We start from the raw sequence: 115,343 nt of genomic DNA, 5'->3' as shown, positions 1-115,343 counted from the left end.
CTTCTTGCCTTCGCTCTTGGCACGCTTCAACCCCGACTGGGTGCGTTCGATCAGTAGGTCACGCTCAAACTCTGCAACGGCACCCAGTACTTGCATGGTCATCTTGCCTGCCGCACTGGTGAGATCCACACCGCCAAGAGCGAGGCAGTGAACGCGTATGCCAGCAGTGGCCAAGTGTTCGACCGTCTGACGGACATCCATCGCGTTACGCCCGAGGCGATCCAGCTTCGTCACAATCAGCACGTCTCCCGCCTCCATCTTGCCCAGCAGGGCCTGGAAGCCCTTACGCTCGCTGGCGAGGATGCTTCCCGAGATGGTTTCTTCAACGACGCGATTGCCCTGCACATCGAAACCAGCGGCTTTCACCTCTTGCACCTGGTTCTCCGTGAACTGGGTCGAGGTGCTTACGCGGCAGTAAAGGAAGGTACGGGACATGGCAGCCGATTCCACTAGGATCATTTAAGGTGGTATCAGTATAAAAGCATCATAAAGACTAGTAAACCCTATTTAGATGATACCGTAGACCACCCGTCGCGAAGGTATCGTTTAACGGAGGTTTGATGATGCCGTGGAAATAGCTCGTCCAGATGAGCTAGGGATAGCTCACCAGACACCTGTTAACAGCCAACCCTGAACGGCATTCATGGGACGTGGGGGGCACGTCCGCACTCTGTGAGAGTACGTTTTCAGGCAATGTACCCTCGGACGGGGTACGTCTCTGCTGGTCCAGATAACGGCGCGTACTCCGAGGGAAAGTACGTTCCGTAACGCCTGTATTCGATTCCGTACTGCCGAACAGAGTACAAAAGGAATTCCGGCTTAACTCCAGCAACGGAAGAGCCCCGAAAACAGGGAACTTGTCAGCCGTGATGATGGTGTAGGGCTGTAAGGGACGCGTGGCGTAATTGGTTACGCGATTAGCTCTGCGTTGGATATCAACCGGAACGCAGTAGTACCTCACATGCCAGCAAACAGGTCAGAGATGCTTACACCCAACGCATCGGCCAATACCTTGATGGCGTTGATCGACGGATTTGCTCCACCCGTTTCGATTCTGGACATGTAGGTTCTCGCGAATCCGCACTTGTCCGCAAATGCTTCCTGACTTACACCCATAGCAAGCCGCATCTCACGGACGCGGAGACCGAATTGACATTGGAGTGCTGGAGATGGTGGCGGTGCTGGCATCCCCCCATGGTCCGGGGATATCCTTCACGGATACACACACTAATCGTGACATGCTCGGGAGCCGATCAATGACTGACAAAGACGAAAATCTGCATCACGCCCGCGAAGAGGCAGAGGAAGTCGATCAACTTGACCCAGAATCCTTGCTGAAGTTGGCGGTGTTAACTCGTGAGAATCCCACCGCTGCATCAGTGTTCCTCACCCTCTTGGCAAAAGTAGGTGATGAGTATGCACTGGTTGTCAGCCTCGCAACGCTGGCCAAGCTATGTAGCTTGACGATCCCCGATGTAGAGCACGCGATTGAAGTTTTAGAAGATCAGGATTGGATAGGAAGAATTATTATTGGCGCCAGTCCAGAGTCATCTGTGGCTTACGTTATTACGTCGAGGGTTAACTTCGACGGGAAGTGCGATTCTGGCTTCACGCACTTCCACGCACGCATACTCATCTCGGTAGAAGATAACGAGAACCTGAGGAGAACCGCTTAGCGCCTTGAGTCGAAGAGAAAGTCCCCGTCACCCTTGCGATACTGCGGGGTTCTAATCAGCTATGACTTCAGCTGACTGCGGTGATGGTCGAATCGAATGCCGTCGGCTCGACCGCCACTGGGGGGTACTCCAAATGCACTGGGTAACGCTTGGCCCACTTGTTGTACGCCAAGCTGCTGAAGTCACTGCGGGCTTGCTCCACTGAAGCCACCAGTCTGTGAATGACGGCATCTTGTGCATCAAGCATCTCTGCCTCGCTGCAAAAACCAACGTCCGTCAACGCCTTCCATGTCGGCTGGAGCGAGGTGTACAGGTTGTTGATGTAGTCGAGCCAGTTCGACCCGTTGGCCTCCCAGCTCCACTCATCGGGGGCGGAGACTTTCGGCACCAGTGATTGCAGATGCAGGCGCCTCAGAACTCGGGCCTTCAACATGTCCGCCGGTACATCCAACCCCTGCAACGCATCCTGTGCCGCCTCGGTGATTGATGTAATCAGCATCTTGCGATCCGCATCTAACATCCGGGCCGATGTCTTCCAGGGATTCGAAGGGCAGAAGTATTGCAGCGGTGCCCAAGTTGCGTTCGGAAAGTCGAAGCGACCTCTGGCCTTGCCTTGTGCATCCTTGATCTGGGCAAGGTAACTTCCAAGTACCCGCACCATCGACAACATGAACCGGCAGTTGTCCTTATGCTGCCCGTCCGGCAGCACGTCAGAGAATCGCAACAGTTCATCATGGAGCACGCCCAGCTTAGAGTCGGGTGGACAGTTGCTGACGGTGAACGACACGATGCTCGACCGACCATTCTGGATGGCGTCCAAAGCCTGTAGCTCGCCGAACTCCAACGCTTCAAGGTCCGACAAGGTGTAGCGGCTGCCCAGTGGTAAGTAGAGCTCGTTAGTCTGTCGCCTGTAGATCGACCTGGCCAGCCGCAGTCGTGCAGTCCGCTGGGGCATCTTGTCCAGCTCATCAAGAAACTTGTCCAGCTCGGGGCCGAGATAAGCGGAGATCCGCTCCAGCACTTGGTCCCGCGTCATATCGTCCGTGACACACCACTTCCGCTTACGGGCAGTTGCAGGAAGCGTGGCACCGGCCCAGGAATTCACAGGCTTGTTACCGTGCCGCTGGTTCAGCTCCGCAATGCCGGTGAACAGGTTTTCTGGGGTAGTCAGGCCAGTGGAGCCATCACGCCCCTTCAGCGGTTGGACGTGGCATTGTTGGAATACATCTTTGCCATGACCGCTATCGACCCACCCGTAACGCTTCTTGCGGTAGTTATGCATTTCGTAGAGCAGGTGAAGACCAGTAGCATCAATACCGTGGTAGGTCTGAACCGTACCTGCCCGTCTGGCCTGCTCGATGAACCAGTAACCGAAGGCGCACTCCAGAAGTCGCTCCTTTCGGCGAGCAATCTTCTTGTCCTTGGCGGTAAGTTGGGATGCTGCTGCCGCCACCCGCTGCCGCTTCTTCTTGCACGATGCCTTACAAGTGGCACGACCTCCGGGCCGACGCTTGAACATCGTTCCGCAGCTGGTGCAGGCAACTTCAATCTGACTGTTTGCTTTCTCGGCTACTGCCATTGGTGTCCGCGCCTGTTGGGATCAAGTTTGTTAAGGTGGCTTCCGTGATCAACACGTTCAGGCCATGGGTTACGTTGTGAATGCCACGCACGTGCATGAACGTCAGCAGGCGTTGTTTCGTGTCATCGTTGAGGGAAATCCTCATGTCGGTTACTCCAGAGATGTGCGTTCTTACGCACGTTGAAATCGCTGACCCCGCGTGGCGTAAGGGCTGTAGGCCGAAACGGGGACAAATATGTACCTACCTGCAACTTGCATGCGCCATTCGCAAGACGACCCAAAACCCAGTAGTCAGTCGGCGCTATCCGCTTGGCTACTCGGAAGTTGTATTAAGAAAGGCGTGAGCGAGGTGCAGTCTTTACTTAGCTGCGGAAGACTTCTTCGGCGAATACGCAGCGAGAAGATCGGCTAGTGCAAACTCTTCTTCCGATTGCTGATGGGCTGCTGCAACTTTGGCGGCCTCTGCTGCCGCTTCCCGTGCCCGTTTTGCAATTGTGATTTCCATCTGGCGACGCGTCTCTGTAAAGTTGCGAGCGTACCGGCTGGCTGCGTATTCGACCTTGGCCTGCTCTGCAATTGTAAGAAGGTCGTCATCGACCAGTTTCTGCGGCTTCCGTAGATTGACGCTGAGGTGCAAAGGCTGGCTTACGGAAGTTGCAACGGTGTAGCCGTCGATCAGCCACGCTGCCAGTTCGTTCAGAGCCTGGGTTAACGGCTTCTCACTTAGCCAGGCAACATTCACGCCTAGTTGTGGATAGGCCGGTGAAGTACAGTGCCGGAAGTAGGCAGTCTCTTTGTCTTTGGTAAGCATCTGAAGCTCTTCGTCAGAGTGCTTGAAGAACTCGACAAGGTCGTGGCCGTATTTGTGTTGCACGTTGGTTTCGTTCATTGTTTGGTCTGCATTAAGTTGATCGTTACTTACGTTTGTTCGCCCAGTGCTGCCTCATCTGCTTGAGCACAGCGGCTTTGACTTCGGAGGTGGCAGCGTTGGGGGCGGGTTTGTTGATGGGTCCCGAGTGTTTCGTGGAGACGTTGCTCCTTGCTGCTTTCGCTGTCCTTACTCGCTCTCGGTGTGCCTCCAAGTCCTCTAGTGTTGCAACAGTTCCTGGGGCGAACACCGCTTCCTCGAGGGCATTCAGAAAGATAAGCTCGTCCTGGGTGGCTTCGATGTAGTCGAACTTACTGGAAAAGCTTGTAGGCGGTTGAAGATAGTAGGACATAATCGCCCGGTTAACCTTGTCAACTTCGAGCCAGATTTTTTCGGTCATTGCGTTGTTTCCTGTATATTAAGTTGTTCTGCATGCTGATCCATGAACTCTTGCTCCTTCTCAGCGTTAGTTTGTTTTAGGAGTGAACGGTAGTTGCGGGTCTGGCAATTTCCGCCACACCAGCGACTTCGGTGCGAGCGACTGTAATACATCGCCCCGCAGTGGTCGCAATACTTCCGTTTTAACGGGTATCGTTTCTGCATTGATGTATCTCTTGGGTAGATTGTAGCTTTGGACAGACGAACGAAACCCGCGACTCTCGCAAAAGCTTCGGCTGATTCGGTCATCCAGTAGTGCACTGATTAGTGCAAAGAATACTTGCTGCATCGCAACAAGTTAAACAGTTGACCGCCTTCTGTTGCATCCGGCGGTCGGGACGTGCATGAACGTCAGCAGGGAATGCCTGTACCCTACTGCCGCTATGGCAACTTCACTCAAAGGAAAGATGTCGATCTTCTGCACTTGGATCGACAACAAGTTGTACAACATAGTCCGGAAAGGATCAGACCTGACCATATTGTCGAGCAGACGGGAGACTTGGGGGGGGAATAACTGAAGTTCTATCTAATCAAGCACACAGTCTACCACACTTCCCGACCCTGTCAAGGCAAGGATCACAAATAAACCGATTACACAAGATTTATTTTACACAATCAGACGAGCGGCGAACCCGTCAAGATTATGAGCCGGCATGACGCTGCGGCCCTTTAGACGGGCAAAGCCCGCTGAGCGTGGCAGATTTGGCGTAGGAACGCCTATGGCGAGGCCGGGAAAGATGAAAACTAATACACGGAGCGAGTGAGGACTGGGTGCCGGACGGCCAGAGGGTCACGAGTAGTACAATTGAGTAGTACAATCGGAAATTAAAAAGCCCCGCAAACCATTGATTTGCGGGGCTTTTCAGAATGTGGCGGTGAAGGAGAGATTCGAACTCTCGATACAATTTCTTGTATACACACTTTCCAGGCGTGCTCCTTAAGCCACTCGGACACTTCACCGTATCTCTTCAAACATGTTCTGTCTGTCGAGGCGCGCTAATGTAGTCGAAAGCATTTCCGATGGCAAATTATTTTTGCAGAATTTTCATGTGGTTAGCGATTTAGACCTTCCGCTCGCCTGCGGGCAGGGCAAACCTGCCAATCTTCGGCTCGGCGGCGCCCTTCTGCCGATGGAGCAAGGCGCGGTGGCCGTGAGGCAGAGGGCCCGGCAGGCGGTAAAACGGTGACCGGTGAGTCAGTCACAGCGCTTTACCTCGCCTACGGCGGTGGGTAACGTCTGCCTCAACTTTCATACAAGGAATAGCGTCATGAGTGAGTTGATTTCCTACCACCTCGAAGACGGTATCGCGACCCTGACCTTGAGCAACGGCAAGGTCAATGCCATTTCGCCAGACGTGATCGCCGCGTTCAATACGGCGCTGGATCAGGCAGTGGCCGATCGCGCAGTGGTGATCATTACCGGTACGCCGGGAATTCTGTCGGGCGGGTATGACTTGAAGGTGATGACCGCCGGGCCGAAAGAAGCCGTGGCGCTGGTGACATCCGGTTCGACCCTGGCCCGTCGCCTGCTGTCGCATCCGTTCCCGGTGATCGTCGCCTGCCCTGGGCATGCGGTGGCCAAGGGGGCATTCCTGCTGTTGTCGGCCGACTACCGCATTGGTGTCGATGGCCCGTTCAGCATCGGCCTGAACGAAGTGCAGATCGGCATGACCATGCACCACGCCGGTATCGAACTGGCCCGTGATCGCCTGAGCAAAGCGGCCTTCCACCGCTCGGTGATCAATGGCGAGATGTTCAACCCGCAAAGCGCCGTGGATGCCGGGTTCCTCGATGTCGTTGTCGCGCCCGAAGCGTTGCAGGAAACCGCATTGGCGGCGGCGCGCCAGTTGAAGAAGATCAATATGAGCGCACACAAGAACACCAAGCTGAAGGTGCGCAAGGCGCTGCTGGAGACGCTGGATAACGCGATCATCGCCGATCAGGAGCATCTGGTCTAAGGCAACCATTAAAGGATGTTCATCCTGAGAGCCTGTGTCAGCGTAGAGATCTATCGCGAGCAGGCTCGCTCCCACAGTTTTCCGATCCGCAAACTGAAAAACCCTACAACCGCTCTAGAACACATCTGACCAACGAGTCGGAAACTTTTACTTAAACATCGCCTATCTCCTACCTCTACCGGGGTAATTGCCGAAAACAGTGCACATCCGTACACTGCGCCACCTTTTGTCCCGGTGGGGCCTGCAAAATGCTGTTTGTGTTTCGTATGTTGTTGATGGGGCTGCACTTTATTCTCGCCGGCGTCCTGGGGGTGATCCTCGGGTTGTGTCGGCCATTCAATCCGGATAACAGCCGTCTGTGCGCGCGTTTATACGCCTGGCCGGCGATGTGTATCCTGCGTCTGCGGGTCAAGGCGGATGTCGGTCCGCTGATGAATAAACCGCAAAGCTGCGTGATCGTCGCCAACCACCAGTCCAACTACGACCTGTTCGTGTTCGGCAACGTGGTGCCTCCGCGTACCGTGTGCATCGGCAAGAAGAGCCTGAAGTGGGTGCCGCTGTTCGGCCAGTTGTTCTGGCTGGCGGGCAATGTGCTGATCGACCGTGGCAATGCGCACAAGGCACGCCGCTCGATGCTGACCACGACCCACACCTTGCAGCACAAGGACACCTCGATCTGGGTCTTCCCTGAAGGCACGCGCAACCTCGGCGAAGAACTGCTGCCCTTCAAGAAGGGGGCGTTCCAGATGGCCATCGCGGCCGGCGTGCCAATTGTCCCGGTGTGCGTCAGCAGTTACGTCAAGCACATGCGATTGAATCGCTGGCGCAGTGGGAAAATTCTCATCCGTTCGCTGCCGGCGATTCCGACTGCTGGCTTGAGCCTGGACGACATGCCGCAACTGATCGACCAATGTCGCGAGCAGATGCGCGAATGCATCGCCTCGATGGATCGGCAACTGCAAGCCGCGTAAAACGAAACCCGCCCAGTGCGGGTTTTCTTTTGCCAGCCATTCATGAACTGCGCAGATTTCACTGACTCTCAAGCAACAGACAAGGCTAAGCTGAAGACTGCCTGCCACCTACAAAAAAGAAGTGAAATCCAATCATGGGTCGAGTTGTTGCTGCCGCGGTTTACAGCGCCGGTAAGAGAGTCACCAATATCACCCTGGACGAAGGCGCCGCCTGGGCTGCCAAGCCTGGCCACTTTGTCTGGATCGGCCTCGAAGAGCCGGATGCGCAGGAGCTGGCCAACCTGCAACGCCAGTTCAACCTGCACGAACTGGCCATCGAGGACGCCCTGGAAAAACACAGCCGGCCGAAGCTGGAAACCTTCGGCGATGCGCTGTTCATCGTCACCTACTCACCGATTCGCCATGACGGCGTTTTGCAGTTCATCGAAACGCATATCTTCGCCGGCAACGGCTACATCATCACGGCACGCAATGGGCACTCGGCGTCCTACGCCCATGTCCGACAGCGTTGTGAGGCGCGTCCGCTTTTGCTTGAGCACGGCGAAGACTTCGTTCTCTACGCCCTCCTCGATTTCGTCATTGAAAACTACCAGCCGGTGGGCGAAGCCATTCACGCCGAGATCGACGAACTGGAGCGCAACGTGTTGTGCAGCGCGCTGAACGAGCACGACATCCAGAAACTGCATGGCCTGCGCCGCGACGTGGTGCGCCTGCGCCGTTACGCGGCACCGATGGTGGAAATCAGCGAGGAGTTGCAGAAGCTCAGCTTCCCGTTCATCGACAAGAACATGCGCCCGTACTTTCGTGACGTGCAGATCCACGTGACCCGGCAAATGGAAGACCTGACGACCCTGGCGGAGATCGCCAGCCAGACCATCGAGATCGGGGTGTTGCTGGAAGCGTCACGCCAGAGCGTGGTGCAGCGCAAGTTTGCCGCGTGGGCGGCGATCCTGGCGTTCCCGACGGCGATTGCCGGTATCTACGGGATGAACTTCCAGAACATGCCGGAGTTGACCTGGCACTACGGCTATTTCGCGGTACTGGGGTTCATTGCGGTGGGGTGTGCGGGGTTGTGGGGGAGTTTCAAAAGGTCGGGGTGGTTATAAAAAGCTCGCGAGCAGGCTCGCTCCCACAGGGGGCCTGAATTCCTTCAAGCCAATGTGGGAGCGAGCCTGCTCGCGATGCTTTTTAGACAGCTTGCGGCTTGTGCGCCACGAACCGCATCATCCACTCGGCCACGGTAGTGCCGTGATGTTCCTGCTCAAGGCTGCTGATGCCCTTGGTGTAAATCTGCTCGCCCAACGCTTCCTGGCGGATGTCCAGCAAGGCGCGCGAATAATCGTGGATGAATTCCGGATGCCCCTGGAAGCACAGCACCTGGTCGTTGATGTGGTAGGCGGCATACGGGCAGAAATCGCTGGAAGCGATGACGGTGGCGTTTTCCGGTAGCGTGGTCACCTGGTCCTGGTGGCTGATCAGCAGGGTCAGCTCTTCGCGCACCGGGCTCATCCACGGCGCCTTGGCAGCCAGTTTGTAGTTGTGCGTGCCGACGCCCCAGCCCTGGGTCGCGCGCTCGCTCTTGCCGCCCAGCAGCAGCGCCAGCAGTTGGTGGCCGAAGCACACGCCCAGCAGTTTGTCGCCGCGCTGATAGCGGGTCAGCAGGTACGCCTTGAGGGTTTCGATCCAGGGGTCGGTACCGAAGGAGTCGGCCTTGCTGCCGGTGACGAGGTAGGCATCGAAGCTCTGGTCATCACTCGGGTACTCGCCCTGCATCACGTTGTACACGGTGAACTCGGCGGCGATGGGCTGCTGCGAAAACAGGCGCTGGAACATCTGCCCGTAACCCTGATATTGATCGACCAGTTCCGGACGCAGGATGTCGGTTTCCAGAATGCAGATGCGTAACGACATAAAAAATACCTGACACGTGATGGGAATAATGCACACCCCAGAGCCTGCCTCGAAACACCGTGGCAGGCAAGCCCTGAAGTGCGTCATTCTCCCCCTGAAAAGCGCCCTTAGAAAGCCTCCCCCCTGGCCGCCTTCTCCAGCAACAGGGCCGGTGGCAGGAACCGTTCGCCATACTGCTCGGCCAGGTACTGGGCGCGGGCGACGAAGTCCTTCACGCCATACTGATTGATGAATTGCAGCGCGCCGCCGGTCCAGGCCGCAAAGCCGATGCCGAAGATCGAGCCGACGTTGGCGTCTGCGGTCGAGGTCAGCACGCCCTCCTCCACACAACGCACGGTCTCGATGGCTTGCACGAACAACAGGCGATCACGCACGTCTTTCGGCGAGATCTGCCCGTCGGCTTGCTCGAAGCGGGTTTTCAGCTGCGGCCACAAGTGCTTCTGGCCACCGGCCGGGTACTCGTAGAAACCACCACCGGCGGCTTTGCCCGCCCGCTTGTATTCGTTGAGCAGCAGGTCGATCACCGCGAACGCCGGATGCTCGACCAGCGGTTTGCCCTCCGCTTGCAGGTCTTTCGCCGTTTGCTGACGGATATGGCTCATCAGGCTGAGGGAAACTTCGTCAGAGATCGCCAGCGGTCCGATGGGCATGCCGGCCTTGCGCGCCTCGGTCTCGATCATCGCCGCACTCACGCCCTCGCCGAGCATGGCGATGCCTTCATTGGTGAAGGTGCCGAACACCCGTGAGGTGAAGAAGCCGCGGCTGTCGTTGACCACGATCGGCGTCTTCCTGATTTGCAGGACGAAATCGAAACCGCGAGCCAGGGTTTCGTCGCTGGTGCGCGCGCCCTTGATGATTTCCACCAGCGGCATTTTGTCCACAGGGCTGAAGAAGTGCAGGCCGATGAACTTGCCCGGATCCGGCACCGCCGTGGCCAGGCCGGTGATCGGCAAGGTCGAGGTATTGGAGGCGATTACCGCGTCCGCCCCGACGATCTGTTGTGCGGCGGCGGAGACCCGGGCCTTGAGCTCACGGTCTTCGAACACGGCTTCGATGATCAGGTCGCAACCGGCGAGGTCGGCATCGCTGGCGGTGGGCTGGATGCGCGCCAGAATCGCCTCGCGCTGTTCGGCGGTCATGTGGCCGCGGGCGACCTTCTTGTCCAGCAGCGCCGCCGAGTGCGCCTTACCCTTCTCGGCCGCGGCGGTGTCGATGTCCTTGAGCACCACCTCGATACCGGCCACGGCGCTGACGTAGGCAATGCCCGCGCCCATCATCCCGGCGCCGAGTACGCCGACCCGCCGCGTCACGTAAGGGGCAAACCCTTGGGGGCGCGAGCCGCCGGCGTTGATTTCATTGAGCTGGAACCAGAAGGTGCCGATCAGGTTTTTCGAGATCTGCCCGGTGGTCAGCTCGGTGAAATAACGGGTTTCGATCAGATGCGCCGTGTCGAAATCCACCTGCGCCCCTTCCACCGCCGCGCACAGGATCTTCTCCGGTGCGGGCAGGCAGCCCTGGGTCTTGGTGCGCAGGATCGACGGCGCAATCGCCAGCATCTGCGCGACCTTGGGATGCGATGGCGTGCCACCCGGAATCTGGTAGCCCTTCACATCCCAGCGCTGCACCGCCGCCGGATTGGCCAGGATCCAGGCCCGCGCCTTGGCCAGCAGTTCGTCGCCGTCCGCCGCCAGTTCGTCGATCAGACCGGCCTGCAACGCTTGCTGCGGGCGGACTTTCTTGCCTTCGAGCAGGTACGGCAAGGCCTTTTCCAGGCCGAGCATGCGCACCATGCGCACCACCCCGCCACCGCCGGGTAGCAAGCCCAGGGTCACTTCCGGCAGGCCGAGTTGCACCGCCGGGTTGTCCAGCGCGACCCGGTGATGGCAGGCCAGGCAGATTTCCCAACCGCCCCCCAACGCCGCGCCATTGATCGCGGCGACCACCGGTTTACCCAGGGTTTCCAGGCTGCGCAACTGGCTCTTGAGCGTCAGCACCATGTCGTAAAACGCTTTGGCTTCAGGCCTGCCGACCTTGATCAGTTCATTGAGGTCGCCTCCGGCGAAGAAGGTTTTCTTCGCCGAGGTGATGATCACGCCAGCGAGGTTGTCCTTCTCTGCCAACAGGCGTGCGACACAGGCGGCCATGGCCTCGCGATAGATCGCGTTCATGGTGTTGGCGCTCTGGCCCGGCATGTCGATGGTCAGGACGACGATACGGTCCTGGCCCTGTTCGTAACGAATGGCTTGATTCATGAAGAGGCTTCCTTGAAAGGCTCAAAGGCGTTCGATGATGGTGGCAATGCCCATGCCGCCGCCGACACACAGGGTCGCCAGGCCAAAACGCAGGCTTCGGGCTTCCAGTTCATCGAGCAAGGTGCCGAGGATCGCGCAACCGGTGGCTCCCAGCGGATGACCCATGGCGATGGAGCCGCCGTTGACGTTGACCTTGTCCGGGTCGATGGCCATGTCCTTGATGAACTTGAGCACCACCGAGGCGAAGGCTTCGTTGACCTCGAACAGGTCGATGTCCTCGACCCGCAACCCGGCCTTGGCCAGCGCCTTGCGCGTGGCGGGTGCGGGGCCGGTGAGCATGATGGTCGGGTCGGTACTGGTCACCGCCGTGGCGACGATTCGCGCCCGTGGCTGCAGGCCCAGTTCACGTCCCTTGGCTTCGGAGCCGATCAACATCAGCGCTGCGCCATCGACGATCCCGGAGCTGTTGCCCGGCGTGTGCACGTGGTTGATTCGCTCGACATGGCTGTAGACCCGCAACGCGGTGGCGTCGAACCCCATCTGCCCCATCATCTCGAAACTCGGCTTGAGCTTGCCCAGGCCTTCGAGGGTGGAATCGGCGCGGATGAACTCATCGTGATCGAGCAGGAGGATGCCGTTCTGGTCGCGCACCGGCACCAGCGACTTGCTGAACGCACCTTCGGCCCGGGCACGGGCGGCCTTGTGCTGGGAGTGCAGTGCAAAAGCATCGACGTCCTCGCGGCTGAACCCTTCCAGGGTGGCGATCAGGTCGGCACCGACGCCCTGCGGCGTGAAGTGGCTGTGCAGGTTGGTTTCCGGGTCCAGCGCCCACGCGCCGCCATCACTGCCCATCGGCACCCGCGACATCGACTCGACGCCACCGACCACCACCAGTTCTTCGAAGCCGGAACGCACTTTCATCGCCCCGAGGTTGACCGCCTCCAGTCCCGACGCGCAGAAGCGGTTGATCTGCACACCGGCCACGCTGATGTCCCAATCGGCCACCTGCACCGCCGTCTTGGCGATGTCGGCACCCTGGTCGCCCACCGGCGTCACGCAACCGAGCACGACGTCATCGACCTGACGGGTGTCCAGCGAGGTGCGTTCGGCCAGCGCGGTGAGCAAGCCAGCCACCAGGTTCACCGGTTTGACGCTGTGCAGCGCACCATCAGCCTTGCCTTTGCCACGGGGCGTACGTAACGCATCGAAAATCAGAGCTTGGGTCATGACGTCCTCGAATCTGACGATGAAAATATCGAGCCTCCACCTTATGCCGAGCCACCGCCGATTCAATGACCGCAATGCTCACCGACGTTGACGGACACGCTCAGACGGACGGTAGTGGCCTACCGAATCAATCGCTTCACGACAGCAAGCTGTCTAGCAAAAGGCCGGCAAAGAAGCTGGCAATAGGCCTCATGCCTTTTTTAACACCTTTCTCAAGGTCTCCATATGAAATGGATCTAAGCCGCGGCTGACGCGGGCCGCAACGGGCCCTAAGGTGAAGATGTACGAAGTTGTCGTCGGGTTTTGCCGAGCGCTCGTCATACAGGAAGTGCACCGCTCTGCCGTCATGGAGAAATGCAGGCAGGCATCAGGAAATAACAATAAAGGCGGTCAAGCCATGTTCAAACATTCGAAAGTACGTCAAGCCGGGCTCATTCTTTTTGCCACCACGCTGTTGTTGATTGTGCCGAACCTGACCAAGGTCATTGGCTGAATCTGTATTGGAAGTACAGCGTCACCGTTTTTCATCGCCCCCGTTAAAAATATGACTGGCCCGCTACCCGGGCCAGCATGGGTGTGCCAACCTTTGCGGCACTTCCACGACATGGACGGCGATCCTTTGAAAATGCTTTTCCTGCTCGGGGCCCTGCTGTTCGGCTCGCCCCTGTATGCCGCACAGCTGAACCTGGAGCTGGGCGCGAACCAGCGCACCTGGCAGACCGAGGATTTGCTCAAGCACCCTCAGGCTCAGACCATCACCATCAGTGACGACGTCTCCTATAAAAAGACCATGAGTTATCGCGCCGTGCCCCTGGCGGCGCTGCTCACCGGCATCAAGCCCGGCGATCACCTGCAAGCGGTGGCACTGGATGGTTTTGCCGCCGAACTGGCCGCCGGGCCCTTGCTCGGTACCCAGGGATCGCGAGCGTGGCTGGCCATCGAGGATCCGGCCAAACCCTGGCCGGCACTGTCCGCCGGCAAGCCGAGCGCCGGGCCGTTTTATCTGGTCTGGACCGATCCACAGGCAGGACACATCAGCCCGGAGCAATGGCCGTTTCAGGTGGCTGCGATCAAGCGCCTGGCACCGGTGGCCGAACGGTTCCCGGCCCTGCTGCCCGATCCGAAGCTGAAGGCGGACGACCCGGTGAACCAGGGTTTTGCGCTGTTTCAGAAGAACTGCCTGGCGTGTCATCGCCTCAATGGCGCGGGTGACGCGCAGGTCGGACCGGACCTGAATATTCCGTTCAACCCGACCGAGTATTTCGGCGCGGATTTCCTCAGGCGCTACATCCGCGACCCGCAGAGCCTGCGCCAATGGCCGCAGGCGAAGATGCCGGGGTTCGCCGCATCGGTGTTGCCGGATACGGAGCTGGAGATGCTGGTGGGGTATTTGCAGCATATGGCTGGGCGTAAGGTGAAGCCCTGATCACCACTATTCCCTGTAGGAGCGAGCTTGCTCGCGATGGTCGTCAACGATAACGCGGGCATCCTGATGCTTCGCGGTGTCCCGGCTACCATCGCGAGCAAGCTCGCTCCTACAGGGGGGGTGAGGTTATTGCTGCACCACTGAAATCACCGGCGTAGGTGAAACCAGCACTTTCGCATGCATCTGCTCGCAGCCACCGCCACGACGCATGCCGCGCACCGGGCAGGCATCCAGATAGTCCAGGCCCACCGCCAGCTTGAGGTGGCGCTCGGGACGAGCCAGTTGGTTGGTCACGTCAAAGCTGTACCAGGCGTCGTCCAGCCAGGCTTCCGCCCAGGCGTGACTGGCCAGGTGTTCGCTGTTCTCGCTGTACAGATAACCCGACACATACCGCGAAGGGATACCCAGGCTGCGGGCGCAGGCCAGGAACGCATGGGTGTGGTCCTGGCACACCCCGGAGCGCCCGGCGAAGGCCTGCGCCGCGCTGGTATCCACTTCGGTGGAGCCCGGCGTGTAGGTCATGCAGGCATTCAGTTCGTGCATCAGGTCGATCAGCGCGGTGCGATCCCGGCGGCTCTTGCAAGTCTTTTCGGCAAACCCGCGCAGGGCTTCGTCGGCTTCGGTCAGACGCGTGAAACGCAGGAACGGCAGCGCCGACTGGCTCTCGTGCTCGGCTTCACGCAGCTCGTCGATTTCGACCTGGCCACGGGCCCCGATGATGATCGCCTCATGGGGCTCGTCCAGGGTCAGCACGTGCAGGATGTTGCCGAACGGATCGAGCTGCGCACGCACCGGCCGCGGCAAATCGAGTTGCCAACTGAGCACGTGCTGCCGCTCGCTGTCGTGGGGCGTCAGGCGCAGATACTGGATGCTGGCGCGCACCTGATCTTCGTAGTGATAGCTGGTTTCGTGGCTAATGGAGAGTCTCATGCAGCCTCCAGGTAGGAACTGTGAATGGCGTTACCCAACTGGCGCACCAGCGGGATGAATTCGGTCAGCCAGGCGTGCAGGCCTTCGTCGAGGATTTCGCCGATGCCGGTGTAGCGCAGGCGCGCGTCCATTTCTGCCGCAAGGCGTTGCGCCGGGAGGCCGTTGGCGCCGGGTAGTTGCGCGAGGATCTGGTCGATTTCTTCGGTGCAGGCGCGCAGCGAGCGTGGCACGTCGGCGCGCAGCAACAGCAGCTCCGCGACATGCCGGGCGCCGGGGGCATCGCGGTAGATTTCGGTGTACGCCTCGAACGATGACAACGCCCGCAACAATGCACTCCACTGGTAGTAGGCGTGGGCCGTGCCGTCGCTGACCGCCTCGGCCTGATCGCCGGCCATCTCGTAGCGGGCATCGAGCAGGCGCAGGGTGTTGTCGGCGCGTTCGATGAAGGTGCCCAGACGAATGAAGCGGAACGCGTCATTGCGCATGATCGTGCCGTAGGAAGCACCACGAAACAGGTGCGAGCGCTCCTTGATCCACTCGCAGAAACGGCTCATGCCATAGCGACTCAGGCCCTGATCGGCGATGCCGCGAATTTCCAGCCAGGTGGCGTTGATGTTTTCCCACATGTCGGCGGTAATTCGCCCACGCACCGCATGGGCACTGGCCCGCGCGGCGCCGAGGCAGCTGTAGATGCTCGCCGGGTTGGCGGCGTCCAGCGCGAAAAAATGCAGCAGGCGCTCGGCATGCAGCTCGCCGTGACGCTCCAGGTAATCGTCCAGCGTGCCGGTGATCAGCAGCGGCATCGCCAGTTCATGCAGGCCATCACCGCGACCGTCCTGCGGCATCAGTGACAGCGAATAACTGATGTCGAGCATCCGCGCGAGGTTTTCCGCGCGCTCCAGGTAACGCGACATCCAATACAAATCCGAGGCAGTTCTACTTAACATGGCAGGCTTCCTTCAATCCTCGACCACCCAGGTGTCCTTGGTTCCGCCGCCCTGGGAGGAATTCACCACCAGGGAGCCTTCGCGCAGGGCGACACGGGTCAAACCGCCCGGCACGACCCGGGTTTCGCGCCCGGACAGGACAAATGGGCGCAGGTCGATATGGCGCGGGGCGATGCCGCTTTCGACAAAGGTCGGGCAGGTCGACAGCGATAACGTCGGCTGCGCGATATACGCATGGGGCTTGGCCTTGATGCGCGCGCGGAACGACTCGATTTCCGCCGCCGACGCCGCCGGCCCCACCAGCATGCCGTAACCGCCGGAGCCCTGGGTTTCCTTGACCACCAGATCCGCCAGGTTGGCGAGCACGTGGGACAACTCCGAAGGATTGCGGCACTGGTAGGTCGGTACGTTCTTCAGGATCGGCTCTTCGTCCAGGTAGAAGCGGATCATGTCGGTGACGAAGGGGTACACCGACTTGTCGTCGGCCACGCCGGTGCCGATGGCATTGGCCAGCACCACGTTGCCCGAGCGGTAGGACGACAAGAGGCCTGGCACCCCCAGCATCGAGTCCGGATTGAATGCCAGCGGATCGAGGAAGGTGTCGTCGAGCCGGCGGTAGATCACATCGACAGGTTTGGGCCCGCCCGTGGTGCGCATGAACACTTTGTCATCGCGCACGAACAGGTCCGCGCCCTCCACCAGTTCGACGCCCATTTCCCGGGCGAGGAACGCGTGCTCGAAAAAAGCACTGTTGAAGCGCCCCGGCGTCAGCACCACCACGCTCGGATTGTCGAGGGGGCTTGAGCTTTTCAGGGTGTCGAGCAGCAGGTTCGGATAGTGGTCGATGGGCGCGATGCGCTGGGTCGAAAACAACTCGGGGAACAGGCGCATCATCATCTTGCGGTCTTCGAGCATGTAGCTGACACCGCTGGGCGTGCGCAGGTTGTCTTCGAGCACGTAGTAGGTGCCGTCGCCATCGCGCACCAGGTCGACCCCGGAGATGTGCGAGTAGATATCCCGGTGCAGATCCAGCCCCTGCATCGCCAACTGATATTGCTCGTTGGCCAGCACCTGCTCGGCCGGAATGACGCCGGCCTTGATGATGCGCTGCTCATGGTAAAGGTCGGCGAGGAACATGTTCAGCGCCTTGACCCGCTGGATGCAGCCGCGCTCGACGATCCGCCATTCGCTGGCCGGGATGCTGCGCGGGATGGTGTCGAAGGGAATCAGGCGCTCGGTGCCCTGCTCGTCCCCGTAGAGCGTGAAAGTAATTCCGGCGCGATGGAACAGCAGATCGGCCTCACGTCGCCGTTGAGCCAGCAGCTCGTCAGGTGTTTCAGCCAGCCAACGGGCAAATTCCCGGTAATGCGGGCGGACCTGGCCGCCGGCATCGTACATCTCATCGTAATAGGTGCGGATCATGCCGTACTCCTTGTCACCCGGACCAACAGGCCTTCGCAAGGCCCGTGCCATCGGCATAAACGCTTTCATATCAATCGGTTGGATATTGGAGCTGCAGGCACCGCACCATTCCTGTGCGATAAATGCGCCAACCTGATCACCCCCGCTTCATTGCAAAGCAATGCTGTCGTCTATCAGCAGCATAGCCAGAGTTGATTTCACTGCCTGGCAGCTCGCAGGGATAATCCACCCATTCGCTGGAAATGCTCACCGAACTTCCCTTTTAGCCGCCTGCTCAGGCGGCTTTTTTTTATTCCGCATTCTTGTTTCTGAATTTTGCCGAGAGGGCTTTCCGGTACGCGCAAACGAAAACGGCCGACCCGAAGGTCAGCCGTCATGCTGTGATGCCGTTCATGGTGTCAGGCGAGTCGCCCGCGGACCTCCTGCTTGACGCCCCATCCTTCGATAATGCCGCCCAATGGTTCGACCACCGCCTCGAAATCCTGCTCGAAGTCGCCGATACCGTCGTAGGTCGCGTACATCACCTTGCTCAGCTCCAGGGACCAGGCGCCGTCATCACGGGCACTGACCTGTGCGTTCAAGGATTCACCCGAATAATGTCCTGCCGCCCTGCGTGCCCGCTCCTCGTCCGGGAAAATGGCGTAGAACTCGATGGGATGGAAACGTGAAAAATCGAAACCGCCTTCTTTCATGCGGCGCAGCACCGAGCTGCTGATGTCTTCTTGATAGGCTTCTGTGCTCATGAAACGTCCTCCTGAAACCGATGGATAGACTTTCCGTACTCCCGACGCCCGCACAGACACTGCGGGCACTGCGATGGGAAACAAGCATGTAGCTGACAAGACCAGACCTTAGCGATCCATTCGCTGATCTCGCTTGCAGATTAGCCCCTTGCAAGCGGCGCTGCCAAGGCCTGGTTGTGTTGCGGGTGCGCTTTGAGGTGAATCAGACGGGAGTGATGCCGAGGATTTGTATGCTGTTCTGGGTCTTGAGGTTTTTTACGCTCGCGTCGCTGGTTCGCCCTTCCAGATCGTTCAGATCCAGTTCGGCGGCGACGGGCAGGAGCCGGGCCTTGATGAGCTTGGCGGCGTGCTCGTTATCCGGGCACTCGTCGCACTCAAAGACTTCATCGACTGTTTCGCCGTGATCATCCACGAAAGTGATCTTCCACTTTTGCATCAAAGCCTCCTCGTACAAACCCGCAAATGGGTTCACATCCATCTGGACTTTGGGCTTGAGGGATCGTTCACATGGATTGCAATGTGGGGATACAAATAACTTGTAGGAGCGGGCTTGCCCGCGATGGCGGTGTGTCAGACATAAAATTGTCGACTGAAACACCGTCATCGCGAGCAAGCTCGCTCCTACAGAAAATGTGATTAAGCCTTTAGTCGTTGCTTGGCTTGTTCACGGCTTGCAGGACGTATTGCGGCAAGGCAAACGCGCCCAGGTGAATTTCCGGGTTGTAGTAGCGGGTGACGATGCCGCTGCCGGCGAAGCGCTGCTGCAGGGTTTCGCGGGACAGTTTGCGGTAGGCCGTGTTGGTCGCGCCCCAGGCGAAGGTCATGGAGCCGCCGATGTAGGTCGGCACCGCGGCCTGGTAGAAATGCCAGTCGGCAAACAGGCTGCGCAGGCGTCCGGCGGTGGTCTTCACCTCTTCGATCTGCATGAACGGCGTGCCGTTCTGGGTCACCAGGATGCCGCCCTCGTTCAGGCAGCGGTGGCAAGCCTGGTAGAAGTTCTCCGAGAACAGCACTTCGCCCGGGCCGATCGGGTCAGTGGAGTCGGAGATGATCACGTCGAATTTTTCCGTGGTGGTGGCGACGAAACGCATGCCGTCGTCGATCACCAGGTTCAGGCGTGGGTCTTCGTACGCGCCCTTGGAGTGGTTCGGCAGGAACTCCTTGCACATGTCGACCACGGTGCCGTCGATCTCGACCATGGTGATGTGCTCGACGCTGCGATGCTTGGTCACTTCACGCAGCATGCCGCCGTCGCCGCCGCCGATGATCAGCACGCGCTTGGCGTTGCCGTGCGCCAGGATCGGCACATGGGTGAGCATTTCGTGGTAGATGAATTCGTCGGCTTCGGTGGTCTGGATCACGCCGTCCAGCGCCATCACCCGGCCCATGCGCGGGTTTTCGAAGATCACCAGGTGTTGGTGTTCGGTGCGCACTTCGTGCAGCAGTTTTTCCATGCGAAAACGCTGGCCGTAGCCCTCGTAAAGGGTTTCCAGGTAGTCGCCGGCAGGGGTGATGCTCATGGGAAGTGCTCCGATGAATGCGGATAACAACGGAGGGTTACCCGTCCGTAATGGAAAGGCGCGCATTCTACGTTGCGCAAGATGACAGGTCGAACCTTCATCTTCGAACGGTAGGCAAACCAACTGCCTACTGTAGGAGCGAGCTTGCTCGCGATGGCGGTGTATCTGTCACTGAGCATTCGACGGGCATACCGCCATCGCGAGTAAGCCCGCTTGTGTCTTGATCAGGGAATAAAATCAGAGGTGAGAGGGGTGGATGGCAAGCTGTGAGTCCGCGGTGCTTGAAGCACGTGTGGGAGCCGAGCTGCCATCCACCTTTCCACTCTGGCCCATAAGCCCGAACAGTTAGACGAGCGCCACTCGAATCACAAGCGTGGGCAAAGCCAGAGCACTCTCACTTCTGAGTGTAAGAGGGTTTTGTCATGATTTCCTGGGTTGGCATCAATATCTCCAAATCAAAGCTCGTTGTCTGGGTTCAACCACAGAACGACGGCTTTGATGTTCCAAACAGTTCTGAAGGCTTCGTTGAGCTGATCCAGCGCTTGAACCGTTACGAAGTTGGCCGGGTTCTGCTGGAAGCTACGGGCGGTTATGAGCGCCAGAGCATGGTCGCCTTGCAAAACGCGCACTTCAACGTGCTGAGGATCAATCCCCGGCGAGCCAGAGCCTTTGCTGTGGCAATGGGCAAAAATGCCAAGACCGATCCGATCGACGCCGCTGTCCTGGCCGCGTTCGCCGAAGCTCTGCATGCTCCCTGCGACCCAGTAATCTCGCCCCAGCGAGAGGCTCTACGCGAGCTGATTCAGCTACGCGAACACTTGGTTCAGCAGCGAGACGACAACAAGCGTCGGCTGCAACAAGCCCAGCTGCCAGCGGTTGTCGGCATGATCGAGGAACACATTCGCTATTTGCAGATACAGATCAGGCAACTCGGCAAGGCCATCAACCAAAGCATGCGCGACCTGGATGCAGAGAAAACCGAGCGGCTGATTGCTGTTAAAGGCATAGGCACAGTGGCTGCCGCCAGTTTGCTGGTTTACTTGCCCGAACTTGGTGAGCTGAATCGTCGGGAGATCGCGGCGTTGGCCGGCATCGCGCCATACAACGATGACAGCGGTAATCACAGCGGGAAGCGCCAGATTTACGGGGGACGAGCCCGAGTCCGCCGTGCACTCTACATGTCTTGCTGGGTCGTAATCCGCCACCAGGCAGACTTCAAGGCACGCTACGAGGCTTTACGCGAGCGAGGCAAGAGCGCGAAAGTCGCGCTCTTGCCTGCATGCGAATACTGCTGATTAGACTCAACGCCATGCTGCGAGACGGAACAGAGTGGCGGTGATGAGCGGTATGGGTAAGACAGTTGCTCCCACAGGTTAGGTGGTGTTGTCAGAAACGGGTCAGATCCGCACGTTGCCCCGTGGTCCGGCGATGGCCCAGATGATCAGGCCCAGCACCGGCAGGAGCAGGATCAGCAGCACCCAGACGATTTTCATCCCGGTGCTCGCGCCACTTTTGAGCACGTTGATGATTGCCCAGATGTCCAGCGCAAGAATGATCAGGCCGATCAGGCCATTGAACGTGGAACCCATGGTGTCGCTCCTAAAAGTGGTGTGCCCTCTTAGAATAGTCGCCCATTGCCAGGGTTCCGTTTTATTCGCTTAAACGTGAATGGCCACTTTCAGGGCTTCCAGGGCCGGCGCGGCGGCGATGCCGACCTCGGCGCACAATTCCAGCACCCGCGGCACGTCGTTGCCGAACACCAGCACCACTTGCAGCTCATCATCAAGCAACTGGCTGAAGTTCATCAGCGTGTAGCCACCGTTTTCCTTGTTCATGCTGTCCATCTGCACCTGGATGCGGTTGAGCGCGGTCAATGCCTCGGTCTTGGCCAGTTGCTTGGGCTTCATGTTGAACGCCACGTCCGGGCCGAATGAGGCGACGATCTGCGCGAACAGGTCCATGTAGGTGTCAGCCTGGAACAGCACGGTGTCCGACAGGCTGCCGACCACCACCCACTCGCCCAATGGGATCGGGAAGCTGTCGTCGTAGTTGATGTCCGGATTGGCCGTCAGAAAAGCTTGAGGGTCGGCGTAAGCCTGTGCCGCCTCTTCAGCGACCTTGTGGATTTCGTCTTCGCCCATGCACCCGGAGCTGATTTTGCTGATGAGTTCGACGAGTGCGGCTTTCATGGGGCGGAGTCCTGTAGCGAGGGAGTTTTGAAGGCGCGCAGGATAACGCATTACGCCATTCGTCGCTGCGCCCCTGCGACGACGGGAAGGTTGACGCATATCAACATCCGCGGCACCGTATGCGGCACAATGCTGGCACCTTGCCAATGCTGTTTCCGCTATCAGAGAAAACCTCCATGGGTGCCTGGATTAGCAATATCTCGCTGAAATATAAATTTTGGGCGGTCAACGCGGTCGCCTTCGTTACAACCTTGCTGCTGGTGCTGTACGCCGTACACCTGGAGCAGCAGTCTCGCAGCCACGCCTCCCAGGCGTCCGCCCAGGCGCAAGCGCGCTTGATTGGCGCCTGGCCTACCGGCCAAGCGCTGCCCAAGGACGACAACCTGCTGTCCTTCAGTCGTGGCCAGGCGCCGGTGCTGAACGGGCAACCCGTCCAGGAGCTGACGGGCGCCGACGGATGGGTCGAATTCCAGTCGATGCCGCTGTTTGGCGAAAACCCGTTGCTGGGTGCGCAAGTACTGACTCGCACCGACGGACAGCGCGTCGCCGTGATCGCCCATGGGCCAAGCCTGGCTCAGGTGTTCAGCGAACGCTTCGTCAATTACGCGGTGGCGGTGTTCATCCTGATGCTGGCGATGCTCGGCGCCTCGCAGTTGCTGATCCGCTTCCTGCTCAGCCAGCTCAATACGTTGAAAGACGTGATGCTGCACGTGGAAAAAACCGGCGACCTGGCGGCCCGTGTGCCGCTGTCCTGCGCCGATGAAGTCGGGCAGATGGCCGGTGCGTTCAACGCCATGCAGGCCGGTTATCAGCGGGTGGTCAACACCGTGGCCAACACGGCCCGGCAACTGGATGTGGGCGCGGCGCGCCTGGCGTCGAGCATGAACGAGGTGCAACACGGCATGCTCGGCCAGCAGAGTGAAACCGATCAGGCGGCCACGGCGATCAATGAAATGACCGCCACCGTGCATCACATCGCCCAGCACGCCGGCGCGACCCGCGACCTCTCGCAATCGGCCGATACCCTGGCCGGCAGTGGCCAGGAAGTGGTGATACGCGTGCAGAAGTCGATCGCCGGCCTGTCCACCGGGGTGCAGCAGACCGCCGAGATGATCCAGCGCCTGGCCGAAGACAGCCAGAAGATCAACGGCGTGGTCAACGTGATCCACAGCATCGCCGAGCAAACCAACCTGCTGGCGTTGAACGCAGCCATCGAAGCGGCGCGCGCCGGGGAGATGGGACGTGGCTTTGCCGTGGTGGCCGATGAAGTGCGCAACCTGGCCAAGCGCGTACAGATTTCCACCGACGAGATCACCCTGATGGTCTCGGCGTTGCAAGCCGGAACCCGCGACGCCGTGGATTTCATGCAGGAAAGTTCGTACAAGGCCGACGACTGCGTGCAACAGGCACAGGAAGCCGGCGCCGCCCTGGCGGAGATCACCGGCGCCGTGGCGCAGATGCGCGAAAGCAATACCCAGATTGCGGTGGCCGCAGAGCAACAAAGCCAGGTCGCCGAAGAGATGAACCGCGCGGTGGTGGGGATTCGCGACGTGACCGAGAACACCGTGCAGCAGACGGTGGATTCAGCGACCACCAGTAATGAGCTGGCGGCGTTGGCGGGGGAATTGAGCAAGGCGATTGGGCAACTGAAACTTTGAGATCGCATCGCGAGCAAGCTCGCTCCTACAGTGATTGGTGGCGTTCACAAATTTTGTGTTTCACATCCCCCCTGTAGGAGCGAGCTTGCTCGCGATGGCGTCAACCCGGTCAACACTCATCCGAAACACAACCACCTATCACCCCTATAGCCATCCTTGATTCGCCCCCCGCCTCCCCCACGCCTATTCTTCAACCATGTTCAACATGGATAGAGGATTTGGCATCATGGGCAAACGTCACCCCAACCTTCCCGCCTGGCAATGGCGCGCCTACCCGGGCAACCACCAGCACCCGACCAACCTGGTCCTGCACCTGATTGCCGTGCCGCTGTTCATCGTGGCGTTTCTGCTGATGGTGTCCGGGGTGTTCAGCCTCAGCTTCGCCAATTTCGCCATTGGCGTCGTCGGCCTGCTGGCGGCACTGGGCCTGCAACGTCATGGGCACAGCCTGGAGGCGCAAGCCTCCGAGCCGTTCAGTGATCGTAAGGACGCGGTGTCGCGTCTGCTGGTCGAACAGTTTTTGACCTTTCCACGGTTTTTCCTCAGCGGCGGCTGGTGGCGCGCCTGGCGTGAACGCCACCGTCGGCACTGATCAGGCGAAGATCGTCACAGTCTGCCGGCTCATGGCAATCAACTGACCGTCGGCGCTCCACAGCTTCGCCGCTGCGTGGCCGTAGCCATCCGCGCCATGCTCGATTTCCACCAGGTATTTGCACCAGTCCAGCGTGCTCAGTGCCAGCACGGGCTGGACGAACTCGATGGTCCAGGTCAGCGTGCTGCCCATCGCCGGTCGGTTCAGGTGTGGCAACAGCGACGGCGGCCAGGCATCCACCAGCGCCAGGATATGCGACTCGGTCACTGGCTCTTCCTTCACGTCCCCACGCAAGCGCACCCAGCCGCCCATCTCGCGGGATTTGTTGCCGGAGAACGGCAGCCCGCCGACGCTCCAGCGCATCGCCAGATGGCGCATGAACTCCGGCGTCGCGCCTTTCACGTAAGGCAGTTCCTGGCAGTCGTCCCAATGCTTCATGGCGGGAGCGGGCAAGGCCGCCACCGCCACTTCGGACGGCCGCGAGGCGCCGAAGCTGCCCTGGATCAAGGTCACCACCTGGCCGTTCTGCACGGCACGCCCCAGCACCTGACTGACCGCCTTGCCCTCGCGCAGCACCTCGACTTCAAAATTGACCGGGACTTCAGGCTCGGCCGGGCCGACAAAGGTGATCGCCAGCGAACGCACCAGGCGATCGGCCGGCACCTGGGCGCGCATGGCTTCGTACTGCAACGCCGCGACCAACCCGCCAAAACTGGCGCGGCCCTGCGCCCATTCGGCCGGAATGGACAACTCCCGAGGCTGGCGGCGGACGGCGTCGAGCAGATCGGAAAAGCGCATGAAAACCTCGGGGCGGGAAAAGGATGTGGGGATATTAGCGAGCGCCGGGGGCTGGCACAGGGTTTATTCCGGACAAAATCACTGACAGATGGGCCGTGATTTCGATGCAGGTGATCCCCCTGTAGGAGCGAGCTTGCTCGCGATGACGGTGCATCAGTCGACATTGATGTTGAATGTCAGTCCGCATTCGCGAGCAAGTCGAATCGTCGCACCGCCGCTCCCACAGTTGGGGGCGGTGTTGGGCTCAGGACTTGAAGCAGGCCTTGCTGAGCTTGTCGAGCACCTTGTCGGCGCGGCCTTCCGCCTCGGCCAGGGTGGTTTTCCACACGGCCACGCAGGGTTGCAGATCCGCTTCTTCCTCGGCGCGAGCCAGCCATTGCCAGGCATCGTGCCAGTCTCCCAGGGCCGACTGTGCCGACTTGAGTCTCGGCAAGGCCGGCTTCGGCAGGCGATCGAGTTCCGGATAGGCTTCGATGCCGTAGCGCACTCGTTTGATCAGCAGGCGCAGGCGGTGACGGTCATGGGCGGGATCGTGCAATGCCTCATCGAGTTTCTTCCATTGCTTGGCCAGACGCTTCTCGATGTGCTTGCGCAATCCCTTGAGCAAGCCCTGATGTTGGGCCGCCCGCAAAAACCGCGGAAAGGCGTCGAGGATGATCAGCAACTGTGACAGCTCGGTACTCGCAGCCACCGCCGGATAAGCCTCTTTCATCATTGCCATGCGCCGTTGCGCCGCTTCGGGCTGGTTGTGCTTGAGCAGATACGCCGCCAGCACTTCACGGTCACGCAGCGGCGTGGTCAGTTCGCCAACCTTCGACGCCGCCTCCTCCAGTTGCTCGACGCCGGGCAAACCGCGCAAGGGTCGCAACAGGCTGCGCAAGCGGCGCACCGTGGTGCGCAGGTCGTGCAAGGCCTCCGGGTCCGTATTGGCCTGCAACCGTGCCTGGCAGGCCAACACGCGCACTTCGATACCCAGGACGTGGGCAACCAACCGATCAACCAAAGCGGACATCTTCTACTCCCCGATTTGAATGGCTACTGCCTGCATCATGCCTCAACGGCCAGCCCGGGACTCACGAATATAGAAACGTGCCTTTTCCGCCTTGCTGGTGCAGCCCTCGTAGGCTTCGAACTGCTGCTGGGTCTTGGCGCCGGTCAGCAGCGACAAGGCCTTGGAATAGCTGACGGTACCGGCAAAACCCTCGGCCTTGGCCAGGTCCAGCTCATGCCACGCGGCATCAATCTGGCTGCCGCAGCTTTCACGATAGGCGGTTTTGCCGGCACAACCGGCCAGTGCCAGGGCAATCATCGGCACACAGATCCAGGCTTTCATCATTTACACCTCAATGTTGGAAAACAGTCGTGCTGTTAAGACGGTGTGGCACGTGAAAAGTGCCTTGGCCCACAGCCGAAACTATAGTGCTGGGAAGAATACCCATCTGCCCTCCTGGAGTGTCGAAAAAACGACGCCTTCAGCCTGGGCAGCGACTCCGGCGATTGAACCCCGCCCCTCGTTGGGTGCATTGTTGAACCTGGTCAGACGAGGGCGATTCATGAAAAAGCGCGTCGCGCTGGTACTGGGCTCGGGTGGAGCGCGGGGTTACGCGCATATCGGGGTGATCGAGGAGATCGAGCGTCGTGGCTATGACATCGCCTGCATCGCCGGCTGCTCGATGGGCGCGGTGATCGGCGGGATCTATTCCGCCGGCAAACTGGACGAGTACCGCAACTGGATCGAGAGCCTGGACTACCTCGATGTATTGCGCCTGGTGGACGTCAGTTTTCGCCTTGGCGCGATACGCGGGGAAAAGGTGTTCGGGCAGATCCGCAAGATCGTCGGCGAGATCAATATCGAAGACCTGCGCATCCCCTACACGGCGGTGGCTGCCGACCTGACCAACCAGCAGGAAATCTGGTTCCAGGAAGGTTGCCTGCACCAGGCGATGCGCGCTTCGGCGGCCATCCCCAGCCTGTTCACCCCGGTCATGCAGGGCAACCGCATGCTGGTGGACGGCGGCATTCTCAACCCGCTGCCCATCGTGCCGGTGGTGTCGAGCCACTGCGACCTGATCATCGCGGTCAACCTCAACTCGACCAACCAGCGCCACTATCAACTGCCAGTGATCCAGCGCCCGGCAGCGTTCAGGACCCGCTTCGACAGCCTGATCAGTTCGGTCGGTTCCAAGCTGCCGTTCCGCCGCAAACAGGCGGAAAAACTGCTGCAACTGGAGAAGGAAGCGCTGATCGCGGAAGCCGCCGAGATCAACCCATGGATCGACTCCGCCGAGCCGGACGCCCAGCAACCGGCCGCCGCTCCGGAGCGCGCCGGCGCGCCGAAATCGGCGACGGGGTCGTTCATCGTCGACAACGTCGGGCCGGCGTCCCTGCTGGACCTGATCAACCAGAGTTTCGAGGTGATGCAGACGTCGCTGGCGCAGTACAAGATCGCCGGGTATCCGCCGGACATCCTGATCAACGTGCCGAAGCGGGTGTGCCGGTTTTTCGAGTTCTACAAGGCACCGGAGTTGATCGCGCTGGGGCGCGAGATTGCGCGCGATACGTTGGATCGGTATGAGAGTGAGCGGGAGGCCTGAGGAGCTGGGGTGATATTTCCGGCCCAATCGCGAGCAGGCTCGCTCCCACATTGGGCCTGTGTACACCGGACCACTGTGGGAGCGAGCCTGCTCGCGATTGGCCGGATCAGACAACACACCTGTTGAAAACTACCCCTGCCCCAACAACCGATACCCCACCCCCGCCTCGGTCACGATGAACCTCGGCCGGGTCGGATCGTCCGCCAGCTTCTGGCGCAGATGCCCGACCACGATTCGCAGGTAATGGCTGTCCTCGGTGTGGGTCGGCCCCCAGATGTCCTTGAGCAACTGCTGCTGGGTGATCACCCGACCGGGGTGCCGCGCCAGTTGCGCCAGCACCGCGTATTCCTTGCGGGTCAACGCCACTTCGGCGCCATCGAGCAACACCCGGCGATAGGCCAGGTCCACGGTCAGCGGGCCGAACTCCAGCGCCGCCTGCTGGACCTCGCCCACCGGTGACTGGCGCAGTAACGCGCGCACCCGGGCGAGAAATTCCTGGATGCCGAACGGCTTGGTCACGTAGTCGTTGGCACCGCCGTCCAGCGCTTCGACCTTCTGCCCTTCGCTGGCACGCACCGACAGTACCAGCACCGGCACGGTCGACCATTCGCGAAACTCGCGCAGCACCTGCTGGCCGTCCATGTCGGGCAGGCCGAGGTCGAGCACCAGCAGGTCGGGCTTGCTCAGTGCGGCTTGCGCCAGGCCTTCAGTGCCGGTGCCGGCTTCCAGCACCTTGTAGCCCTGGGAAGCGAGGCTGATGCGCAGGAACTTGCGGATCTGCGGTTCATCGTCGATGACCAGGATGGTCGAGGTCTGGCTCATGGCTGGCGGTCGTGGCATGGGAAGATCCAAAGGGTATCAGGCTTCACGGCTTATCCTTCGATTTCATCGTCGGGCTGCTCCTGCAACGGCAGGTGCAGGGTGATGCAGGTGCCGCGCCCTTCGATGCCGTCGGCGACGCTGATCCGCCCGCCATGGGCGCCGACCATGCCCTGACAGATCGCCAGCCCGAGCCCGGTGCCCTGCCCGCCGCGGTCCCCGCGCGCAGCGGTGTAGAACATGTCGAAGATCTTCGCCCGCTCCGCCTCGGGAATCCCCGGCCCTTCATCGCTGACCGAGAAAAACAGCTCGTCGCCCGCAGCCCCGGCGTGCAATTGCAGACGCCCGTGCAGGGGCGAAAAACGCGCGGCGTTTTCCAGCACGTTGACCAGCGCCTGCTCGATCAGCGCCGCGTGAACGTACAGCAGCGGCAACTGCGTCGGCACATCGACGCTGACTTCGAGCGGCGCCAGCACCGCCCGCAGGCGATTGAGCGAACTGCCGACGATGTCGGCCGGTGCCACCCAGTCCCGCGCCAGCTTCAGCGCGCCGTGGCCCAGGCGGGTCATGTCCAGCAGGTTCTGGATGTAGCGATCCAGGCGCTCGGCTTCATCGCGGGTGCCTTCGAGCAGCTCGCGGCGATCCTCGAGCGGGATCGCCTCGCCCAGCGCCAGCAGGCTGTCGATGCTGCCCCGCATGGCAGTCAGCGGCGTGCGCAGGTCGTGGGACACCGAAGCGAGTAAGGCGCTGCGCAGTTGTTCGGTTTCACCGTGCAGCCGCGCCGCCTCCAGGTCTTGCGCCAGTTGTGCACGTGCCAGGGCCTGGGCCAGCGGCTGGCTCAATGCGGTCAGCAAACGTCGGCGCTGCCCGCTCAGGGTCTGGCCCTCCCTGGCGCACACCCCCAGCAATGCCAATGGCCCATCGTCCACGGACAACGGCCACCACCACCAGCGACCGAACGGCAAGGTGCCAGTGCCGGCGCCGGCGGGCTGGTCGTGTTGCCAGGCCCAGTCGGCGGCGGCGCGTTCGGCTTCGGTGAATTGCAGCGGGCCACCTGTTTCGACTTTCCAGCCGGCCGCGCCATCACGATTGAGCAGGCACACCTGCAATTCGCTCCAGCCGTCGAGGTGTTGCGCGGCGGCGCTGACCACGGCCTGACGGTCGGTGGCAGCGGTGAGTTTGCGCGACAGGTCGAGCAGTTCGCTGGTTTCTTCCTGGGTGTCGCGCAGCGCCTGCAACTGTTGACGCTGACGCGCCGCCAGGTTGCCGGTGAGCGCCGCCATCAGCAGGAAAAACAGCAGGGTCAGCACGTCTTCTTCGCGCTGGATGCTCAAGGAGAAATTCGGCGGAATGAACAGGAAGTCATAGGTCAGGAACGACAGCGCGGCGCAGACCAGCGCCGGGCCGAGGCTGCTGCGCACCGCCACCAGCAGCACGGCAGCGAGGAACACCAGCGAGATGTTCGGCAGCGGCAAAACACTCGCCACCGCCCAGGCCAACGCACTGGCGAGCAACGTCGCAATCACCGCCAGCGCATAGTCGAACCATACCAGCGCCCGCGGCAAACGCTGGCGCGGTTGATCCTGTGAGTGATCGCTGTCGAGGACGTTGATTTCCAGCCCACGTGCATCGCGCAACAAGCGGGACGCCAGGCCGCCGCCGAACACCCGGCGACGCCAGCGCTGCCGGGACTGGCCGACCAGCACCAGGCTGGCACGCCGCTCGGCCGCATGCTGGATCAGGGTCTTGGCCACTTCCCCGGCGCGCAGCAACACCACTTCGCCGCCCAGGCGTTCCGCCAGTTGCTGGGCACTTTGCAGGCGCAGCCGCGATTGCTCGTCGGCCATGCGGCCGTTGTCCACGTGCACCAGGCTCCACGGCAGGTGTCGGCGCTGGGCCACCCGGCTGGCATGGCGCACCAGGCGCTCGGCCTGGTCATCGCCATCGACGCCCACCAGCAGGCGACCGCGCACGGTGGGCGCGGCCTGGCCGAGCTGGCGATAGCCCTGGGTCAGGTCGTTGTCGACCTGGGCGGCGGCGGTTTGCATCGCCAGTTCCCGCAGGGCGGTGAGGTTGGTCTGGGTGAAGAACGCATCGATCGCCGCCCTCGCCTGCTCCGGCACATAGACCTTGCCGTCGCGCAGGCGCTCGAGCAGTTCACGCGGTGGCAGGTCGATCAGCAGCAGCTCGTAGGCCTCCTGCAACACCCAGTCGGGCAGGGTTTCGCGAACCTGCACGCCGGTGATGCCGCGCACCTGATCGTTGAGACTTTCCAGGTGCTGGACGTTGACGGTGGTGAACACGTCGATGCCGGCGGCGAGCAGTTCCTGGATGTCTTGCCAACGCTTGGCGTGACGACTGCCGGGGGCGTTGCTGTGGGCCAGTTCGTCGACCAGTACCAGTTTCGGCCTGGCCGCGAGCAGGCCGTCGAGGTCCATTTCCTCGAGCATCACGCCACGGTACTCCGAGCGCACCAGCGGCTGCTGCGGCAGGCCGCCGAGCAATGCCTCGGTCTCGGCGCGACCGTGGGTTTCGACGACACCGGCGATAACCTTGACCCCCTGGCGCAGTTGGCTGTGCGCGGCTTGCAGCATGGCGTAGGTCTTGCCAACGCCGGGCGCGGCGCCGAGAAACACCTTGAGCCGGCCACGGCCGTCGCGGGGCAGGTCTGCTAGGAGGGCGTCGGCGCGGCCGGAGTTGCTCATGCTGGGGGTCTCGTTTTTCTGATGTTGATGAGGTGTTTGTCGGGCCGCCATCGCGAGCAGGCTCGCTCCCACATTGGTCCTGTGTACGCCGAACCACTGTGGGAGCGAGCCTGCTCGCGATTGGCCGTTACGCCGATCTACAGCTTTTCCAACGCCATGTTCAGCGCCAGCACATTCACCACCGGCGGTCCCACCAGCGGCTGTTCGATGTGCGCCTCGAGCAACTGCTGCAAGGTCGACACCGGCAGGTTGCGCGCCTGGGCGACACGCGCCAGTTGATAGGCAATCGCCGCCGGTGGCAAGTGCGGATCGAGGCCGCTGCCCGACGTGGTCAACAGCGCCAACGGTACCGGGCCCTGCCCTGGCACCAACTGCTTGTTGGCATCGTCGATCACCCGAGTGGCCAGCGCCGGGTTGCTCGGCGACAGGTTGCTCGCGCTGCTCGACACCGTGGCGAATGCACCGGCGGATGGCCGTGGGTGGAACCAGGCGTCACCGACGAAATCCTGGGCGATCAGCGCCGAACCGCGCACCTTGCCCTCGGCGTCGCGCACCAGGCTGCCGTTGGCCTGGTCGGGGAAGGCAACCTGGGCGACACCGGTGACGACCAGGGGGTAGGCGACGCCGGTGATTAGGGTCATCAGCACCAGCAGGCTCAGGGCTGGACGTATCATTGTGGACATTTCTAATTCCTCTAAATCAGAGAACAAACCTGTGGGGATTCAACCTGCTCGCGATGGGCTCGGGGTCACCGCTGGGTGTCAGGCATCCAGCGTTATCGTTGACGACCATCGCGAGCAAGCTCGCTCCTACAGGGTGGGTGTGTTGGTCAGACCAGGTGCAACGCCGTGAGCAGCATGTCGATCGCCTTGATGCCCACGAACGGCACCAGGATCCCGCCCAGGCCATAGATCAGCAGGTTGCGTCGCAGCAGCGCCGCCGCGTTCGCCGCCTGCACGCGTACGCCGCGCAGGGCCAGCGGGATCAACACCACGATGATCAGGGCGTTGAACACGATGGCCGACAAGATCGCGCTCTGCGGGCTGCTCAGGTGCATGATGTTGAGCACCCCCAGTTGCGGGTAGATCGAGGCGAACAGCGCCGGCAGGATCGCGAAGTACTTGGCCACGTCGTTGGCGATGGAAAAGGTGGTCAACGCCCCGCGGGTGACCAGCAGTTCCTTGCCGATCTGCACCACGTCCAGCAACTTGGTCGGGTCGCTGTCGAGGTCGACCATGTTCGCCGCTTCGCGCGCCGCCTGGGTGCCGTCGTTCATCGCCATGCCGACGTCCGCCTGGGCCAGGGCCGGGGCATCGTTGGCGCCGTCGCCGCACATGGCGACCAGTCGACCGTCGTTCTGTTCATGGCGAATGCGCGCCAGTTTTTTCTCCGGGGTGGCTTCGGCCAGCACGTCGTCGACGCCCGCTTCGGCGGCAATTGCCGCAGCGGTCAGCGGGTTGTCGCCGGTGACCATGACCGTGCGAATGCCCAGTTTGCGCAGCTCGGCGAAACGCTCGCGAATGCCGGGCTTGACCACGTCCTTGAGGTGGATCGCACCGAGCAGCTTGCCATCGACGCAGACCAGCAACGGCGTGCCGCCACTCTGGGCGATCTTGTCGATCTCGCGGGACAAGGCCGGGGCCAGCTCGGCACGTTTCAGGCCGACGAATGCCAGCAGCGAATCCACGGCGCCCTTGCGGTAGACACGGCCCTGGTAATCGACGCCGGACAAGCGGGTCTCTGCGCTGAACGGCACGGCGGTCAGCACTTCGCTGGCCGGCTCGGGTTGCGGGTGCAGGCCACGCAGGTATTCGACGATGGATTTGCCTTCCGCCGTTTCATCCGCCAGGGAGGCGAACAGCGCACCTTCGGCCAGCTCCTTGGCCGTCACGCCGGGCGCTGCATAGATTGCCGCGCAACGACGGTTACCGAAGGTGATGGTGCCGGTCTTGTCCAGCAGCAGGACATGCACGTCCCCCGCCGCTTCCACGGCGCGACCGGACTTGGCGATCACGTTCAGGCGCACCAGGCGATCCATGCCGGCGATGCCGATGGCCGACAGCAGACCGCCGATGGTGGTCGGGATCAGCGTGACCAATAACGCGACCAAAAACACCAGCGGCAAGCTGCCATTGGCGAAGTGGGCGAACGGTTGCAGGGTCACCACCACCAGCAGGAAGATCAGGGTCAGGCCGATCAGCAGGATGTCGAGCGCCACTTCGTTTGGGGTCTTCTGGCGCTTGGCGCCTTCGACCAGGGCGATCATGCGGTCCAGGGTCGACTCGCCGGGGTTGGCGGTGATGCGCACCAGCAGCCAGTCGGACACAAGCCGCGTGTTGCCGGTGACGGCCGAGCGGTCGCCGCCGGACTCGCGGATCACCGGCGCGGATTCACCGGTGATCGCCGCTTCGTTGACCGCTGCGATCCCTTCGATGACCTCGCCGTCACCGGGGATCATCTCCCCGGCCTCGACCCGCACCACGTCGCCCTTGCGCAAACGGGCGGCGGGGATCACTTCGAAGCTGCCATTGGCATTCTTGCGGCGGGCACTCAGGCCTTCGCTGCCGGCCTTGAGGCTGTCAGCGCGGGCCTTGCCGCGCCCTTCAGCCAGGGCTTCGGCGAAGTTGGCGAAGAGCACGGTGAACCACAGCCACAGGGCGATCTGCGCGGCGACGAAGGTCGGCACGACGCTGTCGGGAATGAAGCACAGCACGGTGGTCAGCACGGCGGTCAACTCGACCACCAGCATCACCGGTGCGCGCTGCAACTGGCGCGGGTCGAGCTTGACGAAGGCTTGCACCAGTGCCGGGCGCCACAGGGCAGAGATGGCGGTTTTTGCTTGTTCCGGCGCCTTGGCAGCGACGGGTTTTACGGCAGGCATATTCATGATCCAGCTCCTAAATAGAGAGGCTTAGAAGCCCATACTCAAGTGTTCAGCGATCGGACCCAGCGCCAGGGTTGGCAGGAAGGTCAGGCCGCCCACCAGCAAAATGGTCACGGTCAGCAGGGTCACGAACAGCGCGCCATGGGTCGGGAAGCTGTTCTGGCCGATCGGTGCGGTCTTCTTCATCGCCAGGCTGCCGGCCAGGGCCAGTACCGGGAGGATGTAGCCAAAGCGGCCGATCAGCATGCCCAGGCCGAGCATCAGGTTGTGGAACGCGGTGTTGGCACCAAAGCCGCCGAACGCCGAGCCGTTGTTGGCACTGGCCGAGGTGTAGGCGTACAGCAACTGGCTGAAACCGTGCGCGCCGGGGTTGCTCACCGAGGCAATCGGCCCGGGCAGGCTTGCGGCAATCGCGCCGAGCACCAGCACGCCCACCGGCATCACCAGCAGGGTCACCACCAGCAGTTGCACTTCCCTGGCTTGCAGCTTCTTGCCGAGGTACTCCGGGGTGCGGCCGATCATCAGGCCAGCGAGGAACACTGCGATCAGCACGTTGAGCAACATGCCGTAGAGCCCGGCGCCGACGCCGCCGAAGATCACTTCGCCGACCATCATGTTGACCAGCGCGACCATGCCGCTGAGCGGGTTGAGGCTGTCATGCATGGCGTTGACCGAGCCGTTGGAGGCCGCAGTCGTGGTCACCGACCACAGCACCGTGGCCGTGGTGCCGAAGCGCGCTTCCTTGCCTTCCAGCGGCGCGGTCTGTTCGACGGCGACGTTGTTCAGGCTCGGGTTGGGCTGATACTCGGCCCACAGCGACGTCGCCCCGCCGATCAGGAACAGCGCGAGCATGCAGGCAATGATTGCGCGGCTCTGGCGCAGGTCCTTGACGTAGTGGCCGAACGTGAACACCAGGGCCACCGGGATCAGGATGATCGAGGCGACCTCGAACAGGTTGCTCCACGCCGTCGGGTTTTCGAACGGGTGCGCCGAGTTGACGCCGAAGAAGCCACCACCGTTGGTGCCCAGTTGCTTGATCGCAATCTGGCTGGCCGCGGGGCCGAGCGGGATGACCTGATCGACACCCTGCATCGTCACTGCATTGACGTACTGCGCGAAGGTTTGCGGCACGCCCTGCCACACCAGGTACAGCGCCAGCAGCAGGCACAGCGGCAGCAGGCCGTAGAGGGTGGCGCGGGTCATGTCGACCCAGAAGTTGCCCAGGGTTTGCGCCGATTTGCGCCCGATACCGCGGCACAGCGCAACCAGCACAGCCAGGCCGGTGGCGGCGCTGACGAAGTTCTGCACGGTGAGGCCGGCCATCTGGCTGAGGTAGCTCAGCGACGCCTCGCCGCTGTAGGCCTGCCAGTTGGTGTTGGTCATGAAACTGATGGCGGTGTTGAAGGCCAGCGTCCACTCCTGCCCCGCCAGATTCTGCGGGTTGAGTGGCAGGTGGTCCTGGAACAACAGGATGAAGAACAACAGCAAAAAACCCGCAAGGTTGAAGGCGAGCAAGGCCAGCGTGTATTTCTGCCAGCTCTGTTCGGCCTGCGGATCGACCCCGGCGACGCGATAGCAGCCACGCTCCACCGGACCGAGGATTGGGCTCAGCCAGGTGCGCTGCCCTTCCATGACCTTGTAATAGAAACGCCCCAGGAACGGTGCCGGTATCAGCACCACGGCGAAGAAGGCCAGGATCAGCCAATAGTCATAACTGTGCATAGCCGCTCCTAGTTCCGGTCCGCGCGCAACAGCGCAACCAACAGATAAATGAACAGCCCCACTGCCAGCAGCAGTGACACCCCGTCCAGAACGCTCATGGAAGTTCTCCGTGTAACGGCGTATTGCCGCGTGTGCAGTCATTGTCGGGAGGGAGGCTGTAAAGGAACGAGATCGAGGGGGTGGGCGGGGCATAAAGAAAGTGTAAAGAGTGCGTTTATACCGGGGGTTACAGCGGTGTCTGGGGGGTCGCCATCGCGAGCAGGCTCGCTCCCACAATGGATTGATGTTCGCAGTCCCTGTGGGAGCGAGCCTGCTCGCGATAGCGGCATCCCAGACCAGCACGCCCCCAACTGATGCACAAAAACCAGCCATCGAGCGGCGAACATCCCCGATACGACAGCTTTCCACGCTTTACGACGCGCTTTTGCAAAATGGCACGCCCACTGCACACGCCCTCCCTCGAGCTTTCCAACCGTTCAGGGAGAAATGCATGAACACACAACTCAAACCTACGCTGGGCACCCTGCACCTGTGGGGCATTGCGGTCGGGCTGGTGATTTCCGGGGAGTACTTCGGCTGGAGTTACGGCTGGGGCGTGGCGGGTACGCTCGGCTTTCTGCTGACCTCGTTGCTGGTCGCCACCATGTACACCTGCTTCATTTTCAGTTTCACCGAACTGACCACCGCGATTCCCCATGCCGGCGGCCCGTTTGCCTACAGCCGCCGGGCCTTCGGCGAGAAAGGCGGCTTGATCGCCGGGCTGGCGACACTGATCGAATTCGTCTTCGCCCCGCCGGCCATCGCGTTGGCCATCGGCGCCTACCTGAACGTACAGTTTCCGGCCCTTGACCCGAAACACGCGGCGGTCGGCGCCTACCTCGTGTTCATGACCTTGAACATTCTCGGAGTCAAGCTGGCCGCCACCTTCGAACTGGTGGTGTGCGTCCTCGCCGTGGCGGAATTGCTGGTGTTCATGGGCGTGGTCGCGCCGGCCTTCAGCTTCAGCAATTTCGCCCTCAACGGCTGGGCCGGGTCCGATGTGTTCGGCGCACCAGCGATTGCCGGCATGTTTGCGGCGATCCCGTTCGCGATCTGGTTCTTCCTCGCCATCGAAGGCGCCGCCATGGCCGCCGAGGAAGCCAAGGACCCGAAGCGCACGATTCCCAAGGCGTACATCAGCGGCATCCTGACCTTGGTGCTGCTGGCCATGGGCGTGATGTTCTTCGCCGGCGGCGTCGGTGACTGGCGCACCCTGTCGAACATCAACGACCCGCTGCCACAGGCGATGAAAACCGTGGTCGGCGACAACTCCGGCTGGTTGCACATGCTGGTGTGGATCGGCCTGTTCGGCCTGGTGGCGAGCTTCCACGGGATCATCCTCGGCTACTCGCGCCAGTTCTTCGCCCTCGCCCGCGCCGGTTACCTGCCGGCGTCCCTGGCCAAGCTGTCACGCTTCCAGACGCCGCACCGGGCAATCATCGCCGGTGGCGTGGTCGGCATCGCCGCCATCTACAGCGACGGCCTGATCAACCTCGGCGGCATGACGCTGACCGCCGCGATGATCACCATGGCGGTATTCGGCGCCATCGTGATGTACATCATGAGCATGCTCAGCCTGTTCAAACTGCGCAAAACCGAACCCAACCTGGAACGCACCTTCCGCGCGCCGTGCTACCCGCTGCTGCCGAGCATTGCCCTGGTACTGGCGGTGGTGTGCCTGGTGGCGATGGCCTGGTTCAACGCGCTGATCGGGTTGATCTTCCTGGGCTTCATGGCCGTGGGCTTCGTGTATTTCATGCTGACGGCGCAACTGCGTGCGAATGCGCCGGCGGACGGGATGTTGACTGGTTTGTAAAAGGCAGAAGCGGATAAAGCGGGCCCGAAAACAGGTCGCTTTTATCCACGATGCCCAACACTGATCACCCAATTGCTCCCCACGTCATCTTGACGTTGGGGAGCAATCTTACTGAAACGCTACGGCTGCCATTGCTTCAGTTTTGCGGTTCCATCCGCGAATTGTTTGACGCTGAGAACGCCGGAGTTGCCAGGCAAGGCTCCGTCCTCGAAGACGGAAGGATAAGCACGCTGCAATGATTGAAGCCCGTTACCAACGAATACGTAATGGTAATTACCCAACGCTCGAACGAACTCTTCCTCAGACCAGTTACACGTTGTCGTGTCACCCGCGTACTGAGGGGGGCCAAAGGAGAAACAGCCACCAGCCTGAGTGGTTCGCGGAGTCAACTCATAGCGCAAGATCCAGTATTCCAGTCCGACGTAAGAAGGCTTGTCGGCCTGCCAGACCACGAGTACGCTGACTCGCGGATAGGTTTTATCGACAAAAGGATGGACCAGCGGCGTTACCAGTTCATCCCTTGTGGGGAAATACTCAGGACCACCCGACCACAGGTAAGGCTGAATACTGGTGCGTCCCAGCACCAGACTGGGAACGATCAATGCTGCGAACAGGGCAATACCAGACATCTTCCGAACTCTGGAATCAAACGGAAGCGTCGCGGCCCCCGCCAGCAGCAGGAACGCCATACCCAAGGCATAGGAGCCAAAGTAGCGCTCCAGCGATGTCAGTACTCGCCCCTCGTAATCACTGAACCCATACAGGTAATACAACAGCATCAGGCAGCAATATAAAATTCCGCCGGCGGCTACCCCGATTACCAATAACCCGTAACTGTTTCGGTCCACCTTGTTTGGCTGCATCACGCATATGACGAGCCCCACCAGCAAGAGTGCGAGAACCAGCTTTCCAGGAGCATCCCAGCGTGTTTTCAAGATTTTATCGAGTGAATTAGTGCCGGCTGCACTTCCATGCAGACTGCCGTGCTCCATGCCAAGCATGCGCTCCGCGAAACCGGAAAGAATTGCCTGCTCTCTTTCCGTTGCGCAACAGTGGGTGGCCTGTTTGAGCATGCTGGTAATTGACATACCGGCGAGCGATCGGTCCAGCGCTTGAGATTTGACATGCCCCGCCCACGACTGACTGATGACAATGGGCACGACAATACAAACCAGAAGTGTTTTCCAGAGACCACGCACAGGGGCGACTTCGCGAGCAGCCGTACGCATCCTGTACCAATGCGACACCACGATGAGCGCTATCGCAGCGACCGTGAAGCTGGCTCCGGAATCCTTGGCCAGGACCAGAAAACCAAAAACCGGTGGCAACGCCCACCAGGCTTTTGGGTTGTTGCGGGTCACCCAGTAGATGGAAAGCGCCGAACCAAACAGCACGCCCACTATCTGGTCGATCAAGATACTCGACCACCCCTGCCCCATCAGGAGGATGACTATAAAAGTCATGATCACCAGTAGCAGCCCATGCAGCCGGAATGACATGTTCGATGCCGCAATGGCCGGCATGGCAGCAAACATCAACAAAATGGCGTGCGAAAAAATCGCTACGTTTTCATGGAAACCGGTAAACCGTACAAAGAAGTAGCCCAGGTAAGCCGTACCAGGTGGGTAGTCCTGAAAGTAAAGCCTATAGCCCTGATTTTTCAGATCCAGTGCCGTATTGGTGAATTCGGTCAACTTTATGATCGTTCCCCAATGGGAGAACATATCCCAGCTGACGAACTGAGCATTGCTGTTGTAGTCGACGAGAAGCGCAGTCGCCAGGCCAACAGCTGCGCACCCCCAAACGAAACCGGACGGCGCACGATACCCGTTGAGTTTTACGTAACGGCTGCCTTCCGCAAAGAGCAGTCCAACGCCCGCCAACGTCAGGCAAAGGCTCACCGGACGCAGCAGCGAGAGAAAATCCGACAGAAAAAGTATCAGGACTATCGAGCTGATAACCGATATCGGAGCAATGCTCCACCCGATGAGGTTGCGCCGGACCAGCGCTGCCGAATAACCCAGAATGGAAGCGAGGGGCAGTAGAACCAACCACGACATCACGTCAAATCCTTTTGTTTACCGACGATGTGCGATGCAACCCTGGAACGATGCACGAGAGCGGGATGAACCGCCTGTTTGGGAACTGCCAGCATGTCATAGTTAAAGAACGCCAACAGAAACTGCAGGCCTGCGAGCAGTGGCAATGCCGCCAGCATGACCCCACCTGCGGAAACCGGAATACCTCCCTGCGCCGATTCATACCAGCGCGTAGCCCCGTAAATGCCGCCAAACAGGATCAGCATCATGCCCACCAGGAATTCGAGGGTGGCCAGGGAAAAGTCTCGCAGGATATAGCGATAGAAGAACCGTTTGCCGGCATTGCGACAATGCTTTAACAGAAATTCAGGAATGACCGACTTGATGTTCAGGTTACTTTCTTCGTCCGCATAATGGGCGGTCATCGGCAGGTCATAGACCACCGCGCCCTGAAGCCCCAACCGGAACAGGACATCGGTTTCAAAAAAATAGCGCTGGCTGATTTTGTGGAAATGCAGGTGTTTGGCAACTTCGGAATGAATGGCGGTGTAGCCGTTGGTTGGATCGAACAGATGCCAGTAGCCGGTAGACAACTTGGTAAAAAATGACAATACCGCATTGCCAAACAAACGGATAAAAGGCATGCCGACCAACGACTCGGGGTCAAAAAACCGGTTGCCTTTCACGTAGTCCGCGTCTCCGGCGATGATGGGAGAGACGAAACTTGGAATCAACGCCGGGTCCATTTGCCCATCGCCGTCGATTTTTACAAATATGTCGCACTCATCGCTGATCGCGGCACTGTAACCCGCCATGACGGCACCACCGACGCCACGGTTGACGCTGTTGTAAACGACCTTGACGCGCGGATCATCACACTCGGCTTCCACGTAGTGCCCAGTGCCCTCGGGACAGCAATCATCCACCACGTAGATTGCACAGACCTCTGCACCTATTCGGCTGAGCAGATCCAGAATGTGTTTTTTGGTTTTATAGCAGGGGATTACGACCGCGATTCTAGCCGCCATCTTTTCACTATTAAGCATGAGCAGACCTAAACATCAAAATTCGGTGATTGGGTTGTAGCAATGTGGACATCATCCCTTTTGCGGCCAGACATACTTGAAGATCTCGTAATTTGGAGTCGCGGCTGGAAGCTCCAGATTCTTGAAGTATGCATTGCCCAACGTCACATGGGCGCCGGTCCGCTTCGCATGCAGCGCAAACTCACTGAACAATGGTATGGATGTATCGGCAATCTCGAGCAGGGTGGCTGAATCCGCACCGCCCCAGTATGCGAACTGGTAAAACAATCGAGTCGGTTGCCGCTCATCTATTTCAATGGCGAAAGCTGGCGAACCGGCAACACGGGCCTGGCGTAGGCATTCAGCGGCACGCAAGCACGCCTCCGGGGTCGCAAAAAATGCGTGGCCATCGTTGGTCATGCATTGTTCGACGCGCGTCGGCTGCAAACCAATACGCTGTAAAAACCCGAGAGGATTGATCTGCCGGTAGCAATAAAAAGCGTCCTGGCTGACATTTTTCTGTGTAAAGGCGTTGAGTACGAGTACCCGCTGGTTTTCATTCTCCGCCAGCAGCATGCCCAGAATTCGATTCAGAAACGAAAAAACAGCGCGAGAGCCGTCATCAATTTCATTCACATTTTTCCAGTCATGATGCTGGAAGTGAGCAATGAGATTGAGGAAGATGAAACAGACGTCGGGGTTGTGCTTTTTCCTCAACTTCAGAAAGAGTCGAGTCGATAACAGCTCGAATGCGCCGAACAAAAAGCAGGTATTGAGCCGAGACCCGCGAACCTGACCGAGCAAGAACATCAGGTCTTTCCAGAGTGTCCCCAGTGGCAGTTGCCTGAACGTAGTGGCCAGCGTGCGCAGTGCCGCTTTCGCTGCCTGCACGTACGATAAGTCCATGTAGTTTTTTGAGTAGTACACGGGCAGGGCGAAGAAGCCAGCAATGGATTCGGGATAAGGGCTTTCCGTAAAATTCCATGGGTCTGTCGTGAAGAAACGATTGAGTGGGGCGCCATTGCGTCTCGCGTTCATCACGCCCCATACGCCGGTGCTGATCCCCTCTTCCCCCAGCCGCTCCCAGATCTGCGAATGTTGCAGCTTGTCGACGTCCCCCAGGCGGATGACCTTGTGAGTCGCCGAGGGTTTTTCGGTGTGTATCGAGACCCACTGACACCAGGGATCGAGCCCCTCGTGTTCTTTGTCATGGTCGGCTTGCGTCTCACAATGGGACCAATTCAGGACCGTCTTTACATGCTCCAGCCCAAAACGCTCGCTGGCCTGTTGTAAAAGCCCGACATTAAACTCGTTAAGCTCAATCACCAATGTAGGTTTCATCGTAATAACCCTTGATCCTTAAGAGACACCGTGCCGCGCTATCGAAGCCAGGGATATGCCTGCCATTATCAATATCGAGGAGGCGACATTAATCCAATCGAATTTTTCCGAAAAAAATATTGCACTGGCGATCGGAACCAACAGAAAAGTGATCGACATAAAAGGATAAGCTTGGGAAAGAGGGACATTGCGCAATACGTAGATCCACACCAGCGACGATAGTCCATAGACCGAAAACGCAAAGAACAACCAGGATAACGTCTTGACAGTTAACAGCCCGGAGTCATTCCAGGAGCTACTCGCCACTTTCATCAGTACCTGCCCGGAAGCGACTGCAAAAGCGCAACCCAGACAAATCAATATATTGGCTTTATTTATATCCGGCATTAAGTACCCAATCCCTTAAACACTACGAAACCCTGGGGGTTTCTCTCCAGCAACAAGCAAAAAACCAATAATAGAATCTTGCCCCTCGGTAAAATGCACGCTCGCTGCTACAGCAACCTTTTTATCAACATGTATTAGAATTAAGATTTTAAGCTGTCATCACGGCATCAAAACAATCGCAAATGGCCATGCTAATCTTTTTTTCAAATTGAAACCATCCCTGCTGGCCTTATCCGGCCTTTGTTAGCGACTCAATTTACACAAGGTCGGATCGCCTCCGAGCACACAGGCTTCGGCCAGCGACAGGCTTGTCGCACAACGGAACCACCGCGAAAATGCATCACTCAAAGTCGTATGTACCATCGGCTGGCGACATTCGCCATCCGCTGCCTTCAAGGAGAGTCTTATGCCCTGGTATGCCTGGTTGATTCTGGTCGTTGCAATCGGCTCGATCGTTGGCGGGTTGATGATGCTGCGCGACACCGCCAACAAGGTCGAACTGACCGATGAACAGCGCAAACGCGTAGCTGAGCGCAATGCTGAAGCGGACGCAAAGGATGCGCACGATCGTTGATACTTTGTATCTCCTGTAGGAGCGAGCTTGCTCGCGATGGTCGCCAACGACGACGCGGGCTGCCTGAACGCCTTCGGTGTCTGGGCCACCATCGCGAGCAAGCTCGCTCCTACAGGGAGAAGGGGCGGGTTATTTCTCCCAATCCGGTTTGGCGATCTGCAAGCCATGGAGTCCGTTGTACGCCGCACGCTCCGGCTGACTCCATCCCTCGAGCAACGACTCCTCCAAGCGATAAATCTCCACACCAAGGGGGCGACAGACACTGAGCGGATCCTGCGCATCCGGCCCCCACATGGCGACTGAAAGGTCACCGCCCGGGCAGGTCGACAGCGCGCACAACAGATCTATCTCGGCAAAAAATTCCAGGTAGTCGCCCTTCTGCGCCGGACAAGCCTTCATGAAGTACATATCGTCATGATTCAGCCCGGTGCACTGAAAAATGTTCAACACATCATGGACATCGAACTCGGTCAGGCCATGGGGCAGCACCGCGCGCGTCAGGTTGGAATGGCAGTGATGATGGAAATCCTCGCCGGTGAGCATTTTGTTCACATAGGGATCGCAACGGGTACCCAGCAGGTCGTGCAAACGACCGCCGTGCTCGTCGATACCGTATGCGGCCAGGCTGTCATCAGTAATTGTCACCAACGGCCGTAGAAAAGGCAGGTTGGACCAGAGTCGGTCATGGGTGCTGACGTGCGCCCCCTGCAACTGCCGGGTTCTCGCAGCCCACAGGCGCTCGCGCGGATCATTGGCGTTCCAGACGTTGAAATCCCCGACCTGCGGCCCCACTGGCGTGGTGATCCGGAACACGTGACCGGCAGGGACCTTCCAGGCACGACCGGTGCGGATCGGTACTTCGAACTGCCCGATCAGCGTGCGCCCCTCCTTCGCCTGACGAATTCGCTCGTAAAAGTCTTTATCCACCTGCAAGGCGGAACCTTTGCTGACTTGATAGGCCGCTGGATAATCTTTGTACATCGCACGCATCCTCGATCAGTGATGGGATAACAGCCGAAACTGGAGAGTAATCACTATCCGTGCCAGTTCAATCAGTGCACTGCAACGGAGTTGGACGCATCTGCATGCTTTTTAGAAGTAGAAGTACAGTCACCATCTTATTTTCATTGGTTAATATGGTTCATTGTTGCGGAGATCACAGATGCGTTACTCGCAGGACCATAAAGCCCAGACTCACCAACGCATTATCAAGGAAGCCTCAGCACGATTTCGTCGTGACGGAATTGGTGCAACCGGCCTGCAACCCCTGATGAAGGCGCTGGGTCTGACTCACGGGGGTTTTTACTCGCACTTCAAGTCCAAGGATGAACTGGTGGAAGAGGCGCTGCAGGCGGCGTGCGAGCAGGTGGAAGGTCTTTGTGCCGAACTGTTCGCCCAGGAGCGCCCGCTCGACGCATTTATCGACACCTACCTGTCCGAATGGCATCAGACATCACCCCATGAGGGCTGTCCTTTGCCGACCATGTCCTCGGAGCTTGGACTGCGTGGCCGCCCGAGCCCGAGTTCCGATCTCGTGCTCAGGGGACGGCTCGAGCAGATCGAAAACACGCTTGAAGGAGACGACGCCGCCGACCAGAGCATCTTTATCATGTCTACCCTGGTCGGGGCATTATTGCTGTCGCGTAGTGTCGAGTGCCCTGAACTGGCTCAGCGTATCCTCGATGTCACCCGTGACCTGCTCAAGCAATACAAGGGCTAACCCTGCCAGCGCTTGAACAGTACGCTGGCATTCACGCCGCCGAAGCCAAAGCCGTTGGACAGCGCGTACTCGATCGTCATCGGTCGCGCTTGCCCGTGAACGATGTCCACGCCCTGCGCTGCCGGGTCCGGGTTATCAAAGTTGAGGGTGGCCGGCACGATCTGGTCGCGAATGGCCAGCAACGTGAAAATCGCCTCGATTCCCCCTGCCGCTCCCAGTAAATGCCCGGTCGCTGACTTGGTCGAAGTGACTGCGATGTTGCCCTGTGTACCAAACAACGACTTGATCGCCGCCAACTCCCCGAGATCCCCGACCGGCGTAGACGTGGCATGAGCGTTCAGGTGCTGCACCTGCCTAGCTTCTATTCCGGCCTGAGCCAAAGCCAGCGACATGGCTCGCCGCGCCCCGCTGCCATCTTCGGGACCGGCGGTCAGGTGATAGGCATCTGCGCTGGTGCCGTAGCCCACCAATTCTGCCAGCGGTTGCGCGCCCCGGGCCAAGGCATGCTCCAGTGACTCGATGACCAGGAGGCCTGCGCCCTCGCCCATGACAAAGCCGTCGCGATCGCGGTCGAATGGGCGCGAGGCCCGCTCCGGCGTGTCATTGAAGCCACTGGACAAAGCCCGGGCAGCCGCGAACCCGGCCAGGCTGACACGATCAATCGCCGCTTCTGCGCCGCCGCACAAGGCAATATCCGCCTCACCCGCACGGATCAAGCGTGCCGCATCGCCGATCGCCTGCACCCCGGCAGCACACGCCGTTACCGGAGCACCCAGCGGTCCCTTGAAACCGTGCTGGATCGACACATGGCCGGCGGCAAGATTGACCAGAAAAGACGGGATAGTGAATGGCGACAAACGCCGCGGCCCTCGACTGTCCGTGGTGCGTACCGCATCGGCAATCGCACCAAAACCGCCAACCCCTGACCCAATGATCGTCGCCGTGCGTTCCTGGTCATGAGCGGCTTGCGGTTGCCAAGCGGCCTGTTGAATAGCCTGACGTGCAGCCTCCATGGCGAACATGATGAAACGGTCCATCTTCTTCTGTTCTTTAGGTGGCGTCGCGAGGTCTGGATCGAAACCCGCTTCGGCGTCATCGGTCTGAGTCGGCACCGAACCGCCAACTTTAGCCGGCAGATCGACCACCACCTCATCGGGTAAATGCCTGATTCCGGAACGCCCGGCCAACAATCTCGACCAGACCGCCTCGACACCGCTACCCAGCGGCGAAACCAATCCCATGCCTGTCACTACCACTCGACGGTCATTCATACCGCAACGTCCTCCACTTTAGGGTGCATTACTTATAACGCGTCGCCGCTTGGCTCTTGGACAAATTGGGCGCCATCACATGACGGGCAGCAACAAAGGCGCTCCACTCGCTCGCGTCCGGCAGCGAAGGAATGGTGACCAGTTCCCCCTGATCCAGCCCCGACAACGCGGCATCGACCATTACGCCTGCCTCCATGACCATCTCTGCCGGAATCTGGCTGGCGTCAATACCGGAACGCTCCCAGATTTCCGTTCGAGTGACGCCAGGCAGTACCGCCTGCACCTTGACCCCGGTGCCGTCCAGCTCGGCGTTCAACGACTGGGTCAGGCTCAACACATAGGCCTTGCTCGCGCTGTAGGTGGCATTGAAACGCTCGGGGAACAACGCCACGACCGAAGCAATGTTGATGATGATGCCGCGGCCAGCCTTGGCAAAGCCGGCGGCGGCCGCCGAGGCCAGGCGTGTAACCGTGATTACATTCAGTTGAATCAGGCGCTCCAACTGGTCCAGATCGGCATTAGCCAGCAACCCATCGGCCGCCACACCGGCATTGTTCAACAGCAGGCTGATACTGGAATCGCTGCGAAGGCGCTGCTCGAGCTTCAGGACATCGTCTTTTTCAGTCAGGTCTGCCTTCAGTACCTCAACTTGAACGCCGTGCTGGGCACGCAACTGGCTGGCCGCGATCTCCAGCCGATCCTGATCGCGAGCGACCAATAACAAATCAAAACCGCGCGCGGCCAGGCGGTCTGCGTAGATGGCGCCAATTCCGGAAGAAGCACCGGTGACTAGGGCGGTGCCTTGGGTCTGGACAGAATTCATTTCAGTGCTCCGTGGATGAATGAAGACGAACCCCCAGTGCTCAGGTGAGCCCTGGGGCGCAAAAATTATATACATAATCTATAAAAATATTACACACATAATTTTTCATGGCGACAGATGGCGCTTTCACCTTGGCCCCATCAAGGGACAACGTCGAGGGTTGTGCCACTGGCTTTTGCAGGAAGAACCTATTCGAATAACAAAAATTAACAATAGCCGTTTATTGGATGCCCGCGCTCGATAGAAGTGGATTGATCTCTCGCCTGTGAGGTCGGCAACAATTCTCCCCCAACCGCAAATGTATGACGGGCGGCCTTAAACAGGCACCAAGGCGTCTATCTCGGTGGGTTCGAACACTTTTACACTTGCGGTTTAATACTCGATCGGCAAAAATGAAATGTGTAACAAAACTGAAACTGCTACCTCAGGAATTTTTAACCCGGTCTGGCAATAAATCCGGACACTTCTGGACCGTTGCCGACAATATTTGAGTGAGAAATGAACACTCCAGCCAAAATAGTGTATGACAATAACCTCGACAAAATTGAAATAAGGGAGATAGTACAAAGCATCTGGAAGCAGCGAGCAATTGTTTTACTATTTACTGGAATTGGTTTTGCCGCCGCCCTTACCTACGCATCACTGGTAACGCCAGTCTATGAAACCAGCACATCTCTCAGACCCGTGGGCGTTACGGCCCTTGACGAACTGAATGGCACAGGCCTCTATAAAATAAGCCCTCTGGAGTCGTTACACCGGATTGGCGCAGCCATGGAGTCGTACGACGTTCGCTTGAAATTTTTCACCGCCTACCCGCAATACCTGATACCTGCGGGCAGCACTTCCGGCAAAACAATCGAGCAAGCATTCGAAGCGTTTAACGGCAGCGCCTTTTCATTGAAGCAAGTTGACTCGACGAAAAGTGCAAGCCTCTCGGATTCCATCGAGCTCACGTTGAGATACCCCAACGGGATCGATGGCGTCGGAATCGTCCGCGACTTCACGGCGTTTGTAGTCAAGAGTGAAAAAAACAAGATTGAATCCAACCTGAAGACGCTGACCGCCAACAGAATCGAGAAAATTGAAAACGACCTGTATTCCCACAGAGTTTCTTATGAGGTGAATACCAGTTCAGATATTGCAAAACTTCTTGAGCAGGATGAAATCAAGAAGCAGAATCTTCTGGACGAGCTGAACGCACTTCGCCAACAACTCCATACTCGGCGGCAGAATCGCATCAAGGAGTTGGATGAGGCCATAGGCATCGCCAAGCAGTTGGGCATATCCAAGCCCTCTACCCCCTCCTCCCTGGCTGAAGTGGATAATCAACGGGAAGGCAACACTATTCGTACCGAAGTAAACAACCAGCAAATCCCGCTGTATTTCATGGGCCAACTGGCGCTTGAAGCAGAACGTGCGACTCTAGCTTCTCGCCGCTCGGATGATTTTACCGAGCCTCGGATCGACCAGATTCAAAAAGAACTGAGCCTCCTGGCGAGCAACCGTGAAGTAGCAGCGCTGAAAGATCGAGCCAACCCGGAACTGTTCATCAAGGGTTATGGCGATAGCCGAGCTGACTTGGCAAGGTTGAAAAACCTGGCAATCAATTTTGATCAATTGCGATTGGTTCAAATAGATAAGCCAGCGTCGGAGCCTCACTCCCCTATCAGACCGCTGAAGACCTTGATTGCCGGTTTCGGTCTGTTGTTCGGCTTCGCCTTGGGTGTAGCGCTTGTATTGAGTCGGCGTATTTTTCGATTGGCATGAAACTCGCCTTGATAGAGGGCTGGATAACTCCAGCTCTCTATCGTTCTTGCTGACTTAATGAACTTCGATTTTCTCGCGATTCTTATCCAGTATCGCCTTGCCGATACCTTTTACTTCCAGCAACTCATCTACCGACGCAAACGGCCCATTACTTTCTCGGTAAGCCACGATGGCCTTGGCTTTCGCCTCCCCCACTCCCGACAACTCGCGCTGCAGCGTCGATGCATCAGCCATGTTCAAGTCGATTTTTTCGGACTGAGCCTGGGGCGCGAGCTCCAGGACAAGCGGCGCGCTGGCAGCCTCTGATTTGACCGTGGGCGCAGCGTTCAAGGCGAGGGAGGTCGTGGTAAGAAGGGTAAAAACCAGGGAGTAGAAGTAACCAGTACGCATGATGTTGCTCCATGATATCGAGTGGGAAGCAGCTTTTCCGAAGCTGCCTCCCAAACTTAGGCGATGTATGGAGCCTGTCAAAAATGTGTCAGTTACAGGATGTGAAGCAATCAGGGTTCAAGGCGACGCTGCTGGTAGATCCAGTCGACTATCTCGCCGTCAGGGGTGTAACCACTGACCGTCTCGCGCAGAACCTGGCGCACGCGGGCGTAATCGTCATGCTCAACGGCTTTCACCAAATCATTCAAGCGAACTTTCAGCACTTCCCAAGGCAAGTGATCTTCGTTGGCACTCATGATCATCGGGTGTTGGGTCGCCTCGACATTCTCGCCAATCAACAATTCTTCATACAACTTTTCACCGGGACGCAAACCGGTAAATTCGATCGATATATCGCCCTGTGGATTTTTCTCCGAGCGGATACTCAACCCCGACAGGTGAATCATTTTCTCCGCCAGCTCGACGATCCGTACCGGTTCGCCCATGTCGAGGACAAACACGTCGCCGCCACGCCCCATGGAACCAGCCTGTATGACCAGTTGTGCCGCTTCAGGGATGGTCATGAAATAGCGGGTGATTTTCGGGTGAGTGACGGTCAGGGGTCCGCCCGACTTGATCTGTTTATGAAAGAGGGGAATGACTGAACCTGACGACCCCAGGACATTGCCGAAACGCACCATGGTGAAACGGGTTTTGTTCAATCGGGAAATGTTGGCAGTGTCGCCAAAAAACACCGGGGCGACTTCGCGACTCAATGCCTGCAACGTCAACTCGGCAAGACGCTTGGTACTGCCCATGACATTAGTCGGTCGAACGGCCTTATCCGTGGAAATCAACACAAAATTCGCCACGCCAACCTGCAACGCCGCCTGTGCGGTACTCAACGTACCGATCACATTGTTCAACACGCCCTCGGCAATATTATGCTCGACCATGGGAACATGCTTGTAAGCCGCCGCGTGGTAAACCGTATCGACGCTCCAGGTCTTCATGGTATCCAGCAGCTTTGGCTGATTTCGCACGGAACCCAGAATTGGCAAAAGACGCGTAGAGAGGGACTCTCTCTGAACGCGCTGTTCAAGCTCCGAGAGGATCGAGTACAAATTGAACTCGCTGTGCTCGAACAGGAGCAAGGATGTGGGTTTCAACGAAAGGATCTGACGGCACAGTTCCGAACCGATTGATCCGCCCGCCCCCGTGACCAATACATTTTTCCCGGTAATACAATGCTCCAGCAGATCCGCCTGCGCCGGCACTGCGTCCCGACCCAGGAGATCCGCGATATCGACCTCCTGAATATCATCGACTTTCACCCGCCCGCTCGCCAGGTCCATGAACCCCGGGACACTGCGTACGTGTAATGGGAACTGCTCCAGGAAACCCAGAATCTCACGTCGGCGCCCCCGATTGGAGGAAGGAATCGCCAACAGGACTTCTTCGGCGCCGGTAGCGTCAATCATTTCCTGAATGTGCTTGGGTTTGTAGACCTGCAACCCGGCGATGACACGATCGGCAATGTTGCTGTCATCGTCGATGAACGCAACCGGGCGCATGACTCGCCCCATTCGCAAGGCCGCGACCAGCTGGTTACCCGCTGCACCGGCACCATAAATGGCGACGCGGGGAAGACCGTTGTCACGGTTATAGAAGGGTACGTGCAAGGACGCGGCGAACCAGTCACCCAGAAAATACTGGCGCATGATCAGCCGCAGGCCACCAATCATGATCAGGCTCAACCACCAATAGTTGAAGACTATCGAACGGGGAACCACGACCGTATGGTTGCTATACCAGAAAACGACCAGGGCAAGCAGCAATGATGAAAGGCTGACCGCTTTGGAAATTGCAATCAGCGCATCATTGCCAAAGTAGCGCATGACCGCACGGTACATGCCAAAACGAATAAAAATCGGGATGGCGACTATGGGCGCAGCGATAAACAGCCAAAAATGCGTTTCGACCGGCCCGGCAGCATCCTCGATGCCCAAACGAACCAGAAAGGCCAACCATAGGGCGAGCCAGACCAAGACCACATCGGTGACGACCTGAATGGCGCGCTTGTAGCGCCTCGGCAGTCCCAACATGTTTGCTCTCAGCTTATCCATAAACCCTGTTTGCACTGCGGCAACTCCTAAACATATTCCATTGCAAGAGTGTACAGCAGCGTCACTCTACGCTCGAGAAAACAACGGCCAAATGAGGTCGTTCCAACCTTGGATCAAGTTTTCTCTAGCTCTCCGGCGTGAAATCTGACCGCCAGCACGATCAGGGGAATGTAAGCCACTATCAATCCCAGCAAGCCATTCAATTGCCACCAGACAACACACGCAGCGACCGGAAGCAACCAGAGCAAATTGATGGCCACTACGGACAGGGTTACCGGCAAATGACGCCCATATAACCGCGAGGCGTATTGATACGCATGGCTTCGATGCGCCTCATAGACCTTATCCCCGCGCAATAAACGCCGCCCTAGCGTGAAAGTGGCATCCACGATGAAAACGCCTAGCAGAATCAACCAGACCCAAAGCAGACCTGGGTCGACCCACGCGGCCTGCAACGACAGAACGGCAAGAATCAATCCCAGAAAACCACTGCCCGCGTCGCCCATGAAGATCCGTGCAGGCGGGAAATTCCAGTAGAGAAAGCCCACAACCGCGACAACCAGCAAAAGCGGCGCGACCATCAGCCCGGAGTGCCCCGTCAACCCGTACACAAGACAAGCGCCGAGACATGCGCATACCGCTTCAACGCTTGCGATACCGTCAATGCCATCCATGAAGTTGTAGAGGTTGAGCATCCAGACCAGGTAGAAGGCAGCCAGGATATGCCCAAGCCAGCTCAGGTCGAACGCGGTCCCGGCCAATTGGACCGGCGGCATGCCCCCAATCCAGGCCAATGCCCAACCTGCTGCGGTAAAATGCGCCAATAATCGCCAACGAGCCGCGATGTGCCCGTGATCATCGAGGAAGCCTACGCCCGCCACCAACGCTCCCGCCCCCAGAAGCGCCCATGTATCCGACCATTCGACCGCCCCCCAGAACGCCAGAACCGGCAGCGTCAGCAGGAAACTCAAAACGATCGCCACCCCGCCACCGCGCGGCGTCGGAACAGAATGGGAACTGCGCATGTTGGGCATGTCCATCAGACTGCTGGCAATCGCATAACGACGCAGCAACCACGTCATCAGGAAAGAAGCTCCGGCTACCACGACAAAAAGCCACAAGATTGTTATCAACGATTTTATTCCTGAAGCAAAAAGGGCATTACCAACCAGTCAGTCACCCCTGCCTCACGGGACTACCCTGCCAATTGGTCCACTACGAAAAACTCGTTGCTCGCGAAACTAGCCAGCACTCTTCAAAAAGTGCCGGGCGGCGAGTGCCAGGGATTGTTCGACGCTATTAGGAGGAACCCAGCCAAGGAGTTCGCGATTCTTGGTGATATCGACCTGAAGCGACCCACACAGTCTTTGCGATAGATCTTTTTTCCCAAGCATTGATGCCCCCATTTCCAGCATCCAGCTCGGAACCGGAATCAATCGGGAGGGCACCCCCAACGCTGCCCCCATCCTGCGCAAGAGTTCGGACGTCGAGAGATCCTCGCCATCACTGACCAGGAAGGTCTGCCCTGCGGCACCCGGGTGACGGATACAAAGCACAATCAAGTCGACCAGATTGTCCAGTGCGACCAGGCTACGTCGGTTATTGATCGACCCAAAGGGCAAGGGAATACCCTTTTTCAGCCACTTCATCATGTTAAGAAAGTTAGCTTTAACGCCAGGCCCGTAGACCAATGGAGGGCGTACGATCACGACCTCGATCCCGGTTTGATCGGCGAGCTTCAGCAACGCCTGCTCTGCTTCCATTTTCGAGATCCCGTAGGGATCGACAGGCGCCGGTACGGCATCAGCGAAGAATGGTGAGCCGGGCATGGTCCCTTCGCCATTGACCTTGATCGAACTGATAAAAATGAAACGCCGCACTCCAGCGTCGACAGCCTGTCGCGCAAGATTGAGCGTCCCGGCGACGTTGACCTTGCGAAACTCCTCCAGGGGATTCTCCGAGTTGTCGCTCATCACGTGCACACGGGCCGCACTGTGAATCACAGTATCGACGCCATTCAACGCTTCGGCCCAGTCAGTCTGCGCATCTATGGCAGCGATGAGTACCTGCCTTGTCGAGTCGGGTAACGCAGGCATCGACTGTCGCAGAGCGACCGTAAGGGCACCGACTCCTTCCATGACGAGGCGCTCGTGGATAGCCCCACCGACGAAACCGGACACTCCAGTCAATAGTATCCCGTTCATCGTTTCTCCTTCCTTCTCAAAGTAGCGGTACGAAACAGTGTCTCCAGGCGATCAAACAATCTGTCCTTGGAAAAGTTCGATGTATAGAACGCTTTGCCTGCTGCCCCCATTTCCTCTCGCCGGGCAGGGTCAAGCTTCGCCATGGTCCTGACGATATCGGCCAATGCCACCGAGTCTCCCGAACTGCACGCCATCCCGGCTCCGGACTCGCTGACCACCCTGGCCGCTTCACCGTCGATCATCGCAATGACGGGCCTGCCTGAGGCGAGGTAGGCCTGCACCTTGCCAGGGATGGTTTTCTCGAAGACTTCGTTGGTCTTCAGCGAAACCAGCAAAGCGTCAGCCTTGGCGAACAATGGCGGCATCTTCTCCAGGGAGTGACGCCCGAGAAGAAGGATATTGGTCAACCCGCGCGCAGCGACTTCATCGCGCAGCCATTCACTCATCCGCCCGTCGCCCACAATGACCCAACGCACCGGAACATCGTTGCCGACAATTTCTGCGGCTTTGAGGATGGCGGGAAAGTCCTGCGCCTCACCGATGTTTCCGGCAAAGACCACGGTAAACACCGAGTCGTCGGCCTCGATCAGATCAGATGCCTCATTTGCACCGGCCGAAAAGTCATCCTCGGCCCAGCTTGGAAAATAGACCAGCCGCTCATCCGAGACAGGTTTCGTGCAGTACTTTCTGACGTTGTCATCAAAAGACCTGGATTGCATCAACAAATAGTCGGTACGGTTGTAAATGAATGACACCATTGTGCCGACCAGTGATAACAATCTCGGATTTCTGATGATTCCCACCGCGCTCAGGGTCTCCGGCCAGAGATCAAGCACCCAGACAAAAACAGGGGACTTCTTCAACCAGCCAAGCACCAATGCCGGAATCGCCGCCATGATCGGCGAAACCGCATACACGAAAATCGAGTCGAATTTCTTTCCTCGTAATAGCCAGGGGCCGATGACTGAGGCGCTGACGAAAAACGAAAGATAGTTAAGCGCCAACGAGAGGCTGTTCTTTCCGCGTGCAAGCATCGGCACACGAATGATTTCAGCCCCACAATACTCGGAGAATTTTTCCGGATCGTTTTTATAATCCGCGAATTTTTTGCCTTCGGGATAATTCGGGAAACCTGTGAGCACCGTCACGTCGTGGCCTTTTGCAACAAAGCCTTCGACCAGGTTATTGATTCGCATGTTTTCCGGCCAAAAATACTGACTGACCACCAAAACTCTCAATGGCTTACTCATCGAATCCTACGCCCACTCAGTAGTGCCGCCATACAGTACGCATCACATAATCGCGATAACTATGGATGATCCGCACAACTTTCTCGGCAACATTGGGCATGCTGTAGTCAGCAACAAGTCTTAACGTACGATCAGCACCACGGCACTGGGTCTCGAGGATCTGCAAGCCTTGGAGAACCCGTTCGACCTCCAGCCCGACCATCATCACTGCCGCCTCTTCCATACCTTCCGGACGCTCATGCGCCTCACGAATGTTGAGGGCCGGGAAATTGAGGATCAATGACTCCTCATTGATCGTTCCGCTGTCGGACAGGACCGCTTTGGACGCGAGTTGCAGCTTGTTGTAATCCTTGAATCCCAGCGGCTTCAGGAGCTGTACATTCTTGTGAAAAGTGACGCCCATGGCGTCCACGCGTTTTTGCGTGCGTGGATGAGTGGACACGATGATCGGCAAGTCGTAGGTAGCCGCCACGGTATTGAGCACGTCGACCAGTTTCAGGAAGTTTTTGTCAGAGTCGATATTCTCTTCCCGATGTGCACTGACCACAAAAAACTGACCAGCCTCGAGGCCCAGACGACTTAGAACATCCGATTGCTCGATACCTTCCAGATAATGATGGAGCACCTCAAACATCGGGCTTCCGGTTTTGATCACCATGTCGGGGGACAGGCCTTCCCTCAGCAGATAGTCACGGGCGATGCTGCTGTAGGTCAGGTTGATGTCAGCGGTGTGGTCAACGATTCTACGGTTGATCTCCTCCGGCACGCGCATGTCAAAACAGCGGTTGCCAGCCTCCATATGAAATGTCGGGATTTTTCGACGCTTGGCCGGAATCACGGCCATGCAGCTATTGGTGTCACCGAGCACCAGCAACGCTTCGGGCTTCTCTTCTCCCAGGACACGATCCACGGCAATGATCACATTACCGATGGTCTCGGCGCCTGTCTGGCCGGCAGCATTAAGAAAGTGATCCGGTTTGCGAATGCCGAGATCCTGGAAAAAAATCTCGTTCAACTCGTAATCGTAGTTCTGCCCGGTATGAACCAGAACATGATCACATACCTGATCAAGCTTGGAGATGACACGAGACAAACGAATAATCTCAGGGCGCGTACCCACTACCGTCAATACTTTTAATTTTTTCATGATTACGCTCTATTCAACTTCGGCCCAACCGAGGAAGGCCAGATAAAATGATGACCGATAATAAATCAGGTAGAGAAAAATCCCGAAAAACAATCAGGCTTCAACGCCAACGGCTTTGGCATAAGTGTCAGGATGGGCCCTGTCAAATATCTCATTTGCCCACAACATGACAATCAGTTCATCATCTCCGATATTGGTAATATCGTGAGTCCAGCCCGGAACCGTTTCAACGATCACCGGCTTTTCGCCCAGAGTGACCAGCTCGTAGAACTCATGAGATACGATATGACGAAAGCGGAAGCACGCCTTGCCTTTTATGACCAGAAACTTCTCGGTTTTTGAATGATGGTAGTGACCACCACGGGTCACGCCAGGATGGGCAGTAAAATAGGAGAACTGTCCACTGTCCTGTGTTTTAAGCATTTCGACAAAGACCCCTCGCGGGTCTTCATGCTTGGGGACTTCATAGGTGAACTGCTCGGTAGATAGATAACTCACATACGTTGAATACAAGGCTCGAACCAGCCCTTCGCCAACCGGTTGCGTCACAAGATCAACTCGACTTTCAGCGAAGGCATTCAGTTGATCAGCCAGTGCACCTACGCTGATCGTATAACTGGGTTCGACTTCAACAAACGAATCATCGGCGCTTGCGTGATCCATCACCTTGATGAACTTAGCAACCACATCATCAATGTAAACAAGATTGATCAGCGCATCCGGATCATTAATTTTGATCGGCAGATCGTTGATGATGTTATGGCAGAAAGTCGCTACTGCAGAGTTGTAATTAGGCCGCGCCCACTTCCCGAAGACATTGGGCAGGCGAAAGAGATAAACTTTCGATCCTGGCTCTTTCTTCAACTCAAGCAACGCCTGTTCCGCACCTCGCTTGCTCACACCGTACGGATTGTCCAGCTCAGCCTGAATGGATGAGGTATACACGACAGGAATCGCTTTACCAGAGACCCTGATCGCATCACAGAGCGCTTGGGTCAGGTCCGTATTTCCACTTTTGAATTCGCTCTCCACTTGAGGCCGGTTAACACCGGCCAAATGGAAAACGAAATCCACTGCAGAAACCCGTTGCGGTAACTGGCCAATATCATCGCCTCTATTGAACGTGGCGACCTCGATATCCTTGCGCTCGCTCAAATGAGCAACGAGGTTTTTCCCGAGGAAGCCGTTAGCCCCGGTGATCAAGACTTTCATCTCAACTCACTCCTCTGGTACGGCGTGCTCGCCACGCTTGATAGCCTGCATGAACTCAAGCTTCAGCAACAAAGCCTGCATCCCCTGAATATCCAATCGCTGAGTGTTATGAGAATTATAATCCTCAGTGCGGGAGATTTTTTCCTCGCCCTCCTCGACGAACTTCGAATAGTTCAGATCACGCAAGTCCGGTGGAACGCGATAGTAATCACCTTTGTCCTCGGCGCAGGCCATTTCCTCTCGACTCAAAAGTGCTTCATACAGTTTTTCACCGTGACGGGTACCGATCACCTGGATAGGGTGCTCTGGCTTTCCAAGCATCTGCGTCAACGCTTTTGCCAGTGTATCGACCGTCGCTGCAGGCGCTTTCTGCACAAACAGATCGCCGTTCTTGCCATGCTCGAAGGCGTACAACACGAGGTCGACCGCGTCCGCGAGGGTCATCATGAACCGGGTCATGTTCGGATCGGTCAGCGTCAATGCCTTGTCCGCGCGAATTTGTTCGATGAACAGCGGAATTACCGACCCGCGGGATGCCATGACGTTGCCGTAGCGGGTGCCGCAAATGATCGTCTTTTGCTCATCAACGTTGCGAGACTTCGCAATCATTACCTTCTCCATCATTGCCTTGGAAATCCCCATGGCATTGATCGGATAGACCGCCTTGTCAGTACTCAGGCAAACCACACGTTTGACCTGGTTCTGAATGGCTGCCTCGAGCACGTTCTCGGTACCGATGACATTCGTTTTCACGGCCTCCATCGGATGGAACTCACAGGAAGGCACCTGCTTCAATGCGGCTGCGTGGAAAATGTAGTCAACCCCGCGAGTCGCATTCAAAATGCTCTGGTAATCACGTACATCACCAATGTAGAACTTCAGTTTGGAATTGGCGTACTGCTTGCGCATGTCGTCCTGCTTCTTCTCGTCACGACTGAAGATGCGGATTTCAGCGATGTCACTGTCCAGGAAGCGTTTAAGAACTGCATTCCCGAAAGAGCCAGTACCACCCGTGATGAGGAGCGTTTTTCCGCCAAACATATAAGTCCCTAGAGTAATGCACGTAACACGATGATTATTTTACAGATTTCAACGCCGAGTGAATCAGCTCGTCCTTTTGTGAGGTATCAGGGTAGCTGATCAAAACCGCCCTGTAAGTCCCCTTGAACACAAAAAGGCTACCGGCGGCTACACCGACGACACCGCAGGCCTCGATGACCTTGCCAATGTCAGCCAGCGAACCGGCACCACCCAGTATGGTGATCGGAATCCGAACGCTTTGACGGAGTTTGACTGCCAGCGCGATATCGTAGCCTTTCATCCGGCCATCGTTATCAATGGAATTGATGACAATTTCACCAGCCCCAAGTTTTTCAACTTCAGCGGCGACTTCGAAGACGTCACGCTTGGAATTACGCGTTCCGTTGCGGGTCCAGACATCATAGCTGCGGGTCAGAAGCCGCTGTTTGACGTCAAGCACAACGACAATGCTCTGCCTGCCGATCTCTTGCGCGATCTCGGAAATGAGATTGGGGTTATCAATCGCCGCAGAGCTGATCGCTACCTTTTCCACGCCCAGGGAAATGATCTTCTGAGCCTGCTCGGCAGATCGTATCCCACCGCCATAGCACAACGGCATGCGGCACTCGGAAGCCAGATGAGCGATGCGTCGATAATCCGGTTCGCGACCTTGAACGGTCGCATCAATGTCGAGGACGACAAGTTCATCAGCTTCCTTTTCGTTGAAAATCTTCACCGCATTGATCGGATCACCAACATACTTCGGATCTTTAAAACGAACGGTTTTTACCAATCCGCCGTCCTGAATCAAAAGACAGGGAATGATTCTTGGCCTCAACATTTCACAACTCCGCAAAATTCTTCAGAAGTGCCACGCCATAATGGTGACTTTTCTCCGGGTGGAACTGCACGCCGAAGACGTTACCTATTGACACCGCGCAGCTGAAATCCAGGCCATAGGAGGCCGTGGCAGCGACGTTTTCCTGTTGATAACATTCGAAATAATAGGAATGAAGAAAATAGAATCGGGGGCTGTCTTCAAAGTCAGCGAACAGAGGGCAACCCGGTACCGGGGAAACGTCATTCCACCCCATGTGCGGAAGCGGTAGATCAACAAGATTCTCGGTCGCGCTGAAGCCGCGCACCCGCCCCGGAATCCAACCAAGCCCAGGCAACTGGCCTTCATCACTGGACTCGGCCAGCATCTGCATGCCGACACAAATACCGATGACAGGAACGCCTTTTTTCAGAACCAGATCATCCAGTGCCTGGCGCATCCCCGAATCATTCAGGCGTTGCATGGCATGATCGAAGGCGCCCACCCCGGGCAGAATCAGCTTGGTTGCACCCGTCAACTCTTCAGCGTTTTTGGCAACTGTTACTGGAATGTGCAAACGTTTATAGACGTTGACGAAAGCCTGAATGTTGCCCAATCCGTAATCAATGATCGTAATCATCTGAACAGCCTTCTTTCCAGCCCAAGCGCACTCATCACCCGGGATCCAATCCCGATCATGAAGCGCTTATTCTTGTAATCCAGGCACTTTTTATTCGCTCCTTCAAAAATCTCCTGCAACTCTTGAACGGTCAGGTCGAGCTTGTTGGCCACGTATTCGAATTCAGACTTGAGAAACTGCTCATCCAACTCAGGTTTCGCGATGCGCTCAAGTGCCGCTTCGCGCGTCATCTGTCCAGTCATGATCAAACTGGAGAAGTGGGCGCGACGCTTCTCGTAACCAAACTTTCGTGGCATCCAGTAATCTTCGTAGAAACGAGTAAACCTGGACTCATGATGTTTGTGCTGGAACTTTTTCCAACCGAAAAGCCTGCCCAGCGTTTCCTCGGCGTCAGCTTTCACATAAGGAACCAGATTCAAAGGTTTTACCACCTGCATGCCCAGCACATAGCGGTAATACAACTTGTACGAAAGTATGTCTACGATCGGAAAGCTTTTAAGTTTTCTTTTACCAAAACTGGAATGGATATCCTTGATCAACATCTTGTCAATCCCCGGATAGCCGCCCCACTCTTCCGGCTCTCGGCAGCATTCAGTCGAGTAGTTGCCGCCGGTCAACACATACTTGATCTTGTGTGCCTTGGCAAACTTATAGAGTGCGGAAAAAAATGCAGTGTCCTGAGGTAGATCCTGATCCGACACCTGAGACTTCAGAAAGGCCACCTGAAGGTCTTTCATTTCCTCCCAATTGATGACTTCGGTGTACAGATCCAGGCCCAGACCATCGACCAGCTTCTCGATGTTTCCAACCGCCTGGTCCGTGTTCCATCCAGCGTCTACGTGAAACAGCAGAGGCCGCAGGCCCATTTTTTCTTTCGCGATGTAACTCACGTAAGAGCTGTCAAGACCACCACTGAGGCCAATGATGCAATCGAATTCTCGCCCTTTGCCATCCGCTTTGATTTTCTCGGCGAGCTTCATCAACTCGCTCTCACCACGCTGATCGACGTGCCAATTTGGAGCGATAACGGATTCAAAGTTCTGGCAATAATCGCAGTGCCCGCGATCATCGAAGCTCACATTAGGATCAGACGTATCCATAATGCAGCAGCTGCATATTTTGTATTCTTTAGTCATGAGCAAATCCATCCAATGAAACAAATCCCATAGCGCCGCGGACCATCAATGATCCCTTTTCGCGGCCAGGAGACCTGAATAAACCTTTAAAACCCGGGTGGCATTTTTTTCCGGATCGAAATTGTCTTCGGCAAGATTCTTCGCATTGTCGCCCATTCGCTTTATTTCTGAGCGATTCTGAGAGAAATAAGTAATTGCATCAGCCAACTTCACTGGATTTTTAGGCGGCACCGCTATGCCTGTCTCGTAATCCACCAATGTATCAGGGCGAGGCTTGCTGACTGCGGCGATACACGGCACACCCGAAAATGCCGCCTCGAAAACCGGCCTGCCAGGTGCGTCGAAGTGGGACGGGAAGCAAAGGACATCAATCCGTTCGTAAACGCTATGGATATCAATTGTCGGGCCATACATATGGAAGACCGACTGCAGCGAATATTGGGAAATCAACGAATGAAGCTCCGCCTCCACGTCCTGGGCAAATCCTGCTTTTTTGATCATCCAGGATTTCAGACCGCCCTCCGTACGCGTGGAGCCGCCAATGATCACGAACTGGACCTTTTCGCCTCTCTCGATGACCAGACGGGCGGCTTCGATCAAATCGAACAGCCCTTTGGAATGATGCAGATTGCCGACAAAGCCAATTTTTATGGCGTCACTCTGGAGTTGATCCAGTTTGGAAATCACACTTTCATCACGCACGCTCGCGCTCGAAGGAGTGAACGAGTTCTGGATAACTGTCACATCGAAATCGGAAGGCAGGGTGGAACGCACATTTTCGTCAATGGCGATGATTGCGTTCACACGAATCCTGAGCTTTTCAAAGAGCCACTGACAACGTCGTGACTTTTGGTCCGCCCAGGTGAGCGATCGCACATGAACGACGACGGGGACCCTGAACAGGATCCGGGCCAGTAACAAAGGAAATATTTCCGTCAACTCATTCACGTGAATGAGTTCGATGTCCTTCCAACGCCGCCTCGCCTGCAGCAGCGAAAAAAAAGTGAACGGCAGGTACGATAGCTCCCGCAACAGAATCAGCCAGCGACTTCCTCGGTAATGCCCATACAAAGTGTTATCGAAGCGGGTCAAGCCAACCGTTGCTATATGGTCTTTTGCTACTTTCTGATAAAAATTCAGAGCGGTGCCGCGCACACATACAAAGTATGGTTCGACTCCCCGAGAAGACAACGTCCTTACAAGCTCAAAAAGGCTTCTGGAAGCCCCACCAAATGGCCCTACTCCATCAATGTAAAGAACCTTCATCCTGAAAAACTCTGTGACAACTTTAGAAGAAAACCTGATAACAACATATCGTCCTCGGCTCAACCAGTTTGACAAACATATCTGATCTGCGTTGTTGGCGGCCGGCAGGAACCATTTTCATGCCTGTAAACTTACGTTGTAAAAAATGTCAGGCGATGTACATCGAGCGACAGGATACCTGAAACAGCAGAGCTTTCGTAGACGCTGAAGGCATCCTTCCAGCTCCTGCCACCACCCGCTGACTTGACCTGCGCCCCACGGCCCTGGCGCCGCCTGGGCCAAATTGCCTGTCCATGCCGCACTGCATTCAAGTCAGATTTCCGGGAGCGGTCGCTCCTGGCTCGTCGTCACTCGCGTCAATGGCTGATGGCACTGCTGCGGGCCTCGACAGCACCAGACACAACAGGAAAAAAACCGGGTAGAAATAGCGCGGTGCATAAATGGGGCTCAAGACGAAGACCGCACAATACATGACCGATATGAACACTAGGTCATCACTTAAACGCAGTTTCCCCCTTAGTATTACCAGGCAAAAAACCAGGAAAGCTGCAACACAGTGAAGCGTCACAACAAAATCATTGTAAAAGTCCACCGGCGACAACAGGTGATCGGCCTTGAAAATCAGACCATACATCGCATGTAATGCTTTGGGCACGAAAATCAGGAAGTACAACCCCTCATTCTGCAGCCTGATGAACTGGGTATACAAACCAGTCCCCTCGTTTTGCATGCCGCCCATTTCAGCAATATCCGTGATCCCGGAAAAATACCCCAGCATCAGTTTGTATACCACCGACAGAGAGACTAAAAGTATCGCCAGGTACCAGCCTCGACGATAGCGAAGAAAGTTCAGAGGGGAAAAGGATATAAACACCAACAACACGAAAACAGTAAATTGCCAGCGAACAAAAAAAGAACACAGCAAGCAGAGCACGACGTACCCAAGCCCTCTTCTTCTCACCCACGCGACCATGAAGGCCATGGCCAGCATTGAAATGATTTCCTTATTGATTGAAATCAAACTGAAAAAAGTTATTGGACTAAGAAACAACAGAAAAACCATTGTCCCGAGACGGGCATCGTCCCCCTTACCAATCAGTCGTATCGACCAGAACAAAATAAGAATATTGACAAACAGAACCAGGATCCGACTCCCTCCTACTGCCTCCAGCAGCAGCAACGGCCCTAGATAGTTATTACCCACGGAAACCATGTCGGAGACGGAGGAAAAACTGCTTTCAAGATAGGCTTTTTCATACGTCAGGGAGTCTGCGTAAAACTGAAAGTCAATAACTCCATCCAGTGCATCTCGACCAGCAACGAAGTAGAACATCACAGCCAGGGCAGCATATAAAAAAACGTAGATAGTTGATTTTCTTATATAAATTTTCACATCAACGTCCCTTTTCACCTTGAATAGTGGATACCCATAATGCTCGAACAGCGTATTGACCTATCTGTTCGAGCTATTAAGAACATTTTCTACCCATGACTCTGCAGTATGATCACCAGCGTCTACTGCGGGGACTGCCTTTCCTGCCTTCAGCTTTTCTTCAATCCATGACTGTATGGATTCTACTTCTTGCGGGACGATCGTAGCGATGCCTGTTTCCCGCTCATACTCATACAAACTGTCGATACACCCGCCCTTGTTCAAAAAAGGATTTAGCAACGCTGACGAGATACCAAACCAGGATGCCTCGATCACCACTGTACTCATATCAGTAATGTGCAGGTCAACCTGTGACAGCAGAAGCGGCAATGGCATCATGCTCGCCTTGCGCCACTCCACCGCCATCCCGGAAAACTGTGCAGACAGATACTGCTCACACTCAGCCCCTTCCTCTCCCCTCAATTGAACGGGGTGAAGGCGCAACAGCCAGTTGTATTTGTCGCTGCTTGATTTGATCACCGATTCCAAGGCGTTACACATCACCTTGTTGAAGCTCTCTTCGGGGTAGTAGTGAATATGCAACCCCCACTGGAGCGCCACCAGGATTACAGGCTTGTCATCATGAAAAATATGCCCATGCTCGTTTCTCGCCGCCTGGACCAACGAGTCCCCTGCCCTTGCATTGCTGAAACGCTGAAACCAGGGGTGACCGACAACGGATACGGTACAGCCTCTACCTGGAGCCCAGGCCCGCAATACATTCGCACTGGCCTGATCCCAACATAAAAAGCCATCAGGCAAGTCCGACAAGGCGACGGACTTGGCCAGTAACTCTCCATACCACGGGTCTTCCTTGTCCAAAACACCGTGCTGGTAGTCATAAACAGGCACAGCCATCATCTTGCATGCTCGACACAGAGCAGGCTCGGGTTGAATACCGACTACCAGTCCTGGCTTGACTGTCCGAAGAACTTTCAACCATACAGCCGTTCTTTTTTTGGCGATCCAATCGGCGCTTTTTTTACTGCCCGCCAGCTTTGCAAGAACTCGCCCAAGAAGCGCGATCCAGATAAATGAACGATTAAAAGCAACAGGAGAGTTGTACGCCTGCTCACCCACCAACTTACTATAGGGCGTAGCAATTGATTGCGCGCTTAAACCTCGAGAAACACAAATATCCACCAGCGTATCAATTATTGGAGAATAGGCTTTCCCACTGTAACTGTATCCGCAATTGGCGTCATGCCGAACAACGAGAACTTCGGAAGCCTTCAAATCGCCCCATCCACTTTTGGAGAACAGGGCAGATAACAATGTACGTACGTTCGAAAGCAATCTCATTTAACCCGCTCAGCCATAAGCGCTTCACATATTTTGAAGTCGATGCGGTTATCAATATCTATAGACTGTTCCGCTGCCATGACATAGGCAACGCTATTGGCCATGAAAAATCCTTTTTCGCGCACGAAATCTTCCGTTTTTGCCAGGTAAATCGAGCCATTCAGTCGATAATAATCAGGCAAGTCCTGGCTCCGCCGATTGAGCAACTCCGGGCGTAAAAAGTCGGCCATGCTGCCGCCGGCGCCCAACACATTACTCCACAACGGAGAGTGCTCACACAGACAGACGCTGATCACACTGGAGGCTTGTGAGTCCTCCATCAACTGAACCGCTTCGCGAATGCCTACTGCTTCACGCAAAGGTGAAGTGGGTTGAAGAAGCATCAGTTTTTTCGGCCTGACACCTTCTTCTGCAAGCGTATCCAGCACATGGATCAGCACATCGAAAGTCGATGCCGTATCTGTCGCCAGAAGTGCAGGACGCTTCAGGGTTCTGACGCCTGAACGCGCTCCTTCCGCGAGGATCGCATCATCGTCGCTGGTCACGACGATCAACTCGCTGACCTGACTGTCGAGCGCCGCCTCAAGCGTCCAGCGAATCAGCGGCTTACCCTGCATCTGCATGAGATTTTTCCCGGGCAGACGCTTGCTTCCGCCACGGGCTGGTACGACGATCAGCAGGTCCGGGTTGTTATCCATTGAAGAGCCCGGAGATGTCGGATTGCGCACGCTGAAAATCTTCCATTCGGCCAATGTCCAACCAGTACTCGTGGACAGGGAACATGTTCACATCACTCCCCTTGTCGATCTGCTGGCCCAACAGCGTTGGCATGTCTATACGCGTTCCAGGCTTGACGCTTTTCACCAGTTCCGGCGAAAGCAGGTAGATACCGGCATTGATAAAATATCGGTGCACGGGCTTCTCGACCATCGACACGATTCGATGGCCCTCGCTCTGAATGACACCGTACGGAATGCACTGTTCGTACTCGCGAACACACATGGTGGCCACGCCGGTGTTTTCCTGGTGAAACTCAAGCAGGTTCTGAAAATTGAGAGTCGTCAGCAGGTCGCCATTCATCATGAATGTCGGCAGGTTGATTTCGTCATGGGGCAACAGTCCGAGTGCGCCGCCCGTACCCAGAGGCTCCTCTTCGTGCACATAGCGAATACTGACCCCCCAACGGCTGCCGTCCCCGAAATATTCGCGAATCATTTCCGGCATGTAATGCGTAGAGACGAAAAACCGGTGGAAACCTGCGCTGATAAAGCTTTCCAGGATGAGCTCGAGAATCGGTTTGTCGCCCACCTTGAGCAAGGGCTTGGGGCAATTTTGAGTCAATGGTCGCAGCCGTGAACCGAAGCCACCCGCCATCAGGAAGACCGGGTTGTCATATTGTTCCTTGTGCAGAATGCCATGGAGGGTTTCCAGGCCGACCACACGACGCGAAGCATCCACAACAGGCAACTGCAGCAGTTGATGCTTTTCCATTACGGCCAGGATGCGCTCCTTGCTCCACCCCCGCTCGACAGTCTGCGGCGAAGCACACATGACATCACGCACCTTGATGTCCAGCGGTAGATGCTTGAGCAAGCTGCGTCGCACATCGCCATCCGTAAGGGTACCCAGCAGGCGGCGGTCATCATCTACAACCAGAACAATACGCAAGCCTTCACGATCAAGCGTCGCGACCGCATCCTCAAGGGATGTTTCCGGGCTTACGAGGACTGATTCCCATTGCAGCATAAAATACTCCTAGTCTTCCTTCGGGGCGTCTTTCTTGCGCCCCGCAGGACCTAACAAAACGTGTCGAGCTTCGAGATTTCTGGTCAGGGTAGCACCAGCTCCGACAACTGCTTCCATTCCAACATTCAGCCCCTGGATAACAGTGGCGCCGCTTCCAATGAATGCCCTGTCTGCGACCCGCACACTACCGCATAGCGTGGCGCCTGGCGCAACGTGGACATCGACACCCAACCTGCAATCATGATCGACTCCGGCACGGGTGTTGATGATTGAATTGGCGCCGATAACCACATCCGCTTGAATGACTGCGCCCGCCATCACCTGGACGCCTTCCTGGAGAGTGGCGCTCGAGTCTACCCAGGCGGTTGGATGCACGAGAACCGGAAAACGAAACCCCTGCAACTTCAAACGTTGAAAGAGGTTCGCTCTGCCAGCACTGCCAACCAGTTGCCCAAGTCCATTGACCAGCTCCACCGAGTCAGGGTCCAGAGCCTCGAGCGCTGCATCACCGCCCAGGACCGCAATACCGCGCCACAGCCCGGCCCCCTGTTCAGCCAACACCGGATCACACACACCCAGCACATCCAGACCGAGCGATTGCACAAGCGCCAGAAGCACTTTGGCGTGCCCCCCCGCTCCCAGGATCACCAAGGGTTTATGAGCGTTCAAGGTTCCAGGTTCTCACCGGGGGCATAAGCCCTTGACGCACGCGAGCCTACCAACCCCCACAACGCTGTCGGTGCCAGGCCCTGCCCACTCCTCGCGGTCGTCAAATGATCACGGGTCAGGATCTGGCCCTGTTCGATCGCACAAGCCGCCACAACTTGCTGACGAGCGGCCCTGCGGGTGTCCCACTCGCTTTCCTGCGGTGCCTTCGCACCGTCACCGAGAGCCTGTTGCAGAGCACGGATGTCCGACACCATGGCCTTGAGCTCTTCGGGCTCCAGGGATGCCTGGTGATCCGGACCGGGCATGGACCTGTCCAGGGTAAAGTGTTTTTCGATGACACGCGCACCGCGCGCTACAGCAGCAATGGATATCAGCCCACCCTCGGTGTGATCCGAATACCCGACCTCCAGGCCAAATGCCGAGGCCAGCGTATCCATGGCCCTGAGGTTCACTTCCGCCCAGGGCGTCGGGTACTGGGAGGTGCAGTGAAGCAATGTCACATGTCCTGCCAGCTTCTTGCGCGCATCACGGTTGCCCCAGCAGCGCCAGACTTCGTCGATGTTCCTGGGCTCCTCATTGAATGTCAGCGCGTGAGTCACGATTGCCAGCGCCTGCTCCACTTCGGCAAGGGTCGCCATACCGGTAGAAAGGATCAGCTTCTTCCCCGTGCGCGCAAACTTCCACAACAAGGGAGCATTTGTCAGCTCACCTGATGGAACCTTGAAAAGCGGCATTCCTAGCGTGTCAAGAAAGTCGAGGCTGTCGGTGTCGAATGCCGTGGATAGAAAGTCGATCCCCTTCTGATGGGCATGACGTTGCAAGTCCGCATGCCATTCCCGAGGCAATTCGAGTTTCTTCAGCATCGAGAGCTGGCTTTCCGCTTCGTCTGTGCTTTTTTTCTGATAAGCCGCTTTGGCGACGTTGCCGGAAGCCAGCTTCGAGGCATCGAATGTCTGGAACTTGACTGCATCTGCGCCGGCTTCGGCAGCTGCATCTACCAGTGCAAATGCCAAAGCCCGGTCACCATTATGATTAACGCCGGCTTCAGCGATGATGTAAACCGTATCTGTGTCAGTCTGCTTCATGGATCAGCTCAAATCATGGAATGATTTATGGGACGCCCCATCGTAATTGCTCAATACCGCCATGATTGCCTCACAGGCGTTCCCCTTTCCGTAAGGGTTGGCCGTTGTTCTGCAGGCAACGGCAAATTCGGGCGTGAGCGCGGTACGCAGGGCATGCTCGATGGAATCGCGATTCGGTTCGCAATGTAATACGGAGTCGGCAGCCAATCTGCCTTTCTGACGCACTCCAATATCCACCGTCGGAATACCAAAAGCCGGGACCTCGATAATCCCGCTCGAAGAATTACCCACCACTGCAGACGCCGTGGAGATCGCCGACAGATAACGCCTGAAACCCAACGAAGGTATCGCCAATACCCGCTCGGGCTGCCGCTGGGCATAGGCTTCAAGCAAGGGAATGATGGCGCGCCCGCCGTTATCGGCGTTGGGATAGGTGAAAATGACCTGGTGATCCGCGAAACTGTCCAACGCCTCCGTAAGCGCTGTAAAGGTTTGCTCGGGACTTTCGTCCATCCCGGTTACCGGATGATAAGTGACCACCAGATAAGGCGAGCGCAAGGCAAATCCGAGGCTCTCGCGAAGTGCCTCCATGCTCATTTTCGGCGAGCGCAACAAATGATCAATGCCAACGGCACCGACATTGAAGACGCGCTCAGGAGACTCTCCCATCTGGATGACACGCTCGCGATAGGGTTCGGTCGCTACGAAGTGCAGGTAAGACATCTTGGTAATCGCATGTCGAATTGCATCGTCATAAGCTCCCTCGGTGATCTCGCCACCATGAAGATGGGCAATGGGAATACGCATCACCAATGCTGCCTGGGCGATTGCCAGGGCCTCGAAACGATCCCCGAGAATGACCAGCAGATCCGGACGCAGACGATCCAGGGCATCGGCAAACCCCAAGGTACCCAGGCCCATCGACTTGGCGACGCCCACAGCGGAGTCCGATGAAAGCAACATCTCGACCTTGGCATCAATGGTGAAACCGTCTTCTTCGACCTGGCGCCAGGTTTCTCCGAACTCGGGAGAAAGATGCATTCCACTGACGATAACCTGCAACTGAAACTCGTCGCTGGCCTGAAGATCCTTCATCAGCCAATACAGCAATCCGTACTCTGCCCTCGAGCCGGTGAAAACAGCGACGGTACGTTTCACGCGTGTGTCTCCGGCACGACGCTGCTTGGCAGATTGACGATGCGTGCAGAAAGCCATTCGGAATGGGTCAGGTCACCCTGCAGGCACCGTGCATAAAGCGGCAAATGATTCATCAGCTTCCAGATGGGTCGCGTCATCACACCGTTGTCGTTCGTTGCCTTGAGCAACTCGTCTCTTTGCGCAGTGCTGTCACAGATAACCGCATTGAGCCAATAGTTCGACCGGCAGCCCTCAGGTTCCTTGACGAACTGCAAGTCGCTACCTTCCAGCAACTGCGCATAGTTCGACGCCAGTTCCCGTTTCGAGGCGATGAAACGCTCCAGTTGTTCGAGCTGCGCGCACCCCAGGGCCGCATTGAGATTCGGCAGACGATAGTTGTAACCGAGCTCGTCATGCACATACTCATAGGGGTGGGGCTTCTTGGCTGTTGTCGTCAGGTGTTTGGCCTGGGTACCCAACTCTTCGTTGGCCAGAATCATCCCGCCGCCGCCGGTGGTAATGATCTTGTTTCCATTGAAGCTCAGTGTACCCAGACGCCCGAAGCAACCGGTGTGGCGCCCTTTGTACAAACTACCGAGGGACTCGGCGGCATCCTCGACCAACACCAGGCCCCAGCGATTGCAGACATCCACCAGGCCATCCAGCTCAGCCGGATGCCCGAAAGTGTGCATAGGCAAGCAGGCACGCACAATCTGCCCGGTCGCCTTATGCCGGCACAGACCATCGGTCCCCTTTTGCACATTGTCTTCCAGCCAGGTTTCCAGGGCGCCAGGCGACATGCCGAGAGTGTGGCGATCGACATCGACAAACACCGGTTCCGCACCGCAATAGGCAATTGCGTTGCAAGTGGCCACGAACGTCAATGCCTGAGTCACAACCAGATCGCCAGTCTTGACCCCGGCCAACATCAGAGCCACGTGAAGCGCCGCCGTGCCGTTCACCGTCGCCACTGCGCGAGGGCTACCGGTGTAGGCAGCCATGTCCCGCTCGAAGCGATCAACGAAGGCACCCACACTTGAGACAAACGTCGACTCGATGGTTTCCACCACATAATCACGCTCCTGCCCCAGAAAGACCGGCGCGTGAAGTGGAATGAAATCATTCGTACGATACTGCGCGCGCACGAACTGGATTAGAGAGTCGAACATAGGAGCGCCTCAAACGTTGTAAATATCGGCTTTGTACTTGGCCAGGTTCTCGGGGAGCAGCAACCAGTCAATCGTCTTTTGAAGACCTTGTCGAATGTCATGCTGCGGTTCGAAACCTGTCAGTGCGCGGATTTTCGTGTTGTCACACCACAAGCGGAACACTTCCGATTTTTCCGGGCGGATTCGCTGCTGATCGGTCAGGAACTCCACATCACTTCCCATCAACTCGCGAATGAGGTTCAGTGTGTCGCCCACCGAGATTTCATAGTTGGAGCCGATATTCACTGTCTCCCCTACGGCCGCCTCGCAACGCGCCAGTTCGAGAAAACCACGGCATGTGTCGGCGACGTAGTTGAAGTCACGTGTCGGGGTGGTATCGCCCAACTGAATCTGCTTCTTACCACTGGCAATCTGAGTAATGATCGTCGGAATGACAGCCCTGGCGGATTGCCGTGGGCCGTACGTGTTGAATGGACGAGCAATAGTCAGAGGCAGGTCGAAGGCGTTGTAGAAACTCATCGCCATCGCATCCGCGCCAATTTTCGATGCGCTATAGGGCGACTGCGCCTGCAGCGGGTGCTTTTCATCAATGGGAACGTACTGAGCGGTGCCATATACCTCACTGGTAGAGGTATGAATTACCCGCTGAACGCCATTTTCGAGGGCGGCCTGACAAATATTCAAAGTCCCTTTGATATTCGTATCGACGTAGCTATCAGGCGCCACATACGAATAAGGAATGGCAATCAGTGCTGCAAGATTGAAAACTACATCAACGCCTTTCGTGATGTGCTTGCAATAATGCGGATCGCGCACATCACCGCTCAAGACTTCAATATTCGACAAGCAGTCAACACTTTCCAGCCAACCCCAGTAATTGAAAGAATTATACTGGGACAACGCTTTTACCTCGTACCCTTCGCGTACGAGCAACTCGGTCAGGTGAGAACCGATAAAACCATCAGCACCTGTAATTAATGCCTTCACTTCATACTCCTTCAGCCAAAGCTGCTCATGCTTTCCAGATAGGTTTTTTCAGTTCCCATCCAGTGGCCGTCTTATCCCAGAGATGAGGCGTTCTGAACTCTTCGATGACTTCTGCAAAGCGCTCTGCAGAGATACCCATGTATTCAAGGCACTGCTTTTGATAGATTTCCGGGAACTCGCCGTCAAAACGCTTGATCAACGAAATACCCTCATCACGAGTGATATCGCCGTTACGAATTTCCTGCGCAGCATCGTAAGTTGCACGACCAATACCAAACTTGGTGTATGTCGTATAGTAATGCAACCAGTCGATCATGTCGTCCAGGGAGCTATACTTGCTGAAGCTGCCTTCGGTCCGGTGATCATTCGGCATGAAATCGGAGTTTTCGACAGAGAAATAGTACGTCTCTTGAGGGTGCCATTTCATGTAGTAGCCAAGATAATGAACCTCAGTACCTACACTCTGAATCTTGTAAGGATCCACTGGCAAGTAAGCCTCGAGATCCGCCATCGAGTACTTATACTCCTCCATCAACTGGCTGGCACTGACACCCCCCAGGTACAGATCGCTCAACTGGTTCTCTGCTGTGTAGTACTTCGGATCACGGGTCGGTTTGTCATTATCGAGAATGGCGTTACCGTACTCAGCTTCGTTTTCACCAAAGACAACCAGTGGAATGTCCAGCATCACCGACATTTTCGGTGCCAGGTTCTTTTGCCCAAGAATAAAAGGCTGGAAGGGATGGCAGAGTTTTTCAAAGGCCAGCCGCGTCAGGGTGCGGTGGACTTTTTTATTCTGGTTGTAGGTGTAGTTGGCAAAACCGGAGTTCAGCCAGGCATCGAAGTTACGCCGACCAATGTCGGTGTAAATCGCAGGCGGCCACGTCACCAGAATAGGGTTCATGTTGTATTTGAACTTGAGGACGTGCGCAGCCATCACGCTATCCTTGCCGCCACTGCCCGGAACGACGACATCATAACGGCCGTCACTGCGGCGATGACGATCGCACAGCTCTCTCAGCTCGCGCTCACGCTCCTGCCAGTTGATCAGCTTTTTCTTTTCAGCGAAATTACAGGCGTCACACACACCATGCTCATCGAAGAAAATCGCTTTCTTGATCTCGCCTGGCTTGTTCTTGAACTCGACAGTCGACGAAGGCCGCTGGTTGTTCATGGCGCATTTTTTGCAAAACTGGATATTTAACGGAAGACCGTAGCGTCCAAACGACTCTTGATTATTCATTTCGGACTCACAAAGCTAAGAAGTTTTCAAAAACACGAATACCGGCTTGGCGACTTTTCTCGGGATGGAACTGCAAGCCAAAAATATTCCCACGTTGTACGCCAGAAACAAACTGATGCCCCGCGTATGTCGTCAGGGAGATCACATCAGTATATTTCTGCACTTCGTAAGAGTGCATGAAATAGAACAGATCCGACGCAGTGACACCCTTCAGCAGGGGACTGTCAGCCACAATGGAGAGGCTGTTGAAGCCCATGTGCGGCACAACACCCTTGCACTGCATTTGTCGGACTTCGCCAAGCATCAGATCAAGCCCGCGAGTTTCGCCGTACTCAAAACCAACCGAACTGAGCACTTGCATGCCCAGGCAAATGCCGAGCAATGGACGATCAGTTGCCGCATAGGCGACGATCGCCTCAGACATGCCAGATTCATTCAATTCGCGCATGCCGTCCACGAAGCTGCCAACGCCGGGCATGACCAGCTTATCGACACCGACCAGATCCTGGCTGTGCTTGACCACCTTGACCTTGGCGCCCGCACATTCAAGTGCCCTGGCAATACTGAACACGTTGCCCGCGGCACCGTAGTCAACTACACCGATCTGCTGACTCATACTGCCACCTCCACACCATGCTCGATCAGGAAACGTTTGACGTCACCGATCGTGGTTTTATCGTAATGAAGCACTGACGCGAGTGCTATGCCGCTCGGCGCGGCCTGTTGCGCAACATTCAGGATATCCTGAAGTGTTCCGGCGCCACTGGATGCAACGACAGGGATGTTCACAGCACCCACCACCGCCTTGACCAGCTCGATATCGAACCCGCGTTGGCGACCGTCGCAATCCACCGACTGCAATAGAATTTCGCCGGCACCGCGCGCCTCCACCTCCTTGGCCCAAAGCACAACATCGCGACCGGATGGAATACGACCGCAATCGGTATAGCACTCCCAGCCGTTTTCACGGACCTGTTTCGCTTCGATATTTACAACGACCGACTGCCCGCCGAAGATTTTCGCCGCCGCATCAATGCGCGACGGATCTTCATGCGCCCCGGTGTTCATGACAACCTTGTCCGCACCGTGGTGAAACAGTCTGGAAAAGTCATCGGTGGTGTGGACCCCACCACCCACGGCGAAAGGAACGAGAATCCTCTTGGCGGTGTCCGAAATCAGATCAAAGAGAATTTCGCGTCGATATAAGCTAGACACGATATCGATATAGAATATCTCATCAGCTCCCTGCTCATAGTATTTATAAGCGAGGTCGCCTGGAGCACCGATTTTCCTCAGCCCCTCAAAGTGAACTGGTTTCACTACTTGTGGAGGCTTAACATCCAGCTTGGCAATTATTCGCATATCTCACTCTCAAATATAGTCGGCTTTTAAGAACCGAAATTCATTATAAGACCGCATCATTCGCGATGTTTTTTCGTCTGATAAGTTTCGCCGGAACGCCACCCCAGATTTCGTCCGACGGAATATCCTTGGTAACAACGGAATTCGCCCCTATGACGGCGTTTCTTCCGACAGTTACGCCTGGATTGATGAACACGTTCGCACCAATCCAGCAGTAATCCCCAATAACAATGTCACCCTGCTTCTCAGGAGGGTTGGCGCAGGAAAAATCGGCGTCGGCATCGGCAGACTGTGTGTACATTCTCACGTTGTGTGAGATGCGACAGCCAGCACCGATGGTCACGCTACACCCTGATACTGCCTGGACGGTGGACAGGCCTCCGATGTAGCTTCCCTCTCCGGCGCGGATTTCACCTTCCCCGTAGAACTGAATGTAGGCACCATTAAAAGCGAAATTGCGGTGCAGGTCATATTCATGCCGATAATTTGAATATGTAATTTTCCATCCCGCACTTCGAATGAACTCCAGGAGCTTCGAAGCAACACGTAAAATTGAACGGCTCATTTCGAAAAGCCTCGGTTCGCAATAAGGGATATAGACGAAACCACGTCGGACCAAGGCATTTTGTGTATGCGCTGCGACAGCAGCCACGCAAACAGAAAAAGCACCCCCTCGGAAAGGGCGTAAGCCATGGCTGCTCCCTGCAATCCCAGAAGCTTCACAAAAATGATAGTGACTGCAACGGAAAACAGACCGGTGCAGACAGTCACTACCGACACGCTGCTCGTTCGCGACGAGAAAAAGAAAAAGCCAGCCACCGAGAGGTACATGCCTTTAAAGGTTTGCCCCAGAAAAAACCAGAAGATGATGTCCTTGGCGGCGGCAAAGTCCTTGCCCACGACGGCGGAGAAAAACAGTTCGCAAAATCCGACCGCCACAAGAGCCAAAGCGAGGAAGACCAACCATACCAGATAGGTGACTCCCACCACCTCCCGGCGTGCTTCATCGGTGTTTTCCTTCAATTTTGCATACAGCCAGGGGCCGTAAACCTTGATGAACGCATCCGCGATCAACCCCATGATCATGCCGATCTGAAGCGCCAGGGTATAAATCCCCACCGCTTGAACATCGAGCATATTGGCGATGATAAACCGATCTGCCACGACCATTACCAAACCGCCGATCACATGAGGAATGAGCGGCACACCGAACTTCAGAGCGTCCGATACGTGACCCTCAGCGGCTTTGGGGCGGCTCAACTCACTGCCCAGGAACAGCCCGACCAACGCCAGAACGCCAAAAACACTCGTTGCGATGACCTGTCCCAGTACCCGGCCTTCCCATGCCATCAGGAAACCGAAAATGAAAATCAGCGAGACAGCGGCGTTGAGTAACCCCTGGGATACCTGAAAGATCCCATACCGCTTTGCGATGCCCCCCACCTGCCAAAGCGTGAGTTTGATATTTATCAGAAACTGCAAACCGGAAATGAGAACGGCAACCAGCAACCACTCATAGGGCAGGCTCGTTGGCTCCTCCAGCCATTTTCCGAATAAAGCCACGAGCGCAAATATTATGGCAGTGCTGACAATCAGAATGCTGACGCAAGCACCGACGTATCTCGCCAGAACACTTTTTTCCAGTTCAAAGTAACGAACACCAATGGCTCCATGCACGCTCAGACCTGTCAGCGTGCCAAAAATATTGACCATGATGCCAAACATGGCCACTACCCCGTAATCGGCGGGCGTAAGCGCACGCGTCAAGAACGGCAGGAGCAGAAAAGGAATTCCAGCGTTGATTATGTTCGCGCCCAGGAATATCCCGGCATTCCCGAAGAATCGCTTATTCATTCACGGCTCATGCTCAGGGCTGTGCGCAGGCCCGACATAACCGGCTCAAAGACAGACCCTACGTCCGCACTCATCGGCAGGCTCATGACCTGTCGAGCAACAGAATGAGAGATCGGAGTGTCCGAAGACGAACCGTAGCAACGGTAAACAGGTTGCTCGTTCAAAGGGACCGGATAGTGGACCGCCGTCGGTATGCCCTGCTGCTTGAGGGACGCCTGAACCTGCTCACGATCCTCCACCAGAATCGTATATTGAGCAAACATGCTGGTGCGGTCAGCCTTTTGTTGCACGCGCTTTACACCCAGCTCATCCATCGCACGATTGTAACGGGCCCCCGCTTCTATTCGTTGCTCAACCTCCCACTCGAAGCGCTCAAGCTTGGCCAGCACGATGGCACACTGAAGCGTGTCCATCCGACCGCCGAGCCCGACACGGGTATGCCAGTACCGCTGACTTTGACCGTGAACACGAATTTCTCTACATGCTTGCGCAAAGGCGTCGTCGGACGTGAATATCGCACCACCATCGCCATAACAGCCCAAGGGCTTGCTGGGGAAAAAGCTCGTGCAACCGACAGTAGACAGGTTGCAGCTCTTACGCCCCTTGTAGTCAGCACCAAAACTCTGGGCCGCATCTTCGATTACTGGAATGTTGCCATGGCGAGCAGCGATTGCATTGATTTCATCCATGTCCGAAGGCTGACCGTATAGGCTCACGGGCATGATGGCCTTCGTCCTGGACGTTATCGCGCCCTCCACTTTCGCTGCATCAATATTGCAGGTGAGTGGGTCGATATCGACAAAGACTGGTTTCGCGCCCAGGAGGACGATGACTTCCGCCGTCGCTGCAAAGGTGAATGGCGTGGTGATGACTTCGTCATCTCGCCCCACACCCAGCGCCATCAGGCTGATCAGCAGTGCGTCAGTACCACTGGAAACGGTAATGCAGTGCCTGGCACCGGTGTAGGTGCAAAGACGATCCTCAAGCTCGGCAACTTCAGGCCCCATAATGTATTGGCCATGCTCGAGTACATTATTGATACGGAGCTGAATTTCCGATTTCAAAGCTTCGTACTGAGTTCTCAAATCGACGAAAGGAATATTCATTCGCCAAGGCACTCCAGTTTATCGCCCACTAACTTGTATCGTTGCGCTGTGTGAGGGCAGGTGAACTCACCCTCGCCCTTCAGCGAAAGGGGAATACGCTCGCCCTGCTGGCTCATCCAGCCTATCTGTTTAGCTGGAACGCCCGCCATCAGTGCGTACGGTTTGACATCACGATTAACTACAGCACCCGCACCAATGAAAGCGTACTCACCAATGGTCACGCCGCACACCACAGTGCAGTTCGCTCCCAAAGTGGCGCCTTTTCTGACAGTAGTGTCGCGATACTCGTCTTTGCGCGACACTGCGCTACGAGGGTTATAGACGTTGGTAAACACCATGCTGGGGCCGCAAAAAACATCATCTTCAAGAGTAACGTTATCATACACAGAGACGTTGTTCTGTATCTTCACGTTGTTTCCGATAACGACGCGGTTACCCACAAATACATTCTGACCCAACGAACAGCGTTCGCCGATAACAGCGTCAGCGCAGACATGTACAAAATGCCATACGCGAGATCCGCTTCCAATCTGCGCACCGTCGTCTACGATTGCGGAGGGATGTACCTGATAGTTCATAAGTGTTTCATCGACTCAGGGTTTGAAGAAAAGGATGGCCTTCATCATCACGTGCGCTGCTGATCGCAGTTGAGCGAATGACTTCGACAGTCTCAACACAGTGACGTGCATCCTCCAGCCCGTATCCACGACCAGCCAGTATCTCCTGGTAGCTGATCGTATGAAGATCGGTGAAGCCCTCTGAAAACTCCATCTCCTCGCCATCAACGGTAATCGAGCGATAAGTCGGTTTTTTGCCCTTCACCGCTTCTGGCAAATCATTGGCATCAATAGACAGGAACCAGCGCACCCGGGCCTTTTCATACTCCAGGTAGCCAGCGGCCTTGTATTCATTTGCGAAATGGACGACGTTGCGCTGAAGTTTACCGAAGATAAAATGCAGCATGTCGTAAAAGTGCACGCCAATATTGGTGGCCACACCGAATGACTTGCGCGGATCGCCTTTCCAGCTCTCCATATACCACTTCCCGCGAGAGGTGATATAGGTGAGCTCGACATCATATTTCTGATCACGAGATTCGCGCGCAACTTTTTCCTTCAGACCGAGAATGGCCTGATGATGACGAAGTTGCAGAATGTTATACACCCGTTTGCCGGTTTCCTGCTCGACCAGGGCGAGATCCTCCAGGATCGCAACCGTCGGGACCAGCGGTTTCTCGCAAATAACATCGCAGCCCAAGCGTAAGCCAGCGGCGATATGCGAGGCGTGCAGATAATTTGGAGAGCACACCGAAACATAATTCAACGCACTGGCAGGGTCGCGCTTCAACCGCCAGGCGTGCTCCTGGAATCGCTCGAACTCAGTAAAGAACTCACTCTGCGGAGAGATACTGTCGATAATACCAACCGAGTCATTAATATCATAAGCCGACACCAACTCGTTTCCGGTGTCTTTTATAGCGCGCATATGGCGAGGTGCAATATAACCAGCCGCACCGATCAGGGCAAAACGTTTCAAGAGAATAACTCCATCAATCAGGCTTTAATGATATGGGCTTCTGGCGCGCGATACTTTCCGCGCGTATCGACCAACAACTTGGAGTGCCGACCAATCAGTTCATAATCAAATTTGTCATGATCCGTTGCCAGAACCACTGCATCGAAAGAAGAAATATTAGCTGCGGACAATTCTTCACTGACAAGATCAAAGTGGTGTTCGCGCATTTTCGGAAAAACCGGGACATGTGGGTCGCTGTAAGCAACCACTGCACCTTTAGACTCAATCAATTCCATGATCTCGACGGAAGGTGACTCACGCATATCGTCAACGTTTTTCTTGTAGGCGATTCCAAGCACCAGCACTTTACTACCTTTCAGTGCTTTCCCGCTCTGGTTAAGACCATCCATCAGCTTGCCCAGAACGTACTCTGGCATGGCTTTGTTTACCTCACCGGACAACTCGATGAAGCGCGTGTGCAAGCCATACTCCCGAGCCTTCCAGGTCAGGTAGAAAGGGTCGATCGGGATGCAGTGACCACCCAGCCCAGGCCCCGGATAATAAGCGGTGAAACCAAAAGGCTTTGTCGCGGCAGCGTCGACGACTTCAAAGATGTCGATCCCCATTCGATCGGCAACGACTTTCATTTCGTTCACCAGGCCGATATTCACCGCCCGGTGAATATTCTCCAGGAGCTTGGTCATTTCGGCAGCCTTGGTCGAACTGACGGTGACGACCTTGTCTATCGCATGCTCATAAAGAGCGACCCCCACCTCAAGACAGGCGGCCGTATGACCACCGATCACCTTGGGAATGGTGCGGGTTTCAAAATTGGGGTTGCCCGGATCTTCCCGCTCCGGGGAATAAACGAGAAAAATATCCTCACCGGCTCGCAGTCCGCCTTCCTGGATTCGAGGAAGCAGTTCCTCTTCCGTCGTCCCTGGATAGGTCGTACTTTCCAGGGAAACGACCTGGCCAGCGCGCAAATATGGCTTGATGGCATCAGTGGTATTAACCACAAAACTCATATCGGGTTCTCGATACTTGTTCAGTGGCGTGGGAACACACAGTATCAGCGCATCGCACTCGGCAACGCGCTCGAAATCAGTCGTTGCCTCAAAACCGCTGTCGCGGGCACGTGCTATTTTCTCGCCAGAAATATGCTCGATGTAGCTCTTGCCCGAATTCAACGCGTCGACTTTAAAGATGTCGATATCAATACCCAGAACCTTGAAGCCGATCGCATTGTAACGCAGCATCAAAGGCAGACCCACGTAGCCGAGGCCAACAATACCGATGACGGCCTCTTTTTTCTTGAACTTAGCGACGCTCGCCTGCTTTAAGCCTGACATCAAACACAACTCCTTTAAATTCATCTTATTCAGCAATTATGTACACACATGGGACGGAATCACCGCCCTGGAATTGCTTCCAACCTGACCGTTTGAGACCTACGAACGGGCGAAATCACCAGCACTTCACCATCCAATTATCCATTTCGGCACACTCGTCACTAGCGTCGCGTACAGGCTCCCCCTCCAGGAACAAGGGACCCTCGAAACCTTCAACTCGCGCATGTAATTGCCAAACCAGATCTTCGCCGACAGCCGCCGACCTTTCGCCAAAGCTGACTATCCGACTGACACCAAGCATTGAGCGCAACGGCACCCGACTACAATCGGGGCCGGGCTGGATGAACACACAACCGGGGGAAAAAGAGTTGGTACTCTCGTGCAAATGCCCGTTCACTAGCGACTGTTGAATGCACATTGGGCGTACACCGATGTACCCGTGACGAGTCAGATGCTCTTCGGCCCTCTCGTCTTGCCTTGGCTTACACTGGGCCAGGTACCAGTCTCGGGCCCCTGGTAGTTGCGCCCCGACAGCAGAGACTGATCGTTCAAACCCTTGCTCTCCATTCATTCAGCGACCCACCCTGATGTGTCCGCAATGAATTCGGCCCAGGCAACGATGGCACTTAATGCCTTCCCTGTGCGACGGCAGGCCGAGGCCCTCGTTTGCTCCATGCACCCTCCTGATGCGCCATTGATACGGACGAGGCCAATGCGATTACGCCCCGCGATCCTGCAGAGCCACATTATGCCTGCTCTCGACGGGGATGGCTTTCAGATATTTACACTCGTGCATCAAACCACTTTTTCGACACACCCAGAAACACCTGCTTCGAGTATCCGACAAACCGCCACCCAGATGCTCAGAAGGTCCTTCTTCGTGGCAACACTCAACCGAAAGACACTTCACGCGAACACCTAGAGAACACCCAATGAAAAAGCCCCGCCGACACATCAACGATGCATACCGGCAGGGCCCGATATCAAGTAAAATACAATAACTAAGGCAGAGACTTCCTCTAGCCTTCATCCAGAACAGGATTTCTCGACTCTGGAGGCCGCAGTAAGAAAATACGTACCAATGCCAAAAAAACACCCAGTAACAAACCGGCGATCAGACCTGCCAACATTATAAGGTTCTTCTTGGTCTTGAGTGGGGTGCTCGGTACCTCGACCTCACCATCCTGACGACTGACGGAGACCTTTGCGGGGTCCACGCTCAATCGACTCAACTCCTCATACTTGCCTTGCAGTTTTCGCAGCTCCGGCACAAATGCATCGTCCGAGGATCGAGACTGCAAAACTTCAATTTCTGCCGCCAGCGCCTTGCTGCCACGCCGATAGGCCAACGACTCGTTCACGCCCCCCTTCACGGTGACCGATGCACTGGATGGCAACTGCGGCTCCACCAGACCAATAGCCTTGGCAATGCTCAATGCCTCACGCAATTGCGAGATACGGTCCTCACGCTTGAGAAGAGCCGACTCACGCAAACTTGCAATTCTTGACTGGAGATCATCCGCCCTGACCAGGGCCTCCTGCTTTATATTCAGAATGATTTCCGCCTTCGCCGCCTCAGCCGCACGATCAAGATAGGCCTCCCCCCAGCTGGCAGCCTGTTTTGAGTCCTGACTCTGGACGGTGACGGAATAACGGTCCGGAACGCCCTTATCTGCACTGACGACCAGTTGCTCAGAGAAAGTTTTATATAACTGGTCTACCGAGTTCTCACGCGAAGCTTGCGGGAGAGAGGGTAAATAGACTTCTTTGAAAAAATCCTGGCGAAGCGTCTCCCCGACAAGATTCTGGGTAAAGACGGCATAGACTTCTTTTACTGTAAAAGGCTTCAAACCTTCGTCATTGGCACTGCGCCCGACATTAAAAGCAGCGACCCCACTTTGTGCAGGAGGCAAGACGTAAATTTTTGCTTCATATACCGGAGGGGATTTGGATAGAGAGACGTAGGCATACGCCAAAGCGACCCCCAGCACCGTAAAACCAAAAATCAAAAGCTTTTGAGTCCATAACTCCTTGACCAGAGCAACCAGGTCGACTTCATCCTCATTTTTTATCCCAGATCGAGCTTTCAACATAACTACACTCTTTCTTCAATAAAGCGGACCATACAACATAACAGATCTACCCTATAGGGGCATTGTTACAAAGTTAAGACTACCCGCATAAAACACGCAAGTTTTTCGATAATAAAAATCATCTCGGAAAGTTCTGACAGAGCTTTCACTCTTTACCCTGGATTCATCCGGCCAATCATTTACTTAGAGCGACCAGCTGTTCGCCCCAACCTGACCTTGAACCAGACTAACAACGGACTAACTGCCATCCCCGACAGCAGCGCAATGATCAACAGGGCGGATATCGGTAACTCGGGTGCAGCCCACCCAAGAAACAGCACAGAAGTTGTCTGCCGGTTTTCGAGCAAAAACAACACGACCGTAAGCCCCAAAACCAACAAGAACGCCGCATAGAGTATTCGCCTGAAACCCCTCACGGCGATACTCCCCTACCCCTACAGCTCATCATGCACTTCTTCCTCCTCATTGACTCGATCTCGCAACTCTTTCCCCGGCTTGAAATGAGGAACGAATTTTCCGTCCAGACTGACCGATTGGCCGGTTTTCGGATTACGCCCGACTCGCGGCGCGCGATAATGCAAGGAAAAGCTACCAAACCCCCTGATCTCGATTCGATCGCCGGTGGCCAGGCATTGGGACATCTGCTCAAGCATGGTCTTGATTGCCAACTCCACATCCTTGGATGAGAGCAGGCCTTGATGGGTGACAATTCGTTCGATCAACTCCGACTTCGTCATATTTTTCCCTTCTTTTTCAAGCAGCTAGGAAAAGCGCTTCGAAGGTTTTAGCATGTCGAAAGCAATTTGAACAGCCCAAATCACCACTTATCTTCTCCATATAATCCGCCCGATTTTAGTGCGCCACGGTCACACGACAGCATTTCATCTGCAGATAACCAACATGGTACGAGTCAGATAGCCGGCCGGATTGAAGCCGAAGGGATACTCACCATCATCTTTCACCTCATCGGAGCGCGCGACGACCTTGTAGCTACCACCCTTGCACTCCTTGGCAGCTCTCTTTCGGCACTTCTCCCAACCCGAGCCCAAACCCGAACAATCAACCTCGATGCCACTCACCCCGTGCACTGCATGGGTCTTTGCACCCGTGGAGCACCCCACCAGCGCCAACAACAGCACCATCGCAACAACCATGAGCCTGTTCATTCAATTCCTTATGCCTGAGGCCTCATCCGACTGCAGTCAACTTGAGATCAAGACTAGCTGCAGTTAAACGATTGATCCCATTAAAAACAGACAACTCCACAAGCTTGTTGGTTTCATTACAGATTTCACCGCAGGCAGTTTCTCGACAGAGCAAATCCCAGGCACAAAAAAGGGCGACCGAAGTCGCCCTTTTTCTACAGAAAGTCAGAACTTAGTTCTGCTTTTCCGCTTGTGCAGCACGCAGCAGGTCACCCAGGGTGGTGGCTACTGGAGCATCCGAAGCTACTGGCTTGTCGCGCAGGCTCTGGATGGCTTCTTTCTCGTCTTCAACGTCTTTCGACTTGATCGAGAGCTGGATTACGCGGCTCTTGCGGTCAACGCTGATGATCTTGGCTTCTACTTCTTCGCCTTCTTTCAGAACGTTGCGCGCGTCTTCAACGCGGTCACGGCTGATTTCGGAGGCTTTCAGAGTCGCTTCGATATCGTCGGCCAGAACGATGATGGCGCCTTTGGCGTCAACTTCTTTCACAGTGCCTTTAACGATGGCGCCTTTGTCGTTAACCGAGACGTACTCGGAGAACGGATCGCTTTCCAGTTGCTTGATACCCAGGGAGATACGCTCGCGCTCTGGGTCAACCGACAGGATAACGGTGTCCAGCTCGTCGCCCTTCTTGAAGCGGCGAACGGCTTCTTCGCCCACTTCGTTCCAGGAGATGTCGGACAGGTGAACCAGACCGTCGATGCCGCCGTCCAGACCAATGAAGATACCGAAATCGGTGATCGACTTGATGGTGCCGGAGATTTTATCGCCCTTGTTGAACTGGCCAGAGAAGTCTTCCCATGGGTTGGACTTGCACTGCTTGATGCCGAGGGAGATACGACGACGCTCTTCGTCGATGTCCAGAACCATGACTTCCACTTCGTCGCCGACTTGTACGACTTTCGAAGGGTGGATGTTCTTGTTGGTCCAGTCCATTTCCGAAACGTGTACCAGACCTTCAACGCCTTCTTCCAGCTCAGCGAAGCAGCCGTAGTCGGTCAGGTTGGTTACACGAGCGGTAACGCGAGTGCTTTCTGGGTAACGGGCTTTGATAGCAACCCATGGATCTTCGCCCAGTTGCTTCAGGCCCAGGGAAACACGATTGCGCTCGCGATCGTACTTCAGAACCTTGACATCGATCTCGTCGCCAACGTTGACGATTTCGGAAGGATGCTTGATGCGTTTCCAAGCCATGTCGGTAATGTGCAGCAGGCCATCGACGCCACCCAGATCGACGAATGCGCCGTAATCGGTGAGGTTCTTGACGATACCTTTGACTTGTTGGCCTTCCTGCAGGGATTCCAGCAGAGCTTCACGCTCGGCGGAGTTCTCGGCTTCGAGGACGCTGCGACGGGAAACGACAACGTTGTTGCGCTTCTGGTCGAGTTTGATGACCTTGAATTCCAGCTCTTTGCCTTCCAGGTGCGTGGTATCGCGCACTGGACGGACGTCAACCAGAGAACCTGGCAGGAACGCACGGATGCCGTTAACGTCGACAGTGAAGCCGCCTTTAACCTTACCGTTGATAACGCCCTTGACCACTTCTTCGGCTGCGAAGGCTGCTTCCAGAACAATCCAGCATTCAGCGCGCTTGGCTTTTTCACGGGACAGCTTGGTTTCACCAAAGCCGTCTTCAACCGAGTCCAGAGCAACGTGAACTTCGTCACCGACGTTGATGTTCAGATCGCCAGCGTCGTTGTAGAACTGCTCAAGCGGGATGAGTGCTTCAGACTTCAGGCCAGCGTGAACGGTTACCCAGCGAGCTTGGTAGTCGATATCAACGATAACACCGGTGATGATGGAGCCAGCCTGAAGGTTCAGGGTTTTTAGGCTTTCTTCAAAGAGTTCCGCAAAGCTTTCGCTCATTTTAATTCCTGTAGATAAGGGCGAAGAATACGCCCATTTCCACATCCCAGACGATGTGGGTTGGTTTCATTTAAAAGAAGCACCACAGGACTATGACTGGTCCCCTGCGGCCTTCTTGGTCACCCGGCGATATCGCGAATGGCGATTTCGCTCATGATGCGTTCCAGCACCTGGTCGATGGATAATTCCGTGGAATCCAGCTGGATGGCGTCAGCCGCCGGCTTGAGCGGGGCTACCGCTCGCTGGGTGTCACGCTCATCGCGTGCACGTATCTCATCTAGCAGACTCGACAGACTAACACCTTCGACTTTCCCCTTCAACTGCAAGTAACGACGGCGCGCGCGCTCCTCGGCACTGGCAGTGAGGAAAATCTTCAAGGGCGCGTCCGGGAACACCACCGTTCCCATGTCGCGACCATCGGCGACCAGGCCCGGCGCCTCCTGAAAGGCACGCTGGCGCTGCAGCAGCGCCTCGCGTACGGCAGGCAGTGCAGCCACCTGGGAAGCACCCGAGCCGACGCTTTCCGTACGGATCACGTCGCTGACCTCGTCACCTTCAAGGATGATGCGCTGCAGCTGACCTTCGGTCGCCGCAATGAATTGCACATCCAGATGAGCGGCAAGCTTTTTCAGCAGCTCTTCGTTGGTCAGGTCGACGCCATGGTTATGCGCGGCAAAGGCCAGCAGGCGGTACAGCGCACCGGAATCCAGCAGGTTCCAGCCCAGGCGCCTGGCCAGGATCCCGGCAACCGTGCCCTTTCCGGAGCCGCTTGGCCCGTCAATGGTGATGACCGGTGCGATGTTCTTCACGACTGAGCCTCTTGTGCAACACGGATACCGACCTGGGCGCACAGCGCCAGGAAATTCGGGAACGAAGTCGCGACGTTGGCGCAGTCATGGATGCGGATCGGCGCAGTGGCGCGCAGGGAAGCGACGCTGAACGCCATGGCGATGCGGTGATCGCCGTGACCGTGCACTTCGCCACCACCGATCGAACCACCGTCGATGATGATGCCGTCCGGGGTCGGTTCGCATTTGACGCCCAGTGCCAGCAAGCCATCAGCCATCACTTGAATGCGGTCCGATTCCTTCACGCGCAGCTCTTCGGCACCGCGCAGCACGGTGCGCCCTTCGGCACAGGCGGCAGCCACGAACAGCACGGGGAATTCGTCGATGGCCAACGGCACCAGCTCTTCAGGGATCTCGATCCCCTTGAGTTTAGCCGCACGTACGCGCAGGTCAGCTACCGGCTCGCCGCCCACTTCACGCTGGTTTTCCAGGGTGATGTCGGCCCCCATCAGGCGCAGGATGTCGATCACGCCGGTACGGGTCGGGTTGATGCCGACGTGCTCGAGCACCAGTTCGGAACCTTCGGCGATCGACGCCGCCACCAGGAAGAACGCCGACGAGGAAATGTCACCCGGCACTTCGATGTGGGTAGCGGTCAGCTTGTGCCCGGACTCCACCGACGCGGTAGCGCCATCGACACTGACCGGGTAGCCGAAGCCACGCAGCATGCGCTCGGTATGGTCGCGCGTCGGCGCCGGTTCGGTGACAGTGGTCTTGCCTTCGGCGTACAGCCCAGCCAGCAACAGGCAGGATTTAACCTGGGCACTGGCCATCGGCATGGTGTAGGTCAGGCCCTTGAGGGCGTGGCCGCCACGAATGGTCATCGGCGGACGACCGTCGGCTGCGGTTTCGATCACCGCACCCATTTCACGCAGCGGATTGGCCACGCGGTTCATCGGGCGCTTGGACAGCGATGCGTCACCGGTCAGGGTGCTGTCGAAGTTCTGCGCGGCCAGCAGGCCCGACAGCAGACGCATCGACGTACCGGAGTTACCCAGATAGATCGGGCCCGGCGCAGGTTTGAGGCCATGCAGGCCGACGCCGTGGATGGTCACGCGACCATGGTGCGGACCTTCGATCACGACGCCCATGTCACGGAAGGCCTGCAGGGTGGCGAGGGCATCTTCGCCCTCGAGGAAGCCTTCGACTTCGGTAACGCCTTCAGCCAAAGAGCCCAGCATGATCGAACGGTGGGAAATCGATTTGTCACCCGGTACACGAATCCGCCCAGTCAGGCGGCCACCCGGTTGTCCCAGGAAAATCAGGTCGTTGGAGTTCATAGCGTCCACATAAGCCCGGCGGGCCAGGATTTTACTGAAATGTTCGCGAGCAACCCGGGCGCGCGTGAAGACGCCCAACAACTGGTGCCCATCCCCTGCATCGACCGCGTCGCGCAAGGCGTCGAGGTCGCTGCGAAATGTATCAAGTGTGCGCAGGACAGCTTCGCGGTTGGCGAGGAAGATGTCGTGCCACATGACCGGATCACTCCCCGCGATTCTCGTGAAATCGCGGAAACCGCCGGCAGCGTAACGGAAGATCTCAAGGTTTTCATTGCGCTTGGCCAACGAATCGACCAGGCCGAACGCCAGCAGGTGCGGCAAATGGCTGGTCGCCGCCAACACTTCATCGTGGCGCTCGACCTGCATGTGCTCGACATCGGCGCCCAGCTCACGCCACAAACGGTCGACCACCGCCAGCGCCGCCGGATCGGTCTGCGCAAGCGGTGTCAGAATCACTTTATGACGACGGAACAGCTCGGCATTGGAGGCTTCCACCCCACTCTGCTCGGAACCGGCAATCGGGTGGCCCGGCACGAAGTTCGCCGGCATGCCGCCAAACACTTCGGTGGCGGCGCGCACGACATTGCCCTTGGCGCTGCCGACGTCGGTGAGAATCGCCTGGCCCAGATTCATGCCGGCCAGACGGCCGAGCAGTTTTTCCATGGCCAGGATCGGCACGGCCAACTGAATCACGTCAGCGCCCTGGCACGCCTTCACCAGGTCGTCTTCGCAACGATCGACCACGCCCAGCTCGACCGCGAGCTTGCGCGACTGCGGGTCGAGATCGACGCCGACCACTTCGCGGCACAGGCCGCTTTCACGCAAACCCTTGGCAAACGAACCACCGATCAGACCCAGACCGACCACCACCAGGCGACCGATCATAGGCTCAGCAGATTGCGGTGCAGTGACATCAACCACGAGCCAGGACCTTGCTCAGCGCCTCGAGGAGGCGGCTGTTTTCCGCCGGCAGGCCGATGGTGATGCGCAAGTGGTTCGGCATGCCATAGTTGGCCACCGGGCGCACGATCACGCCTTCGCGCAGCAAGCCCTGGAATACCGGCGCGGCAACACGCCCCAGGTCGACGCAAATGAAGTTGCCCTTGGACGGAATCCAGCTCAGGCCCAGCTCACGGAACCCTGTTTCCAGCTGCTGCATGCCGGCCTCGTTCAGGCGACGGCTCTCGGGCAGGTACTCTTCGTCCTTCAGGGCGGCGCACGCGGCAGCCAAGGCCAGGCTGTTGACGTTGAACGGCTGGCGAACGCGGTTCAGCACGTCGGCGACCACGGCGGTGGACAAGCCATAACCCACGCGCAGCGACGCCAGGCCATAGGCCTTGGAGAAGGTGCGCGATACCAGCAGGTTCGGATAAGCCGCGAGGAAATCCAGGCCGTCCGGCAGGTCGCTGCCCTCGGCGTACTCGATGTAGGCCTCGTCCAGCACCACCAGCACGTGCTCCGGCACATCCTGGAGGAATTCGTCCAGCGCCTCGGCATCGAACCAGGTCCCGGTCGGGTTGTTCGGGTTGGCGATGAAGACGACGCGGGTATTGGCGTCGATGGCCGCCAGCATGGCCGGCAGGTCATGCCCCCACTCCTTGGCCGGCACCACTTTGGCGGTGGCACCCACCGCCTGGGTGGCGATCGGGTAAACGGCAAAGGCATGCTCACTGAACACGGCATTCAGGCCAGGCGCCAGGTAAGCACGGGCGACCAGTTCCAGAATGTCGTTGGAGCCATTGCCCAGCGTCACCTGATTGAGCTCGACGCGGCACTGTTCTGCCAGCAGCGTCTTGAGCGCGAAACCATTGCCGTCCGGATAACGGGTCAGCTCGGCCAGCTCTTCACGAATCGCCGCCAGCGCCTTGGGACTGGCGCCCAGCGGATTTTCGTTGCTCGCCAGCTTGACGATGTTCGCCGGGTCGATATTCAGTTCACGCGCCAGTTCATCCACGGGCTTGCCCGGAACGTAAGGCGACAGTTGTTGCACGCCCGGCTGCGCCAGGGCGAGGAAGTTGCCACTCATTTGCTACCCCTTAGAGAACGGCTTTCGGGTAGGAACCCAACACTTTAAGTGCCACTGCTTCCTGACTGATTTTTTCCAGCACGCCCTTGACCAGCGGATCGCGGTGGTGACCGACGAAGTCGATGAAGAACACGTAGGTCCATTTACCACTGCGCGAAGGACGAGTCTCGATGCGAGTCAGGTCGATGCCGTTGTCGTGGAACGGCACCAGCAACTCGTGAAGCGCACCGGGCTTGTTGCTCATGGAGACGATGATTGAAGTCTTGTCGTCGCCGGTCGGCGGTACTTCCTGGTTACCGATCATCAAAAAGCGCGTGGAGTTATCCGGACGATCTTCGATTTTCTCGGCAAGTCGGGTCAAACCATACAGACCAGCGGCCATGTCGCCGGCAATCGCCGCCGAGTTCCACTCTCCCTTGACCCGCTTGGCCGCTTCGGCGTTGCTGGAAACCGCCACGCGCTCGACATTCGGGTAGTGTGCATCCAGCCACTTGCGGCACTGGGCCAGCGACTGGGCGTGGGAGTAGATGCGGCTGATGCTGTCGGTCTTGGTATTTTCACCGACCAGCAGATGGTGGTGAATTCGCAGCTCGACTTCGCCACAGATGACCATGTCGTGCTCGAGGAAGCTGTCGAGGGTGTGGTTGACTGCGCCCTCGGTGGAGTTTTCCACCGGGACCACGCCAAAATTCACCGCGCCGGCCGCCACTTCACGGAACACTTCGTCGATCGCCGCCATCGGCTTGCTAATCACGGCGTGGCCGAAGTGCTTCATCGCTGCAGCTTGTGTGAAGGTCCCTTCCGGGCCGAGGTAAGCCACTTTCAGCGGCTGCTCGAGAGCCAGGCACGAGGACATGATTTCGCGGAACAACCGCGCCATCTCTTCGTTGCCCAGCGGGCCCTGGTTACGCTCCATCACGCGCTTGAGCACCTGAGCTTCACGCTCGGGACGATAGAACACCGGCACTTCGCCTTCAGCCAGTGAAGCCATCTTTACTCGCGCAACTTCCTGGGCGCAGCGTGCCCGCTCACTGATCAACTCCAGGACCTTGGTGTCCAGGGCGTCGATACGAACGCGCAGTGCCTTGAGTTCTTGCTCAGACATCAGCCGTGTTCCTTCTCGAACTCTGCCATGTACGAAACCAGTGCGTTGATCGCAACGATATCGACGGCGTTGTAGATGGAGGCGCGCATGCCGCCCACGGAGCGGTGGCCCTTGAGGTTCAGCAGGCCATGTTCTTCGGCACCGGCCAGGAACGGTTTGTCGAGGCGATCGTCGGCCAGGCGGAATGGCACGTTCATCCACGAGCGGTCGGACTTGTTGATCGGGTTGTTGTACAGGCCGCTGGCGTCGATGAAGTCGTACAGCGTGCGCTGCTTCACGTCGTTGAGTTTGCCGATGGCTTCGACGCCACCCTGCTCTTTCAGCCACTCGAACACCAGACCGGACAGGTACCAGGCCAGGGTTGGCGGGGTGTTGTACATCGAGCCGTTATCAGCCGCGACTTTGTAGTCGAGCATGGTCGGGCACAGTGCGCGGGCCTTGCCCAGCAAGTCCTCGCGAACGATGTTGACGACGATACCGCTCGGGCCGATGTTTTTCTGCGCGCCAGCGTAGATCATGCCAAAACGCGAAACATCGACAGGGCGCGAGAGAATGTCGGAGGACATGTCGGCGACCAGCGGCACGTCACCGGTCTCGGGGATCCACTGGAATTCCAGGCCACCGATGGTTTCGTTTGGCGCGTAGTGAACGTAGGCCGCGTCCTTGGACAACTTCCACTCGTTCTGGCCAGGGATGGCGAAATAGTCGTATGGCTTGGCGGTAGCCGCGACATTGACATGACCGTAGCGCGAAGCCTCTTCAATGGCTTTCTGCGACCAGATACCGGTGTCGATGTAGTCGGCAGTGCCGCCTTCGGGCAACAGGTTCAGCGGGATCTGAGCGAACTGCTGGCTCGCGCCACCTTGCAGGAACAGCACTTTATAGTTCGAAGGGATATTCAGCAGGTCACGCAGATCCTGCTCGGCCTTGGTCGCGATGGACACGAACTCATCGCTGCGATGGCTCATTTCCATGACGGACAGGCCCTTGCCGTGCCAATCCAGGAGTTCTTCCTGGGCGCGCTTCAGGACCGCTTCGGGCAGTGCCGCAGGACCGGCACAGAAGTTAAAGGCTCTCTTGCTCACATCCAATCTCGCTCTGATTTGGTGATATCACGCAATAAAAACACTAACTGGCGACACCAGGGGCCCTGCTGAAACAGAGCTGTTGTGGGAGCGAGCCTGCTCGCGATAGATCTCAACAGCGTCAAGAGGTACCGCGGCGCCTGCAATCGCGAGCAGGCTCGCTCCCACAAGGGATCTCAATTGGTGCCGATTTTTTCATAAGGGATAAACAACAAGGGGGCGAATTTTCATCCGCCCCCTGCATGTACGCTTATTCCTGTGGTTCTTCGTCAGCGGCGGCGTCGAGTTGCTGGTCTTCGGCAGCGTCGTCTATCACGACTTCACCGTCGAACTCTGCACCTTCTTCACCTTCGAACTCTTCGCCCTCGACTTCCGAAGGCTCCTGCACCCGCTCCAGGCCCACCAGCGTTTCATCGTTGGCCAGCTTGATCAGGGTCACACCCTGGGTGTTACGACCCAGGCTGGACACTTCGTCGACACGGGTACGAACCAGGGTGCCCTGGTCGGAAATCAGCATGATTTCCTCACCGTCCAGCACCTGGACCGCACCGACCAGTCGGCCGTTACGATCATTGCTGACCATGGCGATCACGCCCTGGCCGCCACGCTTGTACTCAGGGAACTCGGTGATCGCGGTACGCTTGCCATAACCACGCTCGGAAGCGGTGAGGATCTGGCTGCCTTCTTCCGGGATCAGCATGGAAATCAGCTTCTGGCCTTCCGGCAGGCGCATGCCGCGCACACCGCGAGCGGTACGGCCCATGGCGCGAACGTCGGTTTCCTTGAAGCGAGTTACCTTGCCACCGTCGGAGAACAGCATGACTTCACGCTCGCCGTCGGTGATGGCGGCCGAGATCAGCACGTCGCCTTCGTCCAGTTCCAGGGCGATCAGGCCGACGCTGCGCTGGCGGCTGAAGGACTCCAGCGGGGTCTTCTTCACGGTGCCGTTGGCGGTGGCCATGAAGATGAAGTGACCTTCGGTGTATTCCTCGACCGGCAGCATGGTGGTGATGTACTCACCGTCATCGAGCGGCAGCAGGTTGACCAGCGGACGACCACGGGCGGCGCGGGACGCTTCCGGAATCTCGTAGGTCTTGAGCCAGTACACCTTGCCCTTGCTGGAGAACAGCAGCAGCGTGGTGTGGCTGTTGGCGACCAGCAGGTGAGCGATGTAGTCCTCATCCTTGACGCCGGTAGCCGACTTGCCTTTACCGCCACGACGCTGGGCCTGGTACGCAGCCAGCGGCTGGGTCTTGGCATAGCCGCCGTGGGAGATGGTCACGACGCGCTCTTCTTCCGGGATCATGTCGCCCAGGGTCAGGTCGAGACGGGCATCGAGGATCTCGGTGCGACGCACATCGCCGTACTCGGCGCGGATCACTTCCAGCTCTTCGCGGATCACTTCCATCAGGCGCGCGGCGCTGTTGAGGATGCGGATCAGCTCGCCGATCTGGTTGAGGATCTCCTGGTACTCGGCCAGCAGCTTCTCGTGCTCCAGGCCGGTCAGGCGGTGCAGGCGCAGTTCCAGGATGGCCTGGGCCTGTTCCGGCGACAGGAAGTACTTGCCGTCGCGCAGGCCGTATTGCGGATCGAGGTTTTCCGGACGGCACGAATCGGCGCCGGCACGCTCCACCATCGCCACCACCGCAGTGGATTCCCAAGGGGTGCTGACCAGCGCTTCCTTGGCTTCCGACGGGGTTGGCGAGGCCTTGATCAGGGCGATGACCGGGTCGATGTTCGACAGGGCGACCGCTTGACCTTCAAGGATGTGACCACGCTCGCGCGCCTTGCGCAGTTCGAACACGGTACGGCGGGTGACGACTTCGCGACGGTGGCGAACGAAGGCTTCCAGCAGGTCCTTGAGGTTGAGGATCCGTGGGCGGCCGTCGATCAGCGCAACGATGTTGATGCCGAACACGCTCTGCAACTGGGTCTGGGCGTAAAGGTTGTTGAGGATCACCTCAGGCACTTCGCCACGACGCAGCTCGATCACCACGCGCATACCGTCCTTGTCGGACTCGTCGCGCAGCTCGGTGATGCCTTCGAGTTTCTTCTCCTTGACCAGCTCGGCGATCTTCTCGATCAGGCGCGCCTTGTTCAGCTGGTAAGGCAGTTCGGTGATGACGATCTGCTGGCGGCCACCGACCTTGTCGATGTCTTCGATGATCGAGCGGGCGCGCATGTAAATGCGGCCACGGCCGGTGCGGTAGGCTTCGATGATGCCGGCGCGACCGTTGATGATCGCGGCGGTCGGGAAGTCCGGACCTGGGATGTATTGCATCAGGTCATCGACACTCAGTTCCGGGTTGTCGATGAGCGCCAGGCAACCGTCGATGACTTCACCGAGGTTGTGCGGCGGGATGTTGGTCGCCATGCCCACGGCGATACCGCTGGAGCCGTTGACCAGCAGGTTGGGAATACGGGTCGGCATGACCGCCGGGATCAGTTCGGTGCCGTCGTAGTTCGGCACCCAGTCCACGGTTTCCTTGTGCAGGTCGGCCAGCAGCTCGTGCGCCAGCTTGGTCATGCGCACTTCGGTGTATCGCATGGCCGCGGCGTTGTCGCCGTCCACCGAACCGAAGTTGCCCTGGCCGTCGACCAGCAGGTAACGCAGCGAGAACGGCTGCGCCATACGAACGATGGTGTCGTACACCGCGGTATCACCGTGCGGGTGATACTTACCGATCACGTCACCGACGACACGGGCAGATTTCTTGTACGGCTTGTTGAAGTCGTTGCCCAGCTCGCTCATCGCGAACAGCACGCGCCGGTGCACGGGCTTCAAGCCATCGCGCGCATCCGGCAGTGCCCGCCCGACAATTACGCTCATTGCGTAGTCGAGGTAGGACTGCTTCAGCTCGTCTTCGATATTGACCGGGAGGATTTCTTTGGCCAGTTCGCCCATGAGAAGCCTGATTCCTTTTTCTGGTGAAACTTCGTCAGGACCAACGAAGCTCGCCGATGCAGGTGGATAGCCCTTGCACCGACTTACGACAAATCAACGAGTTATGCCATGGATCTGCGCAGTAGAGGCAGCCCCATCGGGCTACCCTGGAAACCGCCGGATGTTATCACAAGAGCCGCCACGCACCTATCCCCCAGATGCGCATGGAGTGTAGTTAGATGAGCGGTGATTGGCTTGACGGGGTTCTGAGGGGCTTAGAGCCCTGTTGAATGGTGAAATCGGGGCTGGATCGGGTTCATTTGTAGGCTTTACTGGCCTCATCGCGAGCAAGCTCGCTCCTACAGGGTTGGAGGGTGTACATAAAATTTGTGGACACCTTTGTAACCTGTGGGAGCGGGCTTGCCCGCGATGGGGCCCGCAAAAACACCCAATACCTTTAATGCAGCCGCTTACGGCACATCAACTGCGCCATCTTCGCCGTATCCGGACGCTCGACGATGCCCTTTTCCGTCACGATCGCGTCGATCAGGTCCGCCGGGGTCACATCGAACACCGGGTTGAACGCCTCGACATCCGCGCCGATCCGCTTGCCGCCCACATCCAGCAATTCGCGGCCGTCGCGCTCTTCGATCGGAATGTCATCGCCACTGGCCAGGTTCATGTCGATGGTCGAGCTTGGCGCCACCACCATGAAGCGCACGCCGTGGTGCATGGCGTTGACCGCCAGTTGGTAGGTCCCGATCTTGTTCGCCACGTCGCCATTGGCCGTGATGCGGTCGGCGCCGACAATGACCCAGGTGATGCCCTTGGTCTTCATGATGTGGGCGGCGGCCGAGTCGGCGTTGAGCGTCACCGGAATGCCTTCGTTGACCAGCTCCCAGGCCGTCAGGCGTGAGCCCTGCAGCCATGGGCGGGTTTCGTCGGCGTACACGCGCTCGACCATGCCCTCGATGAAGGCGCCGCGAATCACCCCCAGCGCCGTACCGAAGCCGCCAGTGGCCAGCGCGCCGGTGTTGCAATGGGTCAGGATCGCCTGGGCATTGCCCTGGTGCTTGCGGATCAGGTCCACGCCCAGTTGCGCCATAGTCAGGTTGGCTTCGCGATCACTTTCATGAATGGCGATGGCCTCGGCTTCCAGCGCAGCCAGCGGATCGTCATGCTCTTTCAGGCGATCGAGCCGATCGTGCATGCGGTTGAGCGCCCAGAACAGGTTGACGGCGGTGGGACGGGAATCGGCCAGCAGGGCGAAATCCTCTTCCAGCGCGGCGTACCAGTCGCCGCCTTGGGCAATTCGTTCGCGGGCCGCGAGCACGATGCCGTACGCGGCGCTGATGCCGATGGCCGGCGCACCGCGCACCACCATCGAACGAATAGCCTCGGCCACGCCAGCGGCGCTGGTGTAGGCGAGCCAGGTTTCCTCGAGCGGCAAAATACGCTGATCGAGCAGATACAGGGCACCATCACGCCAATCGATGGCCTTAACTTTCTCCGCCGCCAACAGTCGATCGCGCATCCCTCACCCCGCACTCATGAACAAAAGCCGCCGATTATAGCGATCCCCCCGCGAAGACGCTCGGGTATACTTCGCCATCTTTTACAAAAGTACTGGAACCGACCCTCGATGCCGAACACTGCCGCTGCGCTCGACCTGCTGTTGCTGCCGACCTGGCTGGTACCCGTCGAACCCGCTGGCGTTGTCCTCAAGGAGCATGCCCTGGGCATCCGCGACGGGCGTATCGTCTTTATCGGCCCCCGCGCCGCGGCGCTGAAACTCCAAGCCCGCGAAGTCCGTGAATTGCCGGACATGCTGCTCAGCCCGGGCCTGATCAATGCCCACGGGCATGCGGCGATGACCCTGTTCCGCGGCCTGGCCGATGACCTGCCGCTGATGACCTGGCTGGAAAACCACATCTGGCCGGCCGAGGCCAAATGGGTCGATGAAGCCTTTGTACGCGATGGCACCGACCTTGCCATCGCCGAACAGATCAAAGGTGGCATCACCTGTTTCTCTGACATGTATTTCTTCCCGAAGGTTGCCAGCGAACGCGTACATAACAGCGGCATTCGCGCGCAGATCGCCATTCCGATCCTCGACTTCCCCATTCCAGGGGCGAGCAACGCCGATGAAGCCATTCGTCAGGGCGTCGAACTGTTCAACGATCTCAAGCACCACGACCGCATCAAAGTCACCTTCGGCCCGCACGCGCCCTATACCGTGGGCGACGAAAACCTCGAGAAAATCCGGGTAATCGCCGAAGAACTGGACGCCTCGATTCACATGCACGTGCACGAAACCGCCTTCGAAGTGCAGCAGGCCGTGGAGCAGCGCGGCGAACGCCCGCTGGCCCGATTGGCGCGACTGGGTCTGCTGGGGCCGCGTTTTCAGGCCGTGCACATGACTCAGATCAGCGATGAAGACCTGGAGATGCTGGTAGAAAGCAACACCACGGTGGTGCATTGCCCGGAATCGAACCTGAAGCTGGCCAGTGGTTTCTGCCCGGTGGAGCGGTTGTGGCAGGCTGGCGTCAATGTGGCGGTGGGCACCGATGGCGCCGCCAGCAACAATGACCTGGACCTGCTCGGCGAAACCCGCACCGCCGCCCTGCTCGCCAAGGCCGTTGCCGGCTCGGCCACCGCGCTCGACGCCCACCGCGCCCTGCGCATGGCCACGCTGAACGGTGCCCGCGCCCTGGGCATCGAAGCGGACGTGGGCTCGCTGGAAATCGGCAAGATGGCCGACCTGGTCGCGTTCGACCTGTCTGGCCTGGCGCAGCAACCGGTCTATGACCCGGTGTCGCAGCTTATATATGCCACCGGCCGCGACTGCGTGAAGCACCTGTGGGTGGCCGGCAAGCCATTGCTCGAAGACCGCCGACTGACGCGCCTCGATGAAGCGCAACTGGCCGCCACCGCCAGGGCCTGGGGCCAGCGCATCAGCGGTCACAACGAATCGTAAGTCCCCCGGCCAGTGCCGGGGCAACAGGATTTTTCAAGTTTCAGAGGATCAACCATGAGTAACGTCGACTACGCCGAAATCGCCAAATTCGAAGCCCTGGCCCATCGCTGGTGGGACCGCGAAAGCGAGTTCAAACCGCTGCACGACATCAACCCGCTGCGGGTCAACTGGATTGACGAGCGGGTCAACCTGGCCGGCAAGAAGGTGCTCGACGTCGGTTGCGGCGGCGGCATCCTCAGCGAAGCCATGGCCCAGCGCGGCGCCACCGTGACCGGTATCGACATGGGCGAAGCGCCGTTGGCCGTTGCGCAACTGCATCAGCTGGAATCTGGCGTACAGGTCGAATACCGGCAGATCACCGCCGAAGCCCTGGCCGAAGAAATGCCCGGGCAGTTCGACGTGGTGACCTGCCTGGAAATGCTCGAGCACGTACCGGACCCTTCGTCGGTCATTCGCGCCTGCTTCAAGATGGTCAAACCGGGCGGCCAGGTGTTCTTCTCCACCATCAACCGCAACCCGAAGGCGTACCTGTTCGCCATCGTCGGCGCCGAATACATCATGAAGCTGCTGCCGCGCGGCACCCACGACTTCAAGAAATTCATTCGCCCTTCCGAACTGGGTGCCTGGAGCCGCATGGCCGGCCTGACCGTCAAGGACATCATCGGCCTGACGTACAACCCGCTGACCAAGCACTACAAACTGGCGCCCGACGTGGACGTCAACTACATGATCCAGACCCTGCGCGAGGAGTAAACCGATGCGTATCAGAGCAGTCCTTTTCGACATGGACGGCACCCTGCTCGACACCGCCCCGGACTTCATCGCGATCTGTCAGGCCATGCGCGCCGATCGCGGCTTGCCGCCGATCAATGACAAGCACATTCGCGACGAGATCTCCGGTGGCGCCAAGGCCATGGTCGCCGTGACGTTCTCCATGGACCCGGAATCACCAGGCTTCGAAGAACTGCGCCAGGAATTCCTCGAGCGCTACCTCAAAGGCTGCGCGGTTCACAGCAAGCTGTTCGACGGCATGCCCGAAGTGCTGGCCGATATCGAGAAAGCCAACCTGATCTGGGGCGTGGTCACCAACAAGCCGGTGCGATTCGCCGAGCCGATCATGCAGCAACTGGGCCTGGCCGAGCGTTCGGCGCTGCTGATCTGCCCGGATCACGTGAAGAACAGCAAGCCTGACCCCGAGCCGCTGATCCTGGCGTGCAAGATGCTCGACCTGGACCCGGCCAGCGTACTGTTCGTCGGCGATGACCTACGCGACATCGAGTCCGGCCGCGATGCCGGCACCCGCACGGTGGCGGTGACCTATGGCTACATTCACCCGGACGACAACCCGCGGCATTGGGGTGCGGACGTGGTCATTGACCATCCGTTGGAGCTGCGCAAGGTGCTTGATAGTGCGTTGTGTGGGTGCTGAACAGCGCAGTAACAATGTGGGAGCGAGCCTGCTCGCGATGGGGCCATGCCAGTCACAATTTTTTTGTCGGGTCATATCTCCTTTCGCGAGCAGGCTCGCTCCCACAGGGATAGCCGCGCCCTGAAGACTTTTTGTTGAGGTTCTTTATGTTTGATTACTCCGCCCGCCCCGATCTGCTTCAGGGCCGCATCATCCTGGTGACCGGTGCCGGTCGTGGCATCGGTGCCGCCGCCGCCAAGGCCTACGCTGCCCATGGCGCCACCGTACTGTTGCTGGGCAAGACCGAGGCCAACCTGACCCAGGTCTATGACGACATCGAAGCGGCCGGGCATCCACAGCCCGCCGTGATCCCGTTCAACCTGGAAACCGCCCAGCCCCATCAATACGATGAGTTGGCGGCGATGATCGAAAGCGAATTCGGCCGTCTCGACGGCTTGCTGCACAACGCCTCGATCATTGGCCCGCGCACGCCGATCGAGCAGTTGTCCGGCGAGAACTTCATGCGCGTCATGCAGGTCAACGTCAACGCCATGTTCATGCTCACCAGCACCCTGCTGCCGCTGCTCAAGCTGTCGCAGGACGCCTCGGTGGTGTTCACCTCCAGCAGCGTCGGGCGCAAGGGCCGCGCGTACTGGGGCGCCTACGGCGTGTCGAAGTTCGCCACCGAAGGGCTGATGCAAACCCTCGCGGACGAAGTCGATACCGTGGCGCCGGTGCGCTCCAACAGCATCAACCCGGGTGCCACCCGCACCAGCATGCGCGCTCAGGCCTACCCAGGGGAAAACCCGCTGAACAACCCGACACCCGAGGAGATCATGCCGGTCTACCTCTATCTGATGGGCCCGGACAGCACCGGCATCAACGGTCAGGCGTTCAACGCCCAATAACCGTGCGTCGCTTTTGTGCCGTGGCGAATTCCCGTCACGGCACTCGACCTACTAAACTTGTGCGAAATGTCCTACGGGACTGATGGATCAGTACGACGCGCAGCCCCAAGCCGCCCTCACCCAGCTTGTAAGACAGCCTTACTGCTCAAGGGCGCACGCCATATGAAATCACCCTCCCAGACCAACGCAATTGACTTCGACACCGCCAAATTGCAACGCCTGGGCTTTGGTCAACAACCGCCGCTTCTCAAGCGACCGCTCAGCCTCGCGCAAGTACGCCACCAGCTGAATCAGCAGTTGCAGACCAGTCTTGAGCCGCAACGCATTCTCGATACGTTTTTCCGCGAAGTTCATCGGCTCGTGCCGCTGGATGCCTTGAGCTATGAGCACAAGGCCAGCGACCTGCGCCTGGAATTCGGCCTGCGCGGCCACCATTCGATCAGCTACAGCCTCAGCCATGAAGGCGAGCACCTGGGCGAACTGGTGTTCCGCCGCAATCAGCGCTTCAGCGAGCAGGAGCTGGGCAACCTCGAGTCGTTGCTCTCCGCTCTGCTGTACCCGATGCGCAATGCCCTGCTCTATCGTGCGGCCACCCAAAGCGCCCTGCGCGATCCACTGACGGACACCGGCAACCGGATTGCCATGGACCAGACGCTGCAACGGGAAATCGACATGTCCCGCCGGCACTTGCAGCCCTTGTCGCTGCTGATGCTCGACATCGACCATTTCAAGCAGATCAATGACACCCACGGCCACAGTGCCGGCGATGACGTACTGCGCGCCGTGGCTGCGGCGATCAAGAGCCAGTTGCGCAACGTCGACATGGTGTTCCGCTTCGGTGGCGAAGAGTTTCTGATCCTGCTGTCCAACACCGGTCGCGAGGCGGCCGCCCTGGTGGGTGAACGACTGCGGGTATGCGCGCAGAACCAGGATTTTATCGCCGACGGCCACCTGATCGAGCTGACGGTCAGCCTCGGCTGTTCGACCCTTCTGCCGGGCGAGTCAGCCGAAAGCCTGCTGCGACGGGCTGACAGCGCGCTGTATGTGGCCAAGCGCGAAGGCCGCAACCGACTGACAATGGCCGGCTGAACCGGGCTGGCCGCCATCGGCGCCAGCCCTGGCAAGCATCAGCGCAGCGTACCGCGCAACTCGCCGACCAAACCGCGCAGGCTGTCAGGCTGTGCCGCTTCGACCGCCACCGCCGGTCCGGCCACCAGCGTCACCCGCGACCACAGGCGCCGGAAAATGCCCTTGGCCGGATCGCGACTGAAGAAACTCCCCCACAACCCCTGCAATGCCAATGGAATCACCGGCACGGGCGTTTCTTCGAGAATCCGCGTCAGGCCACCCTTGAACTCGTTGATTTCGCCATCGGCGGTCAGTTTTCCTTCAGGGAAAATGCACACCAGCTCGCCGTCTTTCAGGTATTGCGCGATACGCGTGAAGGCCTTTTCGTAGATCTGGATGTCTTCGTGGCGCCCAGCGATCGGAATGGTCCCGGCGGTGCGGAAGATGAAATTCAGCACGGGCAAGTTGTAGATCTTGTAGTACATCACAAAGCGAATCGGCCGACGCACCGCGCCGCCGATCAGCAACGCATCGACGAACGACACGTGGTTGCACACCAGCAACGCCGCGCCTTCTTCGGGGATCGCCTCGAGGTTGCGGTGCTCCACCCGGTACATGGAGTGGCTGAGCAGCCAGATCATGAAACGCATGGTGAACTCGGGCACGATCTTGAATATGTAGGCATTGACGCCAATGTTCAGCAGCGAGACCACCAGGAACAGGTGCGGGATCGACAGCTTGGCCAGGCTCAGCAAGACGATCGAGACAATCGCCGAGACCACCATGAACAGCGCATTGAGAATGTTGTTGGCGGCAATCACCCGCGCCCGCTCGTGCTCCGGAGTGCGCGACTGGATCAGCGCATACAGCGGCACAATGTAGAAACCGCCGAAAATCCCCAGGCCGAGAATGTCGGTCAGCACCAGCCAGGTGTGGGTGAAGCCGAGGATCTCGATCCAGCCATGGCCGCTGGCGCTCTCGGGGATCCCGCCGGAATGCCACCACAGCAGCAGGCCGAACACGGTCAGGCCGAACGAGCCGAAAGGCACCAGGCCGATCTCGACCTTGCGCCCGGAGAGCTTCTCGCACAGCAGCGAACCGAGGGCGATACCGACCGAGAACACGGTGAGGATCAGCGTCACCACGGTTTCGTCGCCGTGCATCCACTCCTTGGCGTAGGCCGGGATTTGCGTCAGGTAAATGGCTCCGACGAACCAGAACCACGAGTTGCCGACAATCGAGCGCGACACCGCCGGCGTTTGTCCCAGGCCGAGTTTCAGGGTGGCCCAGGACTGGCTGAAAATGTTCCAGTTCAGGCGCATCTCGGGTGACGAGGCCGCGGCCCGCGGGATGCCGCGACTGGCCAGGTAACCCAGCACCGCGATGCCGATGATCGCCGTGGACACGATGGGCGCGTAGTGGGCGGACGACATCATGATCCCGGCGCCGATGGTTCCGGCGAGAATCGCCAGGAAAGTGCCCATCTCCACCAGGCCGTTGCCGCCCACCAGCTCTTCTTCGTGCAGGGCCTGGGGCAGGATCGAGTATTTGACCGGACCGAACAGCGCCGAATGGGTGCCCATGGCGAACAAGGCCACCAGCATCAGCGCCAGATGATCGAAGACGAAGCCCACCGCCCCCACGACCATGATCGCGATTTCCCCGAGCTTGATCAGACGGATCAAGGCGTCCTTGGCGAACTTCTCGCCAAACTGCCCGGCCAACGCCGAGAACAGAAAGAACGGCAGGATGAACAGCAGCGCGCACAGGTTGACCCAGATCGAACGGTCACCCTCGATGGTCAACTTGTACAGGATGGCGAGGATCAACGACTGTTTGAACACGTTGTCGTTGAATGCCCCGAGGGACTGGGTCAGGAAAAACGGCAGGAAACGCCGTGTACGCAGCAAGGTGAACTGTGAGGGGTGACTCATCTTCCGTGTATCCCTGGTTTAGGTAGCGAGTGGCCTGGATTTCATTATTGGAATGCCGAACGTCGATCCAGGCCACACCTTACCTAATCCTGGCCGGTTATTTCTTCAAACCTGCAATGCAGGGCGAGACAAACAGCTCGCCACGCCATGCGCCCTGCACGGTGCGCTTGGACACAATCAGCCACATCACCGCCAGCAAGGCCACCAACGCACAGCCAAAGACACTGAAGAACATCAGGTCCAGATGGCTGGCCAGTTTCAACGTGGCCAGCGAATACACACCCAGTGGAAAGGTGAAGCCCCACCAGCCCAGGTTGAACGGAATGCCCGAGCTCAAGTAACGGCAGGTGATCAGGAAGGCGATGAGCATCCACCACAACCCGAAGCCCCACAGCGTAATGCCCGCCACCAACCCCAGGCCTGCGGCGATTTCACCGACGCCCGGCATGCCGTTGGCGGCGAAGATGGCCGGCGCGTCATTGCCCAGCACCAGCATGCCCAGCGCCCCGGTGCCGATCGGACCGAGCGCCAGCCAGCTCGACGCGGCCATGTTCTCGTGGGGCAGTTTGTGCAGGGCCATGCGCAGCAGCAGGATCGTCAGGATGCTCAGGGCGACCGGCAGGGAAAACGCCCACAGTACGTAACTGGTCACCAGCACCACCAGTTGCCCATGGGCGCCGGTCAGGTGTGGCGCCAACAGGCCACCACTGGCCGCGGCCACCTCGGCGGCCACTACCGGCAACAGCCAGACCGCGGTCATCTGGTCGATGCTGTGTTCCTGGCGGGTGAACATCATGTAAGGAATCAGCACACCACAGGCCACGGACATCGCCACGTCCAGCCACCACAGCAAGCCGGCGACCTCGATCATGCCGTCGCCCCAGCGCGGCAAACCGAACACCAGGCAACCGTTGATGATGGTCGCCAGCCCCATGGGGATGGTGCCGAAAAACATCGAGACGGTGGAATGGCCGAAGATTCGCCGCGCCTCGTCGAAAAACAATACCCAGCGCGCGGCGTAGAGCACCGTGAACAGGGTGAACAGAAAAATGTTCAACAGCCAGAGGGCTTCGGCGAGTGAGTGCAGGCCCGGCACGGCAACGGGCAGTTGCGCCAGCGCCAGGGCCAGGACACCGGTGCCCATGGTGGCGGCGAACCAGTTCGGGGTGAAATGGCGAATCACGTCGCGGGGGTGCTGCAAATGACTGAAAGGTTTGAAGCCGGGGGTGACGGCGTTGGGGCAAGTCATGGCGAACTCCTGTCCTCTGATGAGGTGGAGCCCATGGTAGATCCAAATCGAATATCTATATAACGGGTAATATCTCTAACTGTTATCGAGTTTGCCGATATAGCGCTAGACACTGCCTTCCGACTCGATCACCAGCACCCTGGCGACACCCAGCGGGCGCGCCACGTGCTCTGTCCCCACCGACGCATAAAAGATATCGCCCACCTCCAGCAACACCGTTTTCTCCAGGCCGTCTTCGCGATAGCGCATCTGCACCTGGCCATCGAGCACGACAAACACTTCCTGGCCGTCGTTCACGTGCCATTTGTACGGCTGGTCTGTCCAGTGCAGGCGCGTGGTGATGCCATTCATGTTGGCGATGTCCAGCGCGCCCCAGGGACGATCGGCGGTGAAGCTTTTGCTGCGAATGATGTTCATGGGCGGTCCGTCGAATGAATGGCGCCGCCAAGACTAACCTGATCCGCTGCCGGGCTGCGCAGCCCGGCTGCAAAATACTCACGGGTGCCCGGCAGCGCTGCACGCCTGGGCAGGTCGCTGGCGCAGCAACGCCAGCAGCGCACCCACCGCCAGAATGATCAACACCGCCGCATAGCCATCGGTGGTGCTGACCAGGCCGAAGGTACGCGTCAGGTTCCCCGCCAGCAGCGAAGGCAGGCAGAACGCCAGGTAGCTGAGGGCATAGTAGGCGGACATCAACCCGGCGCGCTCATGGGGCAACGCCAAAGGCACCACGGTGCGCAGCGTGCCGAGAAAACTGGCACCGAACCCACAACCGGCAATCAGCGTACCGATGAAAAACAGCGGCAGGCTGGCGCTGTGCACGCCCAGCAATATGGCCGCCACGCCGACAGGCAGCACGCTGGCACCGAGCCGCAAGACCTTGTCGGCAGGACGATTGCGCAAGGTGAAGATCATCACCGCCCCGGTCACGGTCAAGGCGGCAACCGTCGCACCGCCAATCAGATTGGAGGTCGAGCCGGTGGCGGTGCGGACCAGCGAAGGCGCGAGGGAGGCGAAGAATCCACCCAGCGCCCAGGCCGCCGTGTTGATGGGCAACACCAGGTACAAGGTGCGCCGGGCCTGGACCGGCACATGCAGGGTGGGCGCCAGCGACGCCAACGCTCCGGGCTGCCGACTGACGCTTTCCGGAAGGCGCCAGACATACAGCGCCTGCCATGCGAAGAGCCCCAGCAGCACCCAGAATGTCAGTTGCAACGGCAGCGGGGCGAACTCGGCCAGCAAGCCACAGCCCATGGCCCCGGCCGCCATCCCCAACAGCGGCGCCACGCTGTTGACCAGCGGGCCCTGTTGTTTATCGGTGTCCAGCAATGCCGCGCCCAGGGACGCCGTCGCCATGCCGGTGGCAAAGCCCTGGAGCACGCGAGCACTGATCAGCCATGCCACGCTGTCGGCGCTGATGAACAGCAGCATGGCCAGCATGTTGAGCAACACCGCCGTGAAAATCACCGGCTTGCGCCCCAGGTAATCCGAGAGCGAACCCACCGTCAGCAGTGCCACCAGAAGGCTCATGGCGTACACACCAAAAATCAGGGTCAGGGTCGCCGCGGAAAACTGCAATTGCTCCTGGTACAAGTGATACAAGGGCGTCGGCGCCGTGGAAGCGGCGAGAAAACTGAGTAAAGTGATCGCCAGAAAACCCAGGCTCGAGCGTTTGGAAATTGAGTTCGACATGTGCACACTCCGCAAAAGCTAATTTTTTGCTTTTGCGGAGTGTGCTACTCGATGCAGCTTAAAGCAAATTCTTTGTGTTAAGGTCCGATGCATGGCTATTAAAGAAGGTTTACGCCCGGGTGGACGCAGTGCCCGGGTCCAGGAGTCGATCCATTCGGCGGTGCGCGCGCTCCTGACCGAGCAGGATCGCGCCAGCGTCACCGTGCCGCAGATCGCCACGCGCGCAGGGGTGACGCCGTCGACCATCTACCGCCGCTGGGGTGATCTGGCGGCGTTGCTGGCGGACGTCGCCCTGGCCCGCATGCAGCCCGACAGCGAACCGGCCAGCACCGGCAGTCTGCACAGCGACGTGCAGGCATGGGCGGAGCAGTACCTGGATGAAATGAGCTCGGAACCGGGCCGCAACATGCTGCGCGACATACAGGCCAGCCCGACGCCCGGCTGCTGCGCGACCATCATCGCCGGGCAGTTGCAGGCGATCCTCGACCGCTACCCCGATCAGCCCAAACCCGGCGTGGATCACTTGATCAACCTGGTGGTGGCGCCTTCGGTGTTCCGTATCCTGTTTTGCGCGACGCCGCTGGAGGTTGGGGAGTTGCAGGGGTTGGTCGAGATCGCGTTGAGTCAGTAACACCGCCATCGCGAGCAGGCTCGCTCCCACACTGGATCTTCAGTGTTCACAAAATCCCTGTGGGAGCGAGCCTGCTCGCGAAGAGGCCAGCTCAGCCACCGCAAATCCAGCTGAAAACCCATGCGACACCCCGCCACGCCACGACCTTGGTCGACACTGACTAACGCAGACGGTCGTGCGAGACTGTCTGTCCGGGCACAAGCCCCGGGTGTCTTTTGTCTGGAGTTTCCATGTCGTTGTCCAGCGGGCTGATTGCCGCCGTTGCCCTGGCCTATATGGCCATCATGTTCGCTATCGCCTTCTACGGTGACCGACGCAGTACGCCGCTGCCGCCGCGGGTGCGCGCCTGGGTGTACAGCCTGTCGCTGGCGGTGTATTGCACCAGCTGGACCTTCTTCGGCGCCGTTGGCCAGGCGGCCGAACAACTCTGGTCGTTCCTGCCGATCTACCTGGGCCCCATCCTGCTGCTGGTCTGCGCGCCGTGGGTCCTGCAGAAGATGGTGATGATCAGCAAACAGGAAAACATCACCTCGATCGCCGACTTCATCGCCGCCCGCTACGGCAAATCCCAGTCACTGGCGATTGTCATCGCGCTGATCTGCCTGGTGGGCGTGCTGCCCTACATCGCCTTGCAGCTCAAGGGCATCGTGCTCGGCGTGAACCTGCTGATCGGTGCCGGCGCCGACGCCCAGGGCACCCGCGCCCAGGACACCGCCCTGATCGTCTCGCTGGTGCTGGCGCTGTTCACCATTGTGTTCGGTACCCGCAACCTCGACGCCACAGAGCACCACCGCGGCATGGTGCTGGCGATTGCCTTCGAGTCGCTGGTCAAGCTGTTCGCCTTTCTCGCCGTCGGTGCGTTCGTGACCTACGGGCTGTACGACGGTTTCGACGATCTGTTCGACCAGGCCATGCTCGCCCCGCGCCTGGAGGAATACTGGAAGGAAACCATCAACTGGCCGTCGATGGTGGTGCAGACCGGCGTGGCGATGATGGCGATCATCTGCCTGCCACGGCAATTCCACGTGACCGTGGTGGAGAACATCGACCCTCAGGACCTGCGCCTGGCCAAGTGGGTATTTCCGACCTACCTGGCGCTGGCCGCCTTGTTCGTCGTACCCATTGCACTCGCCGGCCAGATGATGCTGCCCAGCTCGGTGATACCGGACTCGTTCGTCATCAGCCTGCCGCTGGCCCAGGCCCATCCTGCGCTGGCGATGCTGGCCTTCATCGGTGGCGCTTCGGCGGCGACCGGCATGGTGATCGTCGCCAGCGTGGCGCTATCGACCATGGTGTCCAACGACATGCTGTTGCCATGGCTGCTGCGCCGCAACAACGCCGAGCGGCCGTTCGAAGTGTTCCGTCAGTGGATGCTCTCGGTACGGCGCGTCAGCATCGTGGTGATTCTGCTGCTGGCCTACGTCAGCTACCGCCTGCTGGGCTCCACCGCAAGCCTGGCGACCATCGGCCAGATCGCCTTCGCCGCCGTGACCCAACTGGCTCCCGCCATGCTCGGCGCGTTGTACTGGAAACAGGCGAACCGCCGGGGCGTATTCGCCGGCCTCGCCGCCGGTACATTCCTGTGGTTCTACACGTTGATCCTGCCGATTGCCGCCCACAGCCTGGGTTTGTCGCTGAACAGCTTCCCGGGCCTGGCCTGGCTGCACAGCAACCCGCTGAACCTGCCGATCACCCCCCTAACCCAAGGCGTGGTGCTGTCGCTGGCCGGTAACTTCACCCTGTTTGCCTGGGTCTCGGTGCTGTCGCGGACACGGGTTTCGGAGCACTGGCAGGCAGGTCGTTTCATCGGCCAGGAAATCAGTGCCCGGCCCAGCGCCCGCTCGATGCTGGCGGTGCAAATCGACGACCTGCTGCAACTGGCGGCCCGCTTTGTCGGTGAGGAGCGCGCCCGTCAGAGTTTCATTCGTTTCGCCTACCGCCAGGGCAAGGGGTTCAACCCGAACCAGAACGCCGACGGCGAATGGATCGCCCACACCGAACGCCTGCTGGCCGGCGTGCTGGGCGCCTCTTCGACGCGGGCGGTGGTCAAAGCCGCCATCGAAGGTCGGGAAATGCAGCTCGAGGATGTCGTGCGGATCGCCGACGAAGCCTCCGAAGTGCTGCAATTCAACCGCGCCCTGCTGCAAGGCGCCATCGAGAACATCACCCAGGGCATCAGCGTGGTCGACCAGTCGTTGCGCCTGGTGGCGTGGAACCGGCGCTATCTGGAGCTGTTCAACTACCCGGACGGCCTGATCAGCGTCGGCCGACCGATCGCCGACATCATCCGCTACAACGCCGAGCGCGGTCTGTGCGGCCCCGGTGAAGCGGAAGTGCACGTCGCCCGTCGTCTGCACTGGATGCGCCAGGGCCGTGCCCACACCTCCGAGCGGCTGTTCCCCAACGGCCGGGTGATCGAGCTGATCGGCAATCCGATGCCGGGCGGTGGCTTCGTCATGAGTTTCACCGACATCACCGCGTTCCGCGAAGCCGAGCAGGCCCTGACCGAAGCCAACGAAGGCCTGGAGCGCCGCGTGACAGAGCGGACCCACGAGCTGTCGCAGCTCAACGTCGCCCTGACCGAAGCGAAGGGCACCGCCGAGTCGGCCAACCAGTCGAAAACCCGCTTCCTCGCGGCGGTCAGCCACGACCTGATGCAGCCGCTGAACGCCGCACGACTGTTCTCCGCCGCCCTCTCCCACCAGGAAGACGGGCTGTCCAGCGAAGCGCAGAAACTGGTGCAGCACCTGGATTCGTCGCTGCGTTCGGCCGAAGACCTGATCAGCGACCTGCTGGACATTTCCCGCCTGGAAAACGGCAAGATCAACCCGGACCCCAAGCCGTTCGTGCTCAATGAGCTGTTCGACATCCTCGGTGCCGAATTCAAGGCGCTGGCACGCGATCAAGGGCTCAAGTTCCGGGTGCGCGGCAGCGACCTGCGGGTCGACAGCGACATCAAACTGTTGCGCCGGATCCTGCAGAACTTCCTCACCAATGCCTTCCGCTACGCCAGAGGCCCGGTGTTGCTGGGGGTTCGCCGCCGCAACGGCGAGCTGTGCCTGGAAGTCTGGGACCGCGGGCCGGGGATTGCCGAAGACAAGCTGAAAGTGATCTTCGAAGAGTTCAAACGCCTCGACAGCCACCAGACCCGCGCGGAAAAAGGTCTGGGCCTGGGCCTGGCGATTGCCGACGGCTTGTGCCGGGTGCTTGGCCATACGCTGCAAGTGCGCTCCTGGCTGGGGCGCGGCAGTGTGTTCAGTGTCAGCGTGCCGCTGGCCAAGGCGCCGGTGGTTGCGCCGGTCAATGCCAGCGAACTCAACGGCAAGCACCTGAGCGGCGCACAGGTGCTGTGCGTGGACAACGAAGACAGCATCCTGATCGGCATGAACAGCCTGTTGACCCGTTGGGGTTGCCAGGTCTGGACCGCACGCAACCGCGACGAATGCACGGCGCTGCTGGTCAGCGGCATACGCCCGCAACTGGCGCTGGTGGATTACCACCTGGACGATGGCGAGACCGGGACCGACTTGATGGCCTGGTTGCGTACCCGCCTGGGCGAACCGGTGCCAGGCGTGGTGATCAGCGCCGACGGCCACCCGGAGACGGTGGCGCAGGTGCATGCGGCGGGCCTGGATTACCTGGCCAAACCGGTCAAACCGGCGGCGCTGCGCGCCTTGTTGAGCCGGCATTTACCCCTGTGACTTCGATCCTGTAGGAGCGAGCTTGCTCGCGATGGGCGCAGGTCAGTCGATAACGGTGTCGCCTGATCCACCGTCATCGCGAGCGAGCTCGCTCCTACAGGGACAGTGTTTATTCCGGCAACTCGACCAACCCATCGACATCCGTCATCGCCCGCTCCAGCAGATCCGCCGGCAGGCTTTTGCTTGCCCGCGCCCCGAGCAACTTGAGTTGCTCGCTGCGACTGACCAGATTGCCGCGACCTTCTGTCAGCTTGTTGCGCGCTGAACTGTAGGCCTTGTCCAACTGCTGCAGACGGTTGCCAACCTCATCCAGATCCTGGATGAACAGCACGAACTTGTCGTACAGCCACCCTGCCCGCTCGGCGATTTCCCGGGCGTTCTGGCTCTGGCGCTCCTGCTTCCACAGGCTGTCGATGACCCGCAGGGTCGCCAGCAAGGTGGTCGGGCTGACGATCACGATGTTGCGGTCGAACGCCTCCTGGAACAGGCTCGGCTCGGCTTGCAGCGCGGCGGAAAACGCCGCTTCGATGGGCACGAACAACAAGACGAAATCCAGGCTGTGCAAGCCATCCAGACGCTTGTAGTCCTTGCCGGCCAGGCCTTTGACGTGGCTGCGCAGCGACTGCACGTGCGATTTGATGGCGATCTGGGCGATGCCATCGTCTTCAGCCGCGACGAACTGCTGATAGGCGGTGAGACTGACCTTGGAATCGACCACCACCTGCTTGTCGCCGGGCAGGTAGATGATCACGTCCGGCTGGAAACGCTCGCCGTCAGGCCCCTTGAGGTTGACCTGGGTCTGGTACTCGCGGCCCTTCTCCAGGCCTGCGTGTTCAAGCACCCGCTCAAGAATCAGCTCACCCCAGTTGCCCTGGGTCTTCTGCCCCTTGAGGGCACGGGTCAGGTTGGTGGCTTCGTCACTCAGGCGCAGGTTCAACTGTTGCAGCCGCTCCAGCTCCTTGGCCAGGGAAAAACGCTCGCGGGCTTCCGCCTGATAGCTTTCCTCGACGCGCTTTTCAAACGACTGGATGCGCTCCTTCAACGGGTCGAGCAACTGCCCCAGGCGTTGCTGGCTGGACTCGGCAAAGCGCTGCTCGCGTTCATCGAAGATCTTGCCGGCCAGCTCGGCGAACTGCGCACGCAATTCGTCCCGCGAGCCTTGCAGATCGGTGAGGCGTTGCTGATGGCTTTCCTGTTGCTCGCGCAACTCGGCGGTCAGGGAGGCGGCCTGGGCGTCCAGGCGCCGCAGCTCGGCCTCTTTGCCGGCGCGTTCGATGTTCCAGGCATGGGCGGCGTCACGGGCGTCGTCCCGCTCGATTTGCAGCAGTTCGACTTCACGGCGCAGCGCGGCGAGGTCGGCTTGCCGGGCCGTGTTGGCCTGCCCCAGATCGGCGATTTCGTCGCGACAGTTTTCGAGCTGGGCATTCAGGCCGTTCTGGGCCAGTTGCGCCATGGCCAGCCGTTCTTCAAGCAGGGCGACGTCCGACTGCGAATGACTCGCTCGACGCTGTAGTTGCCAGGCCAGTGCCATCAACGGCAACGCCGCCCCTGCCAGCCCCAGCAACACGCTGGTCACGTCCATCGCCATTCCCATTCCTGCCCACTCGATAAAAACTGAAGGTTAACCAAGGCCTGTGGTCTTGGACAGCTCAGTCTTCGATCAGCCCCAGTTCCTTCTGAGCGCGGCGATCACCGGCCCGGGCTGCCTGGCGCAGGAGATCCTGGCCGATACGCCGATCCCTGGCATTGCCGCACTCGCGGCACATCAGTTGGCCGAGACGGCTCTGCGCGGCGACCACGCCCTCGCGGGCCGGTTGCTTGAGCAAGCGCCCGGCAAAATGTTTGACGTTGGTGTTTTCACCCAGGCGAGGGCTGTCGAGCAACCATTCGGCCACACGCATCGAGAAGCGCTTGGGCGGGGTAACACTGGAGGGATTTGAGGTGACAGAAACTGATACGGAGCGAAACTTCATAAAGCACTGTGGGGCAAATCGGAGGCGCGCCACTCTACTCTCTTTTTCTTACAGGTAAAGTCTAAAAAATCCCGGCACGCCCGTCCTAGAGCAAGCGCTCGGGACAATCCACAGAAGCTGTGGATAACTCAGTGGACAACCGCCCCTGAACTCGCGCAAAGCCTTGTAGGACGGGGCCCGCAGTCAAACTGACGATTTTTTCACCAGTAAAAAAAAGCGATGTTTTTCATTGACTTAAATTTTTCCTGCAGGCAGCCATTGCGCTTGAAGGTGATGTGACAGAGAGGTGACAGCTTGCGCAACTTATGTGCACAAGTACCTCCGAGGCGGTTATATGGATGCGCTTTTTCGGCGCATTTTGTTACCCAACCTGGGGATAAGCCGCGCTAACCCCTGATTTGAGCCCCCCTTGACCCGACGAACGTGACTGACCGATCGTCGGATTTTGAGCCATTTCGGGGCGAGCGCGCTGCGCAGCAGACGCAGGGGAGCGTGACGATTGTCGTCTCGACGCGTTTTTTTGGGTGGAGCCCCTTCCCTTTCACCACGGCATCCATTAGTATCCGCGCCGTTAGTACCAAGCTGAAAGTCAATTCTGGTCGAACAAATCCCCCCGGTCTGCCCTTTCCCAAGGAAAGCTCAACCGAACAAGCGGGATCGACCACCTCGATGGTTTCCAGGTAATTCTTGCGTCAACACGGCCTTTGCACAGAAGACAAAGGATGTTGCGCAGCTCCATTACTCTGACCGAACCAACCTGCAAATTGATCAGGATCTTCACCCAGGGCCCAGAACCTTTGCCCTTGATGTGTTGCCTGCCCTCCTAAGTACCTACCTGCCAGCCCAAGCGCGCCAAATTAATCAGCGCTTCAAACTGGCTGCTTTGTTCCAGTCGGGTTCTTCGTTCGACCAATGGTGGTCGTCGTTACTGGAACGTTTTAATTTTGCACGGTTCTTATCCGTGTCGCTTGCAGGAACACCTTTAATGACTACTCAAATCCACGCACAAGATGCTATTCGCACCCTGACCAACGCTTTTGCCCCTATGAACTGCCTGATCATGGCCGCTCGCAAAGGCTGCTTCAGCTTCACCCTGGTCAATGAGCACGGTATCGCTCGTCACAGCGAACGCCTGTACCCCGATCAATACTCCAGCGCCGAGCCGCTGCAGGCCGTGATCGAGCGTACCCGTCAGGCCCTGGTCGCCTGACACGCCCGCACCTGCAGGAGCGAGCTTGCTCGCGATGATACAGGCCCAGACGCCGCGCAAGTCAGCTCGCGCGCGCCATCGTTCACGACCATCGCGAGCGAGCTCGCTCCTACAGTGATCAGCAAAAGCCCCGCCCCAAAAGCGGGGCTTTTTATTGCCCGGTGTTTCTCCGCACGTAAGTACCATTCGGTATAACGGTTATAACTGCCGTTCGGAAATATTTTAAAAACAGTCCTTTACAACGCGAATATGACACTAGACTTCAACTCAAGCGGCTTGATCCGCTTCCGGCGAGCCTGAGTCTCGATCCACCGCTGCCAACGCTAACCCCCTCAGGACTCGCCGACCACTTCCATGTTCCGAGGGTGTTATGGGTATCGCTGCCAGCGAACTGTGCCGTTATGTGATCCGTCCGACCTTGCTCTACCTTGGGCGCCATAGCGCAACCGCCGAATCCCTGCTGCTGGGCGTCGCCGCCAGCCAGTCTGCCCTTGGTTCCGCCCTGCATGACCGCCGTGGCCACGGCCTATATCGAATCGCCGAACCCCGCCACCAGGCGCTCTGGGACCATTACCTGGCCCTGGATCCGGAGCGTGCCAGCCTGGTTCGCGGCCTGGCCAGCCAACACGCTTTCCTCAGTGGCCCGCACCTGGAATTGACCGTCAACCTTCGTTACGCCACCGCCATCGCGTGGCTGTTGATCGAAGAACAAAACACCCCGCTTCCCGAAGCCAATGATCTGTTGGGAATGGCGCGCATCTGGCGTCAGACCTTTCAGCCGCAAGGACGCCTCAGAGACTTCACCTATGCCTGGCAAACCTGTGTTTCACCGCTGAATCAGGTCGCCTGCTGATCTACCCCGCCCCGAAAGATCGCGCAACATGTCGTGAATCTGGTTGGATTGTCCTACAAAACCGCTCTAACTCAAGCGTTACAGCCTATAGCGCCGGGACGAAAATGTTGGTAATTTCCGCCCCGGTGATCATCAGGAGTTCTAATAATGAAAAAAGTCATGCTCAAAACCACCCTTAGCCTCGCCGTAACCCTCGCATCCACCCAGATCTTTGCGAGCGGCTTTGCTCTCAACGAACAAAGCATCAGCGGGATGGGGACAGGTTTTGCCGGGCGCTCTTCTTCTGCCGACGACGCATCCACCGTATTCGGCAACCCTGCCGGCATGGCGCGCATCAAGCGCGAACAAGTTACCGGCGGTGTTGCATTCATCGACGCCCACACCGACATCAGCGACGCCAGCTCCAGCCCGAACCGCGGCACCAACAAAGGTGACATGGTTCCGTTCATGGGCGTACCAATGGGCTACTACGTCAAGCCAATCGACGACCATTGGGCATTCGGCCTGGGCGTTTACGCGCCGTTCGGCCTGGTAACCGATTACGAGAACGGTTTTGCCGGCAAGTACTTCGGCAGCAAGAGCGAAGTCAAAATCGTCACCGTCCAGCCAACCATCAGCTACGCCTTCAACGACAAGGTGTCGATCGGTTTCGGCCCGACCATCAACCGTATCGACGGCAAGCTGGAATCGAACCTGTCGCTGGACCCTCGCTTTGCCGACGGCACTGTCAAAATCAAGGGTGACGACACCGCGCTGGGCTTCAACGTCGGCGTTCTGGTTCAAGCCACCGACAGCACTCGCGTCGGCCTGACCTACCACTCGAAAGTGAAGTACAAGCTCGACGGTGATACCAAGGTCAGCTACCCGCTGCTGGCAGGACTGGGCCAGAACCCGAACCAGAAGTTCGACGCGTCCCTGGACCTGGACACGCCTGAGTCGATCGACTTCTCCGTGACCCATCAGCTCGATGACAAATGGACTCTCTACGCGGGCAGCACCTGGACTCGCTGGAGCCGCCTGAAAGAAATCACCGTCGAGAACAGCGGCGTACCGGCAGCACTGGCCGCACGTGGCCTGGGTACCATCACTGAAGAGCAGGACTGGCACGACACCTGGGCTCACGCCATCGGTGCTTCCTACCAGCTGAACAAGGAATGGGTACTGCGTACCGGCCTGTCCTTCGACCAGTCGCCGACCAACAACGAACACCGCTCCCCACGCATCCCGACTGGCGACCGTACGATCTTCAGCCTGGGCGCCGGCTGGAGCCCGACCGACGACCTGACCATCGACGTGGCGTACTCGTACCTGCGCGAAGAATCGGTCAAGATCAACAACAGCAACGGTGCGCCGCGCAACCAGTCCTACAGCTCCAAGTATGAAAACTGGGCTAACGGTTTTGGTGTAGGTGCTACTTACCGCTTCTGATGGTCGACGCTTGAACCTGTAATGGTCGTCAACGATAACGCTGGGTGCCTGACATCCAGCGGTGTCTGAGCCACCATCGCGACGGTTCGACGCCTCGACATGCTCGCTCCTACAGGGACAAAAAAAGCCCCGCTCTCCTTA

General features: G+C 58.1%; 105 protein-coding genes and 1 tRNA gene (1 of these 106 cut by a window edge). 24 read left to right on the top strand and 82 right to left on the bottom strand.

Features of this window, described 5'->3' with window-relative positions; all coding sequences use genetic code 11:
• Both ABVN20_RS01100 and ABVN20_RS01095 read right to left on the bottom strand, forming a co-directional pair.
• Nucleotides 1-435: the 5' portion of a recombinase family protein gene (locus ABVN20_RS01100; protein ID WP_368553387.1), read on the bottom strand. The gene continues 135 nt to the left of window position 1, outside the view; only the first 435 of its 570 coding nucleotides appear in the window; it begins with the start codon at nt 433-435; its stop codon lies off the left edge, out of view.
• A gap of 522 nt (nt 436-957) precedes the next feature.
• Nucleotides 958-1,188 carry a helix-turn-helix domain-containing protein gene (locus ABVN20_RS01095; protein ID WP_368553385.1) on the bottom strand — a complete coding sequence of 77 codons (231 nt, stop codon included), beginning with the start codon at nt 1,186-1,188 and terminating at the stop codon, nt 958-960.
• Between the two features lie 68 nt (nt 1,189-1,256).
• Here ABVN20_RS01095 and ABVN20_RS01090 point away from each other — a divergent pair, with 68 nt between their 5' ends.
• A complete protein-coding gene (locus tag ABVN20_RS01090) occupies nt 1,257-1,676 on the top strand; it encodes a hypothetical protein (protein WP_368553384.1) in 420 nt (139 codons plus the stop codon).
• A gap of 67 nt (nt 1,677-1,743) precedes the next feature.
• On the opposite strand, the gene ABVN20_RS01085 is transcribed toward ABVN20_RS01090, so the two are convergent.
• The 5 genes from ABVN20_RS01085 to ABVN20_RS01065 all read right to left on the bottom strand — a co-directional run bounded on the left by ABVN20_RS01085 (nt 1,744) and on the right by ABVN20_RS01065 (nt 5,521).
• A complete protein-coding gene (locus ABVN20_RS01085; protein ID WP_368553382.1) occupies nt 1,744-3,255 on the bottom strand; it encodes a hypothetical protein in 1,512 nt (503 codons plus the stop codon).
• Nucleotides 3,221-3,400 carry a hypothetical protein gene (locus tag ABVN20_RS01080; protein WP_368553381.1) on the bottom strand — a complete coding sequence of 60 codons (180 nt, stop codon included), beginning with the start codon at nt 3,398-3,400 and terminating at the stop codon, nt 3,221-3,223. Before ABVN20_RS01080 ends, ABVN20_RS01085 begins: the two co-directional genes overlap by 35 nt.
• A 213-nt stretch (nt 3,401-3,613) precedes the next feature.
• Nucleotides 3,614-4,144 carry a hypothetical protein gene (locus ABVN20_RS01075; protein ID WP_368553379.1) on the bottom strand — a complete coding sequence of 177 codons (531 nt, stop codon included), beginning with the start codon at nt 4,142-4,144 and terminating at the stop codon, nt 3,614-3,616.
• A 25-nt stretch (nt 4,145-4,169) separates the two neighbouring features.
• Nucleotides 4,170-4,523: a hypothetical protein gene (locus tag ABVN20_RS01070; RefSeq protein WP_368553377.1), complete on the bottom strand. Its 354-nt coding sequence runs from the start codon at nt 4,521-4,523 to the stop codon at nt 4,170-4,172.
• Nucleotides 4,524-5,431: 908 nt separating this feature from the next.
• Nucleotides 5,432-5,521 (bottom strand) — tRNA-Ser (locus ABVN20_RS01065).
• Between the two features lie 308 nt (nt 5,522-5,829).
• Between ABVN20_RS01065 and ABVN20_RS01060 the strand changes: the two genes are divergently transcribed.
• The 3 genes from ABVN20_RS01060 to ABVN20_RS01050 all read left to right on the top strand — a co-directional run bounded on the left by ABVN20_RS01060 (nt 5,830) and on the right by ABVN20_RS01050 (nt 8,596).
• The gene (locus tag ABVN20_RS01060; RefSeq protein WP_368553375.1) at nt 5,830-6,519 is read left to right on the top strand and encodes a crotonase/enoyl-CoA hydratase family protein; all 690 of its coding nucleotides are present in this window, start codon (nt 5,830-5,832) and stop codon (nt 6,517-6,519) included.
• Between the two features lie 248 nt (nt 6,520-6,767).
• Nucleotides 6,768-7,490 carry a 1-acylglycerol-3-phosphate O-acyltransferase gene (locus ABVN20_RS01055; protein ID WP_368553373.1) on the top strand — a complete coding sequence of 241 codons (723 nt, stop codon included), beginning with the start codon at nt 6,768-6,770 and terminating at the stop codon, nt 7,488-7,490.
• Nucleotides 7,491-7,624: 134 nt separating this feature from the next.
• Nucleotides 7,625-8,596, top strand: a complete 972-nt coding sequence (locus tag ABVN20_RS01050) for a magnesium and cobalt transport protein CorA (RefSeq protein WP_368553371.1) — start codon at nt 7,625-7,627, stop codon at nt 8,594-8,596.
• A gap of 82 nt (nt 8,597-8,678) precedes the next feature.
• Here the strand turns inward: ABVN20_RS01050 and ABVN20_RS01045 are convergent, their stop codons facing one another.
• From ABVN20_RS01045 to ABVN20_RS01035, 3 genes are all read right to left on the bottom strand, one after another.
• Entirely contained in the window at nt 8,679-9,401 is a 723-nt protein-coding gene (locus ABVN20_RS01045) for an amidotransferase (RefSeq protein WP_368553369.1), read from the bottom strand.
• Nucleotides 9,402-9,508: 107 nt separating this feature from the next.
• Entirely contained in the window at nt 9,509-11,653 is a 2,145-nt protein-coding gene (locus ABVN20_RS01040; protein ID WP_368553367.1) for a 3-hydroxyacyl-CoA dehydrogenase NAD-binding domain-containing protein, read from the bottom strand.
• 21 nt (nt 11,654-11,674) lie between these two features.
• Entirely contained in the window at nt 11,675-12,880 is a 1,206-nt protein-coding gene (locus ABVN20_RS01035) for an acetyl-CoA C-acetyltransferase (RefSeq protein ID WP_368553365.1), read from the bottom strand.
• Nucleotides 12,881-13,160: 280 nt separating this feature from the next.
• Between ABVN20_RS01035 and ABVN20_RS01030 the strand changes: the two genes are divergently transcribed.
• Together ABVN20_RS01030 and ABVN20_RS01025 are read left to right on the top strand one after the other, a co-directional pair.
• The gene (locus tag ABVN20_RS01030) at nt 13,161-13,373 is read left to right on the top strand and encodes a hypothetical protein (RefSeq protein ID WP_368554572.1); all 213 of its coding nucleotides are present in this window, start codon (nt 13,161-13,163) and stop codon (nt 13,371-13,373) included.
• 111 nt (nt 13,374-13,484) lie between these two features.
• Nucleotides 13,485-14,306 carry a cytochrome c gene (locus ABVN20_RS01025; RefSeq protein WP_368554542.1) on the top strand — a complete coding sequence of 274 codons (822 nt, stop codon included), beginning with the start codon at nt 13,485-13,487 and terminating at the stop codon, nt 14,304-14,306.
• A gap of 126 nt (nt 14,307-14,432) precedes the next feature.
• Here the strand turns inward: ABVN20_RS01025 and ABVN20_RS01020 are convergent, their stop codons facing one another.
• The 6 genes from ABVN20_RS01020 to speE all read right to left on the bottom strand — a co-directional run bounded on the left by ABVN20_RS01020 (nt 14,433) and on the right by speE (nt 19,868).
• Nucleotides 14,433-15,236: a transglutaminase domain-containing protein gene (locus tag ABVN20_RS01020; protein ID WP_368553364.1), complete on the bottom strand. Its 804-nt coding sequence runs from the start codon at nt 15,234-15,236 to the stop codon at nt 14,433-14,435.
• Complete coding sequence (locus tag ABVN20_RS01015) at nt 15,233-16,183, bottom strand: alpha-E domain-containing protein (protein WP_368553362.1); 951 nt, start codon at nt 16,181-16,183, stop codon at nt 15,233-15,235. The genes ABVN20_RS01020 and ABVN20_RS01015 overlap by 4 nt, the downstream gene beginning before the upstream one ends.
• 12 nt (nt 16,184-16,195) lie before the next feature.
• Complete coding sequence (locus tag ABVN20_RS01010; RefSeq protein WP_368553361.1) at nt 16,196-17,605, bottom strand: circularly permuted type 2 ATP-grasp protein; 1,410 nt, start codon at nt 17,603-17,605, stop codon at nt 16,196-16,198.
• 398 nt (nt 17,606-18,003) lie between these two features.
• A complete protein-coding gene (locus ABVN20_RS01005; protein WP_368553359.1) occupies nt 18,004-18,348 on the bottom strand; it encodes a ribonuclease E inhibitor RraB in 345 nt (114 codons plus the stop codon).
• Nucleotides 18,349-18,550: 202 nt separating this feature from the next.
• Nucleotides 18,551-18,784, bottom strand: coding sequence for a hypothetical protein (locus ABVN20_RS01000; protein WP_368553358.1), 234 nt, complete (start codon nt 18,782-18,784; stop codon nt 18,551-18,553).
• A 208-nt stretch (nt 18,785-18,992) separates the two neighbouring features.
• Entirely contained in the window at nt 18,993-19,868 is an 876-nt protein-coding gene (speE, locus tag ABVN20_RS00995) for a polyamine aminopropyltransferase (RefSeq protein ID WP_368553356.1), read from the bottom strand.
• A gap of 422 nt (nt 19,869-20,290) precedes the next feature.
• Between speE and ABVN20_RS00990 the strand changes: the two genes are divergently transcribed.
• On the top strand, nt 20,291-21,163 hold the full coding sequence (locus ABVN20_RS00990) for an IS110 family transposase (protein WP_368553354.1): 873 nt from the start codon (nt 20,291-20,293) through the stop codon (nt 21,161-21,163).
• A 102-nt stretch (nt 21,164-21,265) separates the two neighbouring features.
• Here the strand turns inward: ABVN20_RS00990 and ABVN20_RS00985 are convergent, their stop codons facing one another.
• Together ABVN20_RS00985 and ABVN20_RS00980 are read right to left on the bottom strand one after the other, a co-directional pair.
• Nucleotides 21,266-21,457 carry a PLDc N-terminal domain-containing protein gene (locus tag ABVN20_RS00985; RefSeq protein ID WP_028622263.1) on the bottom strand — a complete coding sequence of 64 codons (192 nt, stop codon included), beginning with the start codon at nt 21,455-21,457 and terminating at the stop codon, nt 21,266-21,268.
• A 69-nt stretch (nt 21,458-21,526) separates the two neighbouring features.
• The gene (locus ABVN20_RS00980) at nt 21,527-22,057 is read right to left on the bottom strand and encodes a hypothetical protein (RefSeq protein ID WP_368553352.1); all 531 of its coding nucleotides are present in this window, start codon (nt 22,055-22,057) and stop codon (nt 21,527-21,529) included.
• Nucleotides 22,058-22,233: 176 nt separating this feature from the next.
• Here ABVN20_RS00980 and ABVN20_RS00975 point away from each other — a divergent pair, with 176 nt between their 5' ends.
• Both ABVN20_RS00975 and ABVN20_RS00970 read left to right on the top strand, forming a co-directional pair.
• Nucleotides 22,234-23,715 (top strand): methyl-accepting chemotaxis protein, encoded by a 1,482-nt coding sequence (locus tag ABVN20_RS00975; RefSeq protein ID WP_368553351.1) that lies wholly within the window; start codon nt 22,234-22,236, stop codon nt 23,713-23,715.
• Nucleotides 23,716-23,941: 226 nt separating this feature from the next.
• Complete coding sequence (locus ABVN20_RS00970; RefSeq protein WP_368553350.1) at nt 23,942-24,307, top strand: terminase; 366 nt, start codon at nt 23,942-23,944, stop codon at nt 24,305-24,307.
• Here ABVN20_RS00970 and ABVN20_RS00965 read toward each other — a convergent pair whose 3' ends face one another.
• The 3 genes from ABVN20_RS00965 to ABVN20_RS00955 form a co-directional block, all read right to left on the bottom strand.
• Nucleotides 24,308-25,105, bottom strand: a complete 798-nt coding sequence (locus tag ABVN20_RS00965; protein WP_368553348.1) for an acyl-CoA thioesterase — start codon at nt 25,103-25,105, stop codon at nt 24,308-24,310.
• A gap of 244 nt (nt 25,106-25,349) precedes the next feature.
• Nucleotides 25,350-26,117 (bottom strand): CHAD domain-containing protein, encoded by a 768-nt coding sequence (locus tag ABVN20_RS00960; protein ID WP_368553347.1) that lies wholly within the window; start codon nt 26,115-26,117, stop codon nt 25,350-25,352.
• Between the two features lie 42 nt (nt 26,118-26,159).
• The gene (locus ABVN20_RS00955; protein ID WP_368553346.1) at nt 26,160-26,438 is read right to left on the bottom strand and encodes a hypothetical protein; all 279 of its coding nucleotides are present in this window, start codon (nt 26,436-26,438) and stop codon (nt 26,160-26,162) included.
• A 220-nt stretch (nt 26,439-26,658) separates the two neighbouring features.
• Between ABVN20_RS00955 and ABVN20_RS00950 the strand changes: the two genes are divergently transcribed.
• Entirely contained in the window at nt 26,659-27,699 is a 1,041-nt protein-coding gene (locus ABVN20_RS00950; RefSeq protein WP_368553344.1) for a patatin-like phospholipase family protein, read from the top strand.
• A 129-nt stretch (nt 27,700-27,828) separates the two neighbouring features.
• On the opposite strand, the gene ABVN20_RS00945 is transcribed toward ABVN20_RS00950, so the two are convergent.
• From ABVN20_RS00945 to kdpF, 6 genes are all read right to left on the bottom strand, one after another.
• Nucleotides 27,829-28,521, bottom strand: coding sequence for a response regulator (locus ABVN20_RS00945; RefSeq protein WP_368554541.1), 693 nt, complete (start codon nt 28,519-28,521; stop codon nt 27,829-27,831).
• Nucleotides 28,522-28,571: 50 nt separating this feature from the next.
• Entirely contained in the window at nt 28,572-31,223 is a 2,652-nt protein-coding gene (locus tag ABVN20_RS00940; RefSeq protein ID WP_368553342.1) for a DUF4118 domain-containing protein, read from the bottom strand.
• A 137-nt stretch (nt 31,224-31,360) separates the two neighbouring features.
• The gene (gene kdpC, locus ABVN20_RS00935; RefSeq protein WP_368553340.1) at nt 31,361-31,906 is read right to left on the bottom strand and encodes a potassium-transporting ATPase subunit KdpC; all 546 of its coding nucleotides are present in this window, start codon (nt 31,904-31,906) and stop codon (nt 31,361-31,363) included.
• A 146-nt stretch (nt 31,907-32,052) separates the two neighbouring features.
• Complete coding sequence (gene kdpB, locus ABVN20_RS00930) at nt 32,053-34,110, bottom strand: potassium-transporting ATPase subunit KdpB (protein WP_368553338.1); 2,058 nt, start codon at nt 34,108-34,110, stop codon at nt 32,053-32,055.
• A gap of 24 nt (nt 34,111-34,134) precedes the next feature.
• On the bottom strand, nt 34,135-35,829 hold the full coding sequence (gene kdpA, locus ABVN20_RS00925) for a potassium-transporting ATPase subunit KdpA (protein ID WP_368553336.1): 1,695 nt from the start codon (nt 35,827-35,829) through the stop codon (nt 34,135-34,137).
• Between the two features lie 8 nt (nt 35,830-35,837).
• Nucleotides 35,838-35,927 (bottom strand): K(+)-transporting ATPase subunit F, encoded by a 90-nt coding sequence (kdpF, locus tag ABVN20_RS00920; RefSeq protein WP_007899818.1) that lies wholly within the window; start codon nt 35,925-35,927, stop codon nt 35,838-35,840.
• 392 nt (nt 35,928-36,319) lie between these two features.
• Here kdpF and eat point away from each other — a divergent pair, with 392 nt between their 5' ends.
• On the top strand, nt 36,320-37,684 hold the full coding sequence (gene eat, locus ABVN20_RS00915; protein ID WP_368553334.1) for an ethanolamine permease: 1,365 nt from the start codon (nt 36,320-36,322) through the stop codon (nt 37,682-37,684).
• A 119-nt stretch (nt 37,685-37,803) separates the two neighbouring features.
• Here the strand turns inward: eat and ABVN20_RS00910 are convergent, their stop codons facing one another.
• From ABVN20_RS00910 to ABVN20_RS00895, 4 genes are read right to left on the bottom strand one after another with little or no spacing between them, the layout of a single operon-like run.
• Nucleotides 37,804-39,744 carry a hypothetical protein gene (locus ABVN20_RS00910; RefSeq protein ID WP_368553332.1) on the bottom strand — a complete coding sequence of 647 codons (1,941 nt, stop codon included), beginning with the start codon at nt 39,742-39,744 and terminating at the stop codon, nt 37,804-37,806.
• Nucleotides 39,744-40,769 (bottom strand): glycosyltransferase family 2 protein, encoded by a 1,026-nt coding sequence (locus ABVN20_RS00905; RefSeq protein ID WP_368553330.1) that lies wholly within the window; start codon nt 40,767-40,769, stop codon nt 39,744-39,746. Before ABVN20_RS00905 ends, ABVN20_RS00910 begins: the two co-directional genes overlap by 1 nt.
• 51 nt (nt 40,770-40,820) lie before the next feature.
• A complete protein-coding gene (locus tag ABVN20_RS00900; RefSeq protein WP_368553328.1) occupies nt 40,821-42,089 on the bottom strand; it encodes a hypothetical protein in 1,269 nt (422 codons plus the stop codon).
• An 18-nt stretch (nt 42,090-42,107) separates the two neighbouring features.
• A complete protein-coding gene (locus ABVN20_RS00895; protein WP_368554540.1) occupies nt 42,108-42,401 on the bottom strand; it encodes an EamA family transporter in 294 nt (97 codons plus the stop codon).
• A gap of 481 nt (nt 42,402-42,882) precedes the next feature.
• On the opposite strand from ABVN20_RS00895, the gene ABVN20_RS00890 reads away from it, so the two are divergent.
• Entirely contained in the window at nt 42,883-43,050 is a 168-nt protein-coding gene (locus tag ABVN20_RS00890) for a DUF2897 family protein (RefSeq protein WP_368553327.1), read from the top strand.
• Nucleotides 43,051-43,179: 129 nt separating this feature from the next.
• On the opposite strand, the gene ABVN20_RS00885 is transcribed toward ABVN20_RS00890, so the two are convergent.
• A complete protein-coding gene (locus ABVN20_RS00885) occupies nt 43,180-44,031 on the bottom strand; it encodes an urea carboxylase-associated family protein (RefSeq protein ID WP_368553326.1) in 852 nt (283 codons plus the stop codon).
• Nucleotides 44,032-44,212: 181 nt separating this feature from the next.
• Between ABVN20_RS00885 and ABVN20_RS00880 the strand changes: the two genes are divergently transcribed.
• Nucleotides 44,213-44,770 (top strand): TetR/AcrR family transcriptional regulator, encoded by a 558-nt coding sequence (locus ABVN20_RS00880; RefSeq protein WP_368553324.1) that lies wholly within the window; start codon nt 44,213-44,215, stop codon nt 44,768-44,770.
• Here ABVN20_RS00880 and fabF read toward each other — a convergent pair.
• Together fabF and ABVN20_RS00870 are read right to left on the bottom strand one after the other, a co-directional pair.
• A complete protein-coding gene (fabF, locus tag ABVN20_RS00875; protein ID WP_368553322.1) occupies nt 44,767-46,041 on the bottom strand; it encodes a beta-ketoacyl-ACP synthase II in 1,275 nt (424 codons plus the stop codon). The genes ABVN20_RS00880 and fabF overlap by 4 nt on opposite strands.
• A 28-nt stretch (nt 46,042-46,069) precedes the next feature.
• Nucleotides 46,070-46,864 (bottom strand): SDR family NAD(P)-dependent oxidoreductase, encoded by a 795-nt coding sequence (locus ABVN20_RS00870; RefSeq protein ID WP_368553320.1) that lies wholly within the window; start codon nt 46,862-46,864, stop codon nt 46,070-46,072.
• A gap of 498 nt (nt 46,865-47,362) precedes the next feature.
• Here ABVN20_RS00870 and ABVN20_RS00865 point away from each other — a divergent pair, with 498 nt between their 5' ends.
• Nucleotides 47,363-48,631 carry a Wzz/FepE/Etk N-terminal domain-containing protein gene (locus ABVN20_RS00865; RefSeq protein ID WP_368553318.1) on the top strand — a complete coding sequence of 423 codons (1,269 nt, stop codon included), beginning with the start codon at nt 47,363-47,365 and terminating at the stop codon, nt 48,629-48,631.
• A gap of 54 nt (nt 48,632-48,685) precedes the next feature.
• Here the strand turns inward: ABVN20_RS00865 and ABVN20_RS00860 are convergent, their stop codons facing one another.
• The 42 genes from ABVN20_RS00860 to mtnA form a co-directional block, all read right to left on the bottom strand.
• Nucleotides 48,686-49,021: a ComEA family DNA-binding protein gene (locus ABVN20_RS00860; RefSeq protein ID WP_368553316.1), complete on the bottom strand. Its 336-nt coding sequence runs from the start codon at nt 49,019-49,021 to the stop codon at nt 48,686-48,688.
• A 110-nt stretch (nt 49,022-49,131) separates the two neighbouring features.
• Nucleotides 49,132-51,126, bottom strand: a complete 1,995-nt coding sequence (locus ABVN20_RS00855; RefSeq protein WP_368553314.1) for a polysaccharide biosynthesis protein — start codon at nt 51,124-51,126, stop codon at nt 49,132-49,134.
• A gap of 113 nt (nt 51,127-51,239) precedes the next feature.
• Nucleotides 51,240-52,256: a glycosyltransferase family 4 protein gene (locus ABVN20_RS00850; RefSeq protein ID WP_368554539.1), complete on the bottom strand. Its 1,017-nt coding sequence runs from the start codon at nt 52,254-52,256 to the stop codon at nt 51,240-51,242.
• A 111-nt stretch (nt 52,257-52,367) separates the two neighbouring features.
• Entirely contained in the window at nt 52,368-53,330 is a 963-nt protein-coding gene (locus ABVN20_RS00845) for a UDP-glucose 4-epimerase family protein (protein ID WP_368553312.1), read from the bottom strand.
• On the bottom strand, nt 53,327-54,580 hold the full coding sequence (locus ABVN20_RS00840) for a glycosyltransferase family 4 protein (protein ID WP_368553310.1): 1,254 nt from the start codon (nt 54,578-54,580) through the stop codon (nt 53,327-53,329). The genes ABVN20_RS00845 and ABVN20_RS00840 overlap by 4 nt, the downstream gene beginning before the upstream one ends.
• A 16-nt stretch (nt 54,581-54,596) precedes the next feature.
• Nucleotides 54,597-55,727: a non-hydrolyzing UDP-N-acetylglucosamine 2-epimerase gene (wecB, locus tag ABVN20_RS00835; protein ID WP_368553308.1), complete on the bottom strand. Its 1,131-nt coding sequence runs from the start codon at nt 55,725-55,727 to the stop codon at nt 54,597-54,599.
• A gap of 93 nt (nt 55,728-55,820) precedes the next feature.
• Complete coding sequence (locus ABVN20_RS00830) at nt 55,821-56,939, bottom strand: capsular polysaccharide biosynthesis protein CapF (protein ID WP_368553307.1); 1,119 nt, start codon at nt 56,937-56,939, stop codon at nt 55,821-55,823.
• 6 nt (nt 56,940-56,945) lie between these two features.
• Complete coding sequence (locus ABVN20_RS00825) at nt 56,946-57,980, bottom strand: polysaccharide biosynthesis protein (RefSeq protein ID WP_368553305.1); 1,035 nt, start codon at nt 57,978-57,980, stop codon at nt 56,946-56,948.
• Between the two features lie 34 nt (nt 57,981-58,014).
• Nucleotides 58,015-58,800, bottom strand: coding sequence for an AglZ/HisF2 family acetamidino modification protein (locus ABVN20_RS00820; protein WP_368553303.1), 786 nt, complete (start codon nt 58,798-58,800; stop codon nt 58,015-58,017).
• A gap of 1 nt (nt 58,801) precedes the next feature.
• Nucleotides 58,802-59,416 (bottom strand): imidazole glycerol phosphate synthase subunit HisH, encoded by a 615-nt coding sequence (hisH, locus tag ABVN20_RS00815; RefSeq protein ID WP_368553301.1) that lies wholly within the window; start codon nt 59,414-59,416, stop codon nt 58,802-58,804.
• Nucleotides 59,413-60,552 carry an N-acetyl sugar amidotransferase gene (locus tag ABVN20_RS00810; protein WP_368553299.1) on the bottom strand — a complete coding sequence of 380 codons (1,140 nt, stop codon included), beginning with the start codon at nt 60,550-60,552 and terminating at the stop codon, nt 59,413-59,415. Before ABVN20_RS00810 ends, hisH (ABVN20_RS00815) begins: the two co-directional genes overlap by 4 nt.
• A 45-nt stretch (nt 60,553-60,597) precedes the next feature.
• Entirely contained in the window at nt 60,598-61,818 is a 1,221-nt protein-coding gene (locus ABVN20_RS00805) for a glycosyltransferase family 4 protein (protein ID WP_368553297.1), read from the bottom strand.
• A 307-nt stretch (nt 61,819-62,125) separates the two neighbouring features.
• Nucleotides 62,126-63,211, bottom strand: a complete 1,086-nt coding sequence (locus ABVN20_RS00800) for a hypothetical protein (RefSeq protein WP_368553295.1) — start codon at nt 63,209-63,211, stop codon at nt 62,126-62,128.
• 60 nt (nt 63,212-63,271) lie between these two features.
• Nucleotides 63,272-64,552: a hypothetical protein gene (locus ABVN20_RS00795; protein WP_368553293.1), complete on the bottom strand. Its 1,281-nt coding sequence runs from the start codon at nt 64,550-64,552 to the stop codon at nt 63,272-63,274.
• Nucleotides 64,549-65,250, bottom strand: coding sequence for an acylneuraminate cytidylyltransferase family protein (locus ABVN20_RS00790; protein WP_368553291.1), 702 nt, complete (start codon nt 65,248-65,250; stop codon nt 64,549-64,551). Before ABVN20_RS00790 ends, ABVN20_RS00795 begins: the two co-directional genes overlap by 4 nt.
• Nucleotides 65,243-66,298: a nucleotidyltransferase family protein gene (locus tag ABVN20_RS00785; RefSeq protein ID WP_368553289.1), complete on the bottom strand. Its 1,056-nt coding sequence runs from the start codon at nt 66,296-66,298 to the stop codon at nt 65,243-65,245. Before ABVN20_RS00785 ends, ABVN20_RS00790 begins: the two co-directional genes overlap by 8 nt.
• Before the next feature lie 9 nt (nt 66,299-66,307).
• Nucleotides 66,308-66,967 carry an acetyltransferase gene (locus ABVN20_RS00780; protein WP_368553287.1) on the bottom strand — a complete coding sequence of 220 codons (660 nt, stop codon included), beginning with the start codon at nt 66,965-66,967 and terminating at the stop codon, nt 66,308-66,310.
• Complete coding sequence (gene neuB, locus ABVN20_RS00775) at nt 66,964-68,052, bottom strand: N-acetylneuraminate synthase (RefSeq protein ID WP_368553285.1); 1,089 nt, start codon at nt 68,050-68,052, stop codon at nt 66,964-66,966. The genes ABVN20_RS00780 and neuB overlap by 4 nt, the downstream gene beginning before the upstream one ends.
• Nucleotides 68,053-68,055: 3 nt before the next feature.
• On the bottom strand, nt 68,056-69,210 hold the full coding sequence (gene neuC, locus ABVN20_RS00770) for a UDP-N-acetylglucosamine 2-epimerase (RefSeq protein ID WP_368553283.1): 1,155 nt from the start codon (nt 69,208-69,210) through the stop codon (nt 68,056-68,058).
• A complete protein-coding gene (locus ABVN20_RS00765; RefSeq protein ID WP_368553281.1) occupies nt 69,207-70,358 on the bottom strand; it encodes a LegC family aminotransferase in 1,152 nt (383 codons plus the stop codon). The genes neuC and ABVN20_RS00765 overlap by 4 nt, the downstream gene beginning before the upstream one ends.
• A 9-nt stretch (nt 70,359-70,367) precedes the next feature.
• Nucleotides 70,368-71,345, bottom strand: coding sequence for an NAD-dependent 4,6-dehydratase LegB (locus ABVN20_RS00760; RefSeq protein WP_368553279.1), 978 nt, complete (start codon nt 71,343-71,345; stop codon nt 70,368-70,370).
• 25 nt (nt 71,346-71,370) lie between these two features.
• The gene (locus ABVN20_RS00755; RefSeq protein WP_368553277.1) at nt 71,371-72,588 is read right to left on the bottom strand and encodes an N-acetyl sugar amidotransferase; all 1,218 of its coding nucleotides are present in this window, start codon (nt 72,586-72,588) and stop codon (nt 71,371-71,373) included.
• A gap of 7 nt (nt 72,589-72,595) precedes the next feature.
• Entirely contained in the window at nt 72,596-73,204 is a 609-nt protein-coding gene (hisH, locus tag ABVN20_RS00750) for an imidazole glycerol phosphate synthase subunit HisH (RefSeq protein WP_368553275.1), read from the bottom strand.
• Entirely contained in the window at nt 73,201-73,950 is a 750-nt protein-coding gene (gene hisF, locus ABVN20_RS00745; RefSeq protein ID WP_368553274.1) for an imidazole glycerol phosphate synthase subunit HisF, read from the bottom strand. Before hisF ends, hisH (ABVN20_RS00750) begins: the two co-directional genes overlap by 4 nt.
• 43 nt (nt 73,951-73,993) lie before the next feature.
• Nucleotides 73,994-74,515, bottom strand: a complete 522-nt coding sequence (locus ABVN20_RS00740) for a DapH/DapD/GlmU-related protein (protein ID WP_368553272.1) — start codon at nt 74,513-74,515, stop codon at nt 73,994-73,996.
• Nucleotides 74,512-75,804, bottom strand: a complete 1,293-nt coding sequence (locus tag ABVN20_RS00735; RefSeq protein ID WP_368553270.1) for a lipopolysaccharide biosynthesis protein — start codon at nt 75,802-75,804, stop codon at nt 74,512-74,514. Before ABVN20_RS00735 ends, ABVN20_RS00740 begins: the two co-directional genes overlap by 4 nt.
• Complete coding sequence (locus tag ABVN20_RS00730) at nt 75,801-76,910, bottom strand: DegT/DnrJ/EryC1/StrS family aminotransferase (RefSeq protein ID WP_368553268.1); 1,110 nt, start codon at nt 76,908-76,910, stop codon at nt 75,801-75,803. The genes ABVN20_RS00735 and ABVN20_RS00730 overlap by 4 nt, the downstream gene beginning before the upstream one ends.
• Nucleotides 76,907-77,488, bottom strand: a complete 582-nt coding sequence (locus ABVN20_RS00725; RefSeq protein ID WP_368553266.1) for an acyltransferase — start codon at nt 77,486-77,488, stop codon at nt 76,907-76,909. The genes ABVN20_RS00730 and ABVN20_RS00725 overlap by 4 nt, the downstream gene beginning before the upstream one ends.
• A gap of 7 nt (nt 77,489-77,495) precedes the next feature.
• On the bottom strand, nt 77,496-78,446 hold the full coding sequence (gene wbpB / locus ABVN20_RS00720) for a UDP-N-acetyl-2-amino-2-deoxy-D-glucuronate oxidase (protein ID WP_368553264.1): 951 nt from the start codon (nt 78,444-78,446) through the stop codon (nt 77,496-77,498).
• Nucleotides 78,447-78,463: 17 nt separating this feature from the next.
• Entirely contained in the window at nt 78,464-79,777 is a 1,314-nt protein-coding gene (gene wbpA / locus ABVN20_RS00715) for a UDP-N-acetyl-D-glucosamine 6-dehydrogenase (protein WP_368553262.1), read from the bottom strand.
• 115 nt (nt 79,778-79,892) lie between these two features.
• Nucleotides 79,893-80,348, bottom strand: coding sequence for a transcription termination/antitermination NusG family protein (locus tag ABVN20_RS00710; RefSeq protein ID WP_368553261.1), 456 nt, complete (start codon nt 80,346-80,348; stop codon nt 79,893-79,895).
• Between the two features lie 448 nt (nt 80,349-80,796).
• Nucleotides 80,797-81,870 carry a Wzz/FepE/Etk N-terminal domain-containing protein gene (locus tag ABVN20_RS00705; protein ID WP_368553259.1) on the bottom strand — a complete coding sequence of 358 codons (1,074 nt, stop codon included), beginning with the start codon at nt 81,868-81,870 and terminating at the stop codon, nt 80,797-80,799.
• 434 nt (nt 81,871-82,304) lie between these two features.
• The gene (gene ihfB / locus ABVN20_RS00700) at nt 82,305-82,607 is read right to left on the bottom strand and encodes an integration host factor subunit beta (RefSeq protein WP_368553257.1); all 303 of its coding nucleotides are present in this window, start codon (nt 82,605-82,607) and stop codon (nt 82,305-82,307) included.
• Between the two features lie 144 nt (nt 82,608-82,751).
• Entirely contained in the window at nt 82,752-83,036 is a 285-nt protein-coding gene (locus ABVN20_RS00695) for a hypothetical protein (RefSeq protein WP_368553255.1), read from the bottom strand.
• Nucleotides 83,037-83,247: 211 nt separating this feature from the next.
• Nucleotides 83,248-84,942 (bottom strand): 30S ribosomal protein S1, encoded by a 1,695-nt coding sequence (gene rpsA / locus ABVN20_RS00690; RefSeq protein WP_368553254.1) that lies wholly within the window; start codon nt 84,940-84,942, stop codon nt 83,248-83,250.
• Nucleotides 84,943-85,061: 119 nt separating this feature from the next.
• Nucleotides 85,062-85,751, bottom strand: coding sequence for a (d)CMP kinase (gene cmk, locus ABVN20_RS00685; protein WP_368553253.1), 690 nt, complete (start codon nt 85,749-85,751; stop codon nt 85,062-85,064).
• Nucleotides 85,748-87,955, bottom strand: coding sequence for a bifunctional prephenate dehydrogenase/3-phosphoshikimate 1-carboxyvinyltransferase (locus tag ABVN20_RS00680; RefSeq protein WP_368553251.1), 2,208 nt, complete (start codon nt 87,953-87,955; stop codon nt 85,748-85,750). The genes cmk and ABVN20_RS00680 overlap by 4 nt, the downstream gene beginning before the upstream one ends.
• Nucleotides 87,956-87,983: 28 nt before the next feature.
• Nucleotides 87,984-89,096, bottom strand: a complete 1,113-nt coding sequence (gene hisC / locus ABVN20_RS00675; RefSeq protein ID WP_368553249.1) for a histidinol-phosphate transaminase — start codon at nt 89,094-89,096, stop codon at nt 87,984-87,986.
• A gap of 10 nt (nt 89,097-89,106) precedes the next feature.
• Entirely contained in the window at nt 89,107-90,201 is a 1,095-nt protein-coding gene (pheA, locus tag ABVN20_RS00670; protein WP_027620100.1) for a prephenate dehydratase, read from the bottom strand.
• Nucleotides 90,201-91,286: a 3-phosphoserine/phosphohydroxythreonine transaminase gene (gene serC, locus ABVN20_RS00665; RefSeq protein WP_368553247.1), complete on the bottom strand. Its 1,086-nt coding sequence runs from the start codon at nt 91,284-91,286 to the stop codon at nt 90,201-90,203. The genes pheA and serC overlap by 1 nt, the downstream gene beginning before the upstream one ends.
• A 250-nt stretch (nt 91,287-91,536) precedes the next feature.
• Nucleotides 91,537-94,191, bottom strand: coding sequence for a DNA gyrase subunit A (gyrA, locus tag ABVN20_RS00660; protein ID WP_368553245.1), 2,655 nt, complete (start codon nt 94,189-94,191; stop codon nt 91,537-91,539).
• Nucleotides 94,192-94,627: 436 nt separating this feature from the next.
• Nucleotides 94,628-95,704, bottom strand: coding sequence for an S-methyl-5-thioribose-1-phosphate isomerase (gene mtnA / locus ABVN20_RS00655; RefSeq protein ID WP_368553243.1), 1,077 nt, complete (start codon nt 95,702-95,704; stop codon nt 94,628-94,630).
• 108 nt (nt 95,705-95,812) lie between these two features.
• Here mtnA and ABVN20_RS00650 point away from each other — a divergent pair, with 108 nt between their 5' ends.
• The 5 genes from ABVN20_RS00650 (at nt 95,813) to ABVN20_RS00630 (ending at nt 100,552) form a co-directional block, all read left to right on the top strand.
• Nucleotides 95,813-97,147: a TRZ/ATZ family hydrolase gene (locus ABVN20_RS00650; RefSeq protein ID WP_368553242.1), complete on the top strand. Its 1,335-nt coding sequence runs from the start codon at nt 95,813-95,815 to the stop codon at nt 97,145-97,147.
• 54 nt (nt 97,148-97,201) lie between these two features.
• Complete coding sequence (gene ubiG, locus ABVN20_RS00645; RefSeq protein ID WP_368553240.1) at nt 97,202-97,900, top strand: bifunctional 2-polyprenyl-6-hydroxyphenol methylase/3-demethylubiquinol 3-O-methyltransferase UbiG; 699 nt, start codon at nt 97,202-97,204, stop codon at nt 97,898-97,900.
• Nucleotides 97,901-97,904: 4 nt separating this feature from the next.
• Nucleotides 97,905-98,576, top strand: coding sequence for an N-acetylmuramic acid 6-phosphate phosphatase MupP (mupP, locus tag ABVN20_RS00640; protein ID WP_368553239.1), 672 nt, complete (start codon nt 97,905-97,907; stop codon nt 98,574-98,576).
• Nucleotides 98,577-98,722: 146 nt separating this feature from the next.
• Entirely contained in the window at nt 98,723-99,463 is a 741-nt protein-coding gene (locus ABVN20_RS00635) for a YciK family oxidoreductase (protein ID WP_368553237.1), read from the top strand.
• A 162-nt stretch (nt 99,464-99,625) separates the two neighbouring features.
• Nucleotides 99,626-100,552 carry a GGDEF domain-containing protein gene (locus ABVN20_RS00630; protein ID WP_368553235.1) on the top strand — a complete coding sequence of 309 codons (927 nt, stop codon included), beginning with the start codon at nt 99,626-99,628 and terminating at the stop codon, nt 100,550-100,552.
• A 38-nt stretch (nt 100,553-100,590) separates the two neighbouring features.
• On the opposite strand, the gene ABVN20_RS00625 is transcribed toward ABVN20_RS00630, so the two are convergent.
• The 4 genes from ABVN20_RS00625 to ABVN20_RS00610 all read right to left on the bottom strand — a co-directional run bounded on the left by ABVN20_RS00625 (nt 100,591) and on the right by ABVN20_RS00610 (nt 105,406).
• Complete coding sequence (locus tag ABVN20_RS00625; protein ID WP_368553233.1) at nt 100,591-102,465, bottom strand: MFS transporter; 1,875 nt, start codon at nt 102,463-102,465, stop codon at nt 100,591-100,593.
• Nucleotides 102,466-102,562: 97 nt separating this feature from the next.
• On the bottom strand, nt 102,563-103,714 hold the full coding sequence (locus ABVN20_RS00620) for a TDT family transporter (protein WP_368553231.1): 1,152 nt from the start codon (nt 103,712-103,714) through the stop codon (nt 102,563-102,565).
• A gap of 105 nt (nt 103,715-103,819) precedes the next feature.
• On the bottom strand, nt 103,820-104,131 hold the full coding sequence (locus tag ABVN20_RS00615) for a cupin domain-containing protein (protein WP_368553229.1): 312 nt from the start codon (nt 104,129-104,131) through the stop codon (nt 103,820-103,822).
• Nucleotides 104,132-104,209: 78 nt separating this feature from the next.
• A complete protein-coding gene (locus ABVN20_RS00610) occupies nt 104,210-105,406 on the bottom strand; it encodes an MFS transporter (RefSeq protein ID WP_368553227.1) in 1,197 nt (398 codons plus the stop codon).
• Nucleotides 105,407-105,497: 91 nt separating this feature from the next.
• Here ABVN20_RS00610 and ABVN20_RS00605 point away from each other — a divergent pair, with 91 nt between their 5' ends.
• Nucleotides 105,498-106,037 (top strand): TetR/AcrR family transcriptional regulator, encoded by a 540-nt coding sequence (locus ABVN20_RS00605; protein WP_368553226.1) that lies wholly within the window; start codon nt 105,498-105,500, stop codon nt 106,035-106,037.
• Nucleotides 106,038-106,267: 230 nt separating this feature from the next.
• On the top strand, nt 106,268-109,738 hold the full coding sequence (locus tag ABVN20_RS00600; RefSeq protein ID WP_368553224.1) for a NahK/ErcS family hybrid sensor histidine kinase/response regulator: 3,471 nt from the start codon (nt 106,268-106,270) through the stop codon (nt 109,736-109,738).
• A gap of 109 nt (nt 109,739-109,847) precedes the next feature.
• On the opposite strand, the gene rmuC is transcribed toward ABVN20_RS00600, so the two are convergent.
• Entirely contained in the window at nt 109,848-111,212 is a 1,365-nt protein-coding gene (gene rmuC / locus ABVN20_RS00595; RefSeq protein WP_368554538.1) for a DNA recombination protein RmuC, read from the bottom strand.
• A gap of 175 nt (nt 111,213-111,387) precedes the next feature.
• Nucleotides 111,388-111,711 (bottom strand): sel1 repeat family protein, encoded by a 324-nt coding sequence (locus ABVN20_RS00590; protein ID WP_368553222.1) that lies wholly within the window; start codon nt 111,709-111,711, stop codon nt 111,388-111,390.
• A 985-nt stretch (nt 111,712-112,696) separates the two neighbouring features.
• On the opposite strand from ABVN20_RS00590, the gene ABVN20_RS00585 reads away from it, so the two are divergent.
• The 3 genes from ABVN20_RS00585 to ABVN20_RS00575 all read left to right on the top strand — a co-directional run bounded on the left by ABVN20_RS00585 (nt 112,697) and on the right by ABVN20_RS00575 (nt 115,202).
• A complete protein-coding gene (locus ABVN20_RS00585) occupies nt 112,697-112,921 on the top strand; it encodes a hypothetical protein (protein WP_130908481.1) in 225 nt (74 codons plus the stop codon).
• 370 nt (nt 112,922-113,291) lie between these two features.
• A complete protein-coding gene (locus ABVN20_RS00580) occupies nt 113,292-113,774 on the top strand; it encodes a hypothetical protein (protein WP_368553220.1) in 483 nt (160 codons plus the stop codon).
• 147 nt (nt 113,775-113,921) lie between these two features.
• Entirely contained in the window at nt 113,922-115,202 is a 1,281-nt protein-coding gene (locus ABVN20_RS00575) for an OmpP1/FadL family transporter (protein ID WP_368553218.1), read from the top strand.
• The last annotated feature ends 141 nt before the right edge of the window (nt 115,203-115,343 follow it).

The sequence above is a fragment of the Pseudomonas sp. MYb118 genome, assembly GCF_040947875.1.
GTDB lineage: Bacteria > Pseudomonadota > Gammaproteobacteria > Pseudomonadales > Pseudomonadaceae > Aquipseudomonas.
The sequence above is the reverse complement of the archived record's forward strand: the minus strand, read 5'-3'. Positions and strand labels throughout refer to the sequence as shown.

Excerpts from the sequence above, each read along its gene's own strand:
- ABVN20_RS00865 (WP_368553318.1), top strand. The coding sequence starts at position 47,363 with ATGAACACTCCAGCCAAAATAGTGTATGACAATAACCTCGACAAAATT.
- ubiG (WP_368553240.1), top strand. The coding sequence starts at position 97,202 with ATGAGTAACGTCGACTACGCCGAAATCGCCAAATTCGAAGCCCTGGCC.
- ABVN20_RS01005 (WP_368553359.1), bottom strand. The coding sequence starts at position 18,348 with ATGAGCACAGAAGCCTATCAAGAAGACATCAGCAGCTCGGTGCTGCGC.
- ABVN20_RS01055 (WP_368553373.1), top strand. The coding sequence starts at position 6,768 with ATGCTGTTTGTGTTTCGTATGTTGTTGATGGGGCTGCACTTTATTCTC.
- hisH (WP_368553275.1), bottom strand. The coding sequence starts at position 73,204 with ATGAGTCAGCAGATCGGTGTAGTTGACTACGGTGCCGCGGGCAACGTG.
- ABVN20_RS00890 (WP_368553327.1), top strand. The coding sequence starts at position 42,883 with ATGCCCTGGTATGCCTGGTTGATTCTGGTCGTTGCAATCGGCTCGATC.
- ABVN20_RS01090 (WP_368553384.1), top strand. The coding sequence starts at position 1,257 with ATGACTGACAAAGACGAAAATCTGCATCACGCCCGCGAAGAGGCAGAG.
- ABVN20_RS01050 (WP_368553371.1), top strand. The coding sequence starts at position 7,625 with ATGGGTCGAGTTGTTGCTGCCGCGGTTTACAGCGCCGGTAAGAGAGTC.
- ABVN20_RS01025 (WP_368554542.1), top strand. The coding sequence starts at position 13,485 with ATGGACGGCGATCCTTTGAAAATGCTTTTCCTGCTCGGGGCCCTGCTG.
- ABVN20_RS00980 (WP_368553352.1), bottom strand. The coding sequence starts at position 22,057 with ATGAAAGCCGCACTCGTCGAACTCATCAGCAAAATCAGCTCCGGGTGC.
- hisH (WP_368553301.1), bottom strand. The coding sequence starts at position 59,416 with ATGATTACGATCATTGATTACGGATTGGGCAACATTCAGGCTTTCGTC.
- ABVN20_RS00765 (WP_368553281.1), bottom strand. The coding sequence starts at position 70,358 with ATGTTCGACTCTCTAATCCAGTTCGTGCGCGCGCAGTATCGTACGAAT.
- ABVN20_RS00650 (WP_368553242.1), top strand. The coding sequence starts at position 95,813 with ATGCCGAACACTGCCGCTGCGCTCGACCTGCTGTTGCTGCCGACCTGG.
- ABVN20_RS01045 (WP_368553369.1), bottom strand. The coding sequence starts at position 9,401 with ATGTCGTTACGCATCTGCATTCTGGAAACCGACATCCTGCGTCCGGAA.
- ABVN20_RS00635 (WP_368553237.1), top strand. The coding sequence starts at position 98,723 with ATGTTTGATTACTCCGCCCGCCCCGATCTGCTTCAGGGCCGCATCATC.
- ABVN20_RS01060 (WP_368553375.1), top strand. The coding sequence starts at position 5,830 with ATGAGTGAGTTGATTTCCTACCACCTCGAAGACGGTATCGCGACCCTG.
- kdpC (WP_368553340.1), bottom strand. The coding sequence starts at position 31,906 with ATGTCCACAATGATACGTCCAGCCCTGAGCCTGCTGGTGCTGATGACC.
- wbpA (WP_368553262.1), bottom strand. The coding sequence starts at position 79,777 with ATGTCAGGCTTAAAGCAGGCGAGCGTCGCTAAGTTCAAGAAAAAAGAG.
- kdpA (WP_368553336.1), bottom strand. The coding sequence starts at position 35,829 with ATGCACAGTTATGACTATTGGCTGATCCTGGCCTTCTTCGCCGTGGTG.
- ABVN20_RS00755 (WP_368553277.1), bottom strand. The coding sequence starts at position 72,588 with ATGAATAATCAAGAGTCGTTTGGACGCTACGGTCTTCCGTTAAATATC.
- ABVN20_RS00585 (WP_130908481.1), top strand. The coding sequence starts at position 112,697 with ATGACTACTCAAATCCACGCACAAGATGCTATTCGCACCCTGACCAAC.
- ABVN20_RS00575 (WP_368553218.1), top strand. The coding sequence starts at position 113,922 with ATGAAAAAAGTCATGCTCAAAACCACCCTTAGCCTCGCCGTAACCCTC.
- fabF (WP_368553322.1), bottom strand. The coding sequence starts at position 46,041 with ATGAATGACCGTCGAGTGGTAGTGACAGGCATGGGATTGGTTTCGCCG.
- ABVN20_RS00735 (WP_368553270.1), bottom strand. The coding sequence starts at position 75,804 with ATGAATAAGCGATTCTTCGGGAATGCCGGGATATTCCTGGGCGCGAAC.
- hisC (WP_368553249.1), bottom strand. The coding sequence starts at position 89,096 with ATGAGTGGCAACTTCCTCGCCCTGGCGCAGCCGGGCGTGCAACAACTG.
- ABVN20_RS01085 (WP_368553382.1), bottom strand. The coding sequence starts at position 3,255 with ATGGCAGTAGCCGAGAAAGCAAACAGTCAGATTGAAGTTGCCTGCACC.
- ABVN20_RS00900 (WP_368553328.1), bottom strand. The coding sequence starts at position 42,089 with ATGAAACCTACATTGGTGATTGAGCTTAACGAGTTTAATGTCGGGCTT.
- ABVN20_RS01035 (WP_368553365.1), bottom strand. The coding sequence starts at position 12,880 with ATGACCCAAGCTCTGATTTTCGATGCGTTACGTACGCCCCGTGGCAAA.
- ABVN20_RS00885 (WP_368553326.1), bottom strand. The coding sequence starts at position 44,031 with ATGTACAAAGATTATCCAGCGGCCTATCAAGTCAGCAAAGGTTCCGCC.
- ABVN20_RS00940 (WP_368553342.1), bottom strand. The coding sequence starts at position 31,223 with ATGAGCAACTCCGGCCGCGCCGACGCCCTCCTAGCAGACCTGCCCCGC.
- ABVN20_RS01095 (WP_368553385.1), bottom strand. The coding sequence starts at position 1,188 with ATGCCAGCACCGCCACCATCTCCAGCACTCCAATGTCAATTCGGTCTC.
- ABVN20_RS01080 (WP_368553381.1), bottom strand. The coding sequence starts at position 3,400 with ATGAGGATTTCCCTCAACGATGACACGAAACAACGCCTGCTGACGTTC.
- ABVN20_RS00860 (WP_368553316.1), bottom strand. The coding sequence starts at position 49,021 with ATGCGTACTGGTTACTTCTACTCCCTGGTTTTTACCCTTCTTACCACG.
- ABVN20_RS01000 (WP_368553358.1), bottom strand. The coding sequence starts at position 18,784 with ATGCAAAAGTGGAAGATCACTTTCGTGGATGATCACGGCGAAACAGTC.
- ABVN20_RS00845 (WP_368553312.1), bottom strand. The coding sequence starts at position 53,330 with ATGAACGGGATACTATTGACTGGAGTGTCCGGTTTCGTCGGTGGGGCT.
- ABVN20_RS01010 (WP_368553361.1), bottom strand. The coding sequence starts at position 17,605 with ATGATCCGCACCTATTACGATGAGATGTACGATGCCGGCGGCCAGGTC.
- ABVN20_RS00880 (WP_368553324.1), top strand. The coding sequence starts at position 44,213 with ATGCGTTACTCGCAGGACCATAAAGCCCAGACTCACCAACGCATTATC.
- ABVN20_RS00970 (WP_368553350.1), top strand. The coding sequence starts at position 23,942 with ATGGGCAAACGTCACCCCAACCTTCCCGCCTGGCAATGGCGCGCCTAC.
- ABVN20_RS00965 (WP_368553348.1), bottom strand. The coding sequence starts at position 25,105 with ATGCGCTTTTCCGATCTGCTCGACGCCGTCCGCCGCCAGCCTCGGGAG.
- ABVN20_RS00820 (WP_368553303.1), bottom strand. The coding sequence starts at position 58,800 with ATGTTGAGGCCAAGAATCATTCCCTGTCTTTTGATTCAGGACGGCGGA.
- ABVN20_RS00615 (WP_368553229.1), bottom strand. The coding sequence starts at position 104,131 with ATGAACATCATTCGCAGCAAAAGCTTCACCGCCGATCGTCCCTGGGGC.
- ABVN20_RS00790 (WP_368553291.1), bottom strand. The coding sequence starts at position 65,250 with ATGGATAACAACCCGGACCTGCTGATCGTCGTACCAGCCCGTGGCGGA.
- ABVN20_RS00680 (WP_368553251.1), bottom strand. The coding sequence starts at position 87,955 with ATGATCGGTCGCCTGGTGGTGGTCGGTCTGGGTCTGATCGGTGGTTCG.
- mtnA (WP_368553243.1), bottom strand. The coding sequence starts at position 95,704 with ATGCGCGATCGACTGTTGGCGGCGGAGAAAGTTAAGGCCATCGATTGG.
- eat (WP_368553334.1), top strand. The coding sequence starts at position 36,320 with ATGAACACACAACTCAAACCTACGCTGGGCACCCTGCACCTGTGGGGC.
- ABVN20_RS00895 (WP_368554540.1), bottom strand. The coding sequence starts at position 42,401 with ATGAAAGTGGCGAGTAGCTCCTGGAATGACTCCGGGCTGTTAACTGTC.
- ABVN20_RS01030 (WP_368554572.1), top strand. The coding sequence starts at position 13,161 with ATGTACGAAGTTGTCGTCGGGTTTTGCCGAGCGCTCGTCATACAGGAA.
- ABVN20_RS01070 (WP_368553377.1), bottom strand. The coding sequence starts at position 4,523 with ATGACCGAAAAAATCTGGCTCGAAGTTGACAAGGTTAACCGGGCGATT.
- ABVN20_RS00985 (WP_028622263.1), bottom strand. The coding sequence starts at position 21,457 with ATGGGTTCCACGTTCAATGGCCTGATCGGCCTGATCATTCTTGCGCTG.
- ABVN20_RS00950 (WP_368553344.1), top strand. The coding sequence starts at position 26,659 with ATGAAAAAGCGCGTCGCGCTGGTACTGGGCTCGGGTGGAGCGCGGGGT.
- ABVN20_RS01020 (WP_368553364.1), bottom strand. The coding sequence starts at position 15,236 with ATGAGACTCTCCATTAGCCACGAAACCAGCTATCACTACGAAGATCAG.
- ABVN20_RS01015 (WP_368553362.1), bottom strand. The coding sequence starts at position 16,183 with ATGTTAAGTAGAACTGCCTCGGATTTGTATTGGATGTCGCGTTACCTG.
- ABVN20_RS00590 (WP_368553222.1), bottom strand. The coding sequence starts at position 111,711 with ATGAAGTTTCGCTCCGTATCAGTTTCTGTCACCTCAAATCCCTCCAGT.
- ABVN20_RS00620 (WP_368553231.1), bottom strand. The coding sequence starts at position 103,714 with ATGACTTGCCCCAACGCCGTCACCCCCGGCTTCAAACCTTTCAGTCAT.
- pheA (WP_027620100.1), bottom strand. The coding sequence starts at position 90,201 with ATGTCTGAGCAAGAACTCAAGGCACTGCGCGTTCGTATCGACGCCCTG.
- speE (WP_368553356.1), bottom strand. The coding sequence starts at position 19,868 with ATGAGCATCACCCCTGCCGGCGACTACCTGGAAACCCTTTACGAGGGC.
- ABVN20_RS00695 (WP_368553255.1), bottom strand. The coding sequence starts at position 83,036 with ATGAACAGGCTCATGGTTGTTGCGATGGTGCTGTTGTTGGCGCTGGTG.
- ABVN20_RS00630 (WP_368553235.1), top strand. The coding sequence starts at position 99,626 with ATGAAATCACCCTCCCAGACCAACGCAATTGACTTCGACACCGCCAAA.
- ABVN20_RS00605 (WP_368553226.1), top strand. The coding sequence starts at position 105,498 with ATGGCTATTAAAGAAGGTTTACGCCCGGGTGGACGCAGTGCCCGGGTC.
- neuB (WP_368553285.1), bottom strand. The coding sequence starts at position 68,052 with ATGAAGCAGACTGACACAGATACGGTTTACATCATCGCTGAAGCCGGC.
- ABVN20_RS00855 (WP_368553314.1), bottom strand. The coding sequence starts at position 51,126 with ATGGATAAGCTGAGAGCAAACATGTTGGGACTGCCGAGGCGCTACAAG.
- ABVN20_RS00730 (WP_368553268.1), bottom strand. The coding sequence starts at position 76,910 with ATGAATATTCCTTTCGTCGATTTGAGAACTCAGTACGAAGCTTTGAAA.
- ABVN20_RS00955 (WP_368553346.1), bottom strand. The coding sequence starts at position 26,438 with ATGAAAGCCTGGATCTGTGTGCCGATGATTGCCCTGGCACTGGCCGGT.
- ABVN20_RS00840 (WP_368553310.1), bottom strand. The coding sequence starts at position 54,580 with ATGAGTAAGCCATTGAGAGTTTTGGTGGTCAGTCAGTATTTTTGGCCG.
- ABVN20_RS00825 (WP_368553305.1), bottom strand. The coding sequence starts at position 57,980 with ATGTTTGGCGGAAAAACGCTCCTCATCACGGGTGGTACTGGCTCTTTC.
- ABVN20_RS00945 (WP_368554541.1), bottom strand. The coding sequence starts at position 28,521 with ATGAGCCAGACCTCGACCATCCTGGTCATCGACGATGAACCGCAGATC.
- ABVN20_RS01040 (WP_368553367.1), bottom strand. The coding sequence starts at position 11,653 with ATGAATCAAGCCATTCGTTACGAACAGGGCCAGGACCGTATCGTCGTC.
- ihfB (WP_368553257.1), bottom strand. The coding sequence starts at position 82,607 with ATGACGAAGTCGGAGTTGATCGAACGAATTGTCACCCATCAAGGCCTG.
- ABVN20_RS00975 (WP_368553351.1), top strand. The coding sequence starts at position 22,234 with ATGGGTGCCTGGATTAGCAATATCTCGCTGAAATATAAATTTTGGGCG.
- ABVN20_RS00805 (WP_368553297.1), bottom strand. The coding sequence starts at position 61,818 with ATGAAGGTTCTTTACATTGATGGAGTAGGGCCATTTGGTGGGGCTTCC.
- ABVN20_RS00905 (WP_368553330.1), bottom strand. The coding sequence starts at position 40,769 with ATGCTTAATAGTGAAAAGATGGCGGCTAGAATCGCGGTCGTAATCCCC.
- ABVN20_RS01075 (WP_368553379.1), bottom strand. The coding sequence starts at position 4,144 with ATGAACGAAACCAACGTGCAACACAAATACGGCCACGACCTTGTCGAG.
- ABVN20_RS00710 (WP_368553261.1), bottom strand. The coding sequence starts at position 80,348 with ATGAATGGAGAGCAAGGGTTTGAACGATCAGTCTCTGCTGTCGGGGCG.
- ABVN20_RS00830 (WP_368553307.1), bottom strand. The coding sequence starts at position 56,939 with ATGAAAGTCTTGATCACCGGGGCTAACGGCTTCCTCGGGAAAAACCTC.
- ABVN20_RS00810 (WP_368553299.1), bottom strand. The coding sequence starts at position 60,552 with ATGACTAAAGAATACAAAATATGCAGCTGCTGCATTATGGATACGTCT.
- ABVN20_RS00910 (WP_368553332.1), bottom strand. The coding sequence starts at position 39,744 with ATGTCGTGGTTGGTTCTACTGCCCCTCGCTTCCATTCTGGGTTATTCG.
- gyrA (WP_368553245.1), bottom strand. The coding sequence starts at position 94,191 with ATGGGCGAACTGGCCAAAGAAATCCTCCCGGTCAATATCGAAGACGAG.
- ABVN20_RS00725 (WP_368553266.1), bottom strand. The coding sequence starts at position 77,488 with ATGAACTATCAGGTACATCCCTCCGCAATCGTAGACGACGGTGCGCAG.
- ABVN20_RS00795 (WP_368553293.1), bottom strand. The coding sequence starts at position 64,552 with ATGAGATTGCTTTCGAACGTACGTACATTGTTATCTGCCCTGTTCTCC.
- ABVN20_RS00785 (WP_368553289.1), bottom strand. The coding sequence starts at position 66,298 with ATGCTGCAATGGGAATCAGTCCTCGTAAGCCCGGAAACATCCCTTGAG.
- mupP (WP_368553239.1), top strand. The coding sequence starts at position 97,905 with ATGCGTATCAGAGCAGTCCTTTTCGACATGGACGGCACCCTGCTCGAC.
- kdpB (WP_368553338.1), bottom strand. The coding sequence starts at position 34,110 with ATGAATATGCCTGCCGTAAAACCCGTCGCTGCCAAGGCGCCGGAACAA.
- wecB (WP_368553308.1), bottom strand. The coding sequence starts at position 55,727 with ATGAAAAAATTAAAAGTATTGACGGTAGTGGGTACGCGCCCTGAGATT.
- ABVN20_RS00580 (WP_368553220.1), top strand. The coding sequence starts at position 113,292 with ATGGGTATCGCTGCCAGCGAACTGTGCCGTTATGTGATCCGTCCGACC.
- ABVN20_RS00705 (WP_368553259.1), bottom strand. The coding sequence starts at position 81,870 with ATGTTGAAAGCTCGATCTGGGATAAAAAATGAGGATGAAGTCGACCTG.
- ABVN20_RS00990 (WP_368553354.1), top strand. The coding sequence starts at position 20,291 with ATGATTTCCTGGGTTGGCATCAATATCTCCAAATCAAAGCTCGTTGTC.
- hisF (WP_368553274.1), bottom strand. The coding sequence starts at position 73,950 with ATGCGAATAATTGCCAAGCTGGATGTTAAGCCTCCACAAGTAGTGAAA.
- ABVN20_RS00740 (WP_368553272.1), bottom strand. The coding sequence starts at position 74,515 with ATGAGCCGTTCAATTTTACGTGTTGCTTCGAAGCTCCTGGAGTTCATT.
- ABVN20_RS00610 (WP_368553227.1), bottom strand. The coding sequence starts at position 105,406 with ATGTCGAACTCAATTTCCAAACGCTCGAGCCTGGGTTTTCTGGCGATC.
- ABVN20_RS00600 (WP_368553224.1), top strand. The coding sequence starts at position 106,268 with ATGTCGTTGTCCAGCGGGCTGATTGCCGCCGTTGCCCTGGCCTATATG.
- rpsA (WP_368553254.1), bottom strand. The coding sequence starts at position 84,942 with ATGAGCGAAAGCTTTGCGGAACTCTTTGAAGAAAGCCTAAAAACCCTG.
- ABVN20_RS00960 (WP_368553347.1), bottom strand. The coding sequence starts at position 26,117 with ATGTCCGCTTTGGTTGATCGGTTGGTTGCCCACGTCCTGGGTATCGAA.
- kdpF (WP_007899818.1), bottom strand. The coding sequence starts at position 35,927 with ATGAGCGTTCTGGACGGGGTGTCACTGCTGCTGGCAGTGGGGCTGTTC.
- ABVN20_RS00870 (WP_368553320.1), bottom strand. The coding sequence starts at position 46,864 with ATGAATTCTGTCCAGACCCAAGGCACCGCCCTAGTCACCGGTGCTTCT.
- ABVN20_RS00625 (WP_368553233.1), bottom strand. The coding sequence starts at position 102,465 with ATGAGTCACCCCTCACAGTTCACCTTGCTGCGTACACGGCGTTTCCTG.